Origin of the sequence: Haloechinothrix salitolerans (assembly GCF_042662605.1) — a bacterium.
Lineage (GTDB): Bacteria > Actinomycetota > Actinomycetes > Mycobacteriales > Pseudonocardiaceae > Haloechinothrix_A > Haloechinothrix_A salitolerans.
The window spans coordinates 968783-1084125 of record NZ_JBHSXX010000001.1 but is presented as its reverse complement, the minus strand read 5'-3'; the positions used below and the strand labels follow the sequence as shown (position 1 = coordinate 1084125).

General features: G+C 68.3%; 106 protein-coding genes, 1 tRNA gene, 1 pseudogene and 1 riboswitch (2 of these 109 running past the window's edge). Of the genes and pseudogenes, 53 read left to right on the top strand and 55 right to left on the bottom strand.

Annotated elements, in window-relative coordinates:
• Positions 1-13, top strand: the final stretch of a protein-coding gene (locus tag ACFQGD_RS05180) for a hypothetical protein (protein WP_345395659.1). 185 nt of this gene lie to the left of the window's left edge; only the last 13 of its 198 coding nucleotides appear in the window; its start codon lies off the left edge, out of view; it ends in the stop codon at positions 11-13.
• A 90-nt stretch (positions 14-103) separates the two neighbouring features.
• On the opposite strand, the gene ACFQGD_RS05175 is transcribed toward ACFQGD_RS05180, so the two are convergent.
• Positions 104-544 (bottom strand): GNAT family N-acetyltransferase, encoded by a 441-nt coding sequence (locus ACFQGD_RS05175; protein WP_345395657.1) that lies wholly within the window; start codon positions 542-544, stop codon positions 104-106.
• Positions 545-554: 10 nt separating this feature from the next.
• Complete coding sequence (locus ACFQGD_RS05170; RefSeq protein ID WP_345395655.1) at positions 555-2159, bottom strand: amidohydrolase; 1605 nt, start codon at positions 2157-2159, stop codon at positions 555-557.
• An 82-nt stretch (positions 2160-2241) separates the two neighbouring features.
• Here ACFQGD_RS05170 and ACFQGD_RS05165 point away from each other — a divergent pair, with 82 nt between their 5' ends.
• From ACFQGD_RS05165 to ACFQGD_RS05155, 3 genes are read left to right on the top strand one after another with little or no spacing between them, the layout of a single operon-like run.
• The gene (locus ACFQGD_RS05165; protein ID WP_345395653.1) at positions 2242-3018 is read left to right on the top strand and encodes an enoyl-CoA hydratase/isomerase family protein; all 777 of its coding nucleotides are present in this window, start codon (positions 2242-2244) and stop codon (positions 3016-3018) included.
• Positions 3015-4571, top strand: a complete 1557-nt coding sequence (locus ACFQGD_RS05160) for an AMP-binding protein (RefSeq protein WP_345395651.1) — start codon at positions 3015-3017, stop codon at positions 4569-4571. The genes ACFQGD_RS05165 and ACFQGD_RS05160 overlap by 4 nt, the downstream gene beginning before the upstream one ends.
• The gene (locus ACFQGD_RS05155; RefSeq protein ID WP_345395649.1) at positions 4562-5206 is read left to right on the top strand and encodes a TetR/AcrR family transcriptional regulator; all 645 of its coding nucleotides are present in this window, start codon (positions 4562-4564) and stop codon (positions 5204-5206) included. The genes ACFQGD_RS05160 and ACFQGD_RS05155 overlap by 10 nt, the downstream gene beginning before the upstream one ends.
• Here ACFQGD_RS05155 and ACFQGD_RS05150 read toward each other — a convergent pair.
• Positions 5100-5417 (bottom strand): hypothetical protein, encoded by a 318-nt coding sequence (locus tag ACFQGD_RS05150; protein ID WP_390183637.1) that lies wholly within the window; start codon positions 5415-5417, stop codon positions 5100-5102. The two genes, ACFQGD_RS05155 and ACFQGD_RS05150, sit on opposite strands and share 107 nt — an antisense overlap.
• A 27-nt stretch (positions 5418-5444) precedes the next feature.
• Between ACFQGD_RS05150 and ACFQGD_RS05145 the strand changes: the two genes are divergently transcribed.
• Positions 5445-6140, top strand: coding sequence for a 4'-phosphopantetheinyl transferase family protein (locus ACFQGD_RS05145; protein ID WP_345395644.1), 696 nt, complete (start codon positions 5445-5447; stop codon positions 6138-6140).
• Positions 6141-6249: 109 nt separating this feature from the next.
• Here ACFQGD_RS05145 and ACFQGD_RS05140 read toward each other — a convergent pair whose 3' ends face one another.
• Positions 6250-7395, bottom strand: a complete 1146-nt coding sequence (locus ACFQGD_RS05140) for an isochorismate synthase (protein ID WP_345396113.1) — start codon at positions 7393-7395, stop codon at positions 6250-6252.
• Between the two features lie 176 nt (positions 7396-7571).
• Positions 7572-7883, bottom strand: coding sequence for an integration host factor, actinobacterial type (gene mihF, locus ACFQGD_RS05135; RefSeq protein WP_345395642.1), 312 nt, complete (start codon positions 7881-7883; stop codon positions 7572-7574).
• A gap of 231 nt (positions 7884-8114) precedes the next feature.
• Between mihF and ACFQGD_RS05130 the strand changes: the two genes are divergently transcribed.
• The 4 genes from ACFQGD_RS05130 (at position 8115) to ACFQGD_RS05115 (ending at position 12764) form a co-directional block, all read left to right on the top strand.
• Positions 8115-9740 carry a long-chain fatty acid--CoA ligase gene (locus tag ACFQGD_RS05130; protein WP_345395639.1) on the top strand — a complete coding sequence of 542 codons (1626 nt, stop codon included), beginning with the start codon at positions 8115-8117 and terminating at the stop codon, positions 9738-9740.
• Positions 9741-9773: 33 nt separating this feature from the next.
• Positions 9774-10577 carry a hypothetical protein gene (locus ACFQGD_RS05125; protein WP_345395636.1) on the top strand — a complete coding sequence of 268 codons (804 nt, stop codon included), beginning with the start codon at positions 9774-9776 and terminating at the stop codon, positions 10575-10577.
• Between the two features lie 67 nt (positions 10578-10644).
• A complete protein-coding gene (locus ACFQGD_RS05120; protein WP_345395633.1) occupies positions 10645-11583 on the top strand; it encodes an ABC transporter ATP-binding protein in 939 nt (312 codons plus the stop codon).
• The gene (locus tag ACFQGD_RS05115; RefSeq protein WP_345395630.1) at positions 11580-12764 is read left to right on the top strand and encodes an ABC transporter permease; all 1185 of its coding nucleotides are present in this window, start codon (positions 11580-11582) and stop codon (positions 12762-12764) included. The genes ACFQGD_RS05120 and ACFQGD_RS05115 overlap by 4 nt, the downstream gene beginning before the upstream one ends.
• A 3-nt stretch (positions 12765-12767) precedes the next feature.
• Here ACFQGD_RS05115 and ACFQGD_RS05110 read toward each other — a convergent pair whose 3' ends face one another.
• The 3 genes from ACFQGD_RS05110 to ACFQGD_RS05100 form a co-directional block, all read right to left on the bottom strand.
• Positions 12768-14138, bottom strand: coding sequence for a cryptochrome/photolyase family protein (locus ACFQGD_RS05110; protein WP_390183638.1), 1371 nt, complete (start codon positions 14136-14138; stop codon positions 12768-12770).
• Positions 14139-14192: 54 nt separating this feature from the next.
• Positions 14193-15509, bottom strand: a complete 1317-nt coding sequence (locus ACFQGD_RS05105) for a citrate synthase (protein ID WP_345395627.1) — start codon at positions 15507-15509, stop codon at positions 14193-14195.
• A gap of 223 nt (positions 15510-15732) precedes the next feature.
• Complete coding sequence (locus tag ACFQGD_RS05100; protein WP_345395624.1) at positions 15733-16317, bottom strand: TetR/AcrR family transcriptional regulator; 585 nt, start codon at positions 16315-16317, stop codon at positions 15733-15735.
• Positions 16318-16387: 70 nt separating this feature from the next.
• Here ACFQGD_RS05100 and ACFQGD_RS05095 point away from each other — a divergent pair, with 70 nt between their 5' ends.
• Positions 16388-17533 (top strand): acyl-CoA dehydrogenase family protein, encoded by a 1146-nt coding sequence (locus ACFQGD_RS05095; protein ID WP_345395621.1) that lies wholly within the window; start codon positions 16388-16390, stop codon positions 17531-17533.
• 18 nt (positions 17534-17551) lie between these two features.
• Here ACFQGD_RS05095 and ACFQGD_RS05090 read toward each other — a convergent pair whose 3' ends face one another.
• Entirely contained in the window at positions 17552-18682 is a 1131-nt protein-coding gene (locus tag ACFQGD_RS05090; RefSeq protein ID WP_345395618.1) for a citrate synthase 2, read from the bottom strand.
• A 303-nt stretch (positions 18683-18985) separates the two neighbouring features.
• On the opposite strand from ACFQGD_RS05090, the gene pdxH reads away from it, so the two are divergent.
• The 6 genes from pdxH (at position 18986) to ACFQGD_RS05060 (ending at position 25041) form a co-directional block, all read left to right on the top strand.
• Entirely contained in the window at positions 18986-19672 is a 687-nt protein-coding gene (pdxH, locus tag ACFQGD_RS05085) for a pyridoxamine 5'-phosphate oxidase (protein WP_345395615.1), read from the top strand.
• A gap of 133 nt (positions 19673-19805) precedes the next feature.
• Positions 19806-21170 carry a serine hydrolase domain-containing protein gene (locus tag ACFQGD_RS05080; protein ID WP_345395612.1) on the top strand — a complete coding sequence of 455 codons (1365 nt, stop codon included), beginning with the start codon at positions 19806-19808 and terminating at the stop codon, positions 21168-21170.
• A gap of 97 nt (positions 21171-21267) precedes the next feature.
• Positions 21268-22395: a phosphoserine transaminase gene (gene serC / locus ACFQGD_RS05075; RefSeq protein ID WP_345395609.1), complete on the top strand. Its 1128-nt coding sequence runs from the start codon at positions 21268-21270 to the stop codon at positions 22393-22395.
• Positions 22396-22586: 191 nt separating this feature from the next.
• Entirely contained in the window at positions 22587-23423 is an 837-nt protein-coding gene (sepH, locus tag ACFQGD_RS05070; protein ID WP_345396110.1) for a septation protein SepH, read from the top strand.
• Positions 23424-23590: 167 nt separating this feature from the next.
• Positions 23591-24364: a hypothetical protein gene (locus ACFQGD_RS05065; RefSeq protein WP_345395606.1), complete on the top strand. Its 774-nt coding sequence runs from the start codon at positions 23591-23593 to the stop codon at positions 24362-24364.
• Positions 24361-25041, top strand: a complete 681-nt coding sequence (locus tag ACFQGD_RS05060) for a hypothetical protein (protein WP_345395603.1) — start codon at positions 24361-24363, stop codon at positions 25039-25041. The genes ACFQGD_RS05065 and ACFQGD_RS05060 overlap by 4 nt, the downstream gene beginning before the upstream one ends.
• Before the next feature lie 16 nt (positions 25042-25057).
• Here the strand turns inward: ACFQGD_RS05060 and ACFQGD_RS05055 are convergent, their stop codons facing one another.
• Together ACFQGD_RS05055 and ACFQGD_RS05050 are read right to left on the bottom strand one after the other, a co-directional pair.
• Complete coding sequence (locus ACFQGD_RS05055) at positions 25058-25708, bottom strand: DUF2537 domain-containing protein (RefSeq protein WP_345395600.1); 651 nt, start codon at positions 25706-25708, stop codon at positions 25058-25060.
• Between the two features lie 38 nt (positions 25709-25746).
• Complete coding sequence (locus ACFQGD_RS05050) at positions 25747-26559, bottom strand: TrmH family RNA methyltransferase (protein WP_345395597.1); 813 nt, start codon at positions 26557-26559, stop codon at positions 25747-25749.
• Between the two features lie 209 nt (positions 26560-26768).
• Between ACFQGD_RS05050 and ACFQGD_RS05045 the strand changes: the two genes are divergently transcribed.
• The 3 genes from ACFQGD_RS05045 (at position 26769) to ACFQGD_RS05035 (ending at position 29903) form a co-directional block, all read left to right on the top strand.
• The gene (locus ACFQGD_RS05045; RefSeq protein ID WP_345395595.1) at positions 26769-28250 is read left to right on the top strand and encodes a glutamate-cysteine ligase family protein; all 1482 of its coding nucleotides are present in this window, start codon (positions 26769-26771) and stop codon (positions 28248-28250) included.
• Positions 28251-28383: 133 nt separating this feature from the next.
• Positions 28384-29007 (top strand): superoxide dismutase, encoded by a 624-nt coding sequence (locus ACFQGD_RS05040; RefSeq protein ID WP_345395593.1) that lies wholly within the window; start codon positions 28384-28386, stop codon positions 29005-29007.
• Positions 29008-29141: 134 nt separating this feature from the next.
• Entirely contained in the window at positions 29142-29903 is a 762-nt protein-coding gene (locus tag ACFQGD_RS05035) for an arylamine N-acetyltransferase family protein (protein ID WP_390183641.1), read from the top strand.
• Between the two features lie 135 nt (positions 29904-30038).
• Here ACFQGD_RS05035 and ACFQGD_RS05030 read toward each other — a convergent pair whose 3' ends face one another.
• Positions 30039-30470: a MarR family winged helix-turn-helix transcriptional regulator gene (locus ACFQGD_RS05030; RefSeq protein ID WP_345395590.1), complete on the bottom strand. Its 432-nt coding sequence runs from the start codon at positions 30468-30470 to the stop codon at positions 30039-30041.
• Positions 30471-30509: 39 nt separating this feature from the next.
• On the opposite strand from ACFQGD_RS05030, the gene ACFQGD_RS05025 reads away from it, so the two are divergent.
• Positions 30510-30785: a DUF2530 domain-containing protein gene (locus ACFQGD_RS05025; RefSeq protein WP_345395587.1), complete on the top strand. Its 276-nt coding sequence runs from the start codon at positions 30510-30512 to the stop codon at positions 30783-30785.
• Positions 30786-30805: 20 nt separating this feature from the next.
• On the opposite strand, the gene ACFQGD_RS05020 is transcribed toward ACFQGD_RS05025, so the two are convergent.
• Both ACFQGD_RS05020 and ACFQGD_RS05015 read right to left on the bottom strand, forming a co-directional pair.
• Positions 30806-33799 carry a sacsin N-terminal ATP-binding-like domain-containing protein gene (locus ACFQGD_RS05020; RefSeq protein ID WP_345395584.1) on the bottom strand — a complete coding sequence of 998 codons (2994 nt, stop codon included), beginning with the start codon at positions 33797-33799 and terminating at the stop codon, positions 30806-30808.
• A complete protein-coding gene (locus ACFQGD_RS05015; RefSeq protein WP_345395581.1) occupies positions 33796-34593 on the bottom strand; it encodes a DUF3027 domain-containing protein in 798 nt (265 codons plus the stop codon). Before ACFQGD_RS05015 ends, ACFQGD_RS05020 begins: the two co-directional genes overlap by 4 nt.
• A gap of 60 nt (positions 34594-34653) precedes the next feature.
• Between ACFQGD_RS05015 and ACFQGD_RS05010 the strand changes: the two genes are divergently transcribed.
• Genes ACFQGD_RS05010 through ACFQGD_RS05000 form a run of 3 tightly spaced genes read left to right on the top strand, consistent with a single transcriptional unit; the run spans position 34654 to position 37827 of the window.
• A complete protein-coding gene (locus ACFQGD_RS05010) occupies positions 34654-35484 on the top strand; it encodes a glutaminyl-peptide cyclotransferase (RefSeq protein ID WP_345396104.1) in 831 nt (276 codons plus the stop codon).
• Positions 35485-35536: 52 nt separating this feature from the next.
• Positions 35537-37318, top strand: a complete 1782-nt coding sequence (locus tag ACFQGD_RS05005; protein WP_390183642.1) for an MFS transporter — start codon at positions 35537-35539, stop codon at positions 37316-37318.
• A 2-nt stretch (positions 37319-37320) separates the two neighbouring features.
• Positions 37321-37827, top strand: a complete 507-nt coding sequence (locus ACFQGD_RS05000) for a DUF2771 family protein (protein WP_345395576.1) — start codon at positions 37321-37323, stop codon at positions 37825-37827.
• A 60-nt stretch (positions 37828-37887) separates the two neighbouring features.
• Here the strand turns inward: ACFQGD_RS05000 and ACFQGD_RS04995 are convergent, their stop codons facing one another.
• Positions 37888-38274 (bottom strand): cold-shock protein, encoded by a 387-nt coding sequence (locus ACFQGD_RS04995; protein WP_345395573.1) that lies wholly within the window; start codon positions 38272-38274, stop codon positions 37888-37890.
• A gap of 225 nt (positions 38275-38499) precedes the next feature.
• Here ACFQGD_RS04995 and ACFQGD_RS04990 point away from each other — a divergent pair, with 225 nt between their 5' ends.
• Positions 38500-38688, top strand: coding sequence for a hypothetical protein (locus ACFQGD_RS04990; RefSeq protein WP_345395570.1), 189 nt, complete (start codon positions 38500-38502; stop codon positions 38686-38688).
• 39 nt (positions 38689-38727) lie between these two features.
• Here ACFQGD_RS04990 and ACFQGD_RS04985 read toward each other — a convergent pair whose 3' ends face one another.
• Both ACFQGD_RS04985 and ACFQGD_RS04980 read right to left on the bottom strand, forming a co-directional pair.
• The gene (locus ACFQGD_RS04985; protein ID WP_390183643.1) at positions 38728-39879 is read right to left on the bottom strand and encodes a DUF742 domain-containing protein; all 1152 of its coding nucleotides are present in this window, start codon (positions 39877-39879) and stop codon (positions 38728-38730) included.
• 239 nt (positions 39880-40118) lie between these two features.
• Positions 40119-40736 (bottom strand): HAD family hydrolase, encoded by a 618-nt coding sequence (locus ACFQGD_RS04980; protein ID WP_345395564.1) that lies wholly within the window; start codon positions 40734-40736, stop codon positions 40119-40121.
• A 44-nt stretch (positions 40737-40780) separates the two neighbouring features.
• Between ACFQGD_RS04980 and ACFQGD_RS04975 the strand changes: the two genes are divergently transcribed.
• The gene (locus tag ACFQGD_RS04975; protein WP_345395561.1) at positions 40781-41548 is read left to right on the top strand and encodes a PhzF family phenazine biosynthesis protein; all 768 of its coding nucleotides are present in this window, start codon (positions 40781-40783) and stop codon (positions 41546-41548) included.
• A 10-nt stretch (positions 41549-41558) separates the two neighbouring features.
• Here ACFQGD_RS04975 and ACFQGD_RS04970 read toward each other — a convergent pair whose 3' ends face one another.
• From ACFQGD_RS04970 to ACFQGD_RS04950, 5 genes are read right to left on the bottom strand one after another with little or no spacing between them, the layout of a single operon-like run.
• The gene (locus tag ACFQGD_RS04970; RefSeq protein WP_345395558.1) at positions 41559-42359 is read right to left on the bottom strand and encodes a metallophosphoesterase; all 801 of its coding nucleotides are present in this window, start codon (positions 42357-42359) and stop codon (positions 41559-41561) included.
• Positions 42360-42397: 38 nt separating this feature from the next.
• Positions 42398-43492, bottom strand: a complete 1095-nt coding sequence (locus tag ACFQGD_RS04965) for a sulfate/molybdate ABC transporter ATP-binding protein (protein ID WP_345395555.1) — start codon at positions 43490-43492, stop codon at positions 42398-42400.
• The gene (locus ACFQGD_RS04960; protein ID WP_345396101.1) at positions 43489-44265 is read right to left on the bottom strand and encodes an ABC transporter permease; all 777 of its coding nucleotides are present in this window, start codon (positions 44263-44265) and stop codon (positions 43489-43491) included. Before ACFQGD_RS04960 ends, ACFQGD_RS04965 begins: the two co-directional genes overlap by 4 nt.
• 29 nt (positions 44266-44294) lie before the next feature.
• Complete coding sequence (gene modA / locus ACFQGD_RS04955; protein WP_345395552.1) at positions 44295-45017, bottom strand: molybdate ABC transporter substrate-binding protein; 723 nt, start codon at positions 45015-45017, stop codon at positions 44295-44297.
• Complete coding sequence (locus tag ACFQGD_RS04950) at positions 45010-45417, bottom strand: TOBE domain-containing protein (RefSeq protein ID WP_345395548.1); 408 nt, start codon at positions 45415-45417, stop codon at positions 45010-45012. Before ACFQGD_RS04950 ends, modA begins: the two co-directional genes overlap by 8 nt.
• A gap of 184 nt (positions 45418-45601) precedes the next feature.
• On the opposite strand from ACFQGD_RS04950, the gene moaA reads away from it, so the two are divergent.
• From moaA to ACFQGD_RS04935, 3 genes are all read left to right on the top strand, one after another.
• A complete protein-coding gene (moaA, locus tag ACFQGD_RS04945; protein ID WP_345396098.1) occupies positions 45602-46612 on the top strand; it encodes a GTP 3',8-cyclase MoaA in 1011 nt (336 codons plus the stop codon).
• 3 nt (positions 46613-46615) lie between these two features.
• Positions 46616-46975, top strand: a complete 360-nt coding sequence (locus ACFQGD_RS04940) for a MoaD/ThiS family protein (RefSeq protein ID WP_345395545.1) — start codon at positions 46616-46618, stop codon at positions 46973-46975.
• A gap of 779 nt (positions 46976-47754) precedes the next feature.
• The gene (locus ACFQGD_RS04935) at positions 47755-48411 is read left to right on the top strand and encodes a transglycosylase family protein (RefSeq protein ID WP_345396095.1); all 657 of its coding nucleotides are present in this window, start codon (positions 47755-47757) and stop codon (positions 48409-48411) included.
• Positions 48412-48479: 68 nt separating this feature from the next.
• On the opposite strand, the gene ACFQGD_RS04930 is transcribed toward ACFQGD_RS04935, so the two are convergent.
• The 4 genes from ACFQGD_RS04930 to ACFQGD_RS04915 form a co-directional block, all read right to left on the bottom strand.
• The gene (locus tag ACFQGD_RS04930; RefSeq protein WP_345395542.1) at positions 48480-49532 is read right to left on the bottom strand and encodes a molybdenum cofactor biosynthesis protein MoaE; all 1053 of its coding nucleotides are present in this window, start codon (positions 49530-49532) and stop codon (positions 48480-48482) included.
• The gene (gene moaC / locus ACFQGD_RS04925; RefSeq protein WP_345395539.1) at positions 49532-50011 is read right to left on the bottom strand and encodes a cyclic pyranopterin monophosphate synthase MoaC; all 480 of its coding nucleotides are present in this window, start codon (positions 50009-50011) and stop codon (positions 49532-49534) included. Before moaC ends, ACFQGD_RS04930 begins: the two co-directional genes overlap by 1 nt.
• A 7-nt stretch (positions 50012-50018) precedes the next feature.
• Positions 50019-51407 (bottom strand): NAD-dependent malic enzyme, encoded by a 1389-nt coding sequence (locus ACFQGD_RS04920; protein ID WP_345395536.1) that lies wholly within the window; start codon positions 51405-51407, stop codon positions 50019-50021.
• Between the two features lie 84 nt (positions 51408-51491).
• Entirely contained in the window at positions 51492-51683 is a 192-nt protein-coding gene (locus ACFQGD_RS04915; protein WP_345395533.1) for a hypothetical protein, read from the bottom strand.
• A 94-nt stretch (positions 51684-51777) separates the two neighbouring features.
• On the opposite strand from ACFQGD_RS04915, the gene ACFQGD_RS04910 reads away from it, so the two are divergent.
• Positions 51778-54093, top strand: coding sequence for a helicase-associated domain-containing protein (locus ACFQGD_RS04910; RefSeq protein WP_345395530.1), 2316 nt, complete (start codon positions 51778-51780; stop codon positions 54091-54093).
• Between the two features lie 60 nt (positions 54094-54153).
• On the opposite strand, the gene ACFQGD_RS04905 is transcribed toward ACFQGD_RS04910, so the two are convergent.
• Genes ACFQGD_RS04905 through ACFQGD_RS04895 form a run of 3 tightly spaced genes read right to left on the bottom strand, consistent with a single transcriptional unit; the run spans position 54154 to position 58588 of the window.
• Positions 54154-54576, bottom strand: a complete 423-nt coding sequence (locus ACFQGD_RS04905; RefSeq protein ID WP_345395527.1) for a DUF742 domain-containing protein — start codon at positions 54574-54576, stop codon at positions 54154-54156.
• A complete protein-coding gene (locus tag ACFQGD_RS04900) occupies positions 54573-54998 on the bottom strand; it encodes a roadblock/LC7 domain-containing protein (protein WP_345395524.1) in 426 nt (141 codons plus the stop codon). Before ACFQGD_RS04900 ends, ACFQGD_RS04905 begins: the two co-directional genes overlap by 4 nt.
• Entirely contained in the window at positions 54998-58588 is a 3591-nt protein-coding gene (locus ACFQGD_RS04895) for a nitrate- and nitrite sensing domain-containing protein (protein WP_345395521.1), read from the bottom strand. The genes ACFQGD_RS04900 and ACFQGD_RS04895 overlap by 1 nt, the downstream gene beginning before the upstream one ends.
• Before the next feature lie 284 nt (positions 58589-58872).
• Between ACFQGD_RS04895 and ACFQGD_RS04890 the strand changes: the two genes are divergently transcribed.
• Both ACFQGD_RS04890 and ACFQGD_RS04885 read left to right on the top strand, forming a co-directional pair.
• A complete protein-coding gene (locus tag ACFQGD_RS04890) occupies positions 58873-59856 on the top strand; it encodes an ABC transporter substrate-binding protein (protein ID WP_345395518.1) in 984 nt (327 codons plus the stop codon).
• Positions 59857-59918: 62 nt separating this feature from the next.
• A complete protein-coding gene (locus tag ACFQGD_RS04885; protein WP_345396092.1) occupies positions 59919-61565 on the top strand; it encodes a DNA repair helicase XPB in 1647 nt (548 codons plus the stop codon).
• Here ACFQGD_RS04885 and ACFQGD_RS04880 read toward each other — a convergent pair.
• The 6 genes from ACFQGD_RS04880 to sbnA form a co-directional block, all read right to left on the bottom strand.
• A complete protein-coding gene (locus ACFQGD_RS04880) occupies positions 61562-62746 on the bottom strand; it encodes a type III PLP-dependent enzyme (protein WP_345395515.1) in 1185 nt (394 codons plus the stop codon). The genes ACFQGD_RS04885 and ACFQGD_RS04880 overlap by 4 nt on opposite strands.
• Positions 62739-64382, bottom strand: a complete 1644-nt coding sequence (locus tag ACFQGD_RS04875; RefSeq protein WP_345395512.1) for an IucA/IucC family protein — start codon at positions 64380-64382, stop codon at positions 62739-62741. Before ACFQGD_RS04875 ends, ACFQGD_RS04880 begins: the two co-directional genes overlap by 8 nt.
• Positions 64383-64623: 241 nt before the next feature.
• Positions 64624-66309 carry an IucA/IucC family protein gene (locus ACFQGD_RS04870; RefSeq protein ID WP_345395509.1) on the bottom strand — a complete coding sequence of 562 codons (1686 nt, stop codon included), beginning with the start codon at positions 66307-66309 and terminating at the stop codon, positions 64624-64626.
• A complete protein-coding gene (locus ACFQGD_RS04865; protein ID WP_345395506.1) occupies positions 66306-68090 on the bottom strand; it encodes an IucA/IucC family protein in 1785 nt (594 codons plus the stop codon). The genes ACFQGD_RS04870 and ACFQGD_RS04865 overlap by 4 nt, the downstream gene beginning before the upstream one ends.
• Before the next feature lie 3 nt (positions 68091-68093).
• Positions 68094-69101: a 2,3-diaminopropionate biosynthesis protein SbnB gene (gene sbnB / locus ACFQGD_RS04860; RefSeq protein WP_345395503.1), complete on the bottom strand. Its 1008-nt coding sequence runs from the start codon at positions 69099-69101 to the stop codon at positions 68094-68096.
• 1 nt (position 69102) lies between these two features.
• Entirely contained in the window at positions 69103-70131 is a 1029-nt protein-coding gene (gene sbnA / locus ACFQGD_RS04855; protein ID WP_345395500.1) for a 2,3-diaminopropionate biosynthesis protein SbnA, read from the bottom strand.
• A gap of 125 nt (positions 70132-70256) precedes the next feature.
• Between sbnA and ACFQGD_RS04850 the strand changes: the two genes are divergently transcribed.
• The gene (locus tag ACFQGD_RS04850; protein ID WP_345395497.1) at positions 70257-71138 is read left to right on the top strand and encodes a DUF72 domain-containing protein; all 882 of its coding nucleotides are present in this window, start codon (positions 70257-70259) and stop codon (positions 71136-71138) included.
• Positions 71139-71202: 64 nt separating this feature from the next.
• On the opposite strand, the gene ACFQGD_RS04845 is transcribed toward ACFQGD_RS04850, so the two are convergent.
• Positions 71203-71793, bottom strand: a complete 591-nt coding sequence (locus ACFQGD_RS04845; RefSeq protein WP_345395494.1) for a type 1 glutamine amidotransferase domain-containing protein — start codon at positions 71791-71793, stop codon at positions 71203-71205.
• Between the two features lie 211 nt (positions 71794-72004).
• Between ACFQGD_RS04845 and ACFQGD_RS04840 the strand changes: the two genes are divergently transcribed.
• The gene (locus ACFQGD_RS04840; RefSeq protein WP_345395492.1) at positions 72005-72217 is read left to right on the top strand and encodes a PspC domain-containing protein; all 213 of its coding nucleotides are present in this window, start codon (positions 72005-72007) and stop codon (positions 72215-72217) included.
• Between the two features lie 138 nt (positions 72218-72355).
• On the opposite strand, the gene groL is transcribed toward ACFQGD_RS04840, so the two are convergent.
• Both groL and ACFQGD_RS04830 read right to left on the bottom strand, forming a co-directional pair.
• Positions 72356-73999 (bottom strand): chaperonin GroEL, encoded by a 1644-nt coding sequence (gene groL, locus ACFQGD_RS04835; protein WP_345395489.1) that lies wholly within the window; start codon positions 73997-73999, stop codon positions 72356-72358.
• A gap of 281 nt (positions 74000-74280) precedes the next feature.
• A complete protein-coding gene (locus ACFQGD_RS04830) occupies positions 74281-75465 on the bottom strand; it encodes a serine/threonine-protein kinase (RefSeq protein WP_345395486.1) in 1185 nt (394 codons plus the stop codon).
• A gap of 127 nt (positions 75466-75592) precedes the next feature.
• Here ACFQGD_RS04830 and moeA point away from each other — a divergent pair, with 127 nt between their 5' ends.
• The 6 genes and pseudogenes from moeA to ACFQGD_RS04800 all read left to right on the top strand — a co-directional run bounded on the left by moeA (position 75593) and on the right by ACFQGD_RS04800 (position 82206).
• A complete protein-coding gene (gene moeA / locus ACFQGD_RS04825; RefSeq protein WP_345395483.1) occupies positions 75593-76822 on the top strand; it encodes a molybdopterin molybdotransferase MoeA in 1230 nt (409 codons plus the stop codon).
• Between the two features lie 21 nt (positions 76823-76843).
• Entirely contained in the window at positions 76844-77128 is a 285-nt protein-coding gene (locus ACFQGD_RS04820; RefSeq protein WP_345395480.1) for a GlsB/YeaQ/YmgE family stress response membrane protein, read from the top strand.
• A 68-nt stretch (positions 77129-77196) separates the two neighbouring features.
• A complete protein-coding gene (locus ACFQGD_RS04815) occupies positions 77197-77946 on the top strand; it encodes a phosphatidylserine decarboxylase (RefSeq protein ID WP_345395477.1) in 750 nt (249 codons plus the stop codon).
• Entirely contained in the window at positions 77946-78977 is a 1032-nt protein-coding gene (locus ACFQGD_RS04810; protein ID WP_345395474.1) for a CDP-alcohol phosphatidyltransferase family protein, read from the top strand. The genes ACFQGD_RS04815 and ACFQGD_RS04810 overlap by 1 nt, the downstream gene beginning before the upstream one ends.
• 55 nt (positions 78978-79032) lie before the next feature.
• Positions 79033-79891, top strand: a pseudogene (locus ACFQGD_RS04805) (IS5 family transposase).
• Positions 79892-80001: 110 nt separating this feature from the next.
• Entirely contained in the window at positions 80002-82206 is a 2205-nt protein-coding gene (locus ACFQGD_RS04800) for an AAA family ATPase (protein WP_345399685.1), read from the top strand.
• Between the two features lie 56 nt (positions 82207-82262).
• Here the strand turns inward: ACFQGD_RS04800 and ACFQGD_RS04795 are convergent, their stop codons facing one another.
• Positions 82263-82973, bottom strand: a complete 711-nt coding sequence (locus ACFQGD_RS04795; RefSeq protein ID WP_345399682.1) for a LytR C-terminal domain-containing protein — start codon at positions 82971-82973, stop codon at positions 82263-82265.
• Positions 82973-83293, bottom strand: coding sequence for a DUF3263 domain-containing protein (locus tag ACFQGD_RS04790; protein ID WP_345399679.1), 321 nt, complete (start codon positions 83291-83293; stop codon positions 82973-82975). The genes ACFQGD_RS04795 and ACFQGD_RS04790 overlap by 1 nt, the downstream gene beginning before the upstream one ends.
• Positions 83294-83496: 203 nt before the next feature.
• Here ACFQGD_RS04790 and ACFQGD_RS04785 point away from each other — a divergent pair, with 203 nt between their 5' ends.
• The 4 genes from ACFQGD_RS04785 (at position 83497) to thiD (ending at position 87763) form a co-directional block, all read left to right on the top strand.
• Complete coding sequence (locus ACFQGD_RS04785; protein ID WP_345399676.1) at positions 83497-84063, top strand: peptide deformylase; 567 nt, start codon at positions 83497-83499, stop codon at positions 84061-84063.
• Between the two features lie 86 nt (positions 84064-84149).
• Positions 84150-85073, top strand: coding sequence for a S1C family serine protease (locus ACFQGD_RS04780; protein ID WP_345399673.1), 924 nt, complete (start codon positions 84150-84152; stop codon positions 85071-85073).
• A 165-nt stretch (positions 85074-85238) separates the two neighbouring features.
• Complete coding sequence (thiC, locus tag ACFQGD_RS04775) at positions 85239-86921, top strand: phosphomethylpyrimidine synthase ThiC (protein WP_345399670.1); 1683 nt, start codon at positions 85239-85241, stop codon at positions 86919-86921.
• Between the two features lie 29 nt (positions 86922-86950).
• Positions 86951-87763, top strand: a complete 813-nt coding sequence (thiD, locus tag ACFQGD_RS04770) for a bifunctional hydroxymethylpyrimidine kinase/phosphomethylpyrimidine kinase (RefSeq protein ID WP_345399688.1) — start codon at positions 86951-86953, stop codon at positions 87761-87763.
• Positions 87764-87777: 14 nt separating this feature from the next.
• Here thiD and thiG read toward each other — a convergent pair whose 3' ends face one another.
• From thiG to thiO, 3 genes are all read right to left on the bottom strand, one after another.
• Positions 87778-88539 (bottom strand): thiazole synthase, encoded by a 762-nt coding sequence (thiG, locus tag ACFQGD_RS04765; RefSeq protein WP_345399667.1) that lies wholly within the window; start codon positions 88537-88539, stop codon positions 87778-87780.
• 4 nt (positions 88540-88543) lie between these two features.
• Entirely contained in the window at positions 88544-88744 is a 201-nt protein-coding gene (gene thiS / locus ACFQGD_RS04760) for a sulfur carrier protein ThiS (protein ID WP_345399664.1), read from the bottom strand.
• The gene (gene thiO, locus ACFQGD_RS04755) at positions 88744-89853 is read right to left on the bottom strand and encodes a glycine oxidase ThiO (protein WP_345399661.1); all 1110 of its coding nucleotides are present in this window, start codon (positions 89851-89853) and stop codon (positions 88744-88746) included. Before thiO ends, thiS begins: the two co-directional genes overlap by 1 nt.
• Positions 89852-89957, bottom strand: a riboswitch (TPP riboswitch). Its footprint overlaps the gene before it by 2 nt.
• A 60-nt stretch (positions 89958-90017) precedes the next feature.
• Here thiO and thiE point away from each other — a divergent pair.
• Together thiE and ACFQGD_RS04745 are read left to right on the top strand one after the other, a co-directional pair.
• Entirely contained in the window at positions 90018-90695 is a 678-nt protein-coding gene (thiE, locus tag ACFQGD_RS04750; protein WP_345399658.1) for a thiamine phosphate synthase, read from the top strand.
• Positions 90692-91633: a threonine ammonia-lyase gene (locus tag ACFQGD_RS04745; protein WP_345399655.1), complete on the top strand. Its 942-nt coding sequence runs from the start codon at positions 90692-90694 to the stop codon at positions 91631-91633. The genes thiE and ACFQGD_RS04745 overlap by 4 nt, the downstream gene beginning before the upstream one ends.
• A 94-nt stretch (positions 91634-91727) precedes the next feature.
• On the opposite strand, the gene ACFQGD_RS04740 is transcribed toward ACFQGD_RS04745, so the two are convergent.
• Entirely contained in the window at positions 91728-92408 is a 681-nt protein-coding gene (locus ACFQGD_RS04740) for a DUF3159 domain-containing protein (RefSeq protein ID WP_345399652.1), read from the bottom strand.
• A 318-nt stretch (positions 92409-92726) separates the two neighbouring features.
• Here ACFQGD_RS04740 and ACFQGD_RS04735 point away from each other — a divergent pair, with 318 nt between their 5' ends.
• The gene (locus ACFQGD_RS04735) at positions 92727-93557 is read left to right on the top strand and encodes an SGNH/GDSL hydrolase family protein (RefSeq protein ID WP_345399649.1); all 831 of its coding nucleotides are present in this window, start codon (positions 92727-92729) and stop codon (positions 93555-93557) included.
• Between the two features lie 301 nt (positions 93558-93858).
• On the opposite strand, the gene thpD is transcribed toward ACFQGD_RS04735, so the two are convergent.
• From thpD to ACFQGD_RS04710, 5 genes are all read right to left on the bottom strand, one after another.
• Positions 93859-94761, bottom strand: a complete 903-nt coding sequence (gene thpD / locus ACFQGD_RS04730; protein WP_345399646.1) for an ectoine hydroxylase — start codon at positions 94759-94761, stop codon at positions 93859-93861.
• A 168-nt stretch (positions 94762-94929) separates the two neighbouring features.
• Positions 94930-95322: an ectoine synthase gene (locus ACFQGD_RS04725; protein ID WP_345399643.1), complete on the bottom strand. Its 393-nt coding sequence runs from the start codon at positions 95320-95322 to the stop codon at positions 94930-94932.
• 46 nt (positions 95323-95368) lie between these two features.
• Positions 95369-96619 carry a diaminobutyrate--2-oxoglutarate transaminase gene (gene ectB, locus ACFQGD_RS04720; RefSeq protein WP_345399640.1) on the bottom strand — a complete coding sequence of 417 codons (1251 nt, stop codon included), beginning with the start codon at positions 96617-96619 and terminating at the stop codon, positions 95369-95371.
• A 64-nt stretch (positions 96620-96683) separates the two neighbouring features.
• Positions 96684-97265 carry a diaminobutyrate acetyltransferase gene (gene ectA / locus ACFQGD_RS04715; protein WP_345399637.1) on the bottom strand — a complete coding sequence of 194 codons (582 nt, stop codon included), beginning with the start codon at positions 97263-97265 and terminating at the stop codon, positions 96684-96686.
• Positions 97266-97396: 131 nt separating this feature from the next.
• Positions 97397-97996: a class I SAM-dependent methyltransferase gene (locus ACFQGD_RS04710; RefSeq protein WP_345399634.1), complete on the bottom strand. Its 600-nt coding sequence runs from the start codon at positions 97994-97996 to the stop codon at positions 97397-97399.
• A gap of 255 nt (positions 97997-98251) precedes the next feature.
• On the opposite strand from ACFQGD_RS04710, the gene radA reads away from it, so the two are divergent.
• Positions 98252-99634, top strand: a complete 1383-nt coding sequence (gene radA, locus ACFQGD_RS04705; protein WP_345399631.1) for a DNA repair protein RadA — start codon at positions 98252-98254, stop codon at positions 99632-99634.
• 9 nt (positions 99635-99643) lie between these two features.
• On the opposite strand, the gene otsB is transcribed toward radA, so the two are convergent.
• The 3 genes from otsB to ACFQGD_RS04690 form a co-directional block, all read right to left on the bottom strand.
• Positions 99644-102172: a trehalose-phosphatase gene (otsB, locus tag ACFQGD_RS04700; RefSeq protein ID WP_345399628.1), complete on the bottom strand. Its 2529-nt coding sequence runs from the start codon at positions 102170-102172 to the stop codon at positions 99644-99646.
• 63 nt (positions 102173-102235) lie between these two features.
• Positions 102236-103645 carry an alpha,alpha-trehalose-phosphate synthase (UDP-forming) gene (locus ACFQGD_RS04695; RefSeq protein ID WP_345399625.1) on the bottom strand — a complete coding sequence of 470 codons (1410 nt, stop codon included), beginning with the start codon at positions 103643-103645 and terminating at the stop codon, positions 102236-102238.
• Positions 103646-103700: 55 nt separating this feature from the next.
• Positions 103701-105221, bottom strand: a complete 1521-nt coding sequence (locus ACFQGD_RS04690; RefSeq protein WP_345399622.1) for a threonine/serine exporter family protein — start codon at positions 105219-105221, stop codon at positions 103701-103703.
• A 203-nt stretch (positions 105222-105424) separates the two neighbouring features.
• Here ACFQGD_RS04690 and ACFQGD_RS04685 point away from each other — a divergent pair.
• From ACFQGD_RS04685 to ACFQGD_RS04660, 6 genes are all read left to right on the top strand, one after another.
• Positions 105425-105497 (top strand) — tRNA-Thr (locus ACFQGD_RS04685).
• Positions 105498-105672: 175 nt separating this feature from the next.
• Positions 105673-106827: a site-specific integrase gene (locus tag ACFQGD_RS04680; protein WP_390221017.1), complete on the top strand. Its 1155-nt coding sequence runs from the start codon at positions 105673-105675 to the stop codon at positions 106825-106827.
• Positions 106828-106940: 113 nt separating this feature from the next.
• Positions 106941-107744 (top strand): site-specific integrase, encoded by an 804-nt coding sequence (locus ACFQGD_RS04675; protein ID WP_390221016.1) that lies wholly within the window; start codon positions 106941-106943, stop codon positions 107742-107744.
• Complete coding sequence (locus ACFQGD_RS04670) at positions 107741-108031, top strand: tyrosine-type recombinase/integrase (RefSeq protein WP_390221015.1); 291 nt, start codon at positions 107741-107743, stop codon at positions 108029-108031. Before ACFQGD_RS04675 ends, ACFQGD_RS04670 begins: the two co-directional genes overlap by 4 nt.
• Entirely contained in the window at positions 108028-108351 is a 324-nt protein-coding gene (locus ACFQGD_RS04665; RefSeq protein WP_345398950.1) for a helix-turn-helix domain-containing protein, read from the top strand. The genes ACFQGD_RS04670 and ACFQGD_RS04665 overlap by 4 nt, the downstream gene beginning before the upstream one ends.
• A gap of 3 nt (positions 108352-108354) precedes the next feature.
• Positions 108355-110478, top strand: coding sequence for a hypothetical protein (locus tag ACFQGD_RS04660; protein WP_345398947.1), 2124 nt, complete (start codon positions 108355-108357; stop codon positions 110476-110478).
• A gap of 479 nt (positions 110479-110957) precedes the next feature.
• On the opposite strand, the gene ACFQGD_RS04655 is transcribed toward ACFQGD_RS04660, so the two are convergent.
• The 3 genes in view from ACFQGD_RS04655 to ACFQGD_RS04645 are tightly spaced (at most 56 nt apart) and all read right to left on the bottom strand, a layout consistent with a single transcriptional unit that may run on beyond the window.
• Positions 110958-112055 (bottom strand): peptidylprolyl isomerase, encoded by a 1098-nt coding sequence (locus ACFQGD_RS04655; RefSeq protein ID WP_390221014.1) that lies wholly within the window; start codon positions 112053-112055, stop codon positions 110958-110960.
• On the bottom strand, positions 112052-114364 hold the full coding sequence (locus ACFQGD_RS04650) for an MMPL family transporter (RefSeq protein WP_345402067.1): 2313 nt from the start codon (positions 114362-114364) through the stop codon (positions 112052-112054). Before ACFQGD_RS04650 ends, ACFQGD_RS04655 begins: the two co-directional genes overlap by 4 nt.
• A 56-nt stretch (positions 114365-114420) precedes the next feature.
• Positions 114421-115343, bottom strand: the 3' portion of a protein-coding gene (locus ACFQGD_RS04645; protein ID WP_345402064.1) for an MlaD family protein. Its footprint extends 346 nt past the window's final position; only the last 923 of its 1269 coding nucleotides appear in the window; its start codon lies off the right edge, out of view — the gene reads right to left on this strand; its stop codon occupies positions 114421-114423.

The window sequence follows — 115343 nt, the reverse complement described above, 5'->3', positions numbered from 1 at the left end:
ACCGATCGGCTGACGCAGCGCCGCCCTGCCAGCGCCTCCACCCGGCCAGCGCCGATTCGTTCCCGATTTGCCCGACCTCAGTGAGCCCAGCGGGTGACCGCTGTCAGAGCTGCCAGCGGTACTGCACCCACCCGGTGACCGGCACCGCGCCAAGCTGTGCGTAGAACGCCGTCGCCTTGTCGTTGCCCTCGCGCATCTCCCACTCGACCCGACCGTCGGTGCGCTCGCGCAGGGCGGCCATCAGCTCCGCGGCCAGCCCCTGACGTCGATAGGCGGGCCGGACAAACAGGTCATCCATCCAGATTCCGGGCTTGCCCTCCCACGTCGACAACGTCGACCAGCAGAACGCGAACCCAGCCACCGCGTCGGCGTCGTCGTCTGGATGAGCGATCAACACCCACGCCTTCGGGTCAACTCCGAACAGATGCTCCGCCATCGCGGCGCGGTCCAGCCGCAGGTCGTCTTTGCCCTCGTACGCGGCGTGCTCCTCGATGAGCGAGCAGATCTCGTCGACGTCGTCGCGTGTCGCGTCCCGTACGGCCATCGGTCCTCCCTCAGCTCTCGTAGACGATCGCACCATCGATGGCGGTGGCCAGCACCCTGGCGTCAGCAAGGCCGTCCTCGTCGGTGGGATCGGCGGACAGCGCTACGAAGTCGGCGCACTTCCCGATGTCGAGCGTGCCGAAGTCGCGCTCCGCGAAGGTGGCGTATGCCGATCCGTAGGTGTAGGCCCGGAGCGCTTCGCGCGCGGTTATCCGCTCGTCCGGCGCGAGCACGTGCCCGGTCGGCGTGCGACGGTGCACCATGTCGGCCATGCCGAGCAGCGGCGCGCCGTTCACGACAGGACGGTCGGAGCTACCCGGCACCACGCACCCGGCGTCGAGGAAGCCGCGCTGCCGGTAGCACCACGCCTCCCACCCCGGACCTAGCGCGGCGCGCATTCCCTCGCCGATCTCGTTGACGAATCGTCCCTGTGGCACCGGAATGACCCCCAGCTCGGCGACCCGCCGCAGGTCGGGCTGGTCGATGACGGCGCAGTGCTCGATGCGATGCCGGTGGTCGGCGCGCGGGAACTCAGCCAGCGCGGCCGCGTAGGCGTCGAGCACGACCGAGATCGCGCGATCGCCGATGGCGTGCGTCGCGATCTGCCAACCGGACCGATGGGCACGCCGGACGATTTCCGGGATCTTGTCCTCGGCGGTCTGGAAGTAGCCCCTGTTGTTGGTTTCGCCCGCGAACGGCTCGTGCATCGCGCAGGTGCGCCCGACGAGCGAGCCGTCGGAGAACAGCTTCATCGGCCCGATCCGCAGCCAGTCGTCGCCGAACCCGGTGCGCAGACCCAGGTCAAGGCCGAACTCGACATCGTCGCCGTCGCCGTGCTCAAGCGGGTGTAGCGAGTCGGCGGCGATCATCAACGTCGTGCGCACCCGCAGCCTGCCCGCGTCCCGCGCCCGCTGGTACGCGGCGAGTTCGATGGGTGTGTTGCCGACGAGGCCACGCCCTATGCCCGCCTCCTGCACACTAGTGATGCCCTCGGTGAGGTACTGCTGACCAGCACGATCGATGCCGCGTTCGACATCAGCCAGCGGCACCGGATACAGCAGCGGATCAAGCAGCCGTTGCGCCTGCTCACGCAGCAAGCCGGTCGGTTCGGCGCCCTCGCTGACGACGTCGCCGCCAGCCGGCACGTTCGCGAGGTCGAGTTGGCTCAACACCAGCGAGTTGACCACGCACATGTGACCGGTGGTGTGCTTCAGTTTGATGTGGTGCTTCGGTGCGGCTCGGTCGAGGCCGTACCGGTCGGGGTGCTTACCAAGCTTGGTCTGGTCGTAGCCGCGGCCTACGATCCACGTGCCCGCCGGCTGCTCGGGGGCCCGCGCGGCGACGGCGGCGTAGATGTCGTCCAGGCTGGCACAGCTCGCCTCGCTGACGTCGAGTTCGTCAAGGCCCATGCCGTACCAGGCCATGTGGTTGTGCGCGTCGTGGAAACCGGGCACGACGGTGGCGCCGCCGAGGTCGACGGTCCGTGCCGCGCTCAGTTCGCGCGCCGCGTGACCCAGCGCGACGATCCTCCCGCCGTGCACGGCCATCGCGTCGACCGGCACGAAGTCTTCGCCGGTCAGCACCCTCGCCCCGGTGTAGACCGCGTCCACCCGCATTGATGCACCCCCGCTCCGTGTCCTGATCGCTGTCGGCTCAAACCTAGCCGACCGATCGTTCGATCGTCTAGGCTTGGGTGTCATGGCGTCAGTTGACTCAGCGCGCACGGTCGCGATCGACATCACCGACGGCGTCGCCGTGGTCTCGCTCGACCGGCCACACCGGCTCAACGCGGTCGTACCCACGCTCGTCGACGACTTGATCGCGCGGCTGGACGAGATCGCGGCGCGAGAGGACGTGCGCGCCGTCGTGCTGGCAGGCAACGGGAGGGCGTTCTGTGCTGGGCACGACCTCAAGGAATCGACACCCGCCGGAGATTCCCGAGGCAGGATCGAGCGCATTCAGCACGTCACGCGGCGACTGCGGGCGCTGCCCCAACCGGTGATCGCGGCGGCTCACGGTTACGCGATCGGGGCAGGCGCCGAGTTCGCGCTCAGCTGTGATCTGGTGGTCGCCGCCGAAGACGCGGTGTTCGCGTTTCCGGAGGCAGGGCTCGGGCTCAGCGTCACCGGCGGCGCGTCCCGGCTGCTGCCGTTGCTGGTCGGGCCGGTACGGGCGAAGGAGCTGCTACTACTTGGGGAGCGCATCGGCGCCCAACGCGCGATGGAGATGGGTCTGGTCAACCGCGTCGTCGCCACCGATGAACTGCGGGGTACCGCAGTCGACATGGCCCGCGAGCTCGCTGGCAAACCATCGTATGCGGTCACGTTGGTGAAGCGGGCCGTCGACGCCGGCATCGACGCCTCACTAGAGGCGGCATTGGAACTCGAAGTCACACACGCCTTGCTGACCGAGAACACGGCGCACGTCGCCGCGTCGGCGGGGCGATTCCGCGAGCGGGGCACGGAGGGGACATGACGACGCTCGCCGAGATCGACGACCTGTCCGCGCTGGTCAGGAGGGCAGCGAGACGATGGCCGGACCGCACGGCGTGGGTGTTCGACGAAACCGGCACGTCACTGACGTTCGACGACGTGGCGCGGCGGAGTGCGCGGCTCGCGGGAGTGCTGGCCAGTCACGGGATCACAGCTGGTGATCGGGTGGCCGTGATGCTGCGGAACCGGCCCGAGTTCCCGTTGCTGTGGCTGGCGCTCGCCCGCGTCGGCGCGGCGATCGTGCCGATCAACACCAACTACCGCGAGATCGACGGCGGGCACGTCATCGCGCACTCTGGCGCGCGGCTGGCGGTGGTGGAACCTGAGTTCACTGATCTGCTTGCGCGTATCCAGCCCAAGACGTCCGTAGAACGGGTACTGACACCGGACGACATCGGCTCGACGTCCGCGGCTTCCACGACCGGCGCCTCCGACGTCGCCGCCGTACCCGAGCGTCCGGTGAACATCCAGTACACGTCGGGCACCACGGGCGCGCCGAAGGGCTGCGTACTGCCGCACCGCTACTGGCTGACCCTGGTTCGCGACCTGGTGTTCGACTTTCCGTCCATTGGCGACTCCGACACCATCATCACCGCACAGCCGTTCCACTACATCGATCCGCAATGGAACGTCGCGCTGGGACTCGCGTCGGGTGCGACCCTCGTCGTGCTGGACCGGTTCCACCCGTCGACGTTCTGGCAGAAGGTGCGCGAATACGACGTCACCTGGTTCTACTGCTTAGGCCTGATGCCGACGCTGCTGCTGCGGCAACCTGAGCACCCCGACGACCGCCACCACCGCGTCAGGGCGATCCACGCCTCAGCCATTCCCCACGACCTGCACGCCGCCCTGGAACAGCGCTGGGGCGTACCGTGGTATGAAGCGTTCGGGATGACCGAGACCGGAGCCGACATCAGGATGTCCGAAACCGATCACGACGCGCTGGTCGGTTCCGGCTGCCTCGGCAGGTCCACCCGCGGCCGGGAAGCCGTCATCCTCGGCGAGGATGGTCTACCGCTGCCACGCGGCGAGCTCGGCGAGCTGGCGCTTCGGGGCACCGGGCTGATGCTGCGCTACCACGACGACCCCGAGGCGACAGAACGTGCGTTTCGGGGCGGCTGGTTCCACACTGGTGACCTGGCCACCATGGACGAGCAAGGCCGGGTGTACTACGTGGGCAGGACCAAGGACATGATCCGGCGTAGCGGCGAGAATGTCTCTGCCGACGAGGTGGAACGGACACTGTGCCAGCATCCTGGAGTCTCCCTCGCCGCCGTGATCGCCGTACCGGACGATGTACGCGGCGAGGAGATCAAGGCGTTCGTCGTCCCCTCTGGTGACGCGGAACCGAAGCCGGACGCTCTCGCGGAGTTCTGCTCGTCCAAACTGGCCTACTTCAAAGTGCCCCGCTTCTGGTCTGTTGTGGACTCTTTGCCGATGACACCGTCCGAGCGAGTCGCGAAAGGACAATTGCGGGGCGACGATGGCGACGCGCTCGCACGAACTTACGACAGGGTGGAGCGAACATGGCGGTAAACCCGACCCAGACCCGTATACGCAACGCCGCGATCCGGCTGTTCGCGAAGAAGGGCTTCCACGGTGTCGGCATCCGGGAACTGGCGCAGGCGGCGAAGGTGTCACCAGCGAGCCTGTACCACTACATCGGCAGCAAGGAAGAACTGCTCGCCGACATCATGTGGGAAAGCTTGGAACGGCTGCTGTCCGCCGCGATGCTGGCGACGACCGACGTAGCCGACCCGCGCGAGAAGCTAGGAAGGCTAGTCACCCTGCACGTAGTCGCGCACGCGGTGCAATCCAAGGAAACGGCCGTCGTCGACAACGAGCTTCGCTCGCTCGCACCGAAGCTGCGCAAGCGGGTAATCGACAAGCGCGACGCGTACGAGCAGTTGTGGGCGGAGACGATCGAGCAAGGCGCGGAGGCCGGCCTGTTCCGGTCGGACCACGACGGCCTCGCCCGCAGGGCGCTGCTGGAGATGTGCAGCGGCGTCGCACGGTGGTACTCCACCAAGGGCGAGATCAAGCTCGACACGCTCGCCAGCGAGTTCACCGACATCGCACTGCGCTCCCTCGGTACCGGCGAGGCCCCGCCGCAACCCGACATGGATCGCTGCCGCACCATCGTGAAATACACCTGGGGCACCAAAGTGTGACCCCGCACACCGTGTCCGACGTTCCCGACACCGTGTCCTGCGTTCCCGACGCTGTGTCCGACGTTCCCGACGCTGTGTCCGACGTTCCCGACACCGTGTCCTGCGTTCCCGACGCCGTGTCCGACGTTCCCGACACCGTGTCCTGCGTTCCCGACGCCGTGTCCGACGTTCCCGACACCGTGTCCTGCGTTCCCGACGCTGTGTTTGGCATCGGACACGACCCCCGTAGGTTGGGATCATGAGCGTCACGTGTGAGGTGTGGTGGTCGCGCCCGTTGGCATCGGCGGACAACTACCTCTCTACGCTTGACGACACCGAGCTGGGGCGATTCGATGCCTACCGCCAGGATGCGGACAAGCTGCGGTTCCTCACCGGACGGGTACTCGCCCGGTTCGCCGCCGCACGTTGGCTTGGTACGGAACCCGCCGCGATCACGCTCGACGCCACCTGCGCGGACTGCGGCAAACCGCACGGCAAGCCGCGCGTCATCGGCCCCGACGACATCGAACTCTCGCTGTCTCACTCCGGAGCTCGGGTAGGCATCGCGGTCACCGCCGGCGTTTCCGTAGGACTCGACGTCGAAGCAACCAGCCGCCGCGCCACCGACGACCTCATCACCTATGCGCTCAACGACACCGAACGCGCAGCCGTATCCGGACTCACGCCCGACGACGCGGCTACGGCGTTCTTCACCTACTGGGCGCGCAAGGAAGCGCTGATGAAGGCGACCGGACGTGGGTTGAAGATCCCGCTACGCAGCATCACCCTGTCCGCACCCGGTGAACCCGCACGGCTCGTGGCTGCCGACGACGCCGCGCTCGACCCGGCAACCGCGACACTGATCGACGTCGATCCGGGCTCCGGCTACCGCGCGGCCGTGGCCGTCCTGACCAGTGGTCCAGTCGACGTCACCGAGAGCTGGGCAGCGCTGTGAACTGAACGCAGGACACAACGTCGAAAACGCAGGACACAACGTCGAGAACGCAGGACACAACGTCGGGAACGCAGGACACAACGTCGAGAACGCAGGACACAACGTCGAGCTACGGGTCTAGGTCCACGCCCATGGCTTGTAGGAGTGTGTTGAACTTGGCGGACGTCTCGCGGAGCTCGGCGTCTGGATCGGAGGCGGCGACGATGCCGCCGCCCGCGTAAAGCCGCATCGATCGGTCGGCGATCTCGGCGCAACGGATGGCGACCGCCCACTCGCCGTCGCCCGCCGCGTCGACCCAGCCGACAGCGCCCGCGTAGTAGTCCCGGTCGAACGGCTCCAGCTCCCCGACCAGCTCGCGCGCCGCGTTGGTTGGCGTGCCGCACACCGCTGGCGTCGGGTGCAGCGCGGTGGCCAACTCCAAGGCACTAACCTCGTCCGGCTCGGTCAGCTCGCCGGTGATCTCGGTACCGAGATGCCAGACGGCGGGCGTCGGGGCGAGCGACGGCGCCGACGGGACGTCGAGCGTGCGGCAGAAGGGCCGCAGCGCCTCGACGACGGCCTCCACGACCAGCGCGTGTTCCGTCTTGTCCTTGGCGGAAGCGAGCAGTCCGCGCGCGTTGGCCTCGTCGACGTCGGGATCCGTCGAGCGCGGCGCCGTGCCCGCGTGCGGGTGCGCGACCACGTGCGTCCCGTAGCGACGCACCAGCAGCTCCGGGCTGGCGCCGACCAACGTACGGCCACCGGGCAGCGCGGCGGCATAGGTGAAGCCGTCCGGATTGTCCGCGATGAGGTTGTGCAGCACGCGCGCCGGATCGACGTCCGTGGCGAAAGCGATGTCGAGCACCCGCGCCAACACGACCTTGCGCAGCACGCCATCTCGTAGCGGGATAAGCGCGCGCGCCACCGCGTCGACGTGCTTGTCCTGCTCAGGCACGGCGACCAGGCGTTCAGGAACGCCAACATCACGTGAGGGCAGCGCCCGGACGCGCTCGTGCGCGGGTCCTGCCACCCGCAGCTCACGAGGCACGACGAGCCGGGGCGCTGGCCCCGTGGTCAGGTCGAAGGGCAGCACACCCACCGCGAGCGGGGTCGCGGCGTCGTCAAGGTCGCTGGGACGCCAAGAACCACCCGTGAAGGGGACCTCGCGCTCGACGCCGCGCGCGAACAGCGTGCGCTGCTGAGTGGCGAAGAGGAAATCACCACGGCGATAGTCGGCGAGCGCACGTACGGGGTCGGCCACGCCCTGGCGCGACATGCTCGCGGTATCCGTCACGGGACGATTGTGGCACTACCCGGCTGGACTGTTCCGTGGCCGTGATCAGCGCAACTACCCCGCGAAGACACGCGCGAGCCACCTGGTAGACGCCCGCCAAGGCGTCTACCAGGTCTTATGCCGGCACCTGGCGTACCGGTGGAGACCTATGGGATGCGCTACTTAAGCGCGTCGATCAGCGCGGCGCGCTGCCGCTCACCGAGGCCGGCCGCGCGGCGGTCCGGGTCGATACCTGCTTGTTCTAGCAGCGCGGCGACCTTCACCGCACCAAGGCCAGGGACGGCCTTGAGCAGCGCGGCGACCTTGGTCTTTCCTATGGTCTTGTCCTCCTTGGCGCGCTTGAGCACCGACTCGATGCTCTGCTTGCCGGACTTGATCGACGCGAGCAGCTCGGAGCGGGCCTTGCGCGCCTCCGCTGCCTTGGCGAGCGCCTCAGCGCGCTGCTCCGGAGTCAACGTGGGCAGAGCCAACGTACTAATCCTTCCTCTTTGCGCTTGATCGTCCTGCCATCGCGGGCCGCGAACGACCCACCCAGACAGGCACTACTCACCAAGTAAACGCCAACCTGGCCGAACGCGCTGCATCGACACGCCAAATCGCCTGGTTGAAGCACTCATGCGAAAGGTGGATATCCCGCGTTGCGAGCCGGGTTACGCTCGCCACGAACCCGTTCCGTGGCCTACGTGACACCAGGAGTACCGATGCTCGGCACCATGCAAGACGTTCCACTCTCGTTGTCCCAGTTGCTCCGCTACGGAGCGACCGCACATGGCGCGAGCGAGGTCGTCACATGGACGGGCGAGCAACCGCGGCGGGAGACGTTCGCACAGGTCGGTGAGCGGGCGGCGCGACTGGCCAACGCACTGCGCTCGCTCGGCATCACCGCTGATCAGCGCGTTGCGACGTTCATGTGGAACAACAACGAACACCTCGAGGCGTACCTCGCCGTTCCGGCGATGGGAGCGGTGCTGCACACCCTCAACATCCGGTTGTTCCCCGACCAGTTGATCTTCGTGGCGAACCACGCCGAGGACGAGGTCATCATCGTCGACGGCACGCTGGTGCCGTTGCTGACCAAGCAGTTGCCCGAGCTGAAGACGGTGCGGCACGTGATCGTCGCCAACGGGGACGCCGCCTCGCTAGAAGCACCCGATGGGGTGACCGTGCATTCCTACGAGGACCTGCTCGCCGCGCAGTCCGCGAGCTTCGACTGGCCGGAAGTCGACGAGAACTCAGCCGCCGCGATGTGTTACACGTCGGGCACGACGGGTGACCCGAAGGGTGTCGTCTACTCGCACCGCTCGATTTGGCTGCACTCGATGCAGGTCTGCATGACAGACGGCATGGCGCTGTCGCAGTCCGACAAGGCGCTCGCGATCGTGCCGCAGTTCCACGCGATGTCCTGGGGCCTGCCATATGCGGCGTTCATGGTGGGCGCGTCGCTCGTGATGCCTGACCGGTTCCTGCAGCCCGGCCCGATCGCGGAGATACTGGCCGCCGAGAAGCCGACGTTCGCCGCCGCCGTTCCGACGGTGTGGCAGGGCCTGCTGCAGCACCTCGAGGCCAACCCACAGGACATCTCGCACCTGCGTGAGGTCGTCGTCGGTGGTTCCGCGGTGCCGCCAGCGATGATGCACACCTTCGAGGAGCAGTACGACGTTCCCGTGCTGCACGCCTGGGGCATGACGGAGACGTCGCCGCTTGGCAGCGTCGCGCGCGCGCCGAAGGGCACATCGGGCGAGCAGGCGTGGGCCTACCGCTACACGCAGGGCCGTTTCCCCGCGTCGGTGCGCGCACGGCTGATCGACGACTCCGGCGCCGAGCTGCCATGGGACGGCGAGAGCGTCGGCGAACTGGAGGTGCGCGGGCCGTGGATCGCCTCCGCATACCACGGTGTCCAGGACCCAGAGAAGTTCCACGACGGCTGGCTGCGCACCGGCGACGTCGGCCACATCACCCCGGACGGCTTCCTGACGCTGACCGACCGTTCGAAGGACGTCATCAAGTCCGGTGGCGAGTGGATCTCGTCGGTGGAGCTGGAGAACAGCGTCATGGCGCATCCGGCGGTGGCGGAGGCCGCCGTCATCGGCATCCCGGACGAGAAATGGGACGAACGGCCGCTGGTCGCCGTCGTGCTCAAGGAAGGCGAGCAGGTCTCCGCCGCCGAGCTGCGGGACTTCCTCGGCGACAAGGTCGCCAAGTGGCAGCTGCCGGAGAACTGGACGTTCATCGACGAGGTCCCCAAGACCAGCGTCGGCAAGTTCGACAAGAAGCGGCTGCGCACCGCCAATGCCGAGGGCCAGCTGGACATCACAAGGCTGACGTAGCGTCGCCGGGCGTGGGTCGGCCACACTCGGGGCGTGTTCACCGACGCCGAGTATCCGGCCGACCCGTATCCAGGACGTCGCGCGCCGACGTCGTTCGTGCACGTCGACGGCGTGGGGTATCCACTGACGGCGACCCGTACCGGCTACGTCGTGGGCGGGCCGGCGGGCGATGTTGCCCCTCCGGCCTGCCATGCCGACGATGCTGTCCCGGCGGATGACGGCGTCGCGCTGGACGTCTGGCTGGCCGAGCGGGACGCCCCACCGCTGGCTGGCAGGACGCCGGTGCTGGCCTACGGCTCCAACGCCTGCCCGTCGAAGCTCACCTGGCTGCGGGAGAACCTCGGCTTCACCGGACCCGCCGTGGCACTGCGTGCCGAGTGCGTCGGCTACTCGGCGGTGTGGACGACCGGAGTGCGCGACCGCGACAACCAGCGCACGGTGACGCTCATGCCGATGCCGGACGTCCCGCACGTAATCGAGGAACACGTCGTCCTGCTGGCCACCACCGACCAGCTCAAGGTGCTCGACGTCTGCGAAGCCGCTGACCTGAGCTGCTGGGGTGAGCCGGGCAGGCCCGACCCGCGTTACCGCCGTGAGCTGCTGCCGGACGACGTCGTGTCGGTCGACGGCGCGGCCAGCATCGACGCTCCCGTTCTGACCGAGCCGGTGCACGCGTATTTCGGCTGTCATCCGACTCGGGAACCAGCGCTGGTGGATGGCGCTCCGGCCCGTGCGGTGAATGGCGCTTTCCCCGCATCCGACGCGATGAATGACGCTTTCGCCACGCCCACCGCGGCGAAAGCGTCATTCAGCGCAACCCGCGCCACCCCGCCGTAACCGTCCGGATCACCGCGCGCGATCATTGGCCGTACTGGGAGGCAGTGATCGCGCGAGGAGGCACGCCATGGCGCTCGACGTGCAGCACGCAGGGGCACGGGTGCGGCACGCTGTGGAGGTTTCTGGCCTGCGCAAACGCTACGGCGACATCGTCGCGCTCGATGACGTCGAATTCACCGTCGGGCCCGGCGAACTGTTCGGGTTCGTCGGCAGCAACGGCGCTGGCAAGACGACGGCGATGCGCATCATGCTCGGGGTGCTCGCCGCGGATGCCGGTGAGGTGCGCTTCGACGGTAAGCCGATCGACCGCGAAACGCGTGCCCGCATCGGTTACATGCCTGAGGAGCGCGGGCTCTATCCGAAGATGACCGTCCGCGACCAGCTCGTGTATCTCGCACGGCTGCATGGCCTTACCACCAACGACGCACACACCGCCACCGAGAACTGGATCAGACGTCTTGGCCTCGCCGACCGGCGTGACGACGAGATCCAGAAACTCAGCCTTGGCAACCAGCAACGAGTGCAGCTCGCCGCCGCCCTGGTGCACGACCCCGCGTTGCTGGTGCTTGACGAGCCGTTCTCCGGTCTCGACCCGGTCGCTGTCGACGTCATGAGCGAGGTGCTCAAGGAAAAGGCCGCGCAAGGTGTGCCCGTGGTGTTCTCCAGTCACCAGCTCGCACTCGTGGAGGGGCTCTGTGACCGCGTCGGCATCATCCGCGATGGCGCGATGGTAGCCGTCGGCAGCATCGATGAACTCACCGCGGACGTCACCACGAGGCTGCGGGTCAGTGTCGAGGCAGCGGCGGGCTGGGCCGATGACATCGAGGGCGCGCGGGTGCTCGGCGAGGACCGGGGCGCGACGCTGATCGAACTGGCGAGGGACGGCGACGAGCAAGCCGTGCTGCGCGCCGCGATGGCGGCGGGCACGGTCACCGAGTTCTCCCGGCACCGGCCGACGCTGGCCGATCTGTTCCGCAACGTCGTCATCGAAGGGAACGCACAGTGACATCGGCCGCCACGGTGCGCCTTGTCGCGCAACGGGAACTGATACTTCGGCTGCGCACGAAGTGGTTCCTGATCGGCACGCTCGTGATCATCGCGGTGATGGCGGGCTACGTGCTGCTCCAGATGTCGGTCTTCGGCGACGACGACCGCACCCGAGTCGGTTTCGCGGGACAGGCGACCGGCCTCTCCGAACGGGTAGCCACGGCGGCGACGGAACTGGACTTCGACGTCGAGACGACCACCGTCGCCGACGTCGAGGCCGCGAAACCCGACCTCAGCGAAGGCTCGCTGGACGCGGTCGTCTCGGGCACCGCGGCCGAGCTGCGGGTGCTTGTCGCCGAGGATCTGGACCCCAAACTACGCGCGGTGTTGACCGAACTGTCCCGGCAGGAGGTGCTCACCGCGAAGCTGGCGGAGGCGGGCGTTCCGGACCCGGATCGCGTGATGGCGGAGGCGAACGCCACGCGAGTCGAGGTCATCGCGATCGACCCGAGCGACGCCGAGCACGATCAACGGCTCGCCATCGGCGCGATCATGACGTTCCTGCTGTTCATGTCGATCAACGCCTATGGCACGCTCGTCGCCCAAGGCGTCGTCGAGGAGAAGGCGAGCCGGGTCGTGGAGATCCTGCTCGCGACGATCCGCCCGTGGCAGCTCCTGCTTGGCAAGATCGTCGGGATCGGGCTGGTCGGACTGATCCAACTGGTGGCGATCGCGGCGGCGGGCATCGCGCTGGCGCTGGCCGCCGACGTCCTCACGCTGTCCGGCGTCGCGGTTGGCACGCTCGTGTGGGGCGTGATCTGGTATCTGCTCGGGTTCTTCCTGTACGCCGCGCTGTTCGCGGGCTCCGGCGCGCTGGTGTCGCGGCAGGAGGACGCCCAGTCCGTGCTCACCCCGGTGACGATGGTGCTGGTGGTCGGGTTCCTCGCCGGGTTCAACGTGATGATCGCCGACCCCGACGGCACGGCGGCGCGCGTGCTGTCGCTGGTCCCGTTGATGTCGCCGATCCTGATGCCGGGCCGCGTCGCGGCGGGCGACGTCGCGGTGTGGGAAACCGTGCTGGCCATCGGGCTCACGCTCGCCGCGATCGTACTGGTCACCTACATCGGCGGGCGGATCTACCAGAACGCGGTGCTGCACACCGGCAGCCGGATGAAGCTCGCGGCGGCGCTGCGGGGTTGAACGTCAGCGCCTGGTGACGTGCTCGCCGTACCGCCGCAGCGCCTCCTGCCGCTCGACGGCGTGGTCCACGATCGGCAGCGGGTAGTCGCCGCGCTCCGCCTCGGACAGCCGCCACGGCTCGTGCACGGCTTTCCCCGCGATGCCACGCAGTTCAGGCACGTGCGCGCGGACATAGTCGCCGACCGGATCGAACTTCTGCCCCTGCGTCGTCGGGTTGAAGATGCGGAAGTACGGCGCGGCGTCGGTGCCCGACCCGGCGACCCACTGCCAGTTGAGCTGGTTCGACGCCAGGTCGCCATCGACGAGGTGTCGCATGAAGTGCCGCGCGCCCCACTGCCACGGCACGTGCAGGTCCTTCACCAGGAAACTCGCCACGACCATGCGCACACGGTTGTGCATCCAGCCGTGGTGCAGCAACTGCCGCATGCCCGCGTCCACGATCGGATACCCGGTGCGACCCTCGCGCCAGGTATCGAACAGCGACTCGGCGTCCGGCCCTGGTTGCCACCACAGCGCGTCGAACCGCTCGTCGTAGTTGCGCCGCGCGGTGTCCGGCCGGTGCCACAGGACGTCAGCGTGGAACTCCCGCCAGGCCAGCTCGTTGCGGAACGACGTGGCACCGGGGTCGCTGCCCAGGTCGGCCAGCAGCGTGCGCGGGTGCACGCAGCCCCAGCGTAGGTACGGCGACAGCATGCTGGTGCCATCGACGTCCGGCCGGTCGCGCCGCTCGTCGTAGTCGGCGAGCCCGTCCGCGCGGAAGCGCCGCCACGCCGCGAGCGCGGCCTCCTCCCCTGCGTCCGGCAGCTCGACGCCGCCCAGGTCGGGATCGGCGGGAATCGCGGCGCGCTCGACGTCGAGGTTGGCGGGGTCAACCCAGCGTGTGATGGCGACGTCGGTGGCGGCCGGACCGCGCCAGCCGTGCTGGAGCCAAGCGCGGGAGAACGGCGTGAAGACCCGGTACGGCGTGCCGTCCTGCTTGCGCACCCTGCCGGGCGTGACGGCGTATGGCGAGCCGGTCGCTACCAGGTCCCCGCCCAGCGCTTTGGCGACGGCGGCGTCCCGCTCGCGGCCGTACGGCGCGGTGTCGGCGGAGATGTGCACGGACGCGGCCCCGCAGGCCCGTGCGAGGGCGGGCACGACGTCAACCGGGTCGCCGCGCACGACGAGCAACCTGCCCCCAAGCTGCTCGTCGAGTGCGCGCAGACATCGGTAGTTGAACGCGAGGCGCGGCGCGCCCGCTGGCCCGATCAGGCGCTCGTCCAGCACGTACAGTGCGAGCACCGTATCGGCGCGGTCGGCGGCCGCCAGCAGGGCGGGGTGATCGGCGAGCCGCAGGTCCCGCCGGAACCACAGCACGGCACAACGGTCGGACATCCCGGCCATTGTGCCCGGCCCCGCCCCGCTGGACGCGCCGACGCGCTTAGGACGTCAGCGCTTCTCGATCTCCAGGTACTCCCGCTCCGGCGCACCGGTGTAGACCTGGCGCGGACGGCCGATCTTGCGGGCGGGGTCGAGCATCATCTCGCGCCAGTGCGCGATCCAGCCCGGCAGCCTGCCCAGGGCGAACAGCACCGTGAAGTACTCGGTCGGGAACCCGAGCGCCCGGTAGATCAGCCCGGTGTAGAAGTCGACGTTCGGGTAGAGCTTGCGCTGCACGAAGTAGTCGTCGGAGAGCGCGGTCTCCTCCAGCTTCTTCGCGATGTCCAGCAATTCGTCGCTCTTGCCGAGCCTGCCGAGGATCTCGTCCGCCGTCTTCTTGATGATCTTGGCGCGCGGGTCGTAGTTCTTGTAGACCCGGTGGCCGAAGCCCATCAAGCGGACGCCGGCTTCTTTGTTCTTCACCTTGGTGACGAACCGGGCGACGTCGCCGCCGTCCGCCCTGATGTCTTCCAGCATGTCGAGGACGGCCGCGTTGGCACCGCCGTGCAGCGGGCCGAACAGCGCGTTGATGCCCGCCGAGACGCTGGCGAACAGGTTCGCCTCGGACGAACCAACCAGCCGCACCGTCGACGTCGAGCAGTTCTGCTCGTGATCGGCGTGCAGGATGAACAGCAGGTCGAGCGCCTTGGCGATGTCCGGGTCGATCTCGTACGGCTCCGCGGGCAGCCCGAAGGTCATCCGCAGGAAGTTCTCGACGAGGCTGAGCGAGTTGTCCGGGTACAGGAACGGCTGACCGATGGACTTCTTGTAGGCATAGGCCGCCAGCGTCGGCACCTTGGCCAGCATCCGGACGGTGGACAGCTCGACACTCGGTTCATCGAAGGGGTTCAGCGAGTCCTGGTAGAACGTCGACAGCGCCGACACCGCGCTCGAGAGCACCGGCATCGGGTGCGCGTCGCGCGGGAAGCCGTCGAAGAACCGCTTCAGGTCCTCGTGCAGCAGAGTGTGGCGCTCGATGCGCTCGGTGAAGTCGGCGAGCTGGGTCTGCGTGGGCAGCTCACCGTAGATCAGCAGGTACGAGACCTCGATGAAGTTCGAGTGCTCCGCGAGCTGTTCGATCGGGTATCCCCGATAGCGGAGGATCCCCGCATCGCCGTCGATATACGTGATCGCTGACGACGTCGCGCCGGTATTGACGAAACCGGGGTCATACGTGATGTATCCGGTCGAGGACAGCAGCTTGCCGAGCTCGATGCCCGGCGCGCCCTCGACAGCGGGTACTACGTTCAGCTCATGCTCACCGTTCGGCAAGCGCAGCGCGACGGTCTCGGTGCCGGTGTGCGGCGTGGCTGCGGTGTCGGACATGTACGTCCCTCTCACGTCACACGGGACGGCTGCGCCTGACTGGGCTCGGTCGGCTGTGGTCAACCAGCCCCAGCCAGGACCCGCACCGCACACCGCCCCGTTGGGGTATGAATTCCGCCTTACGCTAGTGCAGAGAGCACCATTCGCGCAGCACCTGACTACCCCCCAACGGCGGAGTTGGGAACATTCTCACAGTCGGTAGATGATCGCCAGGTGGCGTAAATCACTCTCGGGTCAAACCATCGAGCAGAAGTTCCGCCAAAGCGGTGTACGCCTCGGCGTCGCTGACCCCGGCACGATCCGCGACGACCCCGGTTTGGATCGCCTCGATCAGCACCCCGACGAATTGCGCGATCAACGTGGCATGGACGTTACGGAACATTCCGTCACGCACGCCGTCGTCGATGAACGACGAAATGCGCTCCGCCGCCGCCCGGCTGTTGGATTCGTACTCCGCGCGGGCGGGCGTGAACTCCGCGATGTCGCGCATGAACTCCGACGACGCCCGGTGCAGTTGGTCGGACACGCCAGCCAGGTACGTCGCGATGACCTCTCGGGCGTTGGTTTCGCCCTCGATGCGTTGCTCGATCGTGTGGGCGGCGCCCTTGAAGAATCGCCGCACCACGAGCGTCGCGAGCTGTTCCTTGCTGGCCGCGAGTGTGTAGAGCGTCGACTTGGAGCAGCTCAGTTGCGCGGCGAGGTCGTCGAGGGTGAACGCGGCGAAACCCTTAGCGAGGAACAGTTCCTCCAGGTCGGCCAGCAGCGCCTGCTGCCGCGCGGTCGGCTGTCTGTGTGCGCCGGTTGCCATGAGCTTCAGCGTACGATAGTACTGCGATACGCTCTACAGTACAGCTCGCAGTACTGATTCAAGGAGTGTCATGCCCGCCGAACGCCTGCTGCCGTCCACCGAGGCCGAGGACCTGCTCGCGCTCACCCGAGAGATAGCGCGCGATGAACTCGCGCCGCGCGCCGACGAGTACGAGGCAGCGGAGCGCTTCCCGCGCGAACAGTTCCATCTGCTCGGCAAGAGCGGCCTGCTAGGGCTGCCGTACGCGGAGCGCTGGGGCGGTGGCGATGTGCCGTACGAGGTCTATCTCCAGGTGCTTGAGGAGATCGCGAGCGCGTGGATGTCCGTCGGCGTCGGGCTGAGCGTGCACACGATGTCGTGCTTCGCGCTGGCGTTCTACGGCACCGACGAGCAGCGCGACCGCTGGTTGCCGGACATGCTCGGCGGTGAACTGCTCGGCGCGTACGCGCTCTCGGAGTCACACGCCGGTTCTGACGCGGCGGCGCTGTCCACACGCGCGGTCCGTGACGGCGACGACTACGTCGTCAACGGCACCAAGGCGTGGATCACCCACGGCGGCAAGGCCGACTTCTACACGACCATGGTGCGGACGTCGCCCGACGGTTCCAAGGGCATCAGCTGCCTGCTCGTCGACGCCGCCACACCTGGTCTCTCCGCTGCCGAGCCGGAGCGCAAGATGGGCATGACGGCGTCAACGACGTCGCAGATGATCTTCTCGGACGCCCGGGTGCCCGCCGACCGGCTGCTCGGTGGCGAGGGCGTCGGGCTGCGGATCGCGCTGGACTCGCTGGCATCGGGTCGTTTGGGCATCGCCGCGTGCGCGGTCGGACTCGCGCAGGCGGCGCTGGACGAGGCCGTCCGCTACGCCAAGGAGCGGACCCAGTTCGGCAAGTCGATCATCGACTTCCAAGGCGTGGAGTTCCTGCTCGCGGACATGGCGGCGGCCGTGGAGTCGTCCCGCGCGACGTACCTGGAGGCCGCGCGCCGCAAGGACCGCGGGGTGCCGTTCGCGCGGCAGGCGTCCATCGCGAAGCTGGTGGCGACCGACGCTGCGATGAAGGTGACCACCGACGCGGTGCAGGTCCTCGGCGGCGCTGGCTACACGCGCGACTTCCCGGTCGAGCGCTACATGCGCGAGGCGAAGGTGCCGCAGATCTTCGAGGGCACGAACCAGATCCAGCGGATGGTCATCGCGCGGGAGCTGCGCACGGCGTGAGGGACGTGGGACTCGCGCTCAGAGGGTCTGGACCGTGTCCCAGCCTTCGACGTCCTCGGGGCGCCGGGGCTCGGGCCCGACGTAGACGGCCGACGGCCGCACCAGACGTCCAGTGCGCTTCTGCTCCAGGATGTGCGCGCACCAGCCCGCCGTCCTGGCGCAGGTGAACATCGCGGGCATCATGTGCGGCGGTACCTCGGCGAAGTCCAGGATCACCGCGGCCCAGAACTCGACGTTCGTCTCGATCGCACGATCCGGCCTGCGCTCCCGCAGCTCCGCGAGCGCCGCTTGCTCCAGCGCCGCGGCAGCCTCGTACCGGGGCGCGCCGAGTTCCTTCGCGGTACGGCGCAACACCCTGGCGCGCGGGTCTTCCGCCCGGTACACGCGGTGCCCGAAGCCCATCAGCCGGTCCTTGCGGTCCAGAATGTCGCGCACCACCTTGCGAGCGTCGCCGACCGACTCCACCTCGGACACCATCGGCAGCACCCGCGCCGGCGCGCCGCCATGCAACGGCCCGGACATCGCGCCGATCGCCCCGGACAGCGAGGCCGCCACATCGGCGCCGGTCGATGCGATGACACGGGCGGTGAACGTCGACGCGTTCATGCCGTGTTCGGCGGCGGAAGCCCAGTAGGCGTCGATCGCCTTGACGTGCGCGGGGTCCGGCTCGCCGCGCCAGCGGGTCATAAACCGCTCGGTGACGGTGTCGCACTCGTCCACCCGGGACTGCGGCACGGCGGGACGTCCGATACCGCGCGCCGACTGGGCGACGTAGGACAGCGCCATCACGGACGCCCTCGCGAGCTGGTCCCGTGCCTGCTCATCGGTGATGTCGAGCAGCGGCTCGTAGCCCCAGATCGGGGCGAGCATCGCCAGGGCGGCCTGGACGTCGACCCGGACGTCACCGGAATGCACCGGGATCGGGAACGGCTCGGCGGGCGGCAGTCCCTGGCCGAACGTGCCGTCGACGAGCAACGCCCAGACATCTCCGAACGTCACTTTGCCCGCGAGGTCCTCGATGTCGACACCGCGATAGCGGAGCGCGCCGCCGTCTCTGTCCGGTTCCGCGATCTCGGTGCGGAAGGCGACAACGCCCTCAAGGCCGGGCCGGAAACCGTCATCCGCGTTGTGTGCGTTCCCCTGTGTCATCGAGGCTCCTCGCCGTGTCCGGTTCTCGGATTGCTGGCGCGACACGGCGAATGTCCCCCGCCGCGCCGCGGTGGTTTAACGTGCGTAGATCGCCTTAGCCTGCTCCTGTGGCGTTACGGTGGGCAATCGGCACACGGAGTGTGTTCGGTCACGTTTCGTCTGATGTCATGCCTATCTGACAACGCACGGCGACCAGGAGCAATAGTCACCACCAATTCGCGCCCTTCCATTGCCCGTACCGTGGGCCGTACCTTCATCATTACCGAGTTGGCATGGCGCTGGTCGATCACCGGAGGACACCGCATGGCTGAGTTCAGGGCAAGCGAGGGCGACGTATCGGGTATCGCGGTCACGTTGCCCGGGATGCGCGTGTCTTACGAAGGGGAGGCACTCGACGAAGCCGATCTCGCCCCGACGTGGACCAAGCAGCTGCGGCAGTGGCTTGACGACGCGATCGGCGCCGGTGTCGCCGAGCCTAACGCGATGGTGCTCGCCACGGCGGACGTCGAAGGCAGGCCGTCGTCGCGGACCGTGCTGTGCAAGGGACTCGACGAGCGCGGCATCGCTTTCTACACCAACTACACCTCCGCGAAGAGCCACGAGCTGAGCACCAGCCGCTACGCGTCGGCGACGTTCCCCTGGTACGCGCTGCACCGGCAGGTCCACGTGCGAGGGCCCGTAGAGAAGGTGCCCGCCGCGGAGACAGCGGAGTACTGGGCATCCCGGCCTCGCGGCTCGCAGCTCGGCGCGTGGGCGTCACCGCAGTCCGGGATCGTGCCGAGCAGGCGGTCGCTCGAGAGCGCGCTGCACGCGATCGAGCGCCGGTTCGCTGACACCGACGAGGTCCCGCCGCCGCCGCACTGGGGCGGCTGGCGGATCGTGCCTGACCTGGTGGAGTTCTGGCAGGGGCGGGAGGACCGGCTGCACGACAGGCTCCGCTACGTCCGCGAGGACGGCGACGACTGGCGGATCGAGCGCATCGCCCCGTAAGCCCGCGGCCGCACGAGCCCCGACGTCCTGGGTCGCGAGTCCCGACTTTCGGCGGGCGGAGCCGACGGTGCCCGTCGTGGCCAGTGGCGAAATGGCACCGCACGATGCGGCCATTCAGTGCAAAATGACGCGCATGCTCCCTAGTACCGAGTTCGCCCTCCTATCGCGCATCGCCACCGAGCAGACGACGAACCGTGCGCCGTCGCTGGTCGCGGGCGTCGTGCGGGGCGACGAGTTGGTGTGGTCGGGCGGCCGTGGCTTCGTCGACGACGTCCCACCCACGAACGACACCCAGTACCGGCTCGGCTCGATCACCAAGAGCCTGACGGCAGCGCTGGTCATGCGGCTGCGCGACGAGGGCAAGCTCGACCTGAACGACCGGGTCGACGCCCACCTCGACGACGCCAAGACCGAGGCATTCGGACGGCTGACCATCGCGCAGCTGCTCGCACACACGTCCGGCATCACGTCGGAGTCGCCGGGCGAGTGGTGGGAGCGCAGCATCGGCGACACCTGGGAGGCACTGGCCGCCGACCTCACCCCCGCCGAGCTGAAGCTGCGAGCGGGCAAGCAGTTCCACTACTCCAACACCGGTTACGGCATCCTTGGCGAGATCATCGCGCGGCTGCGGGAGTCCACCTGGCTGGACGCGCTGCGCGACGAGGTCCTCACCCCGCTCGGCATGTCCCGCACTACCCCGCATCCTGAGGGTGTGGCGGCTAAGGGCTGGGCGGTGCACCCGTTCGCGGACGTCGTGCTGCCCGAGCCGACGCCGGACGCGGGCGCCATGGCCCCGGCAGGGCAGCTGTGGTCCACGGTTGACGACCTCGCGCGCTGGACGTCGTTCACCGCCGGATTCAGCGGCGACGTGCTGCATCCGGACACCGTCGCGGAGATGCGCCAGGCGGTCGCCGTGGACGATGGCGACGTCTGGGCGATGGGCTACGGCCTCGGCTTCCAGCTGGTCAGGCAGCACGGCCGCAGCTACGCGGGTCACACCGGGTCGATGCCGGGCTTCGTGGCATGCTCGATGGTCGACCAGACGTCGGGCACCGGTGCGCTCGCGATGGCCAACACCACCGCTGGGGTGAGCATCTTGGGCGTGGTGATCGACCTGATCCGCACGGCCGACGAGCGCGAGCCCGCGTTACCTGAACCGTGGCGGCCCGCCGATATCGACCTCAAGCTGCTGGAACTCACGGGGCTCTGGCATTGGGGACCCTCGCCGATCCACGTCAAGGTGCTGCCGAACGGGTGGCTCGATCTGGCGCCGGTCGGTGCGGGACGGCGCTCCCGGTTCCGCCCCGTGGGTGACGATGTGTGGGAGGGCCTCGACGGCTACTACGCGGGCGAGACGCTGCGTGTCGAGCGGGACACGCAAGGTGTGCCGCACCACCTCAACCTGGCGACGTTCATCTTCACCCGGACGCCGTACGACCCGAGCGCTCCGATTCCCGGCGGCGTCGACGAGGCGGGCTGGCGCTCCGCGACCGAGTGAGCCGGCGAGGCAGGGTGGCGCCCGCGACAGACTGAAACGAATGCGGTTGGGCACACCGATGGGTCACGAGAGCGGGACGTCAGTCACACTGACTGGCATGACCGAATCTGGACAGGTGATCATCCCCGACGACATCAAGCCATCCGACGGGCGCTTCGGCTGCGGCCCGTCCAAGGTGCGGCCGGAGCAGCTCGCCAACCTGGCATCAGACGGCGCTTCCGTCATGGGCACGTCGCACCGTCAGAAGCCGGTCAAGTCGCTGGTGGGCCGCGTACGCGAGGGCCTGCGTGAGCTGTTCAGCCTGCCCGAGGGCTACGAGGTCGTGCTCGGCAACGGCGGCACCACCGCGTTCTGGGACGCCGCGGCGTTCGGGCTGGTGCGCGAGCGCGCGCAGCACTTCACCTACGGCGAGTTCTCCTCGAAGTTCGCGAAGGTGACCAAGGGCGCGCCGTTCCTCGCCGACTCGATCGTGGTCGAGGGCGAGCCGGGCAGTGCCCCGGAGATCAGCTACCAGCAGGGCGCTGACCTGGTCGGCTGGGCGCACAACGAGACGTCGACGGGCGTCGCCGTGCCGGTGCGCAGGCCGGAAGGCAGCGACGGCGCGCTGGTCGCGATCGACGCGACGTCTGGCGCCGGTGGCCTGCCGGTGAACGCCGAGGACTTCGACGTCTACTACTTCGCGCCGCAGAAGTCGTTCGCCTCGGACGGCGGGCTGTGGCTCGCGCTGATGTCGCCCGCCGCGATCGAGCGGATCGGCGAGATCGGCGGGTCGGACCGCTGGGTGCCGGAGTTCCTGTCGCTGACCACGGCGCTGGACAACTCCCGCAAGGACCAGACGTACAACACGCCCGCCGTGGCGACGCTGTTCCTGCTGGCGGACCAGCTCGACTGGATGAACGGCAACGGCGGTCTGAAGTGGACGACCGAGCGGACGGCCGAGTCGTCCGGCAGGCTGTACGAGTGGGCGGAGAAGACCAGCTACACCTCGCCATTCGTGTCCGAGACGGCGCTGCGCTCGCAGGTCGTCGGCACCATCGACTTCTCGGACGACATCGACGCCGCCGCGATCGCGAAGACGCTGCGCGCGAACAACATCGTGGACGTCGAGCCGTACCGGAAACTGGGCCGCAACCAGCTGCGTGTCGGCACCTTCCCCGCGATCGAGCCGGACGACGTCACCAAGCTGACCCGCTGCATCGAGTACGTGGTGGAGCGGCTCGGCTGAGGGCTGCCGGTGTCGTGAAGGGCATCTTGCTGGCGTCAAGCGCCAGTAAGATGCCCTTCACGGCTCTCACCTTCGCCCATCCGCGTGATCAACTAGACCAGATTGGGCCAAGTATCGGCGTGGCTCGACCGTCAAGCCGACGCGCCGATTTACTGTTACCACTCGGATAGGTGACGTCGCGGGAGGCGGGAATGCGAGCGCTACGGGTTGTCGGGCTGCACGAGGACGGGAAGTCCATCGTGTGCGAAGACACCGAGCGCGGGGAGAAGTTCTTGCTCCCGGCCGACGAGCGGCTCCGTGCCGCGGCACGCGGCGATATCACCCGGCTCGGACAGATCCAGATCGAGTTGGAGAGCCAGATGCGCCCACGCGAGATTCAGGCCCGCATTCGTGCCGGCGAGACCGTCGAGCAGCTCGCGGCCAGCGCCGGGATCCCGGAGCAACGTGTGGAGCGTTTCGCCTACCCCGTGCTGTTGGAGCGCGCCCGCACCGCCGAGCTGGCGCAGGACGCCCACCCGATACGGGAGGACGGCCCTGACGTGCGCACCCTAGGCGAGGTCGTCGCGTACGCGTTCGGCGTGCGCGGGCAGGACTACAGCACCGCGAGGTGGGACGCCTGGCGCGGCGACGGCGGCAAGTGGGTCATCTGCCTCCAGTGGCAGACCGGGCGCTCGGACAACCGCGCGCACTGGTCGTTCTCCCCTGGCGCGCATGGCGGTACCGTGACCGCGCTCGACGACCACGCGGCAGACCTGCACGACCCCGAAGTCGGCCGGTCACCACGGACGTTGCGTCCGGTGACCGAGGAAGCGGACGACGCGCAGGCCATGCTCGACTCGGCCGGTGACGCTGAGCAGGACGAGGGCGCCACGGTGATCGAGGCCCCGCTGCCCACGCAAGCCGAAGCCGAGTCCGCTCCGGAAGCACCAGCGGACGACGTCCCGCAGCGACGTAAGACCAAGAAGGGGCATCCTGTCGTCCCCGCTTGGGAGGACGTCCTGCTCGGCGTGCGTAGCCAGCGCGGCTAGCACCCCGCGGAACCCGGTCGCCTTCCGCCGCGTCTCAACCAGCACGGAGGCAGGAGGGGACGCATGATCGGGTACACGGTGAACATCGCCGAACTTGGCACGCTGATCACCACGCTCGACGATGGGCCACATGAGGGCCGCGACATCAGCAGGGCCCTGGACGGATCATGACCCGCGGGTTCGATGCGCTGGGGTTCAACCCCGCACCAGGCGAGCTCGGCAGGGTCGACGCGAGCGCCGAGCGGTACGAGCGAGTCAGTGACCGACTCGCGTTCGCGCGCGATGCGATCAGCTCGATCGTCGACCAGGCCGGGATCTGGGAGGGCGAGGCGGGCGAGGCGTTCGTGCGGCGAGTCGACGATCTGCCCGAGTACCTGGACGCCGCCATGCGGTCGATGTCGCGGGCGGCCGTGGCGCTCGCCGACTGGCACGCTGAGCTGAGCGAGCTGCGGCGGCGAGCATGGGAGCTGGAGCTACAGGCACGCGAGGCCCGCGACGCGGAGCTCGACGTCGTGTTCGCAGCGGCCGAGCGGCTCAGGCGGCAGCACGACGAATCCGCTCGGCGCGTTGCTGGGCTCCTGGAGAAGGCGCGGGACCTCGCCCCTGACGACCTGGGCTTGTCCGGCGGGTGCCTCGAAGCGGCGGGTGACACCTTCGGCACGGTCGGCATGGAGTTCGCCGAGGCCCGCGGAGACGCCGAGCGCGTCGTCGCCGACGTCATAGACGACAGCGCGAACGTCATCGCCAACGCATCGGACGTTCTGCGCGACGTCGGCGGGCTCGCCGTGGCTATGCGGCCCGGTTCTGGCGTGGGGTCGCTGGCCATTCAGGAAGAAATCGCGGTGGCGCTAGAGAACGCCATCGCCGACGGCATCGACGAGGACAGCGCGACGCGAGCCGAACGCGATCGAGAGCGTGTCGAGGAGCGTGGGTGGGAATGACCGAGGAGCGAACGCACGAGCCGGAACTGCTGCTGACGCCGCCGCCGGGGTTCGTCGGGTTGCCGCTGCGCGCCAACGAGCAGGACAACGCGCCCAGCGTCGACGTGCTGGCCGCGAAGCTGACACCGCATGCTGGCGAGCACACCGCGGAACTCCCGAGGTACGTCACGTGGTTCGCGCACCTGCTCGCGGAGGAGAGCATCCGGCTGTACGGCCGGTTTCCCGTCGACGTTGACGCTGTTGCCGAACCAGTACTCGCCGATCTCGCCGTTGCCATCACCTCGCTGAACATGACCAGCGAGGACCAGCTGGCAGCGCTGCGCAGCCACCGCGATGTCGCGGCCGCGCGGCTCCGGCAGCGGTATCAGGAACGGCATCCACACGCCGACGTCAGGGTGATCCGGTTGGCCATCGGCCCGGCGATGGTGGCGGTGACCGCTGGTGAGTACCGCCTGCCGTCCGACCTGACCGGGAACGGACATGCGGCGGTGCTGCCGCGCATCACCGCGGAGTTTCAGATCCCGACGCCGGACGGCGCGCACGTCGTGCTGATGACGGTCAGCACCGCGAACGATGCGGCCTGCCAAGCGGTGCTGACGGCGGCGATGCGAGTCGCCAACAGCGTCCGCGTGACGCGGCCGCGCCGGGACACCGCGGCGGCAACCCCGTCGGCGTAAGCATGGCCTCCCGCCGCTAGAACAGCACGAACAGCGCCCCGAGCCAAGACACCGCGAGGCCAGCCGCCGCACCGAAACACACCCATCTGATGATCGGCACGCGCCTGCCGAGCCACAACGACGGCAGTAGGCCACCGCTCACGACGGCGGCGGCGAGGAACGCGATCCAACCTTGCGTCGCGCGTTCCAGCGTCGTGATCAGGCCAAGCATCGCCACGGCCACGACGATCATCATCAGCGCGGACACGGTGAGCCCGGTCGCCCACGGCGTCGGCTCGCCCGGTGAACGCTGGAACAGTCCTCGGTCGTAGCCACGCGCGTGCCGAGGTCCACGACGTCGGCCGTCGTCGGGGCTGGGCACCACAACGGTCGCCATGTCGGTCACCGGATCGCGGTACTGCACCGTCATGCGCATCTCGGTGGCCACCCTCCCGGCGAGCTGACGTCCCCGCCGAGACACTACCCCGACGGCGTCGTGGCTTGGATCGGACAGCGCCGCGCTCTGACCGGTCGCCGCCTTGCGCATCGCGGCGGCGACCCGCGCCCACTCGTGCAGCGCGGCGGCGAGGTCGGCGCCGAGCGGCAACTGCTCCGGCGCGAGTTCGTGCACGGTCTCGGAGTCGCCACGGGCGAGCACGGCGCGATCACCCCGAACCCGCAGCTCCACGTACGCCTCCCGACTCCGATTCCGCTGTTCGGTCTAACTTAGCTCACCCGGTGGGCGAGCTCGTAGAAGGCGATCGCACCAGCCGTGGCGACGTTGAGCGAATCAACGCCATCGGCCATGGGGATGCGCACCGCGACGTCCGCCGCCTCGATCGCCGCGTCGGTCAGTCCGTCACCCTCCGCGCCGAGCAACACCGCGATCCGCTCGCCCTCAGTGGGTTGGACTTCGTGGAGCGAGACCGCGTTCCATCGAGGTGTCAGTGCGGCGACGCGAAACCCGTTGTCTCGCAACGTCGTCAGCGCTTTCGGCCACTCCTCCGCCGTCGCGAAAGGTACCCGCAGTACATGCCCCATCGACACCCGCACGCTGCGCCGGTACAGCGGGTCGGAGCAGCCAGCGCCAAGCACCACCCCATCGACGTCGAGCGCGGCGGCGTTGCGGAACAGCGCGCCAATGTTCTCGTGGTCACCGACACCTTCGAGGACAGCGATAGTTCGTGCGGACGCCGCGAGCTCCGTGACCGATAGGCGGGGCACTCGGTCGGCCACCGCGAGCACACCACGGTTGAGATGGAACCCGACCACCGTCGCCATGACGTCGGCGGAAGCCACGTACGCGGGACAGGCGACGTCGGCGAGGTCGTCGCGCAGCTCCTCGATGCGCCGCCCCACACCGAGTAGCGCGCGGACCGGGTACGGCGACGCGAGCAACCGGCGGACGACGATCGTTCCTTCCGCGATCACCAAACCCTTGCCGCCAGGACGGTCCGGCCGCCGGTCAGCGCGTTTGAGATCCCGGAAGTCATCGACGCGGTCGTCGTCGGGATCGTCGATGACGATCTGGGTTGCCACGCCACGACTTTGCCATTGGCTTTGACGTTCCCTACGCATGGGTGAGCCCGTTCGGGGACGCCTTTCGCCGAGGGCCGTCAGTTGAATGCACAGCGTTAACTCTCACTCACCGAGAGCACCAGTTTGGCCGCTAGCTGGGGCGTCGATTTCTGTGTCACGGTTGTTCGCCGGGGGTTCGCCATAGGCCTACGAGAGGGAAGCGGGGCGCGATGGGCAACGACGTACTGGCGAACTCCACCGACAGGGCGCACTATCGCTACAAAGTACAGCGCTGCCTCGATTCGATAGAGCAGATGCTGGCGGAGGGCCGGTTCCGCACGCAACCACAGCGGATCGGACTCGAACTGGAGCTGAACCTCATCGACGGTGGCATGCGGCCGTCGATGAGCAACGGCGAGGTGCTCGATCAACTCGACGATCCGGTGTTCACCGCGGAGCTCGGCCAGCACAACCTCGAACTCAACGTGCCACCCCGGGCGCTTGAGGGCGACGCGCTGCTCGAATGGGACACCCAACTACGCGCCTACCTCGCCAAGGCCGACGTCGCGGCCGGCGAGGCGGGCGCGAGCCTCGCCATGATCGGCATCCTGCCGACGTTGACCGAGGAGCACTTCGAGTCGAAGTGGTTCACGAGCAACGCGCGGTACGCCCTGCTCAACGACGAGATCATCGCCGCGCGCGGCGAACTCACCCACCTCGCCATGGAGGGCCCGCCGCTGCCGGGACGACGTCCGGAGATGCTTCGCAGCCAGGCCGACTCGATCCTGCCAGAAGCGGCATGCACTTCCGCGCAGTTGCACCTCCAGGTCGGGCCTGACGAGTTCGCGCCCTACTGGAACGCGTCGCAGTGCCTGGCGGGCGTGCAGCTCGCGATCGGCGCTAACTCGCCGTTCCTGCTCGGCAAGGCCCTCTGGCACGAGACACGGATTCCACTTTTCCTGCAGTCCACCGATACCCGGTCGCGGGAGCTGAAGAACCAGGGCGTCCGGCCGAGGGTGTGGTTCGGTGAGAAATGGATCACGTCGATCTTCGACCTGTTCGAGGAGAACGTCCGGTACTTTCCCGGCCTACTCACCGAAACCGACCCCGAAGACCCGATGGACGTGCTGGAAGCGGGCGGCGCGCCGCGGCTGACCGAGCTGCGCATGCACAACGGCACGGTGTGGCGCTGGAACCGTCCGGTGTACGACGTCGTCGACGGCATGGCGCACCTGCGCGTGGAGAACCGGGTGCTGCCAGCGGGACCGACCGTGGCCGACGTCGTCGCCAATGCCGCGTTCTTCTACGGCGCACAATGCGCGCTGGCGCGGGCGGAACGTCCGGTGTGGTCGGCGATGGCCTTCAAGGCGGCGGAGGAGAACCTCGAACGCGGCGCCCGCGACGGCATGGACGCCCAGCTCTACTGGCCGGACGTCGGCTGGACGCGGCCGGACGACCTGGTGCTGCGCGTGCTGCTGCCGCTCGCGTACGAGGGGTTGATCTCGGCGGGGGTGTCCGCGCAGGCGGCGGATCGCTATCTCGGCATCATCGAACAGCGCTGCATCGCGCGCCGCACCGGATCGTCATGGCAGCGCGACTGCGTCGACCGGCTGGAACGCGCCGGAGCGGATCGGGAGTCCGCGCTGCGCGACATGCTGACCCGCTACACCGACCACATGCACGCGGGCGACCCGGTGCACACCTGGCGGTAGGCGCTGGCTCCCACATCGTGGGCAACAACGACGCGATGACGTCACGTTGATCACCCGGTTCGCCCGTGGATTGGATCCCTATTAGGTTGGGTACGCACGGACTACTTACCCGCGTCAACCTCAAGGAGGGGCGATGGCTCTGTACGAGCTCCCTGACCTGGACTACGACTACGGCGCGCTCGAGCCGCACATCTCCGGCGAGATCAACGAGCTGCACCACAGCAAGCACCACGCGACCTACGTCAAGGGCGCGAACGACACGATGGAGAAGCTCGCCGCCGCACGCGACTCCGGCGACTTCGGCTCCATCGTCGGCCTGGAGACGACGCTGGCGTTCAACCTCGCCGGCCACGCCAACCACGTCGTGTGGTGGAAGATCCTCTCGCCGAACGGCGGCGACAAGCCGACCGGTGAGCTGGCCGCGGCGATCGACGACAGCTTCGGCTCCTGGGACAAGTTCAAGGCGCACTACGAAGCGGTCGCCACCACCATCCAGGGCAACGGCTGGACGGCGCTGTCCTGGGACCCGATCGCCAAGAAGCTGATCATCCAGCAGCTGCGCGACCACCACAACAACATGGCGCTGCCCACCGTCCCGATTCTGATGACTGACATGTGGGAGCACGCCTTCTACCTGCAGTACAAGAACGTGAAGCCGGACTACGTCAAGGCGCTCTGGAACGTCTACGACTGGGCGGAGATCGGCAAGCGCTTCGACAACGCCGTCGCTGGCGGCAACGGCCTGCTGCTGAGCTGAGGCTCCACTCGCGCCGTGTGAAGGGCGTCTTCGCAACACATAGCGTCGCGAAGACGCCCTTCACTATGTCTGACGACTGCCTGACGGTGGTGCCCCTTGACCTCGAGTGCACTCGAAGTGCCACGCTCGATCGCGTGGACGACACCCAGATCGACGCCTACCTCGCGCGCATCGGCGCGCGACGGCCAACCGCGCCCACCCCTGAAGTCCTGCACGAGCTGCACGAACGACACCTGGACACGGTGCCGTTCGAGAACCTGTCCATCCACATCGGCGAGCCCATCAGGCTGGACGCGGACGCACTGCACGACAAGATCGTCCACCGCCGCAGGGGTGGATTCTGCTACGAGCTGAACGGCGCGTTCGCGATGCTGCTGCGCGCGCTCGGCTTCGACGTCTCACCGCTCTCGGCCAAGGTCTACCGCGACGATGACACGCTCGGCCCGCCGTTCGACCACATGGCACTACGGGTCGGCGAGTGGCTGGTCGACGTCGGATTCGGCCGGCACACGCGGCATCCGCTACGGCTGGCTAGTGAGGCACCGCAGCACGACCCCGAGGGCGTGTTCCGGCTAGCCGCCAGGCCAGACGGCGACGTTGACATCTACGCGAACGAGAAACCCGTGTACCGCCTCGAACTCCGGCCGCGCGAGCTGAGCGACTTCGTCCCGACGTGCTGGTGGCAGTCGACGTCGTCCGACTCCCACTTCACCCGGTCAGTCACGTGCTCGCTGCCAACGGCGTCCGGCCGCGTCACCCTCAGCGGCGACCGCCTCATCGAGACGATCGACGGTGAGCGGAAAGAAACCACGCTGAGCGACGACGCCGAGATCCTGGCCACGTACCGGTCGCGCTTCGGCATCCACCTTGATCAAGTACCGCGCGTTGGCACGTAGCCTTACGCGCGACGAGGCCCGTGGCGCTTGCTCCGCCACGGGCCTCGTCTGTTCCCGAACTGACTGCCGCTCCCACCACGAAGCGGACGTTGATTAGGTTAGCCTAACCTCGCTCGGTCGCGCAAGGGGTGCGCTTCACCGCCCCGCCATTCGCTCGATGATCTCGGCGGCCTCGCTGAGAATCTCGCGTTCGTCGGACGACAGCTTCGCCAGCCGCTCGTCGAGCCACGCCTCCCGCGCCGAGATCGTGGCCTCGACGTACTCCCTGCCCGAGTCGCTCAACTCGACGATCGCCTGCCTGCCATCGGTCGGGTGCGGCTGCCGCTCGACGTAGCCAAGCCGTTCCAGCGCGGCGATCACCCTTGTCATCGACGGCGGCTGCACACCTTCCTTCGCGGCAAGCCTGCCAGGCGTCAGTGCGCCGCACTTGTGCAACGTCGACATCGCCGACAGTTGCGTCAGCGACACGCTCGACTGCGGGTGCTGTGCGCGTAACCGACGATTGAGCCTCACGACCGCGAGCCGCAGCTGGCTGGCGAGGGTGCGTTCATGCGCCGCTTGTGCCATTTCGTCAGCCTACCGAGCGCTGGCAGTACGCTTGATACCGTGACCAACCCGCCTGACGACGTGGCGCCAGCCACACCACCCGAGCTGCCAAAGCCGCTGGTCGACCTCACACCCGCGGTGCTGGTCGGGACGTCGATCTGGGCGATCACGCTTGCCACACTCGTGGTGCTGGCCGTCTGGTTCGGCCACGACGCCGATCTCTGGATCCGGACGTCGATCGCGGGCGTCGCCCTCGGCGGCGTGGGGTTGAGCATCGTCGCCTGGCAGCGCCGCGCCTCCCGCAGCGGCTCCCGAGGGGCCCAGCGGGGGTTGTGACCGTCTGGCGGGCCGTGTCCTCACGCGAGCAGCGTCGTCGCCGTGGGGTCGGCTAGCAGGGCCTCGATGAGGTGGCGGAGGTCCCAGCGGTCCGTGGCGTGAGCGAAGGCACGGGCAAGACCGGGCTCGCTGTCGTCGGCATGGAGCACGCCGTCGTCGTCCACCCACCACGACGCGGACACCGTGGCGCCACCGGCCCCATGGAGGCGGACCTCAAGGCCGGGATGCAGGCCGACGCCGCCCTCCGGGACGTCGAGGCCCAGCAGCTCAGCGACGACGCATACCGCGCTCAGCTCGGACCAGCCGATCAGCTCCCCCGAGGACACCACCACGCCCGCCGCCCGCTCGCTGGCCAGTGGGACGTCAAGCACGTCGGCGAGCGCATCAGCCACCGCGACGGTATCGGCCGCGACCAACGTCGCCGGGTCAACGACGCCCACGAGCCACGGCGCGTCCAGAGCGCCCACCGCGTCGGCGTCGACGACGCTGCCATCCAGCACCCGCACGGCATCCGGCGGACTGACGGCCGCCGCGGCCCCCGGCGGTAACGCGGCCAGCGCGGCGTGCGCCCGCAGCACAACACCCTGGCGCGGCTCGCGGGAAGGGTCAGCCAGCCGGTCAAGCAGGTCTTCGGCGTCATCGGCATCGGAAACGTCAAGGCTGTCCCGCACGCCGGCGGCGGCAAGCACGGCGTGGCTCAACCCGACGTCCGGCACCGAGTCGTACAGCCCCGCGAGCGCCTCGCACTCCGGGAGTCGCCAGTGGCACGGCGCATGGCCGCCGAGTACGGCGAATCGGGCGAGCCACCATCCGGTGTGCCCGCCTGGCGCGGTCACGGCCTCCCACGTCTCGCGCTGGGCGGAGAGCAGCCGGAGGGCGGCAGGCCAGGCGTCGTCGTCGACCAGGTCCAGGTCGCGCACCGCGAGCAGTGTGGCGGGTACCTCGGCGCGCGCGTCCCACCATTCTCGCTCGTCCGGTAGGTCGTGATCGGGTTCGACCGGTTCCGGGTCGCTGACCACGGCGAAAGTGTCGAGCACGCCGACCATCCGCAGCGTCTCGACAGGCCATCGCGCGGCGAAGTCCTTGTCGACGACGTCAAGGGCGGCGTCGTCACCGATCGCGTCGTCCGCGAAGACGTCGAGCAGCGGCGAGGACGGCAGCAGCAACTCGTCGGCGCGCCGCCAACCGCCATCGGAAGCAGGCAGCGCGAGCGCGCCGAGCCAGCCGGGATCGGAGCCGCCGGAGCTGTCGGACACCAACCGCAGCACCAACCGCACGAGCGCCCCGACGTCCATGCCCGCCGAGGCGTCCGGGACGCTGCGTTCCACCGCCGCCCGCAGCGCTGGCGCCGACAGCAACCCCGGCGCGTCGACGACGTCCGCCCCGATCCGTCGCAGCAGCGGGTGCGCGACGTCGGGATCCGCGACGTGCAGGCCGACGACATCCGCCTCGGCCAGCAGCTCGAGCACCTCTTGTTCGGCGACCTCAGGCAGCAGCACGCCGCGCACGCCAGTGACAAGGCGACCGTCGATCAGGGGCACCGGGAGTCCGGACAACGCGTCCGCGCTCACGGCGTGAGCGTCGAGCGCGGCGGTCAGAACGTCATACAGCTCGCGCCACCAGCCCACGGGTCTCGTGATCCCCGCCAAGCCGTCCACGGCGTCGGCCACGGTCAGCGTCGTGACACCAAGCGGCGCCAGCGGGCGGAGCGCACCGGGCCCTAGGGGCGCGGCCATATCGGACAGCACCTCACCGAGTAGCGCGCCGAGATCCGGCAGGTCGACGTCGAGCACCTTCGCCTCTGCACCGGACAGTTCTCCGCCGCCCGCGCGCGGGAGCCAGGCGGACGTCCGGAGCCGCTCGGTGATCTCCTCACGCAACGTGGCGTCCACATCGGATGCCGGAAACCCGGACGACGGGACCAGCGCCAGGCGCTCCGCCGGCGCGACGGAGCGCACCAAGTCCAGGTACGACTCCGCGGCAGCGGCGAGGACGGCCGACACCGCGGGACCGGCGAGCACCCGCCGTCGCGACGGTTCGACCGGTACCGATGCGATCAACCGCGCTGGCAACGTCATTCGCTCGTCGGTGGCGGTCGGGGCATGCAGGACGTCGCGCTCCAGGGGGCACGGCGCGCCGGAGACGTCGACCGGCAGCGCCCACAGCGCCGTCCACCGGGGCACCGCCTCAATGCCCAACGTCGCCACCTGCGCGGCCGTGAAGTCCCCACTCGTCTCGCGCACCAGCCACCGGCGGACCGGCTCGCCATCGCGCGCGATCGCCACCACGTCCGGGACGGGGGACACGACGTCGGGAACGGGGGACACGGCGCTGGGGCCGGAGCGGGTCCACACCGCGTCGGGCAGCTCGACCCGCGTCAGCGCGGGCAGGGTGAGCAAGACGTCGTCGATCTCAGCGGTGATGTCGGCCAGTAGCCGTTCGACGTCGACGTCCGGGCGCAACGGTAGGCGCACCTCGGTATCGAAGCCCTCCGGCGGCGTCTCATCCGTCGGCCACGGCAGCCGCAGCACCGGGACCGCGCCATCGCGCCTGCGCACCTGGTCAGCCAGCTCCGGCGACTCCGAGACGACGTCCCTTGTCAACGCCTCCGAGAACGCCACACCACCGGTGCGCGAGACCACACGAGGTTCGCTCGACACCGCGAGAACCGCGGCGAAGCCCACGCCGAACCGGCCGACCGTCACGCCGCCGCGCTTGGCCGAGGCCCGCAGCGACGCGAGCGCGGCGACGCCATCGGCGTCCAGCGTGGCGCCGGTGTTCGCGACCCGCAGCTCCGAGTCGACCACCGACACCCGCACCCGGCCCGGCACCCCCGCCAAGGTCGCCGCGTCCGCGGCGTTCTGCGCCAACTCGACGAACAGCCGATCGGCGTAGCCGCCGATGCGCAGGTCCTCCTCGGAGTTCGCGTCCTCGGTGAACCGGGTCGGCGACGCACGCCACGCCTGGACGACGGCGTCGCGCAGCGCGGCGGTATCGAACGGGTCAGCCGTCACCGGGAGCTGGCATGCGGTTCGACGTCCAGCAGCGAGTCGTCGTAGATCAGGTCCGCGACGGGGACGGGGGCGCTCTTGTCGACCACGATCTCGGAGTGCGCGCCGCAGCCGTACTCGACGTGGACGACGTGGCCGTCAGCGGGCGCGATCTCGTTGCCACACACGCCGAACGCCGCGCTCAGCGACCCGGCGAGCGGCAGGTAGAACCCACAAGTCCCACACGGCTCGCGCACGCTGCGCGCCATGTCCGAACGAGGGCCGAACTCGCCGGAGCGCCATCTGGCGGCCGCTTCGAGCCTTCCGGTGCGCGACATCACCCGCTCGCGGCCGAGGCCGACGTCCATCGCGACGTCCTCGACAGCGGGGTCATCGCTCTGTAGGTAAGCCGGGACGAGGCGCTCGTCATCAGGCTCCGGCGGGAATAGGTCGCCGATGCCGAGGTCGCCGGGCCGCACACGCTGCTCCCACGGCACCCAGTCCTTCGCGACCAGCGCGTCCTCGCCCGGGCGCAGCAGCACCTCGCTGACGGTGACCGGGAACTCCTCGCCCGCCGTGGCGACGGTGACCTCCCAGCGCCAACCCCGGTAACCAGGCACATCCGCATGGAACAGATGGGTGACACAGTCCTGGCTTTCCGGCGTGACGCCGATATGCTCACCGACGACAGAGCCCGGGTCGTAACCGCGGTCAGCGGCCTCGTCGCGGGCAACCGAGCGCGACAGTTCGACCGCGTCAACCAGCTCAGGCGCTGGTTGCGGCTGCGCGGTCTCGGTTGCGGTCGACGTCGAGCTCATGGTTTCGAGAATAAACGCAGGCTCTGCAGAGAGGCGTGGCTGGTGCGTAGCGGACTCTTCATGATCGGGACCAGGCTCCTCGTGAGCATGCTGCTCGCCGGGGCTACCCTCGCCGGATGTGGCGCCAGCGGTGAACCGGCGAGGGGCACGAAAACCAATGGTGAGGCCGGGATAGTTGCGCCGCAACCGCCCGAGCGCTTGCGTGCGCAGGTCCTGGAGACGCTTCCACATGACACAAACGCTTTCACACAGGGATATGAGATCGCACACGGCGTCCTGTATGAGAGTACTGGCCGGGTCGGCAAGTCCTGGGTGCGGGCCGTCGACACCACGACCGGCGAGGAACTAGCGCGCGTCGCGCTACCGCCGCCGCTGTTCGGCGAGGGCATCACGGTAGTCGAGGACTCACTCTGGCAGGTGACGTGGCAGAACGGCATCGCCATCCGCCGCGACGCCGATACCCTCGCCGAGCGCGAGCGCGTCGAGTACTCCGGCGAGGGCTGGGGGCTGTGCCACCAGGCCGAAGAGGAACGGCTGGTGATGAGCGACGGCTCGGGCACGCTGACGTTCCGTGACCCCGAGACGTTCACCGAAACCGGGTCGGTGCGGGTGCGATCCGGTGGCGAACGGGTGGACCGGCTCAACGAGCTGGAGTGCGTCAACGGCACGGTGTACGCGAACGTGTGGCAAACCGACACGATCCTGCGCATCGACGTCGGCGAGGGCACGGTCACCGGAGAGATCGACGCCTCCGGCCTGCTCGAACCGTCCGAACAGGCGACGGCCGATGTCCTCAACGGCATCGCCGCGATTCCAGGAAGCGAGTATTTCTTTCTCACCGGCAAGCTGTGGCCCAAGACGTTTCGAGTGCGCTTCGTGCCACAACAGTGACGTGCCGCGACCGGTGCGCCCGAGGCAAGCTCCCGTAGGGCAGGATTGAGGAGTGATCGGTTCCGGTTCGGATGACAGGTCCGGCTCGCCACATTACGGTGACCGGTCGCGTCGCGCTGGCAGGAAGCCGACCAGAAAATGGGTTCCCGAGCGGGATGACACCCCGCCCCCGCCTCGCGGGGGTCGCGCCACCTCAGAACGGCACGAGCCCCAGCGCAAGGTAACCGCCGACGAAGCCCACACCGTCGAGGTGCGTCGGGAGCAGGCGCCGCCGCGTCCCCGAGGCGCGCCGGCCGAACCCGGGGCGCGCGGCTTCGACCGCTACGGCACCGACGGCCACGTCCGCCGACCGGGCGCGTGGCGCGCGCAACGCCCGCCAATACCGGAAACCGAACCAGGCCCATCCGACACCGAGCCCCCGCCACCGGGCCAGCGGGTACCGAAGAAGCTCACGGTGACCAGGGTCGCGGCGCTACGCGGCAAGGAGCTGTCGGGACGCGCGGTGGACGCCTTCCACCGCGTGCACAAGGCCGACGGCGCCGACAAGTCCGGGCTGACCTCCCTCAGCTACGCCCTGATGATCAATTACGCCAGCGACGCCGCGCTCGCCGTCGCCCTGGCGAACACCCTGTTCTTCTCAGCGGCCAGCGCGGAGAGCCGAGGCAAGGTCGCGCTGTACCTGCTGGTCACCCTCGCGCCGTTCGCCCTGATCGCGCCGCTGATCGGGCCCGCGCTCGACCGGATCCAGCGGGGTCGCAGGCTGGCGATGGCGGCGGCATCGGCGGGCCAGGCGTTGATGTGCGTGATCATCGCCGTCTACTTCGACACCTGGGCGTTGTATCCGGCCGCGCTGGGCAAGATGGTGCTCTCGAAGTCGTTCATGGTGCTGAAGTCCGCGGTGACGCCGCGAGTGGTGCCGCCCGACATCACGCTGTCCAAGACCAACGCGCGGCTAACCGTGTTCGGGCTGGCGGCCGCCGGTGTCGGCGGGGCGTTCGCGAGCCTGTTCAGCTGGCTGGCCGATTCGCCAGGGGCGCTCGTGTTCGCCGCCGCGATATCTGGTGTCGGTGCGGTGCAGGCCATGCGCATCCCAAGTTGGGTGGAGCGCACCGAGGGCGAGATCCCCGCGACACTGCACACTCGCCCACTACGGAAACGCCCGAAACAGCACATCGGGCGCGGCGTCACGCTCGCCTTGTGGGGCAACGGCACGGTCCGGCTGCTGACCGGGTTCCTGATGCTGTTCGCGGCGTTCGCGGTGAAGGCGGACGCCGAGGTGAACGACAAGGGACCGTTCATTCAGTTGCTGCTGCTCGGCATCATCGGCGGCGCGGCGGGTCTCGGTGGCTTCCTCGGCAACGCCATCGGGTCTCGGCTCCACCTCGGCCGACCGGACCAGGTGATCATCGGCGCGTTGAGCGCAGCCGTTGCCTCCACGGTGCTCGCCACGATCCTTCCTGGCATACCGACGGCGGCGATAGTCGGGCTCGCCGGGGCGACCGCCAGCGCGCTCGCCAAGATCAGCCTGGACGCCGTGATCCAGCACGACCTCCCCGAGCAGTCCCGCGCGTCGGCGTTCGGTCGCTCGGAAACTGTGTTGCAGCTCGCATGGTGCTCCGGCGGCGCGATCGGCCTGCTACTGCCGCCGACATACTGGATCGGATTTCTCGTCGTGTCGCTGCTGCTCGCGCTCGGTTTGACCCAGACGGCGCTCGTGCAGCGTGGCTATTCCCTACTGCCGAGCACTGACACGTTCCGGCGGTTCGGGCAGCGGGCACAGGCGGGTGTCCCGCGCCGCACGCGCACGCGGCGCGGTCCCGAGCGGAACAGGTGATCATGTCAGCCAGGAAGACCGCGCTTGGCGTGCTGCTCGGCGCGCTCGCGCTCATCACGACGTCCTGCGCCGACGCGGGACCGCCCGAGGTGTCGATCTACGCTGACGGCGAACACACCCGCGTCGCGCCGCTGAAGTACTGCGACGTGCTGATCAACGACTGCGACGCGACACCGGACGCGCGGGCGACGCTCCCGATCCGACCCGGCGAGCCGGTGCAGATCTCGGTACCCGCCGAGATCGCGGAGACCCCATGGCTGGTCAACGTCCAAGGCCTCTCGGCGGACGGCACGCCACTGCCGGTACGCCAGGAATTCTTCGCACCAGGTGAGTCGCACGCCTACACCGCGCGGCCGGCCAACCCCGGCGAACGGTTGCTCGTCGTCGAGGTGCTGCAGCTCGGTGGCGCCTACGCGGGCGGCACGGATGGCAAGCCGATCACGGACGCCGAGGGCAACCCGCAGTTACTCGCACGAGGCTGGTGGAGCCTCCAGCTCGAAGCGCGGTAGCGACGCCCGTCCCCGGGACGTCCGCGTGGCTTTCCTCCGGCCGCGGCTTACGGCGTCGGCTTACGGGTCCAGGTCGCGGGCGACCGCGCGCAGTACCTCCGCGATGCTCTTGCCGTGCTTGCGGTCGGGATAGCGGCCCTTGCGCAGCTCCGGCTGCACGCGCGCCTCAAGCAGTTTGATCATGTCCTCGACCATGCCGTGTAGCTGCTCGGCTGGGCGGCGACGCGCTTCCGCCACGGACGGCGGCGGGTCGAGCAACCGCACCGAGAGCGCCTGCGGGCCGCGCCTGCCGTCGGCGACGCCGAACTCCAGCCGCTGACCGGACTTCAGCGCGTCAACGCCTTGCGGCAATGCGGACTTGCGGATGTAGACGTCCTCGCCATCATCCTGTGAAACGAACCCGAAGCCCTTCTCCGCGTCGTACCACTTGACCCTGCCGGTCGGCACCGCACTCACCATTCCTTCGCTCTGCTTGCCCGCCGCGAGTTTCCACCCTCACGACTAACGCGCCTCGGTGTCCGTCCACCGACGCGCGTCTGGTTACAGCGTAGCCTCGTTCGTTACGCGACGCTCACGGTATTCTCGGTAGTCGCTTGGCGCGTCATCGACGTTAGCCTCACTGCCGTGTTCAGTCGTCCATGGAAGGCTCCCATGCCCCTACGACAGTTTTCCGTGAGTCCACTACATCTCACGGTTGGGTGCTTCGCCATCGGCATTACCGGCATCCTCGTCGTGCTGGCCCTGTACGCGCTCGGCGAGCGCGCCATCCCGGTGTGGTTGACCATGGGATCGGTCGGTTTCACATCGCTGGGGTTCGCCGCCGGGCTCGTACTGCTGTGGCGGGAAGCCCGCTCGGATTAACGTTCCCGAATCCCGCGGTGTTACAAACCGCTGTTCCCGCTAAAGCTTCTTGAGCCCCCGTAAGACCCGTTCCATGAGCGCGAGATCGGGTCCCGCCGCCGACCCGCCGGCGCGGTGCACGACGACGAGGTCTTCCTCCACCATCGCCCCGAGCAACGTCTTAGCGACGCCGAGTGGCACCGACAGCAGCGCGGCGATCTCGGTGACCGAGCGCGGTTGCTCACACAACTCCAGCACCCTGCGATGCTCGTCCCGCAGCGCGTCCTCCGTGCCAGTGACCTGCTGGCGAGCACTGACCAGGGTCTCGACGGCGAAGTCGAGCGATGTCTCGGTACGCCCGCCGGTCCAGACGTAGGGCCGTACCCAGGAGCTGGCGTCCTCGTCGTCGAAGTCCGTGTCGAGCGTGTCGTCGAGGGACTCGTCCGGGTCGTCGGTGCCGTCGACGTCCTGGTCAAGGGCTGCCGGTTCCGGGGCCGATTCGGGGGCCGATTCCGGCACCGGTTCGGGGACCGTGGCGACGTCGTCCCGCGCGACACTGTCGCCGTCATCGGTGACGGGCGTCGCGTCACTGGCATCCGCCTCGGTCCCGGTGTCTGCCTCAGCATCTGCCTCGGTGTCGGACTTGGCTTCGGGTTCGGCGTCAGCTTCGGCGTCGGCCGCCGGTGTCTCGTCGTCGAGGGTGGCCGCTGGCGCCGCGCCCACCAGTTCGACAACGTCATCGCGGTGGACGTCCGACTCGTCGTCGGCACCACCACCAAACGGATCATCTACGGGACCTTGTGCGTCCTCACCAGGAGCCGCCTCGGCGTGCTCGGACAGCTCAGCGGGTTGTGCGATGTCCGTGGCGTCCGTCGTTGCTACGGCAGCCGCATCGCTGTCGTCATCGATCCCTGTGACTGTGGTGTTGTCGTCGGCCCCTGTGACTTCGACTTGGGTGTGAGCATCCGTCGCGGAGAAGTCGCCGTCTACGGCATCGGGATCGGTCGACGGGAACTGCGCGATGAAATCGGCGTGGGCGGCGGCGTCCTCAATGGCAGCCGAAGTCGCCGCATCGGCCTCCTCGCGCTTGTCCGCGCCCTCAGATTCGGGAGTGTCGCCAATGCTCAACTCACCGTCCGGAGTGTCAGACACAGCGTCCGGAACGTCGGACACGACATCGGTGTCCTCGGCGACGGTCGTGTTCTTGATCATCTTCTTCGTCGAGGGGGCTCGTGCGCCAGTGCCGCGTTCGCGGCGGCGCCCACGCCGGGACGATCCGCCTCGTGGACTCACCGCGTCACCCTCCTGTGTGGTCAATGAGTACGCCCGATCGGATGAGCGTAGCCATTTGGCTACCATACGTGCGCGCCTGTGTCGATGCAGCCGTGAGGTATACGAGGAAATTCGCGCCGCATTGCGCCACCGTGACACCTCATACCTGATCGAGTGAACTAGCGTGTGACGGCACGGTGCTCACTGAGCCAGGCAGGGAAGTCATCGAGGCTGGTCAGCACGACGTCCGCGCCCGCGTTGGCCAGTTCATCGGCACCGCAAGGTCCACTCGCCACCGCGACGGACACCGCGCCCGCCCGCCGCGCTCCCCGCACGTCCCCGACGTGGTCACCGACGTAGACCGACACACCGTAGTCGACAAGCGCGGTGGCTTTGGTGTCCGAGAACAGCTCCCCGATCACGGCGTCCACCTCGACGCCGAGCGCACGCAGGTGCAGCTCGGCACTGGGCTGGTACTTACCGGTGACGACGATCACCGCGCCGCCCGCCTCCCGCACGGCCGCGATCGCCGCGAGCGCACCCGGCATCGGCCGAGTCCCTGGCACGACGACGTCCGGGTACAACTGCCGGAATCGGGGCACCAGCTCGGGAATCCGATCCTCCGGCGCACCCGCGTCGCGTAACCCGATCGCGAGCGGCGGGCCGAGTCGCGCGGCGAACCCCGCCGAGTCCAGCGGGAGGCCGGTATCGGTCGCCAACGCGTCAATGATCTCAACCATCCCGTCCCTGGGGTCGATCAACGTCATGTCCAGATCGAATCCGACGCACAAGCTCACGACCGTCGAGCGTAACCGCGCGCGATACGGGCATGATCGGGTCCATGCGGATGTATATCGTCGATGCCTTCACCAACACGCCGTTCTCGGGCAACCCCGCCGGGGTCGTACTGCTGGACGCGCCAGCCGACGAGGACTGGATGCAGTCCGTCGCGGCGGAACTCAAGCACTCCGAGACGGCGTTCGTCGAGGCCAACGCGCCCGAACCGCACCCGCTACGGTGGTTCACGCCGACGACCGAGGTCGACCTGTGCGGTCACGCGACGCTCGCGACCGCGCACGTGCTCGGCGACTCACGGACGTTCGAGACCCGCAGCGGCATGCTGACGTGCACCGCGACCGGCGACGGCTGGGTGGAGATGGACTTCCCTGCCGACCCCGGCGACCCGGTCGACGCCGACCCGACGCTGGTCGACGCGCTGGGCGGGGTCACCATCGAGCACGTCGAGCGCGGCGTGTCTGACCTGCTGGTCGTCGCGGTGAACGCGGCGCAGGTGCGGGCGGTGCGACCCAAGGCGACGCTAGCGGAACTGCCCGCTCGAGGCGTGATCGTCACCGCCCCGTCGGACGTCGACGGCGTCGATTTCATCAGCCGCTGTTTCTACCCAGACGCCGGGGTGGACGAGGACCCGGTGACCGGCTCAGCGCACTGCACCCTCGCGCCGTACTGGGCGCGGCGGCTCGGCAAGCGGGAGCTGACCGGCAGGCAGGTGTCGGAGCGCGGCGGCACCGTACGGATGACGCTCTCGGGCGACCGGGTGAGCCTCACCGGGCAGGCGGTGACGATCGCGCGCGGCGAGTTGTGCGTGTGAGGGATGCTGCTCATCCCTCCCAGGGCAGCGGCACCACAAGACACGGACCGCCGACGAACAGACCGGCGTCGACACCGAGGACCTTGCCGCCCGCGTAGACGAGCGGCCCTTCGATGTCCATCGGGTGTACGCCGAGCTGGTCGGCGATGACGCTGTGGCCGTGCACGATGCGGCTACCGCCGAGACGCTCCAGCACCCGGTCGGCCACCTCGGGACCATCCGGTCCCCGGAACGCGTACCGGGTGGTCAGCCGCCGCCAGAGCTCCCACCACTCCACGAGGTCGTCCCCGGCGAGGACGTCGCGCACGCCGTCATTGATGTCGTCGATGCTGCTACCCCACTCGAAGTACTCCAGCGTGTCGGAGTGCAGCAGCAGGTGGTCGGCGGCGTGGGCGAGCGCGGGGCGTGCCAGCAGCCAGTCGATGTGCTCTGGCGTCAGCGCGTCGACGTCGGACTGCTGGCCGCCGTTGAGTGCCCAGCTCCGGTCGAAGCTGCGGTAGCCGTAGTCGGACGGCACTTCGGTGTCACCGAACTTGTGCACGCCGAGCAGCAGGATCTCGTGGTTGCCGAGCAGCGTTTGGACCTGGCCGCCTGCCTCGGCCGCCTGCCGGTCCAGCCGCATGACCAGATCGATCACGCCGATACCGTCCGGTCCCCTGTCGACAAAGTCACCGAGGAACCACACGTGTGTCTCGCCAGCCGCCCAGTCGCCAGCGGCGTCGACCAGCCCGGCGTCGTGCAGTGCGGCACGCAGCGGCTCGACATGACCGTGCACGTCGCCCACCACGTACGTCGCTGGCTCAACAGTCACACATCAGACGATATGCCCGCCTCGGCGCCCGCGGCAGATCAGGGGGCGGGCGAGCGCCGCAGCGCTGGGTGAACGTCGACCGTGGCCGCCTTCACCGAGAGCAACACCTGACTGCCGACATCGAGGGCGAGGTCCGCGACGGCGGCCGGGGTGAGATCGGCGGCGATACCGGACGTCCAGCCGGGCCGGTCGTCGCGCGTGCGCAGCCGCACCACGGCGCCGTGCGGCTCCAGCGCGGCGATAGTGGCGGGAGCGGTGTTGCGCGGGCTGCCGTGCGGCTCGTCGTCCGATAGGAACACCGAGACCGCCCTTGGCGGGAACACCGCGACAGCCGGGTCACCGGGAACGGCGTCCTCGGCCAGCACCCCGGTGAGCGCGTGGCCATCGACGCGAAGACCATCCGCGGTGGCCTCGCCCACCACCAGGTTGAGCCCCGCGATCCGGGCGGTGAACCCGGTACGCGGCGAGGCCAGCACCTCACGGGTCGGCCCCTGCTCCACGACCCGGCCGGCAGCGAGCACAAGCACGTGGTCCGCGAGGCTGATGGCGTCCAGCGGGTCGTGCGTGACGACGACGGCGACCCGACCCGCGCGCCGCTGCCGCAGCACCGTCCGCAGTGCGGCGCGCATGGCGGGTGCGGCGTCGACGTCCAGCGCCGCGAGTGGCTCATCGAGCAGCAGCAGCGTTGGATCAGTCGCGAGAGCTCGCGCGAGCGCGACCCGCTGCGCCTGCCCGCCGGACAGCCGGGAGGGCCGCCGGTCGGCGAACTCCGCCACGCCGATCTCCGTGAGCCAGCGCCGCGCCACCTCCCGCGCCGTCGCCCGGTCACTGCCGCGCGAGCGAGGTCCGAACGCGACGTTGTCCAGCACGCTCAAATGTGGGAATAGCAGCGGGTCCTGCCGTAGCACCCCGACCCTGCGCTCCGGCGGCGGCAACCCCGCCACCGAACGGCCCGCTATATATATGGACGCGTCGGCGGGCCGCAGCAACCCGGCGAGGCAGTCAAGCAACGTCGACTTGCCCGACCCGTTCGGCCCGAGCACCGCGAGCACTTCGCCGTCGGGGACATCCAGCGCGACGTCAAGCGCGAAGCCGTCCCGACGCAGCCGCAGCTCGGCGCGCAGCCCGCTCATGCCCTGACTCCTTCGACCGAACGTGGTCGCGCGACCACGATGACGACGACCGCGATCACGATGAGCAGTAGCGACAGCGCCACCGCGCTGTCGACGTCCGCGTCGGCCTGCGCGTAGACCTCGAGCGGCAGCGTGCGGGTGACGCCTTGCAGGCTGCCCGCGAACGTGATCGTCGCGCCGAACTCGCCGAGCGCCCGCGCGAAGCTCAGCACCACCCCCGACGCCAGGGCTGGCAACAACAGCGGGCAGGTGACGCGAGTGAACACCGTCGCTGGCCGCGCGCCAAGGGTGGCGGCGACGCGCTCGAAGTCCTCGCCCGTCGCGCGCAGCGCGCCCTCGACGCTGACGACGAGGAACGGCATCGCGACGAACGTCTGCGCGATCACCACGGCGGCGGTGGTGAACGGCACCGTGATCCCGGCGGTGACGTCGAGCAGGTAGCCGAGAAAACCATTGCGACCGAGGCTGTAGAGCAGCGCGAACCCGCCGACGACGGGCGGCAACACCAGCGGCAGCAGCACGACGGCGCGCACCACCCGCACGAACGGAAACGTCGAGCGCGCTAGCACCACGGCGAGCGGCACCCCGAGCAGCACGCACAGCACGGTGGACAGCGCCGCGGTCAGCAGCGACAGCCGCAGCGCGTGCAGCGAGGCGTCCGAGGTCAGCAACGTCGGCAGCCGGGCGAAGTCGGTGCGCAGCAGCAGCCCGGCGATCGGCAGCGTGACCAGCGCGAGCGCGAGCACCGCTGGCGCCCACAGCGCCCTCGGCACCCGGCCCGCCGGGGTGAGGCGATCGTGGGTCACGGCGCGCCGAATCCCGCGTCGCGCAGCACACCGCTCCCGGCGCCGAGCACGAACCGCTGGAACTCCGCCGCCAGCGGTGCCTCGGTGAGCGTGGCGATCGGATACGTATTGACGGCGTCCTCGGCGCCGTCGATCGCCACCTCGTCCACGGCCTCGTCGCGCACGTCGGTGACGTAGACCAGCCCGGCGTCGGCCTCCCCGGCGCGCACCTTCCCGAGCACCGCCGTGACGTCGGGTTCCTCGCTGGCGAAGCGCGGCTCGACGTCGTGGGCCGCCGCCAGTTCGCGCGCCGCGCTGCCGCACGGCACCTGCGGCTGGCAGACCACGGCGGTGACGTCCTCGCGAGCGAGATCGGCGAGACCACGGATTCCGAGCGGGTTGCCCGGCTCAACGGCGATCGTCAGCGTGTTGGTCGCGAACGGCGTCGGCTCCCCGGTGAGCAGACCCTCGCCGGCGACGTCGCGCATGACGTCCTCGTCGGCGGAGGCGAACACGTCAGCGGACGCGCCCTCCGCGAGTTGCTGCGCCAACCGCGAGGAGCCCGCGAAATGCACCCGTACGTCGACGTCCGGGTGTTCGTCCTCGAACCGCTGTTCCAAAGTGGTGAAGACGTCGGTCAGCGAGGCCGCGGCGAACACGGTCAGCGTCCGCTCCTCGGACGCGGTGCACCCGGCCATGGCGAGCAGCGCGGCCAGCGAGGTGGCGATGGCCTTAGACATGGGCACCGCCCGGCGTCTCGACGACGACCGTCGTCGCCTTGACAACGGCGACCGCTAGCTCACCCGGTGCGAGGCCAAGGTCGCGGACGGCCTCGGCGCTCATCAGCGACACCACACGGTGCGGTCCGGCCTGGATCTCGACCTGCGCCATCACGGTGTCGGCGATGACCTTGGTGACCAGGCCGACGAACCGGTTACGGGCGGAACGCCCCACACCGGATGGGTCGTCGGCCGCCGCGGCCCGCTTCCGGGCGAACTCGGCGAGGCGCGCACCGTCGATCAGCGTGCGACCAGCGGTCTCGTCGAGCGCCGGAAGGTGGCCCGCCCTCACCCATCGGCGCACTGTGTCGTCGCTCACACCAAGAAGACCAGCGGCTTCTGAAATCCGAAATTGCGCCACAGCGGGCACTCTAGACACTTATCTGCGGAACGAACAGCCCTGAGTACCCGCGTGTACGTGTTCTCGTCGCGGCGCAACCCAACGACGGTGGTCATTTCCGTCACTCTTGGCCGTTACCCTGGTCAAGGTGACCGCGATAAACCTCGGCCTCCCCCAGATGGTCGGCGACGCACGCGCCGCCGACATGACCGGGCGGCCCGACACGCCAGCACTCGTCGACACGTTCGGCAGGGTTGCGACCGATCTGCGCGTCTCGCTGACGGACAAGTGCAACCTGCGCTGCACCTACTGCATGCCAGAAGAAGGCCTCGACTGGATGCCGGACGACCAGGTGCTCGCCGACGACGAACTCCTCCGGCTGATGCGCATCGCGGTCGAGCGACTTGGCATCACCGACATCCGGCTCACCGGCGGCGAACCGATGCTGCGGCCCGGCCTTGAGTCACTGATCGCGGAGATCACGTCGCTGGAGCCTCGGCCGCGCGTTGCGATGACGACCAACGGCATCGGCCTCGCCAAGCGGGCGCCCAAACTGGCGGCGGCCGGGCTCAACCGGATCAACGTCTCGCTGGACACCGTCGAGCGGGACACGTTCATCCGCATCACCCGCCGCGATCGGCTCAGCCACGTGCTCGCCGGACTGGCGGCGGCGCGCGACGCTGGCATGGACCCCGTCAAGATCAACGCGGTGCTGCTGCCCGGCGTCAACGAGCACGAGGCAACGGGGCTACTGCGGTTCTGTCTGGAGAACGGCTACCACCTACGGTTCATCGAGCAGATGCCGCTGGACGCGCAGCACAGCTGGGACCGCTCCGCCATGATCACCGCGGAGCAGATCCTGGAGCTGCTGCGAACCGAGTTCACACTCACCCCAAGCAACGAGGAGCGCGGTGGTGCCCCCGCGGAACGCTGGCTTGTCGACGGCGGACCCGGTGATGTCGGCGTGATCGCCTCGGTCACACGACCGTTCTGCGCCGCGTGTGACCGCACCCGGCTCACCGCGGATGGGGCGATCCGCTCGTGCCTGTTCAGCCAGCGCGAGACTGACCTACGGGCCATGCTGCGCAATGGCGGGACGGACGAGGACATCGCCAACGCCTGGCGCGCCACGATGTGGGCCAAACTCGCCGGGCACGAGATCAACGACGCCGGGTTCGCGCAGCCACTGCGGCCGATGAGCTCCATCGGGGGCTAGTGCATGACCGACACCACCGAGACGTCCGCAGCCGCCGGGGCTCACGGGACCACCGAGGCCGCCGAGACCGCCACGGCCGGACAGGCCGCCGGGGCCGCCACGGCTCGGACAATCGCTGTGCACGTCCGCTACTACGCCTCCGCGAGAGCGGCGGCGGGCACCGAGGCCGAGACCTTGGACCTACCCGAGGGCGCCGACCTCGCCGCCGCCCTCGACGCGATACGGGCACAGCATGACGCGGCGCTGGCGCGGGTGCTGACCGCCGCCAGCTTCCTGCTGGACGAGGTGGCGGTGCGCCGGCACTCCGCGCCATTGCACGACGGCGCGCGGCTCGACGTCCTCCCGCCGTTCGCGGGCGGCTGACGGAACGCGACCGCCGGAGGACCACGGCCACCTGCCGGACCACCGCATCACCCGCCGGACCACCGCATCACCTGCCGGACCACCGCATCACCTGCCGGACCACCGCGAGTGTGAGGCGTTGTGGTCGTTATGACGACCACAACGCCTCACACTTCACTTCGCGGGCTCCGGCAGCACCGCGGCAGTCGCACGCTCGTCGTGGATGTCAACGGACGCGCCGCGACCAACATCCGACGTGCGACAACGACGCACCAAACCCGGCTTGATTCGCACTCGATTCCGGGACGCATTCCGACGCGATTCCGGGGCGATTCGGACCCGGATTCCGGGGCTATTTTTCGGCCTGACGCTGCGGATTCTTGGGTCCAGCGGCGCCGCGTGGATGCGACGTGGGACACGCTCAGGCGGCCCTCCAACCGCCCCTACCGCTGGTCCACTGGCGGCGTATCCACGTGACGCAGACCTCACTCTGGGTGTTCCATCTCGAGAAGGCAACGGACTGATAACGACGCCCTGACCTGGGATTATCACGGAGTCGTTACCGAATCAATATTGTTACCGTGATCTAGATCACGCATCGGAAAATTTCCGATCACGGTTCCGGTTACGTACCGTCGTCTCTCGGTTGGCCCCGACCAGCCACGGCAAGACCGGGAATCCGTTCGCCAAACCCTGTCCGACGGATCTCCCGGAAACAACCCCGAACGAAAGTAACTCCGGGACAGGGACGCGGGATGACCCCAGCCAAGACGGCGGCGCGGAGGATTGAGATGTGCCAAATGTCTTACCGAGGCAAGCACCGCAAGCTGTCTACGACTACTCGCAACATCGCTCGTGTTGCCGTCGCGGGCGTTGCAGTCGGTGCTCCGATTGCGATGGCTGCCCCCGCCAACGCTGCCTATGCCCCGAACTGGGACATGCTCGCGCAGTGTGAGAGCAGCGGCAACTGGAGCATTAACACCGGTAACGGCTACTACGGTGGTCTCCAGTTCTCCCACAGCACCTGGCAGGCATACGGTGGCACGGGCTACGCGCACCAGGCGTCGAAGGCCGAGCAGATCCGTATCGCCGAAAAGGTCCTCGCGAGCCAGGGCCCCAACGCCTGGCCCGCATGCACCGCCAAGACCGGCTGGCACGTGGCCGGCGCGAGCGGCAGCTACCAGGGCTCCAACACCGAGGGCGGCGGTGCCGCGGCGCCACAGCCCGCCCCACAAGCCGATCCCGAGCCAGCCCCGCAGGCCGCTCCGGTCAAGGCCCGCGTCGCCAAGTCCAACCCTGACGGCGACTACACGGTGAAGAAGGGCGACACGCTCTCCGAGATCGCCGACAAGAAGGACGTCAAGGGCGGCTGGCAGAAGCTGCACAAGCTCAACGACGACTACATCAGCGACCCGGACTTCATCCTGGTCGGCCAGAAGATCGCCACCTCAAAGTGATCAACGGCCCGCGCTGAGTCGCTGTGCCCCACCGTGCACCCCCGATCGCGGTGGGGCACAGCAATGCGCTAGGGCGAGTTGACCCACTCGTCGGTGCCGTCGGCGAAGATCTGGTGCTTCCAGATCGGCAGCCGCTGCTTGACGGTGTCCACCAAGTCCGAGCAGGCGGCGAACGCCTCCTGCCGGTGGGCCGCCGCGACGGCGCACGCCAGCGCGACGTCGCCGATGGCGAGGTCACCGATGCGGTGGCTGACCGCGACGGCCCTGACCCCAGCATGGCGAGCGGTCACCTCAGCCACGACGTCGTCAAGGACGTCGCCAGCGCGCGGGTGGCCCTCGTAGTACAGCGCGCGCACGTCGCGGCCACCGTCGTGGTCGCGTACCACTCCGCCGAAGCTCACGACCGCCCCAGCGGTGCGGTCAGCGACGGCCGCGGCGTGTTCATCGACCGACACCGACTGATCGGTGACCTGAGACAGCACGACCCGCGCGGCAGGCTCGGGGGCTACCGCGGGGGTCGCGCTTTCAGGAGCGGCAACGGCGGCGTTCACCGTACTCCCGGCGCCAGCAGTCCCGTCCCCGAAAGCACGCCCGGCACCCGGCGCATCGACCGCGGCGCCAGCGTCCTCGCGGACGTGGTCGCCACCGGCTAGCTGTGACAGCGCATGGTCCAGGACGTCGTCCAGCACGCCGAGACCGTCCTTCACCCCGCCGCGCGAACCGGGCAGGTTCACCACCAGCGTGCCGCCGGCGACCCCAGCTCTGCCGCGCGACAACACCGAGGTCGGCACCTTCGGTAGTCCGGCGGCCCTGATCGCGTCGGCGAGCCCCGGCACCTCGTAGTCGAGCACCCGCGCCGTCACGTCGGGCGTGCGGTCCGTCGGCGAGATACCGGTGCCGCCCGTGGTGATCGCCACCTGAACACCGGCCGCGACGGCCTCTCGCAGCGCGGCGCCGACCGGATCACCATCCGGAACCACGACCGGCAGATCGACGTCGAAGCCGCGCTCGGTGAGCCAGTCGGTGATGATCGGACCGCTGGTGTCCTCGTACACGCCTGCCGCGGCTCGGTTCGACGCGACAATCACCCGGGCACGGCGCTCACCATTCAGCTCACCCATCAGCGATCCTCCGGCCTCTCCCAGACACCCGACTTGCCGCCTTCCTTGCGGTCCAGCCGCACCGCGTCCAGCGTCGCGGCCGGATCGACGGCCTTGATCATGTCGTGCAGCGTGAGTCCGGCGACCGTCACCGCCGTCAGCGCCTCCATCTCCACCCCGGTGCGGTCAGTGGTGCGCACGGTGGCCGAGATGCCGATCTCGGCGTCCCTGACGTCGAACTCGACCTCGACGCCGGAGATGGCGAGCGGGTGACACAACGGCACCAGGTCCGGCGTGCGCTTGGCGCCCATGATGCCCGCGATACGCGCGGTCGCGAGCGCGTCGCCCTTCGGCAGACCGCCCTCCGCCACCAGCCCGATCACCTCGGGCGTGGTGCGCACGACCCCAGTCGCGGTGGCGACACGCGCGCCGCGGTCCTTGGCGGAGACGTCGACCATCCTGGCAGCGCCCGACTCGTCAACGTGGCTGAGTTCACTCACGCCACCACTATCCCTCACGCAGTGCGACGCTCTTCACGGCGTCGGCGACCGCTGGCGCGACGGCCGCGTCGAACACGCTCGGCACGATGAACGCCGCGTTCAGCCGGTCGCTGTCGACGACATCCGCGATGGCGTCGGCGGCGGCGACCATCATCTCGTCCTTGATCTGGTGCGCGTGGGCGTCGAGCAGGCCACGGAAGACGCCGGGGAAGGCGAGCACGTTGTTGATCTGGTTCGGATAGTCGCTGCGACCGGTCGCCACGACGGCGGCGTGCTGCTGGGCCTCGATCGGGTCGATCTCCGGGTCGGGATTGGCCAGCGCGAACACCACTGGGTCCTTGGCCATGGTCTCGACCTGCTCGGCCCCGAACAGGTTCGGGCCTGACACACCGATGAAGACATCCGCGCCGACGAGCGCCTCGTGCAGGCTGCCCTGCGACTGCTCGGCGTTCGTGTTCTCCGCGATCCACCGCACGTTGGAGTTCATGTCGTCGAGCCCGGTGTGCACGATGCCGCGCCTGCCAACGGCGACGATGTCGCCAGGCCCCTTCGCCCGCAGCAGCCGGATGATGGCCGATCCGGCCGCGCCGACGCCGCAGACGACGATCTTGCAGTCCGCGATGTCCTTGCCGACCACGCGTAGCGCGTTGCGCAGGGCGGCGAGCACGACGATCGCGGTGCCGTGCTGGTCGTCGTGGAAGACCGGGATGTCCAGCTTCTCCCGTAGCCGCGCCTCGATCTCGAAGCAACGCGGCGCGGCGATGTCCTCAAGGTTGATGCCCGCGTAGGAGGGCGCGAGCAGCTCGACGGTGCGGATCAGCTCATCGGTGTCCTGCGTGTCGAGGCACACCGGCCAGGCGTCGACTCCGGCGAACTTCTTGAACAGCGCCGCCTTGCCCTCCATCACCGGCAGCGCGGCGGCCGGTCCGATGTTGCCGAGGCCGAGCACGGCGGAGCCGTCGGTGACGACGGCGACGGTGTTGCGCTTGATGGTGAGCCTGCGGGCGTCCTCGGGGTTGGCGGCGATGGCCTTGCAGACCCGCGCGACGCCCGGCGTGTAGGCGCGGGAGAGGTCATCGCGGTTGCGCAGCGCGACCTTCGAGTTGACCTCGATCTTGCCGCCGAGGTGGATCAAGAACGTTCGGTCGGAGACCTTGCGTACCCGGACGCCCTCAAGCTGCTCCAGCGCGTCGGTGACGCCATCGGCGTGCTCGGCGTCAATGACGTTGGCACTGATGTCGACGACGATGCGGTCGGTATGCGACTCGACGATGTCGAAAGCGGTCAATACCCCGCCGACCTGGCCAACCGCGGTGGTCAGGTCCCCCGCGGTGCTCGCCGCGGCGGGAGCGTCGACGCGAACCGTGATCGAATAGCCAGGACCGGGTACAGCCATGTGTGACTCCACAATGATGAGCGCCGATGGGTGTGGTGAAGACCCTATCGTGCCCGCGCACAGGGAGTCTTAGCGTGTCCGGGCTCAGGAACCCTTGTTGATCTCCGTCTCCGGGTGCTCGTAAGGCACGCGCTCCAGTGGGAAGCTCACGTCACCGAACGGCGACAGCGATCCCTGCCGGTCAGCGGCGAGTTCGCTCACCGGGTGCTCGCCGTCTTCCAGCTGCGGCCACGACGGGTCGATCCGGTCCTTGGCCACCTTCTTCGCGTTCGCCACGTTGTTCCTCCGGGTCCTGACGTGCCTTGGTGCGATCGAATTCTAGTCTGCCGACACGGGCCGCGGCGGACGCTGGTCGGTATCGTTTGATGTGATGCACGCGGCTGACGACTCGGCGGCGGTCTCCCTGGCAGCGGCGCTCCGGTCGGCCACGCCCGACGAACTGTCCGCGCTCCTGCTGGCCAGGCGCGACCTCGCCACTCCCCCGCCCCCTGACTCCACGGTGCTCGCCACCCGCGCGAGCACGCCGGGGTCGGTCGCGCGCGCCTGCGACGAGCTGGACTCGGCGACGCTGGCCACGCTGGAGGCACTGCTGCGACTCGGCGCGGACACCACGCCGGTGGAGCTTTCCGACGTTGCCAGCGTGCTGGGGGTGGACGCCGCGACCTCGGTGGAACGACTGTGCGCGCTGGCGATCGCTTGGGACGCGGGGAACGCAATCGCGGTGGTGCCCGCCGCCCGCGACGTCGTCGGCCCATATCCGGCCGGGCTCGGCCGCCCGCTGCCCGCGCTGGACGACGTCGATCTCGACGCCGCGCTCGCCGAGGTGACCGAGGAGGAGCGGTCGCTGCTGGACACGCTCGCGGCCGGTCCGCCGATCGGCACCAGCCGCGACGCCGCGATCGACATTCCGCTCGCCGAGGCGAAGACCCCGGTGCAGCGGCTGTTGGCGCGCGGGTTGCTGATGCGCCGCGACGCGACCACTGTCGAACTGCCCCGCCAGCTCGGCGTGCACCTGCGCGGCGGACGGGTGTTCGCGGCGTCGACGTTGACGCCGCCGTCACTGGCCACCCGAGAACACGGTGCTGACACCGTCGACAAGACGGCGGCGGGCGAGGCGATGTCGCTGCTGCGGCACGTCGGTGACGTGCTGGAGTCCTGGGGCCAGGAACCGCCGTCGGTGCTCAAGGCCGGTGGGCTCGGCGTGCGTGAGATCCGTCGGATGATGCGGGAGTTCGACGTCGACGAGCCACGCGCGGTGCTGCTCGCGGAGCTGGTCGTCGGGGCCGGGCTGGCCGCGGAGAGCAACGAGGAGGACGCCGCCTGGGTGCCGACGACGCTGACCGACACCTGGCTCGCGGCGCCGCCATCCGGGCAGTGGGCGTTGCTGGCCGACACCTGGCTGGCGCTGCCCCGGCTGCCGGGACTGGCCTACGGCACGGCGGCCGGACGCCAGGCGGACACGGCCGTCAAGGGTGCCGCCACCGGCGCTTCCTCGGCCGACAAGCCGCCTACGCCGCTGTCCGAACGGTTGCGCCGCCCACTCGCGCCGGAGTCAAGGCGGCGCGTGCTGCGCGCGCTCGCCGAGCTGCCGCCCGGTACGGGGGTCGAGACCGAGAGCCTTGTCGAGTACCTGGCGTGGCAGGCGCCCCGGCGCGGCGGCAAGTTGCGGGACGAGCTGGTGCGATGGACGCTGTCTGAGGCGTCCGCGCTCGGCCTTGTGGCGCTCGGAGCGGCCACGACGGCGGCGCGGGCGCTGCTCGTTGACAGCGAGACGGAGTCCGACGAGGACCACCGCGGCCGCGCGGCGGACGCGATGGCCGAAGCGATGCCAGACCCGGTTGACCATGTGCTCGTGCAGGCCGACCTCACCGTCGTCGCGCCTGGCCCGCTTGAGCCGGACTTGGCGACCGAGATCAACGCCGTCGCCGACGCGGAGTCCACCGGGCACGCGACCGTGTATCGGGTGAGCGAGACGTCGGTGCGGCGTGCGCTTGACACCGGACGAACCGCCACCGAGCTGCACGAGTTGTTCGCCTCGCGCTCGGCTACGCCGGTGCCCCAGTCATTGACGTATCTCATCGACGACGTCGCCCGCCGCCACGGCAAACTGCGCGGTGGCACGTGCGCGTCGTTTCTGCGGTGTGACGACGAAGCACTGCTCGCCGAGGTCCTGGCTGGCCCCGCCGCCACGGAACTCGGTCTGCGGGCGATCGCGCCAACGGTAGTCGTCAGCGACCTGCCGCTGGGCGACGTCATGACCGGCCTGCGCGAGCGCGGCTTCACCCCGGCGGCGGAAGGCCCGGACGGCAGGGTGATCGACCTGCGGCAACGCGGCAGACGCATTCCGGCGCGAAAACGCGTGGCTGGGTCACCACACACGAGCGGCACGCGGCAGATCGCGGGCGTGGTCGAACGAATCAAGGCGGGCGACCGCGCCGCCGCGTCCCGCCATGGCGCGAGTGTCCGCAACGACGCGGGCACGGGCGACACCTCGGCGACGCTCGCGCTGCTCAGCGAGGCAGCACGCGGCGGGCGGCAAGTATGGATCGGACTTGTCGACGCCCACGGCACGGCGACCCAGCGCGTCGTCACGCCGGTGCGGTTGTCCGGCGGCGTGTTGGAAGGCTCCAGTGCCGAGCGCTACCCGCTCCACCGCATCACGTCAGCGGCCCTTGTCGACGACTGATCCCGCTCCAACGGCCACCTTCGGCGCGCGGGCCCGGGCGCGAACGCGTGCGTTGGCCGTTCAGAGGTCGTGCAGGCTGCGCAGCAGGCGTTCGGTGAACTCGCGGGAGGACTTGTCGCCGAACGCGAGTCCCGGTTGGTGGACGTTGACCAGGCCTGCCTCAGCCATGTCAGCCACGATCACCTTGACCACGCCCAGCGGCAGTCTTAACTCGGCGACCACATCCGAAATGGTGCGAGCGTGCACGCAGAAGTCGCAGATCGCGCGGTGCTCGACCGCTCGCACGCCCTCGTAGCGTCTGCCCTGCTCGCTTGTGGTGACCGTCGCTTCGAGCGAGAGGTTGCGGTCCGGGCGGGTGCGGCCACGCGTACGCGCGTACGGCCGGGCGAGGGAGACCTGCCGCTGCGCGGGCGGTATGACCGGTGCCTGGTCCTGCACCGGGTAGAAGCTCGCCTCGTCGTTGTTCGTCTGGTTCACCATCATCGTGCCCCCTTGTCACCCCGCGCCTGCTGTGCGGCGCGCGGGATCTTGTCGGCCAGCGAGTCGGTCAACATGGCCATCTCGTAGGCCACCGTTCCCAAGTCGGACCTCGGCGACGCCAGCGCGGCGACAACGGCACCATCGTGCACCCACATGAGGTACAGATACCCCCGCTCCATCTCGATGACGGTCTGGTTCACCGCGCCCCCGGTGAAGCAGTCCGCCGCGCTTCCCGCCATGTGCATCAGACCCGACGTGATCGCGGACAGCTGCTCGGCTCGGTCCCTCGGCAGCTCAGCGGACACCGCGAGCGGCAACCCGTCGTATCCGACGACAACCGCGTGCGCGACCCCGTCGACTCGTTGTGCGAAGTCCGTGAGCAGCGAGTCGATGGTCCCGGTTGGCTGCCCAGCGGACGGTGCCACTATCCCTCCTTGCCTCCTGATCCGACTCGCTCATCGAGCCATTGCTGTTGTCCCACGCCTACGGTGGCCCTATGACCTGAATCAGCGTATTCCCCATCGCTGCCCTGTCGAGCGCGTTGCATCCCTTCTGAGAGGCTGCGCATCCTGCTTCGAACCGCGTCGGGCGCACGTGAGATGACGTCGGTCCGCATGGCAACGTCCTCCCCGTCGTCCGAGGCGTCGGTATCCCCGCTGAGCAGGTCTGACGTCCGGTCGAGACGGTCGGTGCCGCCCTCGGATGGCGGGCTGAGATCGGCCTCGGCGAGATCGAGTTCACCCTGCGACGGCGGCGCGAATTCGGCGGTGGATCGCGACACGCCTTGGTTCGCAGAGTTCACCCCATTGGCCGCATCCGCCGGTTGGTTCGTCCAGATGGTGGGCCGTTCCACCCGAGTGATGGGTGTCGTTCGCCGCGTGGACGCCGACGCGGAACTCCCGACGCCGTCCGGTTCCGACACCGGCTCATGCCCGTTGACACCCTCGTGAGTCCCGTCTTGTTCGTCCTCTGTGTCCGGTGACCCGGTGTATGACGACACCGGCACCGGGTTAGGGGCTGGCCGAAACCGAGGCTCGGCGTACCGACTGGAATCGGAGGTAGCGTGCCCATGCGCGTCAGGCTCTGCATCCGCCGCGACATCGGCCGATGTGGAGAAACGTTTGCTGCGCCCAGTGACCGCGTCAAGCACGGCGATCAGGCCGAAGTCGTCGCCGGTGGACCGGTCGTCCGCCTCGCGCTCGTCAGTAGCTGGCTCGCCCGCCGAGTCCGGATCGGACCGCTCCGCATCGGTGCGTGACTCGGACCGTGCGGCGAAATCGACGTGGTCGTCCGCGCCACCGGACGTCGGCGGCGCGGCTGGCTCGGCCGCGACGGGCGACGGTCCAGGCGCGCCGTCGAGCACGGCATCGAAGAACGACTCCACGACCGCTTCCGCCTCGGTCGCCGAGTTCCGCACCGGGCGCATTTTCGGCTTGGTGATCGCGCGAGGTCCCGTGTCGGCATCCAGATCGGTGGGCGGCTCCGTCTCGGCCGAAGGCTCCGTCTCGGCCGGTGGCTCCGGTGGCTCGGTCCCACCATCGTGCCGCGCCGCGACGTCCGTTCCGCCTCGCGCATCGGCCGTAGCGGTCGCCTCCTCGTCTTCCGAGGGAGCCGCCGAAGCCGACGGCGATACCGAAGATGCCGTGCCTCCCGCGTCGCCCTCCGTGGCTTCACCCTCCGGCAGCGATCGCACCGGGCGGGACGGACCCGTGTAGAGCCCCGGCAGCTCCGGCTCGTCATCGCCCTCGCGGAACCACCTGGTCAGCAGGTCCTTGTACACCGGAAGCCGCTCGGTCGGCTGGTCGTCATCGAGCGGGTGGTGGACGACACCCTCCTCCGGATGCGCCGCCCGCTCGGTCACCACCGGCGCACGCTTCGGCGGGCCGGAGCCTTGGTTCTTGCGCGACCGCACCGTCACCGTGTCCAGCCACTCCGGCCGCCTGCCCGGCTCCGTGGACGGTCCGACCTCAGTGTCCTCGGACAGCTCACCGATCACCTGCGCGGGCACCAGCACGGACGCCGTCAGCCCGCCGGTCGAGGCGTGCCGCAGCCGCACTTCGAGGCCGTTGCGCTGCGCCAACCTGCCCACGACGTAGAGCCCCATCTTCCGGGACGCCTCAACGTCGATCTCCGGTAGTTCGGCGAGCCGCGAGTTGGCCGAGTCGATCGCCTCCTGCGACATGCCAGGCCCGCTATCGGTGATCTCGATCAGCCACGCGCCGTTCTTGTCGACCGAACTGGCCAGCGTGACCATCGTGTCGGTCGGCGAGCCGTTGGTGGCGTTCTCCAGCAACTCGGAGATCACGTGCACCACGTCGCTGACGACGTCGCCGCGCACCGCGATGTCGGGCACCGACGCCAGCTCGACCCGCTGGTACTGCTCGATCTCGGACAGCGCGGCCCCGACCACCTCGGACGCCGCGACGGTGCCAGGCAACATGCGGGCGAAGTCGTTGCCCGTGAGCACGAGCAGGTTCTCGCAGATGCGGCGGGACCGCGTCGCGAGATGGTCCAGCTCGAACAGCGATGCCAGCGTGTCCGGGTCTTGTTCCTCCGCCTCCATCCGGTCCAGCATGTCGAGCTGCCGATCCGCCAGCTCCTGCCCACGGCGAGACAGGTTGACGAACATCGCGTTGACGTTGCTGCGCAACTCGGCCTGCTCGGTGGCGAGCCGGATCGCCTCGCCGTGCACCGCGTCGAACGCGCGCGCGACGTGACCGACCTCGTCATTGCTGTTCACCGGCACCGGCGCGACGTCAGCGGACCGCGCGGCGTGCGGATCGACGAGCAGCCCGTGCACCGCGGCGGGTAGGCGATACTCCGCGACCTCGAGTGCGCTGCTGCGCAACGTGCGCAACGGTCGCAGCAGCGACCTGGCGATGACTAGCGCGAGCAGCACCGCGATCAGCAACGCGCCGATGACGATCGCGCTGTCCCGGAGCGCGGCGGTCCGCGCGGCACCCGCGAGCGCGTCGGTGCGCTGTTGCATCTGGGCGAGCAGCGCCTCCTCGACGTCGCGGACCAGATTGATCGTGTAGGTCGACGACGTCTCCCATCGCGCGGGATCAAGGCCATCGAACGACTGGCCGGTCTCGGTGCGGACCAGTACCGACTCGATCATGTCGTTGCGCTGGTCGACGATCAGGCCAGTGACGGTGTCGTCGTACATCCGCCGCTGCGCGGGTGTCGCGAACTTGCGGAAGTCGGTGCGCCATGCCTCGGCCTCGGCGCTGGCGGAGCTGAGGCGCCGCTCCCTTTCCGAGCTGAGCGAGCGTTTGACCAGTGCCTCCGCGACGAGCGCGCGGGCCACCGACATCTGGTCCTTCGCCTGCGACACCGCGGAGCCAGCCAGTTGCAACCGCACCAGCTCCGGCTCGCTGATGGTGGCGACGGATTGCTCCCGCGCGGACAGCAGCGCGGAGATCAGCTCGCTGTACGACCGCAGCACCGCGTCTGCGGGATACGCGGCGTGCTGCGCCCCGAACCGCAGCTTGGAGAGGTCGTTGAGGCGTTCCCGCAGCTTCTCGAAGCGGTTGGCGGCGTTGGGAGCGAGCTCAGGCCGGGAGGCGGCTAGCGCCCTGCTGAACTCGCCGAGTTCCTTGTCAACCCGATCGCGCTGCTTCCGCAGCTCGGTGGGCTCGCCCTGCCTGTCCCGCGCGATGTGGCGGACGGTCAGGTCACGTTCCCGCTGCAGGACGTGCACCAGCGAGGCGACGGCGGTGTCGGTGCGCACCCGCGCGGACAGCTGGGCCAGCTCACCCGCCGATGCGACCTGACCGTGGAACCGCATTCCGATCAGCACGAGCGCGGTCATGGTCGGCACGAGCAGGGCGGCGATGAGCTTGGTGCGCAGTGACCAGTTCCGCAGCCGCCACGCACCGCCGGTGACGCTGGGACTCAGCCAGCGGAGGCGAGGGCGAAACCCGCGCCGGGTGCTCCTGCCGTCGCCATCGGCCGGCTCCGCCGAGGCGCGTTGCGTCGCGTCATCGGGGTGAGCGGTCGCGCGTCGGGGCACACTGCTGTCCTTCTCGGATCTTCTCAACTCGTCCACTGGACCACGGTCGCCGCACCAGACCTCGTTGTCGCGCCGTGCGGGGCAGCGGTAGCTGGAGAGTATCTGGCCGGGTTGCTCTCGAAAAGCCCGTGTCCCATGCATCAGCACGTGCTTGGAGACCAAATTGATCACGCTCGGCCATGGGGCGTGACGTGCCACGAAAGGCGGATCACAGGGCGCTCTGAACCGATAGAATCGCCACGCACCTGCACAACTGCCGAGAGCGGAAGGCCTGCATGCGGCGCATGACGAACCACGGTCCGCCGCGTCCGCACCGCCTCGGCGTCGTGATCATGGTCTTCGCCTTGTTGGCATCCTGTTCTGTGATCTCACCCGAACGGCCGCATGGCCCCGTGGAACTGGCGACGCTCAAAGTCGCCGTCACCCGAGCGATCGACACGGCGCCGTTACGGCTCGCCGTCAAGCGCGAGATGTTCGAACGTTCGGGGCTGACGGTCACGCTCGTGGAACAGCCCAGCCAGCGGCGCTCGCTCAAGGCGCTGTGGTCCGACACGGTCGACGTCGCGTTCACCGGCAACGTCACCGTCCTCAAGGAGGTCGCGAATGGGGCGGATGTGCGGATCCAAAGCGAGGCCTACATCGCGGGTCCGGACACCATGGGCCTAGTCACGCTACCCGGCAGCGGCTACGACGGCCCGACGGCGAAGGTGGCGCCCCGGATCGCCGTGGACACCCTCGGCGGGCTCGGCACACTGACAACCCGCTCGCGGATGGCGACGGAGGGTATCGATCCCGACGCCATCCAGTTCACCGCGATGCCCTTCGGCGCGATGATGGACGCCCTCAGGCGAGGTGAGATCGACGCGGCGTGGCTGACCGAACCGGACATCAGCCGCGCGCAGCAGGAGTTCGGCGCGCGGATCATGACCGACACCGCACGCGGTGCGATGCTGGACTTCCCGATGTCGAGCTATGTCACGACCGGGAAGGCGGCGACGAAGCACCCCACGACGTTCGCGGTGTTCCGCGAGGTACTGACGAAGGCGCAACAGCTCGCGGCGGATCCCACCGAGGTGCGCGACGTCCTCGCCTCGTTCTCGTTCCTGGACAAGACGGCGGCGACGCTCGTCGCGCTTGGCACGTTCCCGACGTCGGTCAACGCCGTCCGCCTGCAACGGGTGGCAGACCTGATGCACGACTGCGGGCTCGTGCGCAAGCGCATCGACGTCAGTTCGCTCGTACCGAACTCCGCGACTCGGGGCGGCTGAACTCGCTCGACGTGGCAGGTCAACGTTACCCGGGGCATCGGCTCCACCCGGACGTACTCGGTATAAAGGACGTTGTGAATGGCCCCCTGATCGTCCAGTCGGACAAGACCGTGCTGCTTGAGGTCGACCACGACCGCGCGGAGGACGCGAGGGTGGCGATCGCGCCGTTCGCCGAGCTGGAACGCGCACCGGAGCACGTGCACACCTATCGCATCACACCGCTCGCGCTGTGGAATGCCCGCGCCGCGGGCCACGACGCGGAACAGGTCGTCGACGCGCTGACCAACTACACCCGCTTCCCGGTGCCGCAGCCGCTGCTGATCGACGTCGTCGACACCATGGCGCGGTTCGGGCGGCTGCAGATCACCAACCACCCAGCGCACGGCCTCGTGATGACGACGACGGACCGCGCAGTGCTGGAGGAGGTGCTGCGCTCCCGCAAGATCGCACCCATGCTGGGTGAGCGCATCGACGACGACACCGTCGCGGTGCATCCGTCGGAGCGCGGCAGGCTCAAGCAGGCGCTGCTCAACGTCGGCTGGCCCGCCGAGGACCTCGCGGGGTACGTCGACGGCGAGGCGCACCCGATGTCGCTGGACGAGACGGACTGGGCACTGCGCGACTACCAGCGGCAGGCGGCGGACGCGTTCTGGGCGGGCGGCTCCGGCGTGATCGTGCTGCCGTGCGGCGCTGGCAAGACGCTGGTCGGCGCCGCCGCGATGGCGCAGGCGTCGGCGACGACGTTGATCCTGGTCACCAATACCGTCGCGGCCAGGCAGTGGAAGCGGGAGCTGCTGGCGCGGACGTCGCTGACGGAGAACGAGATCGGCGAGTACTCCGGCGAGCGCAAGGAAATCCGGCCGGTCACCATCGCGACGTACCAGGTGCTCACCCGCAAGACCAAAGGCGTATACCGGCACCTCGAGCTGTTCGACTCCCGCGACTGGGGGTTGATGATCTACGACGAGGTGCACCTGCTGCCCGCGCCGGTGTTCCGGATGACCGCCGACCTGCAGTCGCGGCGACGTCTCGGGCTGACGGCGACGCTGGTGCGCGAGGACGGCCGCGAAGGCGACGTCTTCTCGCTGATCGGTCCGAAACGGTTCGATGTCCCGTGGCGCGACATCGAACAGCAGGGCTGGATCGCGCCCGCCGAGTGCGTTGAGGTGCGGGTGACGCTGACCGAGGCGGAGCGGATGGCCTACGCCACCGCCGAGGTGGACGAGCGGTACCGGATCTGCTCGACCGCGCGCACCAAGACGCCAGTGATTCGCTCCATCGTGGAGAAACACGCAGGGGAGTCGGTGCTGGTCATCGGGGCGTACCTGGACCAACTGGACGAGATCGGCGCCGAGCTGGAGGCCCCGGTGATCACGGGCGCCACCCGCAACACCGAGCGGGAGCGGCTGTTCGAAGCGTTCCGGCAAGGCGAGATACCGACCCTGGTGGTGTCGAAGGTCGCGAACTTCTCCATCGACCTGCCCGAGGCCGCCGTAGCGGTGCAGATATCAGGCACGTTCGGCTCCCGGCAGGAGGAGGCGCAGCGCCTCGGACGGCTGCTGCGTCCGAAGGCCGACGGCAGGCAGGCGCACTTCTACTCCGTGGTCGCCCGCGACACCGTCGACGCCGACTACGCCGCCCATCGGCAGCGCTTCCTCGCCGAACAGGGCTACGCCTACACGATCCGGGACGCGGAGGACGTGGGCTAGGAACCCAGGAACACCTGCTCCGGGTGCGGGTGCGACAGGAAGTCGTGGTGGGAGATCTCCCAGCCGTAGGCGCCCGCGTGGCTGAACACCAGCACGTCGCCAGCCCTGGCGCGCACCGGGACGTCACGGGCGAGGACGTCTTTCGGCGTGCACAGCTCGCCGACCACCGTGATCGGCCCGTCGGTGGCGGGGCGGGGCAGGCCGCGCGGCCACGCGTCCACCGGTACCACGGTGAACGGGTGGCTGTGCTGCCACGACACCGGCAGCCGAAAGTGATGCGTGCCGCCGCGCACCAGCACGTAGTCGACGCCGTGATTGCGTTTGACGTCCATCACCTCAACGGCGTACCGCCCGCACGCCGCGACCAGGTACCTGCCACATTCGAAGTCGATCTCGCGCCAGTGCTCGGGGAACGTCGTGACCAGCTTGTCCAGTCCCTCGACGAAGCGCGACCAGTCGAACCGCGAGTCGAGGTTGGCGTAGTCGACCCCGATGCCGCCGCCGACGTTGAGTACCTCGCAGCGTACGTCGAATCGGTTCTCCCACGCCGTCACGGTGTCCCGGTAGAGCCGCACGAGTTCCAGGTGGGCGTCGGCGGACAGGTTGTTGGACAACGAGTGGAGATGGAACCCGACGAGGCGCACGTACGGCAGCGACCGCACGGTCGCGACGGCGTCGGCCAGCACGGACTCGTCGATACCGAACTGGGTTGGCCGTCCCGCCATGGCCAGCGTCGCGGCCGGGAACGGCCCGGCGAGGTTCACCCGCAGCAGCACCTCCGCGGTGACACCGTGCGCCGCGGCGACGGCATCGATACGATGAAGTTCCAGCAGGCTCTCGACGTGGAAGCGAGTGACCTTGGCGCGGAGCGCGTCGGCGATCTCGCTGTCGGTCTTCACCGGACCGCCGAACAGTATCGGAACGTCGTCACCGGTGGCCCTGGCTTTGGCGACCTCGCCGCCCGACGCCACCTCGAACCCGGCCACCAGTGGCGCGAGCGTCCGCAGGATCGGTGCGGCGCTGTTGGCTTTCATGGCATAGAACATGCGGCAGCGCTCCGGGAGTGTGGCCACGACGCCCGCGACGTGTTCGCGCAGCGCGTCGAGGTCGTAGCCGTACCGGCACACCGGGGCGTCGTGCGGCGCGCGTGTGGTCAACGCCGTGGTGAGCGGGTCAGTCATCGTCACCTCGACCGGCGGGATCGTCCGACCGCGGCGCGAGTGGGTTGGGAACGTCGTGCAGGCGCGGTTCGGTGTCGGTGAGCAGCCTGCGCGTGGTCAGCTTCTCCACCGCGACCGTGGGCTTGCCGACGTCGAACAGCGCGAACCGCTCGCGTAGTTCGGGGAACCGCGCCTGGTAGGTCGCGATGCCTTCCCGCACGATCGCCCAAAACTCGCGTTCGCCGAGCAGCCCGGCGTCGTCGAGGAATCCCGCTAGCTCGCCCAGGTTGACGAAGCAGAACGCGTCCAGCAGGAAGTCGGTGACGAGATCAACGTCGTCGGTCTCCACAAAGGAGTTCGCGTTGACATGGTGCGGTGGCGGGCTGTCGATTGGCGGGCAGTCGTCCGGATCGGACAGTAGCGCACGGTGAAACCGGATGCCGTCGTGAAAATCCTTGAGCGCGATACGTTCCGGCATGCCGTCACGATGCACCAGCACCATGTTCTGGGCGTGTGCCTCGCACGCGACACCGTGTCGGAACAGCAGATGCAGCAAGGGAATCACCGCGACGCCGACAAGTCGACGTGTCCACGCGCGAGCGCCATGGTGACGCAGCCAGGCGTCCACGAAGGGTGTGCCGTCGAGTTCACTCCCGGTTAGGGCGGTGAACGGCACCGCTCGCTCGCCGGAGGTGAGGAAGGCGTGCAGGCTCTCCCGCCAGATACAGGCCAGCGTGCCGTAGGTCGCTGACCGCGCGAACGCGGCGGGCGGATCAGGCGTGACGGAACTTCCCATGACCTCACGGAGCACGATCAAGCCCGACTCGTCGCGCAGGAAGGCGTCCTCATCGATCACGCGACGCAGCCAATCCGAGATCGGCGGCGCGTTGCGTACGGTGTGTGGGGCCAGTACGCGGCTGGTGGAGGTGTTGACCAGCGACATCGACAGTTTCAGGTACGGACGGTCCGGCATGTCCCGACAGGCGAGCGTGCGAATGGACTGTTGCGCACGGAAGGCGCGCGGGTCCTCGCCGAGCACGATGAGCTGTCGTCGTCTGAGCTGCTCGGCGAACGCGGTGGCGACGTATTCTCGCCACTGCCAAGGATGCACCGGCAGTAACGTATAGCTTCCCGGATCGACGCCCTCGGCACGAAGCCTCTCGTGAAAGGATGCCAGCGTCTCCCCGAGCTGCGCGGCGAGGAAGTCCGCCTCATTCAGTGTCGCCGCTCTGGTGACCTCCGTAATCGAGCGGTGCGAAGCGAGCCACAGTGGACGGACGTCGGGGGCGAACTCAGGGCCGAAAGCGAGGTTGTCCGTGACATCGAAGCCGACCCGTGATTTGAACGCTGGGTGATAGCGGTGCCCGTCCAGCACGAGCGATTCGAGCTGATCGTACTCGGCGCTGGCCAGTACATGACCACGTTCCGATGCGACATAGCGGGCGAGCGCATCGTTGATCAACGTTCGTTCCAGTTCATCCGCGAACCGAGCGAGACAAGCTGGCTCCGCGAGCAGCGAATCCACTGACTCCGCGAGGAACCGGGTGATGGACTCCGCCTCGCCACTACCGGCAGCATCGTGGCGCCGCACCGGCCCTGACTCGAGCACGACCCGGTTGAATCCGAATCGTCGCCGCATCCGGAACGTATAGCGCACGGGGGCACCGTCGGCGCCTGTGGCATCCACAATGGATTCACCAGTGTCCGCATCTCGAATGCTGATCGCGGCTTCGTACACCAAAGACTCCAGCAGCTGCCGGAATACCCGCCGCCGTGCGGCAATGAAATCCGGCGCACGCAAAGCACGCTGAATCACGTCCGCCGTAGCGTCCGACGATTCGGAGCCGCGAGCAGTCCTCATGTCTGATGATTCGGACCTGCGAGCAGTCCTCATGACCTCACCTGCACATCGGATTGGGGACATCGACGTAAAGTGGCCGCTCGCCACGGTTGGCGAATCGGCTGATCAGGTTGGCCTTCGCGGGCAGCATCGGTGATGTCACGAGTTCGTTCGCCAGCGCGCCACCTTCGTCAAGGAGCACTTCCCTCGCTGTCATCCACAACGGGCGCTCTCCGTGGCCGTGACGGCCGAGCACCCCGATCAGATGGCCAAGATGGTTGGTGATCGCGTGATAGCGCAACCGGAGCCACGCTTCGGCGTCGGAGTAGCACAACGGGCTCGTATCGGCCACGCTGGAACAACGGTCCGCGCTGACGCTCGTGCCCTCCATGTCGCGCACCCAGAACCGCACGGGCCAACCGCCATCAGTGTGCAGCAAGCTGTTCTGAACGTGCGCCTCGAAGCTGACGCCGTCGCGCTCGAAGACGTCGAGCAACGGCAGCAAGACCACCCGCAGGTAGCGTCGCAGCCACTCCGATTGGGAACCACCGGAACGTCGCACCTCATCGACGATGGCAGGCGCGCCGTCGCCGCGAGCTTCCAGCAAGCCTGCCACGACTCTCGGCGTGTAGCGGCCATCGGTGAACGGGTACTCCCGGAACAGCACCGCGATGTCGGCCGCGAGGTCATCGCCCACCACGGCGGGATCGACGCCGCGGTAACCGGTTTCCAGCAGCACCCCGAACCGCTCATGCCGCCAGCTCGGCGCGAGCCGCGCGATCAGGTCGCTCGCGTCGGCGGCACGGCGCAGATGCTCAACGGGATTGGTCCGCACGAAATTGGTGATCCGGACGTGCAGCGGTAGCTTCCACGACGTCGGAAACGCCGGGTCGCACACCGTGCGAACCGAGGACGTCGGGTACCCAATGCCGCCCAGTTCGCCCAGCATGATCAGGATGCCGTCCGCGAGGAGTTCGGCCATCCTCGGTTGCCGGACGAGGTACTCGGCCTGCCAGGGATGCATCGGCAAGGACTCGTAGCCGCTGGGAGTCCGGCGCACAACCGCGGGCGGTACCCACGCACCGGCCGCCACGCGACGCTCCAGCAGCACGTCGGCGCGTACCGCGAGCCAACGCAGCCGGAACCGCGCACCCAGCTCCGGGGCATAGCGCGGCAAGTCGTCGCCAAAACCGTCGATGCTCTTCGGGGTCGGATGGAACGGGTGCCCGAAGCGCACCGACTGCTCCGCCTGGCGTGTTGGGTCGGTCGCTACCCCCGCGTGATCGTCCGCGGCCGACTCGGCCAGGTACCGGGCCGTCGCGGCGATGCTGCCGTCAATCTGCCGCGCGAGCGCGCCGTGATCACCGGCCTCGCCCCAGGTGTTGGCCGCGAACGTCGCCACCTCGTCGAGCAGGAGCGCGACCACCTCCCGGTGGGTCAGCGGCTCCCGCGCGGCGCCGGGGCGTTCCAACCAGGCGTCATCGCCATAGACGTGATGGCCGAACTCGGAACGGTGCCGCAGCGGGACGACGATGGCTCGCTCACCGCTCAACGGCACCCTGGCGAGGCCATCACCCGTCTCGCTGGGGTTACGTCCCGACTCCCGCAGGTACGCGTTGAGCAGCCGCTGCCGCGCCGCGTGCCGCGCCACCCCGTACGCGCTGTCAGTCGCCGCGTAAGCGGGCTCATTCGGCCCCGTGATCGGGTCGCGTGGGACATCGACAGGTCGCGAACGTTGCGTCATGGGCGCGCCACCGTTGGTGCCAGCGGATTGGGCACTCGGCCGGTGGCGGCGGGCATGCTCACACCATTGCCGTGCCCCGCGCGCAACAGTGGGCCAAGGACCCGCCTGCTTGGCCACGTGGGCGCGTCAACCACCGTGGCACGCAGCCTGTCGCGGACTTCGTCCCGTACGGCCGCGGCCTCGATACCGGTGGCCACAACCTCGGCCAGCACCCGCCAGAAGATCTGTTCGTCCAGGTCGTAGTGCCGTGCGAGGGCATCAGCGATGCCATAGAGGTTGACCTGAAATCCCAACGTCTGCGCGTAGCCGATCAGCGTTTCCGGCTCGTCAAGGCGCAGCGACTGCGGCGCGCCAGGTGTGATCCGGTACCCCGGATCGGGCGTACCTGCCGCCGACATCCACCGTGGACATATCCGCACGGTGTCGTGGTCTCGCAACACGAACCTCGGCCAGGTGCCCGTGAACGGGCGGGTCGCGGGAAGCGCGACGACAACGTTCTGTCCATGTAGTTCCGGGAGGACACCGTGGGCGAGAAACGCGAAGGTCATCGCGCAGAACGCGGTGGTGATCTCTCGGAAGAACGCGACGGGGTCGTCGACGTGCAGGGCAGACGAAAGATGGTGCCATTGGTCAGCCGCGAGTGACGCCATGGGCAGCGCGATGGTGTCGTCGGCGAGGACATCGGCTGGATAGCGACGCACCTGCGCGGCCAGCTCTCCCGGCCGGTCGGCGAACTCATCGGCCGCGCTGGCGTGCCAGCCGCACCACGCGCTTTCCTCACACAACGCCACACGCTCGCTTAGTTCCGGATCGGAGTCCACGATCCACCGCACGGTGCGTTGCGCCTTGTCACCGTTGTCCAAGTAACGCGGCGGCAGCAGTCGCGCCGCGCCAAGGGTCGCGACACCGCGGGTGCCACCGCCGAGCGGAAGCTTGACGTGCGGTGCGGGTTCCGGCGCGGTAGCCAGAGTGCGCAACGACGCCGTGGGATGGAACCTCCCAAGCCGGCAGTCCAGCGGCACGACGTCACGTGCGGCGATCTCGTCAGCCCACTGCGCCGCCAGAACCTGATCGAACTGCCAGGGATGCACCGGCACCGCCTGGTACTCGTCGTCCGCACCGGATTTCCGCACCGCGTCGACAAGCTGATCGTGTTCGGACGACCCAAGAAGGATCTCCGCGATTCGACCTGACGCGGGGCTCTCGCCATGCCGCAACCGGTCACGCCGCACCGCGACCCACCGCAGCGCGAGTGGCCGCTGCCGCATCGGCCCGTACTCGGCCAGCTCCGCCGCCGACCAACCTGACACCGCCCGCGCGGTCGGGTGGAACGGGCGGTTGCGTGTCGCGGCGAGCCGCTCCCCTGTCAGCAGCCCACCAGGTCGCGGAGCCCGCTCGACCAGCGCCGACCAACCGGCGAAGGTCGCCTCGGTGTGTTCGACGGCCGCACGCAGGTCGGCCGTGACGACGTCGAGTTCGGGAAACTCGCCGCTGTCGACAAGAAGCGCGAGTACCTCGGCGGGCGCGAGCTCACGCTGGGTGTCGCCAACGAACCACACCGGCCCGCGAGAGAGCCGCCACGGTCGGGGCGGACCACCGTCGCGGCAACGGAAGACGAGTGCACCGCCGTTGACCGGAACCCGAGCCCAGCGCTCCGTCTCGACCAGCGCGACCTCGGCCATCCCGGCTGCGTCGACGTCGAGCGCGTCCGCCACGCCCGCGATGTTCTCGCTGAGGAGCGTGTCGATCAGGTCCCGAAGGACGAGGGTGTGCGGGTCCATGGCTCAGTACAGATCCAACCAGGTGCCGACCCGTTGCTCCAGCGCTCGACGGTAGATCTCGGCGGCACAGGCGATGTCCTCGACCGCCATGCCCATCGGATTCAGCACGATGACCTCGTCGTCGGTCTCTCGTCCCGGCTTGCGACCGGCCAGGATCTCGCCCAGCTCGGCGTGCAGCCGCTCGCGGGAGAACGCGCCGTCGAGCACCAGCTGATTGATGATCTTCTTTTCCCGGTTGCTCTGCTCCCAATCGTCCACGACGACCTTGTCCGCGTCGAGAAAGACGTCCTTGTGGACATCCATAATGGACACATTGCAGAGCAGCGATCCCGGCTTCAACCAGTCGCTGTGGATGTAAGGGCGGTCGGTGACGGTGCACGGCACGACCAGGTCGCCCGCTCGTACCGCGTCCTCCGCGCTATCCGTGATCACCACACTGACACCGTGCTCGGCCGTGACCGTGGCCGCGAGCTTGTCGGCCGCCTCCGGCCGGACGTCGAACAGACGCACCGTCTCGATGTGTGCGAACTGCTGCAGCAAAGCCGCGAGCTGGGTCGACCCAATGACGCCGCAACCAATGAGTGCGACGTCGGTAAACCCAGGGCGCGCCAGATGCCGTGCCGCCAGGGCGGACACCGCGGCGGTGCGCCACGCGCTGATCAGGCCGCCTTCGAGTAGCGCGACCGGATAGTTGGTCGACGGGTCGTTCAAGACGATGACCGCGCTGGCGCGCTCAAGCCCAGCACGCTCGGGATTATCGTGCTTGCTGCCAATCCACTTCAGACCGGACATTCCGGGATCGCCCACGTGGGCTGGCATCGCGATGATCCGGTCAGCGATGTGATCGCCAGACGCGCGCAGGTACGGCTTCAACGGCTGCGCCGTCTTGCCTTCGGCGTGCGCCACCAGCCCCTCAGCCAACGCCGCGACGTACAGCTCGGACTGGTCACCACCAACAGCGGCGATATCGCGCCGGTTGAGGTAGAGCATGCTGGGTCCCGCATCGGTCATCTCATTCGCTCCTGAGATCAGTCTGGTTCTTGCTACGCCGCCGCGCCGCCGCGAGCCAGTCGTCGTCATACACGACATCGAGGTAGCGGTCGCCCCTATCGGGGAAGATCGCCACCACGCGACTCGGTTCGGGCAAGGTAGGCAGGAGCTCGCGTATCGCGGCGACGACGGCGCCGCTGGAACCACCAGCGAAGATGCCCTCCGCCGACAGCAATTCGCGGCACCCCTTGGCGGCGTCGACATCGTCGACGTAGACGACGTCATCGATCTCGCCAGGACAGCACAGCTCCGGTACACGGCTGGAGCCGATGCCGGGTATCTCCCGCGCGCCGGGGCTGCCACCGAAGATCACCGAACCGACGGCGTCGACGGCGATCACCCGCATGCTCGGGAACCGCTCACGAAGCCTGCGAGCACAGCCGAGGATGCAGCCGGTCGTACTGACCGGGGCGATCAGGCACTCGGGGGAACGCACCAACTGGGTGGCGAGCTCCGCACCGGTGCCGTGGTAGTACGCCTCCCAGTTGCGGTCGTTGGCGTACTGATTGATCCACACCGCATCGGGTGTCGTCGTCACGAGTTCCTTCACCCTGGCGATGCGAGTGTGCAGGTACCCACCGGATTCATCAGGTTCGGTCACCATCTCGACGGTCGCGCCAAGCCTGCGCAAGATCGTCGCGTTCGCGCTGGTCGTCTTGGGGTCGATCACGCAGACGAACCGCAGGTCGTGGACCCGCGCGGCCATCGCGAGTGCGATGCCGAAGTTGCCGGAGCTGCTCTCCACGAGCGTGCTGCGTGGGCGAATGGCGCCATCGGCGAGCCCCGACGCCACGATATGGCGCGCCGAACGGTCTTTCATACTCCCGCCGGGGTTCATCAGTTCGAGCTTCGCGAGGACTTCGCGACTCGGGTCGCGAAACAGCCGCCGTAACGCGACGATGGGGGTGTTGCCGACACAGTCGAAGATCGACTCGCACACGGCCTCCCGCGTGCTCTCACCAACCGGGCCCACTGCGATCTCAGCGCTCACGGCTCTCCCCACCTCGGCAATGAGTATTGGTGAGCCTAGCCTAAGTTGATCTCCCGTCGTCAAGCCGACACGACTGGTCACGGCACGATGTGACGACAACCCGTTCGTGGGTACCAGCACAGGAGGTGAACGGCGTGACTGAAATCCGCGTCGGGACATCCGGGTGGGTGTATGACTCGTGGCGCGGCACGTTCTACCCCGACGACCTGCCACGAAAACGGGAGCTCGAATACCTGAGCAGGCAGCTGCGGACCGCGGAACTCAACGGCTCGTTCTACTCGCTCCAGCGTCCCGACCGATACCGCGGCTGGCGCGACGCCGTCCCAGACGATTTCGTCTTCGCCGTCAAGGGCAGCCGGTTCATCACTCACATGAAGCAACTCCGGAACATCGAGACGCCGCTGGCCAACTTCCTCGCGAGCGGCGTGCTCGCGCTCGGCCCCACGCTGGGGCCGATGCTGTGGCAGTTGCCGCCGCGCATGACGTTCGACGTCGACCGGCTCACCGGGTTCTTCGCGTCACTACCCCGGTCCACAGCAGAAGCGGCCGAACTCGCGCGCGGCCATGACGACAAGCTCAAAGCGGAGCCGTTCACCGAGGTCGACGTCGACCGTCCGATTCGCCACGCACTCGAGGTGCGGCACCCGAGCTTCGCGACGGCGGAATGCGTCGAGTTGTTGCGGGAGCACGACATCGCGCTGTGTGTCGCGGACTCGGCGGGTGAGTGGCCACACCTGGAAGACGTGACCTCGGATTTCGTCTACGTGCGATTGCACGGCGACGTCGAGCTCTACACCAGCGGGTACAGCGACACGGTGCTGCGCGAGTGGGCGAACAAGATCCGGCAATGGCGCGACGGCGGCGGTCCGCGCGGCGAGCACACCGTCGGGCCGCCCGCGCCCCGGCGACGTCGGGACGTCTACGTCTACTTCGACAACGACGTCGAGGCCTATGCACCCCGCGATGCCATGGCCCTCGCCGACCTGCTCGACGCCAGCCCCCGCTGACGCGTGTCCGACGTTCCCGACGCTGTGTCATGCACTCCCGACACTGTGTCCGACATTCGGCGCGTCAGTGCGCCTTTGACTCGGCCTTCCCACTCGCTTGGCCGACGTGTTCGCCTTCAGAGAACTCCTCGACCATGCGGGCGCAGAACGCGGGCAGGTCGTCCGGCTTGCGACTTGTCACGAGGCCGTTCTCCACGACGACTTCCTGGTCGACCCACGTAGCGCCCGCGTTACGCAGATCCGTTCGGAGACTTGGCCACGACGTCATCGTGCGCTCGCGCACGACGTCCGCTTCGATCATGGTCCATGGCGCGTGGCAGATCGCGGCGACTGGCTTGCGCTGGGCGAAAAACTCACCGACGAAGCGCACGGCATTAGGGATCGTGCGCAGGTTGTCCGGATTGGCGACACCGCCCGGAAGTACCAGTCCGTCGTACTCCGACGGCGCGACCTCCGTGACGACCTTGTCCACCGGGAACGTGTCACCGGGATCGAGGTGGTTGAACGCTTGGACCTGGCCGGGCTGATACGACACCAACTCCGGAGTACCGCCCGCGTTCTCGACCGCACGCCACGGTTCGGTTAGCTCTACCTGCTCAGCGCCCTCCGGCGCGACCAGGAACGCGATTCGCTTACCCGCGAGAGCGTTGGACACGATGACCTCCTTCCGTCGCGTGCCGGTTTGCACACGCGGAGGAAGCTCAAACCCTCGCACGACATCGTGTCCCTCGGTCGCGACGCCGAGTTCCCCGCTCAGGACGTCGTGTGGCTCGCGATGGACACCGCGTCGCGCCCGGGATGTCTCGGGGTCGAAACCAGGGACAGCCCTGATGTGCGGGCTGACGTCGCACCGGAGCATGGAAACCATGACACCGGACATGCACTCCAACGACGTCAAGCAGCTTCGCAGGAGTTCCACCGACAAGATGCTCGCCGGAGTCTGCGGCGGCTGGGCGCGGTACCTCGGAATGGATGCCGCGCTGCTGCGCATCCTGCTCGTAGCGGTCACGCTATTCGGCGTCGGCGCCCCGATCGTGATCTACCTGGCGTGCTGGCTGCTGATGCCACAAGACGAGTAACGCCACATACCCCTGCCACACGAACGTCCCGAACGCGGGACACAACGTCCCGAACGTCGGACACAGCGCGCCGGGCGTACCAAGCGAAAGGGCCGGGCGCGCAGTGCGCACCCGGCCCTTTCGACGACTGGACAGTCGTTACATCATGCCGCCCATGCCGCCCATGTCGCCCATGCCACCGGTCGGGTCGGCGCCACCGCCGCCGCCCTTCTCCGGCTTGTCGGCGACCACAGCCTCGGTGGTGAGGAACAGCGCGGCGATCGACGCGGCGTTCTGCAGCGCCGAGCGCGTCACCTTCGCCGGGTCGATGACGCCGGCGTCGATAAGGTTCTCGTACTCGCCGGTCGCGGCGTTGAGGCCGTGGCCCTCCGGGAGGCCCTTGACCTTCTCCACCACGACGCCGCCCTCGAGACCGCTGTTGACGGCGATCTGCTTGAGCGGAGCCTCGACGGCCAGCTTGACGATGTTCGCGCCGGTCGCCTCGTCACCGGACAGCTTGAGGCTGTCGAACGCGGCCTTGGACGCCTGGAGCAGCGCCACGCCACCACCGGCGACGATGCCCTCCTCGACGGCGGCCTTGGCGTTGCGCACCGCGTCCTCGATGCGGTGCTTGCGCTCCTTCAGCTCGACCTCGGTCGCGGCGCCGGCCTTGATGACGGCGACGCCACCGGCCAGCTTGGCCAGCCGCTCCTGCAGCTTCTCGCGGTCGTAGTCGGAGTCGCTCTGCTCGATCTCGGCGCGGATCTGGTTGACCCTGCCCTGGATCTGGTCGGCGTCGCCAGCACCCTCGACGATGGTGGTCTCGTCCTTGGTGATGACGGCCTTGCGGGCACGGCCGAGCAGCGAGATGTCGGCGTTCTCCAGCTTGAGGCCGACGTCCTCGGTGATGACCTGACCACCGGTGAGGATGGCCATGTCCTGCAGCATCGCCTTGCGGCGGTCACCGAAGCCGGGGGCCTTCACCGCGCAGGACTTGAAGGTGCCGCGGATCTTGTTGACGACCAGGGTCGCCAGCGCCTCACCTTCGACGTCCTCGGAGATGATCAGCAGCGGCTTGTTGGACTGCATGACCTTCTCCAGCAGCGGGAGGAGGTCCTTGACGTTGGAGATCTTCGAGCCGTAGAGCAGGACGTACGGGTCCTCGAGCACGGTCTCCTGACGCTCGGCGTCGGTGACGAAGTAACCCGAGATGTAGCCCTTGTCGAAGCGCATACCCTCGGTGAGCTCGAGCTCGAGGCCGAAGGTCTGGCTCTCCTCTACGGTGACGACGCCTTCCTTGCCGACCTTGTCCAGCGACTCGGCGATCAGCTCACCGATGGTGCGGTCGGCGGCAGAGATCGAGGCGGTGGCAGCGATCTGCTCCTTGGTCTCGACCTCCTTCGCCATCTTGTGCAGCTGCTCGGTGACGGCCTCGACGGCCTGCTCGATCCCACGCTTGAGGGCGATGGGGTCGGCACCGGCAGCCACGTTGCGCAGACCCTCCTTGACGAGAGCCTGAGCGAGCACGGTGGCGGTTGTGGTGCCGTCACCGGCGACGTCGTCGGTCTTCTTGGCAACTTCCTTGACGAGCTCGGCCCCGATCTTCTCCCACGGGTCCTCGAGCTCGATCTCCTTGGCGATGGAGACACCGTCGTTGGTGATGGTCGGCGCGCCCCACTTCTTCTCGAGCACGACGTTGCGGCCACGGGGGCCAAGCGTCACCTTGACGGCTTCGGCGAGGGTGTTGAGGCCGCGCTCTAGACCGCGGCGGGCGTCCTCGTCGAACGCGATCAATTTGGCCATTTCGGTGTGGTCCTCCGGTATTGGGCGCCGTGCTCACCACGAGGGCTCACACGGCAGGACTCTGCAACTTGGCCGAGCTCGGTGCCCGCGACGGACGACAGGCTCGGATGTCCGAGCCAAGCCTCACCGTCCCGACCTTCAAGCGAGTGCGACACCGGGTTGGCGCCTCATCTCGCCTAGCACTCTCCCTGTGAGAGTGCTAGTCACGTGTTTAGCACTCTCACCATGAGAGTGCAACCTCGGGGTGGGCGGTCGCGAGGGCAGGAATACCGAGATGACACTCACGCCGTCGCGATGATCACGACCGCGAGCAACACCGCGAGGACGACGATGGCGGAAAGCAACAGCGGAACCAACCAGCTCGGCTGGGGGTTTTGCGGTTGCGGCGAGTAGTTGCCAGTCGGCGCGGTCGGGGTCGGGGGCACCGGTTCCGGCGCCGGCGAACCGTACCCGGGAGGTGGAACACGACCCGGGCCACGTTGGGCCGGACCCGGCATCGCACCAGGGCGCGACCCGTGCGGCTGCTGGGGTGGTTGTGGCGGGCGGCCGTTGCCCCCCGGCGGCGTCTCCCGCCGCGACGTCTCGTGTGGCGTTTCGCGCGGCGGCGTCTCCCGTGGCCGGGACGACGTCAGCACCTCACTCGCCGCGGCGAGCAGCTCGACGCAACTGTTATAGCGCCGCGCCGGGTCCTTCGCCATGCCCGTGGCCAGCACGGCGTCGATCGCCCGCGGCAGGCTCGGCACGACGCGGACGGCGGACGGCGGCGCGAGGTTCAGATGTCCCTTGATCACGGTTTGCACATCACCTGGATACGGCGGACGCCCGGTCAGGCAGGCGAAGAGCACGCAGGCGAGCGCGTACTGGTCGGTCCTGCCGTCGAGCGGCTCCCCGCGCAGGTGCTCCGGCGCGGCGTAGGTGGGTGAGCCGAGGAAGTCCCCGCCCCTGGTGCGGTGCCCGGTCGCGCCGCGCCGTGTCAGCCCGAAGTCAGCGACATAGACGTGTTCCCTGATCGACTCCCGCTTGGTGACGAGCACGTTGGCCGGCTTGACGTCGAGGTGCACCAGACCGCGTCGATGCAGCGTGTCAAGGGCGTCGGCGACCTGCTCCAGCAACCCGACGGCCCGCTCCGGACGCATCGGGCCGTCCGAGATCAAGCTGGCGAGGTCCGAGCCGTCGACCAGCCGCATGCCGAGGTAGTGCATGCCGTCGATCTCGCCGAAGTCGTAGAGCGGGACGATGTTCGGATGATCGATGGCTGCCGTGTTGCGCGCCTCGTCGACGAAGCGCTCCCGGAACTCGGCGTCCGCACCAAGGTGCTCACCGATGACTTTCAGCGCGACCTTGCGCCCGAGCCGGACGTCCGTCGCCCGGTACATGACGCTCATCCCGCCCTTACCGAGCACACCATCAATGCGGTAATTGCCTAACCGGCGTCCCGTGAGGTCCCCGACCTGCTCGTCCGTCACGCACGGGAGCCTAACGCGCGCAGATCACCGTCCGCTCACGAGTGAGATCCGGTGCGCTAGCGAAGGAACGTCGCGAAGCACGCGGCCGTCTGGCGCGCCGATAGTCGGACGAGGGAGGATCACCACCATGAGTCAGCCACTCTCCGTCGCCGACTACCAGGCGACAGTCGCAGCCCTGCTGCCAGCCGCGCGCACCGCGACACTCCCGCTCGAAGAGTGCCACGGCAGGGTGCTCGCCGAGGACGTCACCGCCAGCGTGTCGCTGCCGCCGTTCGACAACTCGGCCATGGACGGCTACGCGGTGCGGGCGGCCGATATCGCGGGCGCGTCCGAGCGGTCGCCGGTAGAGCTGCCGGTGGCCGCCGATATCCCGGCGGGCCGCACCGACGGTCCGCCGCTGGAGCCAGGCACCGCGCACCGCATCATGACCGGCGCACCGATGCCCGACGGCGCGGACACCGTCGTCAAGGTGGAGGACACCGATGGCGGCACCGAGCGCGTGCGCCTGTTCGCGACCGCCGAGGTCGGCAAGAGTGTGCGGCGCGCTGGCGAGGACGTCACGGTGGGCGACGTCGCGCTGCGCGAGGGCACGCTGCTCGGCGCCGCGCAGCTCGGGCTGGCCGCGGCGACAGGACGCGCCGAGCTGGCGGTCAAGGTGGGACTGCGGGTGCTGGTGCTGTCCACCGGTTCCGAGCTGGTGCTACCACCCGAACCGCTGCGACACGGCCAGATTTACGAGTCCAACAGCATCATGCTCGCGGCGGCGATGCGGGCACTCGGGTGTGAGGTGGACGTCGTGCGCAGCGTCGTCGACGACGTCGACACCTTCCTGGAAACGTTGACCAAGCACGCCGAGGACGCCGACCTGATCGTGACGTCCGGTGGTGTCAGCGCGGGGGCGTACGAGGTAGTCAAGGACGCACTGACCAGCGAAGGCGTGCGGTTCACGAAGGTCGCGATGCAGCCGGGCGGGCCGCAGGGCTGCGGCACGGTCAACGGCACGCCGATCGTGACGCTGCCTGGCAACCCGGTGAGCGTGCTGGTGTCGTACGAGGTGTTCCTGCGGCCCGCGCTGCTCGCGGCGCTCGGCCACGCGCACGTCGACCGGCCAGTGGTACGGGCGCGGCTACTGGAACGGCTAGTCGCACCCGAGGGCAAGCGGCAGTTCCGGCGCGGGTTCTACACGCCACCCGTCGCGGCGGAGACTGGCAGCGTCACCGGCACCGTCGGCCCACGCGGCGGGCCTGGCTCACACCTGCTGGCGGCGTTCACCCAGGCGAACTGCCTCATCGTGCTTCCGGAAGACGTCACGGAGGCGGACGAGGGCGCCGAGGTGGACGTGGTGCTGCTGAGCTGAGGGCGGGCATAATCTCGCGACATGGGTTTCATCGCGTGGGTGATCTTCGGGGCACTGGCAGGATGGGCCGCCAACGTCGTCGTCGGTGGGAAAGAACGACGCCCGCAGGGCTGCCTGGTCAGCGTGCTGGTGGGCATCGTCGGCGCGGCGCTCGGCGGGTTCATCTACCGACTCGCCACCGGTGAGGATGTCAACTTCGGGTTCGACCTGCCCAGCTTCGGCGTCGCGGTACTCGGTGCGATCCTGCTGCTCGCGGTGGTCCGGCTCGCCACGGCAGCCGGTAGTGGTCGTGACCGCACGCGGTAGCGTAGGCACACACCGAAACGGGGTAGCCTTGCCCCGCCCGACAGCAGAACAGTAACGGAAAGTCAGACATGAATCCGGCCTCTCCTGGCAGCTCGACACCTCCGGCGCCAGAGGCACGCGTCCGTGAGACGTTCTCGCACGCGGCGACGCTCGCCCGCGAGACCGTGCCCCCCATGCATCCCGCGGGCAGGCCGTTCGTGCTCGGCGCGGCCGCGGCTGCCATGGCGCTACGCAAGATCAGCAAGCCGCTCGGCACCCTCGCCTTCGTCGGGGCCGCGGCGACGGCCTGGTTCTTCCGCGAGCCGCACCGCGTCGCCCCGCCGCGCGCAGACGTCGCCGTCGCGCCCGCGGACGGCACCATCGCCACGATCGGCGAGGCCATCCCGCCGCCCGAACTGAACGTCGGCGCGACGCCACGTCCCCGCGTCAGCATCTTCCTTTCGGTGTTCGACGTTCACGTGCAGCGTGTCCCCGCGGCGGGTCAGATCGAGGCCGTGGCGTACCGGAAGGGCAAGTTCCTCTCCGCCGACCTGGACAAGGCCAGCGACGACAACGAGCGCAACTCGGTCGCCATCCGAACGAACGACGGCCACGAGCTGATCGTCGTGCAGATCGCGGGTCTCATCGCGCGGCGCATCCTGTGCGAGGTCGGCAAGGGCGACAAGGTCGAGACCGGCCAGACGTACGGATTGATCCGGTTCGGTTCCCGGGTCGACCTGTACCTGCCATCCGGCAGCAGGGTACTGGTCAGCGAGGGACAGCGCACCGTGGGCGGCGAGACCGCACTGGCCGAGTTGCCGTCGTCGCTGGGGCGCTGATGGTGCGCACCGCGCCGGGTGTCCGCTTGCTGCCAAACGCCATCACGGTGGCCGCGCTGTGTGCGGGCCTATCGGCGGTGCAGTTCGCGCTGCAAGGCAGCTTCGCGTTAGCCATCGTCGGCGTCGTCGCGGCCGCGGTGCTGGACAGCCTCGATGGCCGCATCGCCCGCCTGCTCGACGCGACGTCGAGGATGGGTGCCGAACTGGATTCGCTGTCCGACGCCATCTCCTTCGGCGTCGCCCCCGCGCTCGTACTGTTCGTCTGGCAAGCCGACGGCAATCGCGCGGGCTGGATCGCGGCGCTGGTGTTCGCCGTCTGCATGGTGCTTCGCCTCGCGCGATTCAACACGCTGCTCGATGACACCGACAAGCCGCCATTCGCCTCGGAGTTCTTCGTCGGCGTGCCCGCACCCGCCGGTGGGCTGCTCGCGTTGATGCCGGTGATCCTGACGCTGGAGTTCGGCACCGGCTGGTGGTCGACCGGACCCGTGGTGTGGCTGTGGTTGATCGCGATCGCGGCGCTGGCGATCAGCAGGCTCCCGACGTTGTCGCTGAAGTCGGTGAGCGTGCCCGCGAAAGCGGTGGCGCCGCTGCTGGTCGGTGTCGGGCTACTCGTGGCAGCGATCGTGCAGTATCCGCTGATCGCGCTGAGCGTGGCGCTGCTGCTGTATTTGGCACATATCCCGTACGCGCTGTATCGGCACGCATGGCTGGCGAATCACCCGGAAGCGTGGGACGTGCCCGCCCGCGAGCGCAGGGCGATCCGGCGCAGCGGCAGGCGGCACCGGCGGCTTGGGCTGCGGCGGCCCATCCGCAGCCGGATCGCGGGTGCCTCGCTGCCAAGAGTGCGGCTGCCCCGCAACGGCTCGGCGCAGCAAACGGTGACGGCGGGCCGGTCGCGGCCGTCGGACAGTGGCGGTTCCTCCTCGGGTAGTGGCTCGGCAGGCAGCGGTTCATCGACGGGCAGCCGTGCATCGGACGGTAGCGGCCGCACCCGGAACTGGCGCCGCCTCGGCCTGCGCAAACAGTGACAGGCCTAGGGCGTGTCTCCCGAATATCGGCCGGTGGTTCGCTGATGATCGGTGAATGATCAGAACTGGTGTGATCACGGACGAGTTGTGGGAGTCGATCGAGCCGGTGTTGCCGTCTGATGTTGGGCGGCGTGGTGCGCGCTGGCGTGATCACCGTCAGGTGCTGGAAGCGATCGCGTGGCGCTTTCGCACCGGATCGCCGTGGCGTGATGTGCCCGCTGAGTTCGGCCCCTGGCAGACCTTGTGGAAGCGGCATCGCCGCTGGTCAAGCGACGGCACGTACGAGCGGATCTTCGAGCATGTGCTGTCCGACCACGCCGATACGGGCAAGCTGGACTGGTTGCTGTCGGTGGACTCCACCGTCGTGCGGGCGCACCAGCATGCCGCCGGCGCGCCCTCCGCGGACCACACAGGGGGCCAGGTCGAATGACAAGATTTCCGAGCCGGACGACCACGCGATCGGTCGTTCGCGCGGCGGATTGACCACCAAGGTCCACGCCCTGGTCACCTCCGGTGTCCGCCCGGTGGCCATGCTGCTGTCCGCCGGGCAAGCCGGGGACAATCCGCGCCTGGCGCCGTTGCTCGAGGCCCTGGCCGCGACCGGGCACCGGCCGGATCGCCTGCTGGCGGACAAGGCCTACTCACACCCGTCGACTCGCCGCGAACTGCGGCGGCGACGCCTCCGGCACACCATCCCCGAGCGCTCCGACCAGGCCAAACGCCGTAAGGACAAGGGGTCCGCCGGTGGTCGGCCACCGGGTTTCGACCCCGAGCTCTACAAGCAGCGCAACACCGTCGAGCGCGGTTTCGGCCGGTTCAAGCAGTGGCGCGGAATCGCGACCCGCTACGACAAGTACGCGCGGACCTACTTCGGCGGCGTACTCCTCGCCGCCACCGTCATGCTCGCCCGATGAATCGGGAGACACGCTCTAGATGCCGGTGACACCGCCAACGATGAGCACCACACGTGCGGACATCCTGAACACCGCAGCGCTGACCGCGCTGTCTCAGTAGGCTCGGCACCGTGCCGACACCACAGATCACCCTGACCGCACGGCTGACCCCTTCCGCGCTCGACACCCGGCGCGGCGTCGTCCGCCTGCACCAAGAGGTGCTCGACGCGCTGGGTCTGCGCGCCTGGGACGCCGTTCGGCTGGTCGGAGCGCGGGTCAGCGCGGCGCTCGCCGCGCGTGCTCCGGAGGACGGCCAGCACGGTGTGGTGCTCACCGACGACGTCACGCTGTCCAACCTGGGCGTGACCGAAGGCGGCGAGGTGGTGGTGTCTCCTGCTGACGTCGCACACGCCCGCAGCGTGACCGTGTCCGGCTCTCGGTTGGCGAGCATGTCACTGCCGCCGGAAACGCTGCGGCTAGCGCTGATCGGCAAGGTGTTCACCATCGGCGACGCCGTGTCCTTGCTGCCGCAAGACCTCGCACCCCCAGCGGGCACCGACGTCGCCGAGGCACGCGGCAAGCTCTCCCGCGCCATCGGCATGACCTGGACGACGGAGCTGCTGACCATCACCGCCACCGACCCCGAAGGCCCGGTCACGGTCGGCCCGTCCACGGTCCTCTCCTGGCGCGCCGTGTCCGACACTCGCGACACCGTGTCCGACACCCGTGACGCCGTGTCCGACAGTCCCGACGCGGCATCGCACGCTGAAGCGACCCCGCCCGTATCCGACCTCGCGGGCGCGCACACGGCGGCGAGCACACTGACCGAATGGTTCGAGCTCGCTTTCACGCATCCCGAACTGCTGGAGCAACTCGGTGCGTCTGCCCGGCTCGGCGTCCTGCTGAGCGGCCCGGAAGGCGTCGGCAAAGCCACCCTTGTCCGATCCGTCGCACGCGCCAACAACATCACCGTGGTTCCGCTCGCCGCGCCGAGCGTCGCCGTGTTGGAACCGAACGCCGCGGTCGCCCGCCTTGATGACGCCGTCCGATCCGCGAAGTCCGCCACGGGACCCGCCGCGCTCCTGATCACCGACGTCGACGCGCTGCTCCCGGCGGACGCGCCCCCGGTCGCCACCGTGCTGCTCGACCGCGTTCGCGATGCCCTTCGCGCGCCGAACATCGCCGTCGTCGCGACCACGGCTCACCCGGAGGGTGTCGACAACCGACTGCGCGCCGTTGACCTGCTCGACCGCGAACTGAGCTTGTCGTTGCCCACCACCGAAGTGCGCACGGAATTACTGCGGGTGTTGCTACGCGACGTCCCGCTTGAACCGGACGTCGACCTCGGCGCGATCGCGGCGAAAGCACCCGGTTTCGTGGCGGCCGACCTCGTCGCGCTACGCCGCGACGCCGCGCTCAGAGCGGCCCTGCGACAACGCGAGGCGAACCTACCGCGAGTGTCGCACCAGGACCTGGTGGATGCGCTCAGCACAGTACGTCCATTGTCGATGTCCGAATCGGACACGCTGGCGACCGGCGGTCTCAGCCTTGACGACGTCGGTGACATGCACGACGTCAAGCAGACACTCACCGAGGCCGTGCTGTGGCCGCTGCGCTACCCGGACTCGTTCTCGCGGCTGGGCGTGACGCCGCCACGCGGGGTGTTGCTCTACGGTCCGCCGGGCGGCGGCAAGACCTTCCTGGTTCGGGCATTGGCGGGCACGGGAGCGTTGAACGTGTTCGCGGTCAAGGGCGCTGAACTGATGGACAAGTGGGTCGGCGAATCCGAGCGGGCGGTCAGGGAGTTGTTCCGGCGGGCGGCCGAAGCCGCACCGTCGCTGGTGTTCCTGGACGAGATCGACGCGCTGGCACCTCGACGCGGGCAGTCGGGTGACTCCGGAGTCGCCGATCGCGTGGTCGCGTCACTGCTGACCGAATTGGATGGCGTGGAACCGCTGCGAGACGTCGTCGTGTTGTGCGCTACCAATAGACCAGAGTTGGTCGATCCAGCACTGTTGCGACCGGGCAGGATCGAACGACTGGTGTACGTACCACCGCCGGACGCGGACGCTCGAGCGGAGATCCTGCGTGCCACGGCACAGAACACGCCGCTAGCATCCGATGTGGATCTCGAGGCGCTCGCCGCCACATTGGATGGTTACTCCGCGGCCGACTGCGCCGCGCTGATCCGCGAAGGCGCGCTCACCGCGATGCGGGAGTCACTGGATGCCGCGGCGGTGACGGCCAAGCACCTGGAAGCGGCCCGCAAGACCGTGCGACCATCGCTCGATCCCGCGCAGCTCGCCGTGCTGGAGGCGTACGCTACGGGACGCTAACGCGCGGAACGGCACACACGGCGTCGTGAGCGGGGGACACGAGGTGTCGGGCGTCGCTACTTGCCGGCCTCGCGACCTTCGTAGTCCTTGGTCACGATGACTATCACACCTGGGCTGGCATCCTTGATGCCGTCGAACCGAGGCCTGACACGCATGCTGAAGTTCTCACCGATGGCCTGGGCGGCGGCTTCCTCGTTTGTACCTTCGCGGTAGTAGACCGTGGTGGTGTAGATGACGCCGTCGGAGTAGTTGCCGGTCTCGACGACGTCCCATCCCCTCGCCTCGAGGTCACGCGACGCGCGCGTGGCGAGCCCGGAAATCTTGCTGTTGTTGTAGACCCGGACGTCGACCATCTCCCACAGCGCGGAGCCATCCTTACCGCTGCCGACATCGTCCTTGCCGCCAGGACGGTCAGTCGCCTTGCCCCCGTCACCGGCGCCGTCGCCGGCCCCTGCGCCGTCCTTACCAGCGTCCGACCCGTCCGATCCGTCCGACGCGCCGTCGTCCGGCTCGCTCGTCGCCGTCTCCGACTCCGTCACGGCATCCGATGGCGACTCGGACGGCGACCCGGGTGCGGATGTCGGGGACTCACCACCGTCACCCTCGCCAGGCGCCGTCGTGGTGGTCTGCTCGCCGCTCGGCGCGGCGGCCTCGTCGGCATCGCCCGTGATAACCGTCACGGTCCCGATCGCGACCGCGATCACGGCGACACCGACCAGCGCGAGCCCCGCGGCACGCAACGGTCGGGAGAGTCCTGGCAGGTTCATCACAGCTCGATCCCCAGCCGTCGTGCCGCGCGCACCCGCTTACGCGCGGCCCTCGTCTTACGCAGGCGTTTGATCAGCAGCGGGTCAACGCGCAACGCGGCTTCTGACTCGATGAGCCGGTTCAGCACCTGGTAGTAGCGCGTGCCCGACATACCGAACAGCTCACGGATCGCCTGTTCCTTCGCCCCCGCGTACTGCCACCATTGCCGCTCGAACGCGAGAATCTCGTGGTCTCTGCGGGACAACCCATCCACGCCCACGTCGGCACGCGTCAGCGGGGATGGATCATCGGGCCGAGGTACCGGCTCCGCTGCGTCCATCTAGCTGTTCGCCTCACAATCGCGTCGTTACTCGCTGGTGCTACGCCTGGCGCGGGGCGCGAATCACAGGCCTGTGATTCGCTGGCGACATTAGATCATGGGGCACCGACACGTAGTCCGCATTAGGTCGGCGCGTCGGGGGTGTTCACCCACTCCAGCAAGCGGTTCCGCCGCCGTCATCCGGGCGGATTAGGATTTCGGGCGTGACCGTGCATCCCATCCGCATCGCAGGCGATCCCGTCCTGCACAACCCGACCCGCAAGGTAGAGCAGTTCGACGACGACCTGCGCACGCTCGTGGACGACATGTTCGACACGATGTACGCGGCGGAGGGCGTCGGCCTCGCCGCCAACCAGATCGGCGTCGACCTGCGCCTTTTCGTCTACGACTGCCCGGACGACGAGGGCGCACGGCACAAGGGCCTCGTGATCAACCCGGTGCTGGAGACGTCCGAACGCCCCGAGACGATGCCTGATCCGGACGACGACATGGAGGGCTGCCTGTCCGTGCCGGGTGAGAACTTCCCGACCGGCAGGGCGACCTGGGCGAAGGTCACGGGCGTCGATCTGGACGGCGAGCCGGTCGAGGTCGAGGGCACCGGCTTCTTCGCGCGATGCCTCCAGCACGAGACCGACCACCTCGACGGCCTGCTGTACCTCGATCGACTGGTCGGCAGGAACCAGCGCGCCGCGAAGAAGATGATCAAGAGCAACCGCTGGGGCGTGCCCGGCCTGAGCTGGAACCCCGCCGAGGGCCGCTACCCGAGCTGACTACGCCCACGGCGAACGTGGCGGCACCAGCACATCCGCTCGGCGCACACTGGATGTAACGGTGTAATCCGACGGGTGGTGGCCCCATGTCCGACATCGACCAGGACGCCCTCGACGCCTACTCGCGCGTGGTCAGCTCGGTCGCCAGGGCGGTGACGCCGCAGGTCGCGAGCATCACGCTGCGCCGAGGAAACGGCTCAGCGGTCGTCTTCGACGACGCGCACCTGCTCACCAACGCCCACGTCATCGGCTCCGGCGATAGTGGCACCGTCACCTTTTCAGACGGCGCGGAGACGCCCTTCCGCGTGATCGGCGCGGACCCACTGTCCGACCTCGCCGTGATCAGCACCGAAGCGCACGGCAAAGAGCCCGCGCGGCTCGGCAACGCGGACGACCTGGTCGTCGGCCAACTGGTCGTCGCGGTGGGCAGTCCGCTCGGGTTGTCCGGTTCGGTCACGGCGGGCGTGGTCAGCGCGCTCGGCCGGTCACTGCCGGTGCAGCAAGGCAAGGCGAGCCGAGTGATCGAGGACGTCATCCAGACGGACGCCGCACTCAATCCGGGGAACTCGGGCGGCGCGCTCGCGGACGCGTCCGGGCGCGTGGTCGGCATCAGCACCGCGCTGGCGGGCGTCGGACTCGGCCTCGCCGTCCCGGTGAATCCGACAACGCGACGCATTATCGACACCCTGCTGGTGGAAGGTCGCGTTCGGCGCGCGTACCTCGGCATCGTCGGCGTACCCGCGCCGCTGCCGGAGGACGTCGCCGCGCGCACCGGCCAGCACGCGGGGTTGCGCATCGTCGACGTCGTCCGCTCCGGTCCTGCCGACCGCGCGGGCCTCCACACGGGTGATCTGATCCTCACCGTCGCGCGGGAAGAAGTCGCGGACGCGCAGGGGATTCAGCGGCGGCTGTTCGGCGAGGTCATCGGCACTCCGCTGCCGATAACGGTGCTCCGCAACGGCGCGATGGTCGACGTCTTCGCGACACCAACGGAACTGCCCGTCGGTTGAGGTCCGCCCTTGAACCGGCACGGGCGGCATGGCAGGGTCGAGTTGACAACCACACAACCGCGGGAGCTCGCGCCATGGCGGGCTGAGAGGGCGGCTGGCCTCGAGCACAGCGCCGCCGACCGCATGAACCTGACCGGGTAATGCCGGCGTAGGGAGGAGAGTCGCGTGACCACTCTTGACGAGTCCACCCAGCTTGAGGGCGTCCAGCCGACCATCACCACCGGGCCGATCACCGGATCGCACAAGCACTACATCACCACCGAGCGCGGACTGCGCGTTCCAGTTCGGCGCATTGATCTGACCAACGGCGAGCACTTCGACGTCTACGACACTTCGGGGCCGTACACCGACGACGACGCCACCATCGACGTCCATCAGGGCCTCCAGCCGATGCGCAAGCCCTGGATCGACGGCCGCGAGCACAACACCCAGCTGGGCTACGCCAAGGCCGGGATCATCACCGAGGAGATGGAGTTCATCGCGGCGCGCGAGCGGATGAGCCCCGAGTTCGTGCGCGATGAGGTCGCCAGGGGCCGCGCGGTGATTCCGGTCAACCGCAACCACCCTGAGTCCGAACCGGCCATCATCGGCAAGAACTTCCTGGTGAAGGTCAACGCCAACATGGGCAACTCGGCCGTCTGGTCGTCGGTGGAGGAAGAGGTCGAGAAGATGGTGTGGGCGACCCGCTGGGGTTCCGACACGATCATGGACCTCTCCACCGGCAAGCGAATCCACGAGACGCGCGAGTGGATCATTCGCAACTCGCCGGTGCCGGTCGGCACGGTGCCGATCTACCAGGCGCTCGAGAAGGTGAACGGCGAGCCGGAAAAGCTCACGTGGGAGCTGTACCGCGACACCATCATCGAGCAATGCGAGCAGGGCGTCGACTACATGACGGTGCACGCGGGTGTGCTGCTGCGCTACATCCCGCTGACCGCCAAGCGCGTCACCGGCATCGTCTCGCGCGGCGGGTCGATCATGGCGGCGTGGTGCCTGCACCACCACAAGGAGTCGTTCCTCTACACCCACTTCTCCGAGCTGTGCGAGATCCTGCGCGCCTACGACGTCACGTTCTCGCTGGGTGACGGCCTGCGGCCCGGCTCGACCGCGGACGCCAACGACCGCGCACAGTTCGCCGAGCTGGAGACATTGGGCGAGCTGACCCACATCGCGCGCGAGCACGACGTCCAGGTGATGATCGAGGGCCCAGGCCACGTGCCGATGCACAAGATCAAGGTGAACGTCGAGAAGGAAGAGGAGCTGTGCGGCGAGGCGCCGTTCTACACCCTCGGCCCGCTCGCCACCGACATCGCGCCCGCGTACGACCACATCACGTCGGCGATCGGCGCGGCGCAGATCGGCTGGTACGGCACGGCGATGCTGTGCTACGTCACGCCGAAGGAGCACCTCGGCTTGCCCAACCGGGACGACGTCAAGACCGGCGTGATCTCGTACAAGATCGCGGCGCACTCCGCTGACCTGGCCAAGGACCACCCGTACGCGCACGAGTGGGACGACGAGCTGTCCAAGGCGCGGTTCGAGTTCCGTTGGGAGGACCAGTTCAACCTCTCACTCGATCCGGACACCGCGCGGGCATACCACGACGAGACGCTGCCCGCCGAGCCCGCGAAGACGGCGCACTTCTGCTCGATGTGCGGCCCGAAGTTCTGCTCCATGCGGATCACGCAGGACATCCGGGACTACGCGGCCGAGCACGGACTGGAGACCGTCGAGGCGATCGAGGCGGGCATGCAGGAGAAGTCCAAGGAGTTCGCCGAGCACGGCAACAAGGTCTACCTGCCGATGGCGGAGGCCGCTGAAGTCGAAACGGGGAACGGTCAGGCGTGAGGGAGACCCCAGCGTCCGATGGTCAGAGCCTGCAAGCAACTCCTCCCCGCGCGTTGACCATCGCCGGGTCGGACTCAGGCGGCGGCGCCGGCTTGCAGGCTGACCTGCGGACGTTCTTCGCCAACGGCGTCCACGGCATGAGCGCCGTGACCGCCGTGACAGTGCAGAACTCCGTCGGCGTGTCCGATGTGTCGGAGATTCCGCCGTCGGTGGTCGCCGCCCAGATCCGGGCGGTGGCCACCGACATCGGGGTCGACGCCGCGAAGACCGGGATGCTCGCCACGACGGAGATCATCATGGCGATCGTGGCTGCCTGCGACGAGGTCGGCATCGGGACGTCGGTGCCACTGGTCGTGGACCCGGTGGCGGCGTCCATGCACGGCGATCAGTTGCTCCGCGACGAGGCGTTGGAGGCCTACCGCACCGAGCTACTGCCCCGCGCGACACTGGTGACGCCGAACCTCGACGAGGTCCGGCTCCTCGTCGGCATCGACGTCACCAACGCCGACGAGCAGCGCCAAGCGGCCAAAGAGCTGCACGCGCTGGGCGCGCGATGGGTGCTGGTCAAGGGCGGGCACATGCACCACGACCCGACGTGCACCGACCTGCTCTACGACGGCAACGACTTCACCGAACTGACCGGCCCCCGATACGACACGAAGCACACCCACGGCGGCGGAGACACCCTAGCCGCGTCCATCACGGCGTCGCTGGCGAAGGGCACGAGCGTGCCGGACGCCGTCGCGCACGGCAAACGGTTCATCGAGCGCAGCGTCCAGGCGTCGTATCCCCTCGGCGCGGGCGTCGGGCCGGTGTCGCCGCTCTGGGTGTTGGACGACTGAGCCCCGCACCGCCGCTAGCGCGGCGGGCTTGACGCTTGCGCCCAGAAGCGCTGCGGAATCCGGCCCGCCAGCCGTGCCAGACGCCCGGCGTCGACGGCGTTGCGCATGGCCGCCGCCATCCGCTCCGGGTCCTCGGCGCGGGTCACCGCCGTGGACAGCAGCACGGCGTCGCAGCCGAGCTCCATCGCGAGCGCCGCGTCGGACGCTGTGCCGATCCCCGCGTCCAGCACGATCGGCACGTTGGCACGGGAGGTGATCAGCTCGATGTTGTGCGGGTTGCGGATGCCGAGCCCGGTGCCGATCGGCGCGCCGAGCGGCATCACCGCGGCACAGCCCGCTTCCTCCAGTCGAAGCGCTAGTACCGGGTCGTCGTTGGTGTAGGCCAGCACGGTGAAGCCGTCGGCGACCAACTGCTCGGCGGCGTCCAGCGTCTCGAACGGCTCGGGCAGTAGCGTGCGGTCATCGGCGTGCACCTCGAGCTTGATCCAGTCGGTCTCCAGCGCCTCACGGGCCAGTCGCGCGGTCAGCACCGCCTCGGCCGCGCTCCGGCAGCCCGCCGTGTTGGGCAGCAGGCTGATGCCAAGCCGTCGCAGCAGGTCGAGCACGCCGGAGCCGCCGTCCACATCGGCCCGGCGCATCGCGACCGTTGTCAGCTCGGTGCCGGATTCGACGAGCGCCCGTTCCAGCACCGCGAGGTTCGTCGCGCCACCGGTGCCGATGATCAGCCGCGAGTCCAGCTTCTGCCCGCCGATGACGAGCGGATCGTCCGATGTCACCTGATCAGCCTCCCTGCACCGCGGTGAGGATCTCGACCTTCGCGCCGTCGGTGAGCACGACGTCCTGCCACTCGCTCCTGGTCACGACCGTGCCATCCACCGCGACGGCGACGCCACGTCGCGCCGTGCCGAGCTGCTCCAGCAACCGCGCCAGCGTCGTGCCCTCCGCGACCTCGCGTTCCTCGCCGTTGACCTCGACGTCCATCACACCTGTTCTCGCTTTCTGTCGCGCGTCGGGTCCGCCGCCGCGATCTCGTCCGGCAGCCCCTCATCCGCCAGGATGCCGAGCACCGCGTCCGCCGTGACCGGCGCGTGCAGCAAGCCGTTGCGGTAATGACCAGTCGCGACGATCACGCCATCGGACAGCCTGCCGATCAACGGCAGGTTGTCCATGCTGGCCGACCGCAGTCCCGCCGTGATCTCGGTCAGCTCGTACTCACTCACGCTCGGGTACACCTGCTCGGCGTAGTCCAGCAGCTCCCGTACGCCGCCTGCCTTGACGCTCTCGTCGTAGCCGCTCTCGTACTGCGTCGCGCCGACGATCAGTTCCCCGTCCGCGCGCGGGACCAGGTACAGCGGTCTGCCCTCGACTATCGCGCGCACCGTCACGCCTGGTGGCGGCAAACACCCACGGCGCGGACGCATCCGCACGATCTCGCCCTTGAGCGGCCGGACGGCCTCCCGCAACTGGGGGTGCAGCAGCGCGCTGCGAGCACCAGCGGCCAGCACGACGGCGTCGGCGTCGTACACACCGGAGTCGGTGACCACCGCGGACGGCCCTATCTCGCGCGCGGACTCGCGCACGAACTCGACACCGTTGCGCTTGCAGGCCGCCTGGAGGGCGTCAAGTAGCTGCCGGTTGTCCACGGCCAGGTCACCAGGCACGACGATCCCTGATCGGAGCGCTGACGCCAAGCCAGGCACGAGCGAACGCAACCGACGTCCGCTGATCACCTCCACGGTGCGCCCGATCCGGCCAAGGTAGTCGGCGAGAATACCGATCTGGTCGGCGTCGGCGGCGTCCCTCCCGGCGACGACGGTGCCCGCCTCCGACAAGCCGGGGTCGAAGGCGTCGACGGCCAGCTCGCGGGCGAACTCCGGCCAGCGACGCAGCGACCGCTCACCGAGTTCGAGCACAGCCTCCTCGCCCGGCCACGCCTCGGTCACCGGTGCCAGCATCCCGCCAGCCACCCAGGACGCACCCCGCCCCGGTTCCGGATCGACCACCGTCACGCGGTACCCCGCCGACGCGGCCCGCCAGGCGGCGGCAAGCCCAATCACGCCGGCACCAACGACGGTCACCTGTTGCGACATCACACGAAATCACGCTCCCTGCGCCGGCATAACCCGGATCAGGTTCCACGGTCGGAGCTGCATGCTCCCTCTCAGCCGCTGCAACGGCTCCCGTGCGGACACTGTTCACCGTAGCGCGAGACACCAACGGAATCCACCCGCCCACGCCACGGTAGCGTCGAGGCATGCCTCAGCTTGACGGCGACGCGATCCGGCGACGACTCGCCGACGCGCGGCTGTACCTGTGCACCGACGCCCGTGGCGAGCGCGGCGACCTGGCCGAGTTCGCCGATGCCGCGCTGGCCGGTGGGGTCGACATCATCCAGCTACGCGACAAGACCAACGGCGTCCCCCTCGAGGCCGCGCAGGAGATCGCGGCACTGGAGACGCTGGCCGAGGCGTGTGAGCGGCACGACGCGTTGCTCGCGGTGAACGACAGGGCCGACATCGCGCTCACCCTCGATGCCGACGTCCTGCATCTCGGCCAGGACGACATCCCGGTCTCACTCGCGCGGCGCATCCTCGGCGACGACGTCGTGATTGGTCGCTCGACGCACTCGGTCGAACAGGCGACGGCCGCCGCGAGGGAGCTGGGCGTCGACTACTTCTGCACGGGGCCGTGCTGGCCGACGCCGACCAAGCCAGGCAGGCACGCGCCGGGGTTGGACCTGGTCAGGACCACGGCGGACGCCGCGCCGGAGCGGCCGTGGTTCGCCATCGGCGGCATCGACGAGCAGCGGCTGCCAGACGTCCTCGCGGCCGGCGCGCGCCGGGTCGTCGTCGTCCGGGCGATCACCGAAGCGGACGACCCACGCGTCGCGGCGGAACGGCTGTCCGCAACCCTGGCATCCTGGACGTCGTGACTCTCGTAATCGTCGATGACGTCAGGGCGGCCGCGAAACGCGTCGCCGGCGTCGCCCTGCGCACGCCGCTGCTCGCGCAACCGTGGTCCGAGCGACCGCTGTGGCTCAAGCCAGAGAACCTGCAGCCCATCGGCGCGTTCAAGATCAGGGGCGCCTACAACGCCATCGCCGTCCTCGACGACGCGCGGCGACAAAACGGCGTCGTCGCGTACTCCAGCGGCAACCACGCCAACGCGGTCGCGTTCGCTGCGAAAGCGTTTGGTGTGCCCGCCGTGATCGTCATGCAGGACTCAACACCTCGGGTGAAGGTCGAGGCGACGGCTGCGCACGGCGCGGAGATCATCGAGGTGCCGATGGCCGACCGTGAGCGGGTCGCCGCCGAGGTCGCCGAGCAGCGCGGCATGGCGTTGATCCCGCCGTTCGACCACCCGGAGGTGATCGCGGGCCAGGGCACAGTCGGCCTGGAGATCGTCGAGGACCTGCCGGACGTCGATGTCGTGCTGGTGCCAGTGGCGGGCGGCGGGCTCGCGTCCGGTGTCGGGGTCGCCGTCAAGGCGCTGCGGCCGGAGGCTCGGGTCATCGCCGTCGAGCCGGAGCTCGCGGCGGACACCGTGGAGGGGTTGCGTGCGGGACGCCAGGTGCACTGGACGCCTGAGCGGCGCGCCCGCACCATCGCGGACGGGCTACGCACCGAGCCGTCCGAGCTAACGTTCGCGCACCTACGCGAGGTCGTCGACGACGCCGTGACGGTGAGCGAGGACGAGATTCGCGCGACGATGCGCACACTCGCGACCCGCGCTCGGCTCGTGGTCGAGCCGAGCGGCGCCGTCGCCTGCGCCGCCGCACTGCACCGGGACCTGCCGCCAGGGCGCACCGCGGCCATCGTGAGCGGCGGCAACGTCGACCCGGCGCTACTGGCTGAAGTTCTGCGCGGCTAGACGTCGAGCCGCCTTCCTGGGGTTGTGCTCGCGAAACCGGGCGAAACCGGACACCCATCTGTCACAGCCCCAGGAAGCTCCGCGCCAGGTACGTCTAATCCTGTGCGTGCGCCAGCTCCCGAGGGTGCCGCAACCCGGGGTGGTCACTTGGCAGCGCGCGGTGGAGTACCCAACCGCTGACCGCGATCGTCAACGCGACGAGCGGCCAGGTCAGCACGGTACGAGCGATACCGAGGGCGACGACCTGCCCGCTCCACCACAACAGACCGAACACCACGACCCGCACGGTGTACTGCCCGAACACCCACACCCAACTCGCCAGCGAGTACGCGCGCAACAAGTCCGGGTCACGCCGCCAGCGTGTCTTCTGCCCAAGCATCGTCCCGACGACGACGCCGAGCAGCGGCCACCGCAGGAGGATGCTCAACGCCCACACCAGTGCGCTAACCAGGTTGGACAGCAGTTGCAGCAGGAAGAAGTCCTCCGCCCTGCCGGTCTGTAACGCGATGTACGCGGCGAGGACGACGGCGGCGAGGCTGAGCACGACAGCACCGACCCGCTTGCCGCGCAGCAGCCGTTCCACGGCGACAAGGACTCCGACCGCGATGGCCGCGAACGCACCCCAGCCGATCGAGCGATCGGCGATCAGCCAACCGGCGACGAAGGCCAGCGGCGGCAAGCTGGCGTCGATCGCGCCGCGCCTGCCACCAAGCAGCGCCCCCAGGGATTCCCGCCCGGCAGCGGACGTCTTATCCGGGGTAGGTCGCTCAGTCACGTCCCTAGCCTGCCTGACCACGCCCCGTGGCGGTAGCGCGCCCCGGTCCCGTACGCGATGGCGCTCAATGGGAATGTGACGGAACCGTTTCCGCCACGTCGAACGTTAGATCGGCACAGGTCAGGACAGTTTTCGAGGTCGAAAAGCAACAATGTGGCGACGGTTGCGCCGACCGACGGTGGCGTAGGTGTCGTGTGACCAGGCATTCTCGGATCATTGAATGCCCGCGGTCTGCGCATAAGCCCTACCGCGCGGCACAGGGGATGAACAGGCGCTGGGGAGACCCTCCGTGGGGCGCGGCAGAAGGGAGACACGGGTATGCCTGAGTACAGCAGCTTCATCGCTCTCGGGGACAGCTTCACCGAGGGAATGAACGATGCGCTACCCGACGGCTCCTTTCTCGGCTGGGCCGACCGGCTCGCCGTGATGCTCGCGGAGGACAACCCGAACTTCGCCTACGCCAACACGGCCGTACGCGGCAAGACGCTCCAGGAGATCATCGACGAGCAGCTGCCGCTCGCACTCGACGTTCGCCCCGAACTGGTCACCGTCTGCGCGGGCGGCAACGACATTCTGGTTCCCGGTGCGGACGTCGACGACGTCGCGGCCAGATTCGACGACATGATTCGGCAGCTCACCCACGCCGGCATCGACGTCGTGGTCTTCACCGGTCCCGACACGCGCGAGGTGTCGGTGGTCAACCGGATCCGGCACAAGGTCGCGCTCTACAACGCGCACCTGCACGCGACGGTCGAGCGCTACAACACGCGAGTGGTGGACCTCTGGGCGATGGATGTGCTGCGGGATCCCCGCGCGTTCAGCGACGACAGGCTGCACTTCAGCTCGGAAGCCCACCGCAGGATCGCGCTGCGCACAGCCGAGGTCCTTGGGATAGAGACACAGGCCGACTGGCGGGAACCGTGGCCCGAGGTCGAGCAGCCGAACTGGTTGACGATGCGGCGCTCGGACATCGAATGGACCAAGACGCACCTGCTGCCGTGGATCGGCAGGCTGTTACGCGGCGAGTCCATGGGCGACGGACTACGGCCGAAGCGACCGAACCTTGAGCCGTTCGTGCCGGTCAGCCGCGATGGCATCCGACCGTCGACCAACGGCGCCGACGCGATGGCCACGACGCACGGGGAATGAGTCCTGGCGCTCGAAGGGCCGATGGCAACGGACTTCCAGAAATTTTTGCGGCGAGGGGAACCAACCGCCCTCGGTTTGCCTCTTACTAGGTGTACGGACAGTGCGAATCACCGCCCGAGCCCGCTGGCCCTGCGGAAGAGGGGAGTCGCAGGGCCAGGCACTGGCCCCGCGGTCGCACTGTCCGTGCGCGCCGGTCGGCACGCTTGGGGGACGTGCCGACCGGCTTTCCAGCGTCACGGGACGGCAGCTGGGCGACGGCTACCCGAATGCCAAGGAACGGCCGTCGCCCGACCAGTCCGACTTACCGCCGGATCGGCGTGAAGTCACGCGATGCGATGAACTCTGGCCGCCGCGAGCTCGCGGCGAACGGCTCCTCAAGCGCGTTCTCCACGCTGTTGAACACCAGGAAGATGTTCGACCTCGGGTACGGCGTGATGTTGTTGCCCGACCCGTGCATGATGTTCGAGTCGAACCACAGCGCACCACCCGCTGGGCCGGTGAACTGGTCGATGCCGTGCTCAGCGGCCAGCTTGGTGATGTCGGTGTGGGTCGGCACGCCGATCTGCTGCTCCTTCAACGACGACTTGTAGTGGTCGTCCGGCGTCTCGCCTACGCACTGCACGAAGGTGCGGTGCGAGCCCGGCATCAGCATCAGCCCGCCGTTGAACGGGTAGTTGTCGGTGAGCGCGATGGAGCAGCTCACCGCACGGGGACGAGGCATGCCGTCCTCGGCGTGCCAGGTCTCGAAATCCGAGTGCCAGTAAAAGCCGTTGCCCTTGAAACCGGGCATGTAGTTGACACGGCTTTGATGGATGTAAACATCAGAGCCCAGGATCTGGCGAGCACGGTCCAGCACCCTCGTGTCGCGCACCAGCTCGGCGACCAGGTCGCTCAGCTTGTGCACGTCGAAAATGGACCGGACCTCGCCCGAGGCTTTCTCGGTAATCACACGCTCATCGGCCTTCAGCGTCTCGTCGCGCGAAAGCCGGTTCAGCTCCTGCCAATAGCCCTGCACCTCGGCGGGGGAAAGCAGGCCATCGACGATGGTGTAGCCGTTGGCTTCGTGCGCGCGCAGCTCCGCCGCACTCATCGGGCCGTCACTGTCGGATCCCCAGACCGCGGGGTCTTCCCGCTCGATCAGCTCCGGCTCGGTCGTGATCCGCGTCGGATAGCTGTCCTGAATTCGGGCATCCGTGAGCGTCATGCTCGCCTCCTCGGTTTAGTTATCTGTATCGAATTTCGTTTTTCCTACTCGTTGGGGACAACGGCGCGTAACCGCCCTTCCGAATGGACGGGCGGTTCGCGATATTCAGATGTGGATTTTTACATTTCGACGGCGCGAGAGTCGGCCGTCGACGCCTCTAAGACGAGTCTACTCGTCCTCAATGACCAACGGGTACACACCATTCTCGTCGTGCACCTCCCTGCCCGTGATGGGCGGGTTGAACACGCACACGGCCTTGATGTCCGTCTTCGGTCTGAGCTGGTGCTTGTCGTACTCGTTGAGCAAGTACATCGAGCCCGGCCTCAGTTGGTGGGTTTCCCCGGTGGCCTTGTTCGTAATCTCGCCTTCACCCTCGACGATGAACACCGCCTCGTAGTGGTTGGCATACCAGAAGTCATTCACGGTGCCCGCGTACACCGTTGTCTCGTGCAACGAGAAACCAACCTTGTCCTTGGAAAGGACAATCCGCTTACTACGCCAGTTCGGCGTCTTGATGTCGGCGTCGGTATCGGTGATGTCGTCGAGGGTTCGGACGATCAAGCTTCTCTCCTTGCTCAGTATCTCGTTGTCGGTTCGTCTGCCGTCGTTACCGCAGCACGGCCGCGACGGACTCGCGGATGATCTCGATGCCCTGCTCGACCTCGGCGTCGGTGAGGGTCAGCGGCGGCAGCAGCTTGGCCACCTCGCCGTCGGGACCGGAGGTCTCCATCAGCAGCCCCCGCTCGAACGCGGCGGCACACACCTTGCCGGCGGTGTCGCCGTCGGCGAACTCGATCCCGCGCGCGAACCCCTTGCCCTTCGCGGTCAGCGAGGCGTCGGGGTGCGCTTCGACGATCTCGGTCAGGCCGTTGCCAAGGCGCTCGCCCTTGGCCCGCACCGACTTCTCCAGGGTGTCATCAGACCAGAAGTTGCGCAACGCATGCGTTCCGGTGACGAACGCGGGGCTGATGCCACGGAAGGTGCCGTTGTGCTCACCCGGCTCCCAGACGTCGAGGTCGGGGCGGATCAGCGTCAGGGCCATCGGGATGCCGTAGCCGCTGATGGACTTCGACAGGCAGACGATGTCCGGCTTGATCCCGGCGTCCTCGAAGCTGAAGAACGGACCGGTCCGGCCGCAGCCCATCTGGACGTCGTCGACGATCAGCAGGATGTCGTGCTTCTTGCACAGGTCGGACAGCGCGCGCAGCCACTCGACGCGGGCCGCGTTGATGCCGCCCTCGCCCTGCACCGTCTCGACGATGATGGCCGCTGGCTCGTTCAGTCCACTGCCCGAGTCCTCAAGCAGCCGCTCGAGGTAGAAGAAGTCCGGATAGTCGCCGTCGAAGTACCTGTCGTACGGCATCGGCGTGGCGTGCACCAGGGGAATGCCGGCGCCGCCGCGCTTCATCGAGTTGCCGGTCACCGAGAGCGCACCCAGCGTCATGCCGTGAAACGCGTTGGTGAAGTTGATGACCGCTTCCTTGCCGGTGATCTTGCGGGCCAGCTTCAGCGCGGCCTCGACGGCGTTGGCGCCGCCAGGACCGGGGAAGACGACCTTGTACTCGAGGCCACGCGGCTTCAGCAGCACCTCATCGAGCGCTTCGAGGAAGTCCCGCTTGGCGACCGTGTACATGTCGAGCGCGTGGGTGACGCCGTCGTTCTGGATGTAGTCGATCAGGGCCTGCTTGAGCAGCGGGTGGTTGTGCCCGTAGTTCAGGGCCCCGGCGCCAGCGAAGTAGTCGAGGTAGGGTTTGCCGTCCTCGGAGTACAGCCAGCTACCCTGCGCCCGATTGAACACGACCGGCCAGCCGCGGCTGTAGCTGCGGACTTGCGATTCGAGCGCTTCAAAAATACTCACGTTTGCTCCGTCCGGCCCTCGCGACGTGCGCGCGGCCGTTTCTCTCGGTTATGTCGTACTTTTCTCAGGTCGGTTCGTGCACGTTCGTGACTACGGAACGCACCGCCTCTGGCGGCGTGACGAGCGGGCCGATCCGGAACAGATCCTCCCGCTCGTGCTCGTCGGGAAAGTCGGACACCGCGAACAACTCGCCACGGTCCAGCTCAGCTCCCCAACGGTTGGCGAACGAGCTGAACAGCGCGATGGAGGCATCGTTGTCCGGGGTGATGGTCGTCTCCAGGTACCGCACGCCGTCGTTCAGCAGGGAGGCGTACATCGCGTCGAGCATGCGGCCAGCGAGACCTTTGCCACGCTGCGACGCGTCAACGGCGACCTGCCACACGACAGCGGTGTCTGGCGCGTCCGGTTTCCGATACCCCATCACGAATCCAACGGCGTCACCATTGGAACGCGCCACAACCGAGCTGCTCGCGAAATCATGGCACCACATCAGGTACGCGTACGAGGAATTCAGGTCCAGCTTCCGCGAGTCCCGCGCTATCCGCCAGAACGCGGCACCGTCAGCCTTCGTCGGATGGTCAATTACCACATCGCCGACGGTGACAATGCCACCACCGGTCGCAGAACTCGTGTGCTTTCCCGACATGTCATATCAACTTAACAGAACTCATTATCGAGTCTAGCCGCAGTAGACCAGGCTCACCATGATTACCAGCGACGATGCGCGCGCACGTGTGACAATCCCTACCTTCGCTACCGATCATGAACGTCGTTCTGCTAGCCACGCGCGGTAGCTTTGACGAGAGTGTCGATCGCGGTCATCGGACCGATGTCGGTATCAACGACGCGATCCACCCGTCGGGCAGTCTCGACATCGAGGGCCGCGAGTTCCGCCGCGATCCGCCGCACGTCGTAGAGGACGGCGGGGTCGGGCGGGCCACCGTAGCCGCGTTCGATGTTGTCCACGTCGTGACCGACGATCAGTAGCGTTCCACCTGGCGCGAGGGCCTTGGTCGCCGTTGCCAGGACGGTCTTCAGCTGGTCCCACGGCAGTTGCAGGTACGAGATGAGCACAAGGTCGAACGCCCGCACCGGCGGTTGCCAGCTGACGACGTCCGCCCCGATGTATGTGACGTCAACGCCGCGTGCCTCGGCGAGTTCCCGCGCCCGGTCGAGACCCACGCGCGAGAAGTCGACGGCGGTGACGTGCCAACCCTGCTCGGCGAGCCACACGGCGTTGCGACCTTGACCACAGGCGAGGTCGAGCGCCGCGCCCGGCTTGAGGTCGATGGTCTCGGTGACCACGGTCTGGTTCGGCCGCTCGGTGAACAGGAACTCGCTCGCCGCGAACTTCTCGTCCCAGTCCTCGCTCCGCATCCTTCCTGTCTACCGGATGTCAGCGCCCGCCGCCGCAGTTGATCACGTCTACTCGCGGTGTTGCGCGAGTATGTCTTTTTTATCTGATTCCGCGAACAACGGCGCGAGTAGACGTGATCAACATCCCACGCACGGCACCGGCGGGAACCGCCTCGCGGTATCGGAAGCCGGACACAACGTCGGGAGCGGGGACACGACTATCGGACCGCGTGGGAACCGCCGCGTTGTCGGTGCGGGGCGTTAGCGTCTGGACTCGTGGCGAAAAAGAGCGCGAACTACCAGTGCACCGAGTGCGGCTACGAGGTCGCGAAGTGGGTCGGTCGGTGCCCCGAGTGCCAAGCCTGGGGCAGCGTCGAGGAACGCGGCGCACCCAACCCGGCGTTGGCCAAGGTCGCCGCGGGCGCACCGTCGTCGCCCGCACGTCCAATCGGTGAGGTCGACGTCGAAACGGCAAGGGCTCGGCAGACCGGCGTGCCTGAACTCGATCGCGTGCTCGGCGGCGGACTGGTGCCTGGCGCCGTGGTGCTACTCGCGGGTGAACCCGGAGTCGGCAAGTCGACGCTGCTCTTGGAGGTCGCGTTCCGCTGGGCCGCCCGCGATGGGAACTTCGGGCCATCGCTCTACATCACCGGCGAGGAGTCCGCTGGTCAGGTGCGGCTTCGCGCCGAACGAACCGACTCGGTGCATGACCAGATGTATCTCGCGGCGGAGAGCGACCTGTCCGCGGTGCTGGGCCACATCGACGCGGTCGACCCTGGCGTGCTGATCGTAGACTCCGTCCAGACGATGGCCTCCCCCAAAGCTGAGGGCACGCCAGGTGGGGTTACGCAGGTCAAGGCGGTCACGGCGGCGCTGGTCGCGGCGGCCAAGGAGCGAGGATTACCCGTACTGCTCGTCGGGCACGTCACCAAGGAGGGATCCGTCGCCGGCCCGCGCGTGCTGGAGCACCTGGTCGACGTCGTGCTGCACTTCGAGGGCGACAAACACTCGACCATGCGCATGTTGCGCGGCGTGAAGAACCGCTTCGGCGCGGCGGACGAGGTCGGCTGCTTCGAACTACACGACAGCGGCATTTCCGGCGTGCCTGACCCGTCCGGGCTGTTCCTGAACCGCAGAAGGCAACCGGAGGCGGGTACCGCCATCACCGTCGCGCTCGAAGGCAAACGCCCACTGCTTGCCGAGGTGCAGTCCCTCATCGCCACGACGTCGGCGCCGATGCCGCGCCGCGCTGCCAGCGGCCTCGACAGCTCACGCGTAAGCATGGTGCTCGCCGTGGTGGAGAAGCGGCTGAAGATTCGCCTCGGCGAGCGGGACGTCTACACCGCGACGGTTGGCGGTATCAAGCTGAGCGAACCGGCGGCCGACCTCGCGATCGCGCTCGCCATCGCTTCCGGCGCGCGGTTCATGCCGTTGCGCCCCGACATGGTCGCGATCGGAGAGATCGGACTCACCGGGGAGATCCGGCGCGTGTCAGCGATCGGACGGCGACTGGCCGAAGCCATGCGGATGGGCTTCACGACGGCGCTCGTCCCGCCCGACCCTGGCCAGGTGCCGGACGGCATCTCGGTTCGGGAGGTTCCCGACCTCGCTACCGCCCTGCACCTGGCCGACAACCGGCCCTACGCGGAGCACGAGTAGCGACCGCGGCTACCGCGACAGCAGGGTGGCGCAGCGGATGAGACCGATGTGGGAGTACGCCTGCGGGTGGTTGCCGAGCGAGCGTTCCGCGATCGGGTCGTACTGCTCGGGCAGCAGCCCCGTCGGGCCAGCGGCATCGACAAGCTGGTCGAACAGCTCCTGCGCCTCGGTGCGACGTCCGGTGAGCAGGTACGCCTCGATCATCCACGCCGCACACAGGTGGAAGCCGCCTTCACCGCCTGGCAAGCCGTCGTCGCGGCGGTACCGGTACACCGTCGAGCCGCTGCGCAGCTCCGCCTCGATGGCGGTCACCGTCGACTGGAACCGCTCGTCGGCGGGGTCGATCAGCCCGGCGAGCCCCACGAACAGCGAGGCAGCGTCGAGGTCGACGCCGTCGTAGGCGGTGGTGAACGCCCGCACCTCGTCGTTCCAGCCGTGCTCGAGGACGTCGGCGGCGATGGCTTCCCGCAGCGCGGGCCAGTTGGCGGGCATCTCCCTGCCGTAGGTTTGCGCGAGCTTGATCGCGCGGTCGATCGTCACCCAGCACATCACGCGGGAGTACACGCGGTGCCGGGGCACGTGGCGCTCCTCCCAGATGCCGTGGTCCGGCTCGAACCAGCGCCGGTCGACGGCTTCGGCCATCGCGCGCACCATCTGCCAGTCCTCGTCGTGCAGCTCTCCTCGCACCTCGGCGAGGTCGACGACCAGCTCGACCACCGGACCGAAGACGTCGAGCTGCACCTGGTGGTTCGCCAGGTTGCCGACGCGCACCGGCCGCGAGCCAGAGTAACCAGGCAGCGAGTCGATCACAGCCTCGGCGCCGATCTGATTGCCGGTCAGCGTGTACAGCGGGTGCAACCGCTCTGGACCGGCGAGCGTGGTCAGCACGCCATGCAACCAGCGCAGATACCCTTCCGCCTCGGACATCGAGCCGAGCGCGACCAGCTCCCGCACGGTCATCGCGGCGTCGCGGATCCAGCAGTACCGGTAGTCCCAGTTCCGGACACCACCGATCTCCTCGGGCAGCGATGTCGTGGCCGCGGCGAGCACGCCCCCTGTCTCCTTGTCGACAAGCCCACGCAGCGTCAGCGCGGAGCGGACGACCAGGTCCGGCTCCACCTCGGGCACCTTCAGCGTCGCCGCCCAGTCGCTCCAGTAGGCGCCTGCCCGCTGCCTGCGCTCCAGCTCGGGCAGATCGTGCCTGTCGAGGTCAGTCGTACCGCAACGCAGCTCAAGCACGACCGATTCGTCCGGTGTCGGTCGCACCACGGCCTCTGCCGTGTCGTGCAAGCCATCCGACGTGACGGTCCAATCGACGCCCGGCGAACGCAGCACGAACGGCTCCGAGGTGCCGAGCACCCGCAACCCGTCGTGTTCCCGCAGCAGCCGTACCGGCACACCGCCGAACTCGGGCCTCGGCGCGAACACGATCGATGCCTCGGCCTCACCCGAGATCACGCGCACCAGGTCGGTGCGGTGCGCCGCGGTGTCCGGTTCCAGATAGTCCGTGACCAGCAGTCGGGACCAGCGCGTCTCGACGGTCATGGTGTTGGGCAGGTAGCGCTGGCCAAGTGGCAGGCCGTTGTGCTTGGGACCGATCGAGAAGTGTCCCGCGCCCTGCCCGCCGAGCAGATCAGCGAACACGGCGGGAGCGTCCGGGCCGGGATGGCACAGCCACGTCAGCCGCGCGTCCGGCGTCAGCAGTGCCACCGACCGCTCGCTCGCCAACATGGACAGCCGCTCGATCGGCGGTGCCTGCTCACCGTAGAGCCAGGTGCGCCGTTCCTCGAGCAGGAACGCCAGTACGGTCGCCACATCGTCGGCGGTGTCGACGCGGTACTCCGCGATGCTCTCGCCCTCGCCGACTTTCACCCCGAGATCCGGCCCCGACAGTCGCACGAACGCCTTCTCGTCGGTGACGTCGTCGCCGAGGAAGATCGCGGCGGTCGCGCCGACCTGGTGGCGCAGGATGTCGAGCGCCCTGCCCTTGTCGGTCGGCACGACAGACAGTTCGACGACCGCCTTGCCGTCGGTGACGGTGACGCCGTCCCAGCGGCACGGCCCCTCGTGCACGGCCTCGATCACGCGACGCGCGTCGTCCGCATCGGCGCGGCGCACGTGCACCGCGACACTGGCCGGTTTGATCTCCAGCGACACCCCTGGCACGCCGTCGACGAGCCGGTCAAGCTCGACTTCGAGCTTGCGGTGCAGTTCGCGCGCGTTCGCGTCGAGTTCGTGCACGAAGCCGATGTCGAACTCGGACCCGTGGCTGCCAACGAGGTGCACCTCGGCGGGCAAGCGGGACAGCGTGGCGAGATCACGTAGCGCCCGCCCCGAGATCACCGCGGCCGTCGTCTCGTGCAACGCGGCGAGCGAGCGCATCGCGCCAACCGATTCCGGCAGCGGGCGCGCGGTGTCGGGGTTCTCCACGATGGGAGCGAGCGTGCCGTCGTAATCGCACGCGACGAGCAGCCGCGGAGTACGTGCGATGTGCACGATGGCGCGGCGCAGGTCCGCGGGAAGTGCCTCGGCGGTCAACGCCCCTCCAACGAAATCGATAAAGTACGAAAGCTTATGGCCCAATTTACGGCGCGACGGCCGTCACGCGCCGAGCGCGTCTAGGAATGAGCGAGCCCACCTGTCGACGTCATGAGTGAGGACCTGACGCCGCAGAGCACGCATCCGGCGACGGCCCTCGGCTGGGTCGAGGGTAATAGCAGTGTGCAAGGCGCGTTTCACCCCGTCCAGGTCATGCGGATTGACTAAGAACGCGCTGGTCAGCTCGGCCGCCGCACCAGCGAACTCGGACAGGACCAGCGCACCCTTCTGGTCATGCTTGCAGGCCACGTACTCCTTGCACACCAGGTTCATCCCGTCTCGCAACGGGGTGACGACCATGACATCGGACGCCCGGAAAAACGCCGCGAGTTCTGACCGGCCAACCGATTGGTGCAAATAATGCACGACCGGATGGCCTACGGTCGCGAATTCGCCGTTGATGCGACTGACGATGCGCTCGATATCACCGCGCATCCGCTGATAGTGCTCGACTCGCTCCCTGCTCGGTGTCGCCAACTGCACGAACGCGACATCCTCCGGGGCGACAAGACCGTCCTGCAGTAGCTCCTGGAACGCCTGCAACCGCAGGTCGATGCCCTTTGTGTAGTCGAGGCGGTCCACGCCGAGCAGCACGATGCGTGGATTGCCAAGCGACTCGCGGATGTCCGACGCCCGCTTGCTGACCTCCGGCGTGCGGGCGAGCGCGTCCAGGCCAGCGGAGTCGATGGAGATCGGGAACGCGCCTACCCGCACGGTACGGTCACCCACCTGCACGTGGCCGGGACGCGAGCGCACCCCGACCGCGCCCCTGCTCGGCTCGAGGCTGATCAGCTGTCCGGCCAGCCACAGGAAGTTCTGGGCGCCACCAGGCCGGTGGAAGCCGACAAGGTCCGCACCGATCAACCCGCGCACCAGCTCCGCCCGCCACGGCAGCTGCATGAACAGCTCGACCGGCGGGAACGGGATGTGCAGGAAGAAGCCGATGCGCAGATCGGGCCGCAGCTCCCGGAGCATGCTCGGCACCAGTTGCAGTTGGTAGTCCTGCACCCACACCGTCGCGCCCTGCCCAGCAATCTTCGCGCAGGCGTCGGCAAACCGCTGGTTCACCCGTACGTAGGCGTCCCACCAGCGCCGGTCGAACACCGGCCGCTGCACGACGTCGTGATACAGCGGCCAGAGCGTCGCGTTGGAGAAGCCCTCGTAGTAGTCGCGCACCTCGGCGGAGGTCAATGGGACGGGGTGGAGGATGAGACCGTCATCGGCGAACTGGTCCACCTCGACGTCGGGTACGCCAGGCCAGCCGATCCACGCACCCTTGCGGGAGCGCAGGAACGGCTCAAGCGCGGACACCAGACCACCGGGGCTCTGCGTCCAGCGCTGCGTACCGTCCGCAGCGCGTTCCAGATCGACCGGCAGCCGGTTGGCAACGACGAGAAAATCCGGATCGCTCACGGCTCCGAGCCTACTTGTCGTGGGCGAGGATGGGAGTGCTCTCGCGGCAATGCCACTAGTCCAACCTGCGCTTGGCTGGCTTCAGCGGCCCCGCCATCCTCGGGCCGACCAGTTTGCGTTCCAGCCTGCCCAGCCTGGTCCGTACCGGCTGTGCCAGATACTCGCCGAGGACGACGCCAGCCGCGAGCGCCAGCCCGAGCGCGATGGCCTTCATCAGCGTTGTGATGTCACCAGCCGGGGAAACGGCCAGCTCGTACAGCCCCCGGTACGTCGACAGTCCCGGCAGCAGCGGCGTGATGCCTGAGACGGCGACGACCAGCGGCGTCACCCGCAGCCGCCTGGCGAGCAAACCGCCTGAGAAGCCGACGAACGTGGCCGCGATCGCCGTCGCCATGATGGCGTCCCCACCGGAGAACCGGATGGCACCGTAAGTTCCCGCGCCAACCATGCCGGCGACGGCCGCGACCAGCAGCGGTCGCACCCGGGAATAGCTGGCGAGCGCGAAGAAGCCAGCGGTCCCCGCGCCGGCGAGCATCATGACGGGTAACGCGATCGCTTTTGGCGCTGGCAAGTCGGGCAACGGGGTGCGCTCAAGACCGAGTGCGATCGCGATCTGCAACGCGATCACGATGCCCGTGATCAGCCCGGCACTCATTAGCGCGACTTCCATCGATCTACCAGCCGCCGTGACGTTGTAGCCGGTGATGGCGTCTTGCACTGCGGTCACAGTGCCGAGCCCGGAGAGCAACACCGTGATCGCGGCGGCGGCGACGAGGCTGGGTGACCGGAAGGCACCGATGTCACTGCTCACGGCCGCCATGGTGATCAGCGTCGCGATCAGTCCGCCGACGGCTTGCTGGAAGAACATCGGCAGGGCGTAGCGGTTCAATACTCTGCCGACGCGGTCGATCAACGCGCTGACGAAGAACGCGAGTGCCGCCGTCGCCGGGTCGCCGTTGATGAAGACGGTGACCGACGCCGCCATTCCACCGAGCGCGAGCGTCGCGACCCAGCGCGGGTAAGGATGCGGCGCCGCGTTGACCCTGCGCAACTCGGCGTAGGCGTCCTCCGCGCTGATCTGGCCCCTCGTGATCTGCTTGACCAGCTCCTCGACAGCGGTGAGCCTGCTGTAGTCAAGGCTGCGGGTACGCACGACACGCACTGCCGTCACCGGCGCCATCTCGGTGCCCCGGTGGCAGGTAACGGTGATGGAGGTGTAGATGACGTCGACCTCGCACTGCGGCAGACCGAGCGCCGAGGTGACCGCGAGGATCGTCGCCGTCACATCGGAAGCGCCCGCCCCGGTCGCCATCTGGACCTCGCCGATACGCAGGGCGAGTTCGAGCGCGAAGTGAACGGTGGCATCATCGGGCAGCTCCGGCCCCATGGCCATGTCCGTTACCGGACTCGGCTGCTCGCGCATGGGAGCTTCGAGAATGCCCCAGGCGCGCAGCGGGCCCTTCCTGCCGTTGGTCGCCTTGCCGGTGTCGTCCGTCGGGGCCTCCGACGGCGCTTCAAGCACCCGCCACGCACGCCGCTTGACGTGCGCGCCGCGCCTGCGCGGGGAGAGCTTCATGTTGCCACCTCCTCACTGAATATCCCGCAAGGCATCGGTGCAGGCAGCCTGACTGTTGCAGGGGCCAGTGGTGCTTTTCGTCACAGCCATTCGAGGTCGCTTCGGCGCTGTTTCGTGAAGCGTTCACAAGCCTGCCAGGAGGGGGTCCGTCGAGCAGTCCGGCGTGGCAACATACGATGATGATGGACCGGGTTTCCGGCCATGCCGACATAGCTCAGTTGGTAGAGCAACGGTCTTGTAAACCGTAGGTCAGGGGTTCGAGTCCCCTTGTCGGCTCAAGGTGTGACCAGGGGAAACGTCGCTGACCTACGACACGCCACCCGTGGCATGACGCCACTTGTGACGCGAATCGTCGTACGCTCACCGCGTGTCGGCAGGTTCGAAACCGAGGCGGAACGCTGGGAAGCGCAGTCGTGGCACGATCGATGAGCTTCCCAGCGGAGCCCGTCGTGTGGGTGTCTTCGCCGGTCGAGATCCGATTACTAAGAAACGTTACGACCTCACCGAGATTGTGCCCGCAGGCCAGAACGCCGACCGAGAAGCGCAGCGGGTGCTCACTCGGCTCGTGCACCAGGTCAACGAGCATCGGCACCCGAAGACCAACGCGACGGTCAACCAGCTCCTGGATCGCTATCTCGAGCGAAGCAAAGTCGGACGCAAGACCAAGAAGCGCTACTACGAGCTTGCTGAAAACCACGTTCGCCCGTTCATCGGCGAGACAAGGGCGGGCCGGGTAGACGGTGAGATCGTCGACTCACTCAACGCCGAGCTGCGGCGGTGCCGCCGTCACTGCACAGGCGCCAAGGGACTCATCGATCACCGCACTCCGCGCCCACACGAGTGCGACACGCGCTGCAAGCCTCACGAGTGCGAGGGGCTCGCGGAGAACACGATCAGGCAAATCCACTACCTCCTGTCCGGGGCCTACAAGAAGGCAGTGCGATGGGGATGGGTGAGCGTCAGTCCCATCGACAGTTCCGACGCCCCAGCACCTTCCCGGGCAAACCCGCAACCACCAAGGCCAGAGGAAACCGCGGCGATCATCAACCGCGCCTGGCGCGACGACGTCGACTGGGGCACCCATGTCTGGCTCAAGGCCGTGACCGGCTCCCGACGCGGCGAGACATGCGCGATCCGGTGGCGGCACCTGACTTCGAACTACCAAGTGCTGCACATGCAGAAGGCGATCGCGCAAGACGGTCGGGATATCTGGGAGACCGACACCAAGACGCACCAGGATCGTCGGATCACCCTGGACGAGCAGACGGTGGAGCTGCTGGTTGAGCACAGACAGCGGTGCGTAGCTCGAGCGGAAGCACTGGGCATCGAGCTGTCCGAGGACGCGTTCGTGTTCTCCCCTGCGCCGGACGGGAGCGTGCCACAAAGACCGGACACGGTCACGCAGCGGTACCGGGGGCTCGTACAGCGCCTCGGCATCGATACGCACCTGCACGCGCTGCGCCACTACTCGGCCACCGAACTGAAAATGAGCGGAATTGCATTTGATGCATCATTCCGCGGTTTGTGTGAAGGCTGCCTACCTGGGATTCCTGGTCACGGCCGTCTTGGTGAGGCGGGTGCAGCGTTTGCCGGACACGCCGTGTGACCTGCGTGTGAAGGTCGCCGGTTGCGTCTGGTGCCACGATGCGTCATCCATTTCTGTTGCACTGAGTGTTGATCTGTTGCGTTTAGTCACGGCTTGTGTGTGGGAGGTTTCGGGTGGCGGAGCGAGCGGTGGGCTCGGCGGCGCTGGTGCTGGTCGATGGGACGACGCCGTTGCGGCCAGAGCCGGCGTTGTTCGACGCGATGCTGGAGGGCTGGCGTCGCCAGCAGGCCAGCCGTCGGTTGAGCGGTTCGCTGATCGATGGCCGGGAACGGGTGGTGCGCCGGTTCGCGGAGGTCGCCGGCTGGCCGTGGCAGTGGACGTCGGCGCAGGTGGAGGCGTGGACGGCCGCGGGTGGCTGGGCGCACTCGACGGTGCGTACCTATCAGGGCGCGCTGGCGATGTTCCTGGCCTATGCCTGCGATCCGCGCTATGGCTGGATCGCCGAGTGTGAGCAGCGGGTCGGTGCTCGGCCAGTGCAGGTGTGCCACGAGGACAACATGGCCGTGCACGTGGCCGACTCGGAGGGTCGTCCGCAGCGTCGGCCGCTGACCCGGCAGGAGTTGCAGGCGTTCTTCGATGCCGCCGATGATCGGGTGGAGCGGGCGGCGGCGTCGCGGCGTAAGGGATGGCTGGCCACCTTCCGTGATGCCTGCTTGTTCAAGGTGGTCTATGGGTGGGGGCTGCGACGCCGGGAGGCGGCGATGCTGGACGTGGCCGATTTCGCGGTCAACCCGGCCGCGCCGGAGCTGGGCGGGTTCGGGGTGCTGCATGTCCGCTACGGCAAGGCGATGCGGGGCAGCCCGCCGCGACGGCGGGCGGTGGCTACGGTGGTGCCGTGGGCGGCCGAGACGGTCCGGCAGTACCTGGAGGAGGTGCGACCCTCTACGGCTGTGACCGGCATCCGGCGGTGTGGTTGACCGAACGCGGCGATCGGATCTCGCTGCGCCAGATCGATGACCGCTTCGCCCAGTTCCGCAGGATGGCCGATCTCCCGGATGATCTTTCGGTGCATTCGCTGCGTCACTCGTACGTGTCGCATCTGATCGAGGACGGCACGGACCCGCTGTTCGTGCAGCAGCAGGTAGGACACTCGTGGGCGTCCACGACAGCGGTGTACACGACGGTCGGCGCCGATGCCCGCAACCGGATGCTCAAGGCGGCGCTGGCCCGCGCCTACGAGAAGGATGGGGACGGCGAGCGATGACGAACAAGATCGAGTACGTGTGGCATTTGCGCAGGCTGATGGCCGAGGCCGGGATGTTCGCCACCACCGACCTGGTGCCGCTGCTGGCCGAACGCGGCGTCAGGTTGTCCCGAGAGCAGGTGTATCGGTTGGTGACCGGCACCCCGGAGCGGCTCAACCTGGCCGTGCTGGTGGCGTTGTGCGACATCCTCGGCTGCCGGGCCGACGACCTGATCGAACCGGTCCCTGCGTCGGCGAAGAACACGACGGCGGCGGCCCCGCCGAAGGGACAGCGGCCGCGGCCCCGCCGCGCCCGGATCCTGCCTGTGCCTGCGGAGTAGGACGTGACCGGCACATCCCGCTGCCCGGTCGGGCACGCGATGCCCGCGGGCCCGGACCGGATCTGCTCGCCCTGCCGGCGCGAGCAGATCATCGCCCGGGTGAGCGCGGTCGAAACATCACTGTCCACACAGGATGTGGCGGCGGCGGTGGATGCGGTCGCGACCAACCCTGCGGTGTGGCGCAGCCTGGCCGCAGCGTTGGAGTCCAACCCGGACGCACTCGCCCAGGGTGCCCCACCCGCGGTGGGGCGGCTGGTCACCGAGCTGATCGCTCGGGGCGCCACCACCGTGACCGAGCCGAGGTGCGCGGTCTGCGGCCGCACCGGGCGACCGTTGAGCGTCACCGAGCGCGGCGGCATGTGCGCTCGGTGCGCGCACCACGCCAACCCCGCCGAGTGCGTGCGCTGCGGCATGGTCAAACCGGTCGCGGGTCGCACCAACACCGGCGAGGCGATCTGCGAGCGGTGCCGCCGACGCGAACGGGGGCGGCGCAAGTGCGGCCGCTGTCACAAGATCACCTCGATCGCCGCGCGGGCTCGCGACGGCCAGCCGGACATCTGCGTGAACTGCTACCGGATGCCGCACGCGGTCTGCAGCGTGTGCGGCCAGCGGCGGGAATGCAACTTCGCCGCCAGTGACGCGCCGATCTGCGTGACGTGCACACCCCGGGCCACCGCCACGTGCGCCCGCTGCGGCCACGACCGCCCACCCACGGTCCGCTGGGATGAGGGACCCGTGTGCGACCCCTGCTACACCGCGGCGCTGCGCCATCGGGGACGCTGCGCGGGGTGCGGGAACCAGCGACGGCTGGTCTTCCCGCCTGGGCCGGGCGCCACCACCTGCGCCGACTGCGCCGGGATACCGGTCACCCACGCCTGCGGCGACTGCGGTATGGAGGACAAGCTCTACGAGAAAAACCGTTGCGCGGCCTGCAGCCTGCGCCGCCGCGCCGCCCACCTGCTCTCCGGCGGCACCGGCCAGGTCCCGGCCGAGCTGACCGCCGTGTTCGAGGCGATCTGCGCGGCCCGCACCCCACGCGCCGCGCTGAACTGGCTGCGCCAGGGTGCCGCCGCGAGCCTGCTCGCCGACGTCGCCTCCGGGCGCCTGGCGGCCAGCCACCAGGCCCTGGACACCCACCCGCAGGCCCGTGCCGCCGACTACCTGCGGCACATGCTCGTCGCCGGCGGCGTCCTGCCACCCCGGGACGAGCAACTGGCCCGCACCGAGAAATGGCTGGCCGCCCTGCTCGCCACCATCGACATCGCCGAGCATCGGCGGCTCGTGCAGGCCTTCGCCACCTGGCGGGTGCTGCGGCGGCTGCGCCGCGGCACCGAAGCCCGGCCAGCGCCACGCACCTACACCGCCCACGCCAGAAACAACATCAAGGCCGCCGTCGCCTTTCTGACCTGGCTCGCCGCGAAAGACACTACGCTGGCCGACTGCTCTCAGGCCGACATCGACCAGTGGCTCACCACCGATCCAGCGGCCTCTCACGTGCGGGACTTCGTCCTCTGGGCAGCCGAACACCGGCATTGCGACGAGTTCACCGTTGCCGAGCCCGAGCGTCGCACCGGCACCGCCACCGCCGCCGATCAGCGATGGGAACAGGTCGCCACCCTGCTCCACGACGATCACCTCGCCACCATCGACCGGGTCGCCGGCTGTTTCCTGCTGCTATTCGGCCAGCAGCAATCCCGCATCGCCGTCATGACCACCGACCAGGTCAGCCAGCGCGGCCCAGACGTGTTCGTCCGCTTCGGCCAGCACGACGTCCCGGTCCCCGAACCGCTGGGTGAGCTGCTGCTCCGGCTCATCGCCGAGGGCAAGCCCCATACCGCGATCGGCTCACCAGCCCAGACGCCCTGGCTGTTTCCCGGTGGGCTGCCCGGCCGGCCCATCACCGCCTCCCATCTGGCGCACCGGCTACGCGCGCTCGGCATCTCCACCCAGGCCGGCCGACGAGCCGCCCTGCTCGACCTGGCAGCGCAAGTCCCCGCCGCCGTGCTCGCCGACCTGCTGAACCTGCACCCCACCACAGCCACGAAATGGATGCACCAAGCCGGAGGCGACTGGAACCGCTACGCCGCCGAACTCGCCCGAACCCGCAATCACCAACCCTGCGAATAGCCACACACCATCCAAGATCAAAAAGGGCAAATCGCAACGCCGGAACAATGCTCTCTACCAGTTTCGCGGCTGGCGTGGACGTCCGCACCGTCGCCGGACGACTCGGCCACGGCGGCGGAGGCACCACCACCCTGCGGGTATACACCGCATGGTTGTCCGAAGCCGACCAACGCGCCGCGGAAACCCTGTCAGGCCGGATGCGGGTATTCCGCTGGCGCAGCTCGTTCCGGAGCTGCAAGCGGTACCCGATTCCACCTGGTCGGCATGCACTCACAGCAGTGCTGACACCGCCAGTGTTTGGAACACAGCTGCCGCCACCTGGCACGCGACGCCGCCGCGCCACAAGACGTGTGCACGGCGCCTACGTTCCACCTCCGGCAGCGTCGTCTGGTCCGCTAAGGTAACAGCGTTGCGACGACCCCACCGGCCAAGCAGGTAGAGGATTACGGCGGTCGCTGTCAGGACCGCGAACTCGGCCATCACCGCGGCGACATGCCCGGGGTGTGGCTTGGCGGCGCGTCAGGAGCGGCAGGCCGATAGCCCTCCGCGTACTCGACGTCCGCGTTCTTGATCTCTTCCCCGAGCCAGGACCGCCACCTCTCGATAGCCCTCTCCATCTCAAGTGTGCGCCGCAGAGGTTCCTCAACTTCCGCCAATGACGCTTCTGCCGGCGGCAGCACTTTTTTCACCTTGCCGACATTCCAACCGTGTTCTGCCTTGACCGGACCGAAAATGCTACCTGGCTCGGCGTTGAACGCGGTTTCGGCATACTCGTCCTGCAACTGCCCGGCGCTCACTAACCCGAGGTTTCCGCCGTCACCCCGGGTCGCACCGTCCAGGCTTCGCTCTCTCGCCAATTTTTCGAACGACGAACCGGCGCGTAAGTCGCTGACGATAGCCTTGGCCTCCTCTTCTGTCCCCACCACGATGTTGAGTATCTTTCGACGCTCGGGCCTGCCGAGTTGTTTTTTCCTATTCTTGAACGCCTCTGCGACCTCGCTGTCATTTACTGAGAGACCCTGAGTTATATCCTCGAACAAGCTGACCGACACAAGTTGCCGCCGTATCTCATCGAGCACAGCCTGCTCGGAGGTCCCCGTAGTTCCCAGTGCACGGACGAAACGAGCGCGGGCACTAGGTCCTTCACCGATGTTTTCGGAGATGAACTTGGTCAACGTGTCGCGCACCGTCTTGCCTGCGATGACAATTCCACGTTCTTTGGCGGCGTCGTCGAGAATCATGCTGACAGCTATCGCCTTGGCCATGTCGCGCCGGAATGCGTTCGATTTCTGCTTGTCGCCAGGATCCGGTGGTTGAACTCCGTACAGAGCTTTCAGCGTGTCCACTCGACGATCCAGTTCGTCCACAGTGACCACGCGATCGTTGTAACGGAGCGCCGCGTTTTTGGGAAGGCTGACCGCATGAACCCAGTAGAACCCGCCGGCGCTCCCACCAACGACAGCCAGTACGGCCACCAATACCAAGATCGTGCGAGTCCGGCGCCCTTGGAGGAATTGCGCCGATCGGATGCGGTGCGGCACGTTCCGGACCCCGGTAAGGATTGACCTCAGATTCATCGCGTGACTCCCTCTAACGCTTCCGACGGGGTGGAGCTCAGCGCATTCCCGGGCGGCGTGGGCCGCTGCTCCCCGGCTGTGGTCGCCGACACCACGACCATCGCGGTCACCAGTGACAGCAGTACGGAGGCGGCCAGGAGTAGCCCGAACTGCTGGATCGCCGCGAGCACGGAAAGTCCCAGAACCAAGTAGCCGACCGCCGACACCATGGCTACCAACATCACTGATTGCTGCAACCTGCGATCGCGCCGTCGAACGGCCTCTGACAGTAGGACTGTGAATTCGCAACCGACTGCGGCGACGAGGGGGCCGACCGCCACGGTGATAGGACTCAACGATGTCCCGGTCAGCCACAGGGCGAAAAAACACACGCCGGTGGCCAGGACCGCAGTGGTGACCGCACGCAGGGCATCCTTTCGCCGGGAAAGCACCAGGGCGAGGACGAACCCCGCTGCGGCGATACCGACCCCGTTGATTAGGTAGCGGTTGTCGGAGACCAGTTCGTAGCCTCGGGCGGCGAGGATCGGCAGCCCGGTCAACTCCACCTCGTAGCCCCGAGGCGGGGGCGGTAGTTGGTCCATCAAACCGTCACGTAGCTGGCCCAGCCCGGCTACGTCGTTGAAGTCGACGCCGAAGTACATCACTGCTTCCCGTGCGTCCGGTCGGAGAACCGCACCGCTGAGATACGGCGGCAGTAGACGGACCCCGGCCTCGATCTGCTTTGGGCTGGGGGAAGGACCCAGGAAACCGAGTAGTTCGGGCACAGACAGGCCCGGGTGCATCAGATCGCCGTACCGGGTGACGGCGATGTCTCGCGCCTGGCGCATCCATGCCAGCGCCTCCGGAGAGGTTACGTCGTCACCGTGCATCACAAGCGCAATCTCCCCCGAAGCACCGAGAACGTGCTCGACGTGCTCGGCCTGAGTGAGTGCCGGAAGGCCGTCGACCAGGTCTTCGAGATCGCTCTGCACCGAGAGCTTGGGTAGCATCGCCCATCCCGCGATGGCGATCACGGCAACGGCGAACAAAGCCGCGACTTGCCGGGACCGCACTTTCCGCCGCGTGGTAGCGACACGGCTTTCACCGGCGGTGCGAGGCACCGACTGTTCGAAACGATTCTCCTGACCAGCGAACCGTGCGGCCAGGAGCAACCCGGCAACGAACGAAAGCAGGACACCGATTGACAGTGCGATGCCGAGGTCTCGCACGAAGGGCACGGGCGAGATCGCAAGCGCGCCGAAGCTGGCGGATGTGGCGCACGCTACCGCCAGCACCACCCTCCGCTGCGCCCGCTGCGTGAGATAGGTTGCGAAGTCGCTGCCAACCGCGAGCAGTACCGGTAGGAACGCGACGACGCCCAGCGAGAGCGGGCGATCGAGCCAGCCGAACACCGACACGGTCACAGCCGTCCCCGCCAATGCACTGACGAGCGGAAGCAGACGTGATCGCCGTCTTCGCCACGGCACGATGAGAAAGCACAGGCCTACCGCCAGGAGAGCTGCTCCGCCGAGTAGCGGAACCTCATACCGAACCTTCTCACCCAGCTTTTCGGCCAGCGCCGGGACCCCGGACACGGTCACCCGGCTGACGTCAACCTCCGCCGACCCCACGGCGGCGCGCACACTCGCGACAAGTTCGTCCGTCGCCGACTGCTCAAGCCCCTGCCGAGGCCGGACGTGGATTGCCACCGCCTTTTCCGAAGGCACGACGAACTTCCACTGAGGTCGAGGTTCGCCGTCCGGTGTGAACAGCACCGAGCTAACGAACGACTGGTTGCTCAAGGTCGGAAGCCCCGTGGGCAAGGACTGAACGAGCAGCTGGCCGTATCGCCTGTCGAACTTCCGGGTCGCACGCTCAACGGCTGCCGCGACCTCTCCGTCGGACTTGCCCGCCTGTCGAGCCTTGCTCCGGGCACGCGCCTGCAGGGCATCGCGCCGTCCGGAAAGCTCCGCCATGAGCTCCTGCGCCCGGCCCGCAATCTGGTTCAGTGTGGTTGCGGGCCCGTACACGCCGGCCGCCCCGGACAATCGGGATAGGTCCCCCTCGAGCTTGAGCAGCCGCATCAGCTGCGTTTTTTCGAAGAGTTGATGCGGCTGCTCGGTCTCCAGCAGGACGACAACAGGATCGCCGCCGAACGACGTGCTGAGCTCTTCGTACTCAGAAACAGCGGGGTCTCGCGCGGGCAGGAACGAGTCGATCCCCGTCTCCACCCGGCTTTGTGTCACGCCGAGCACGACCAGAGCGGTCAGCAACCCCGTAGCGATCGCGTAGACAACCTGCCGCCGATTGATCTTCCGGATTACCCGCACGGCGTCGTGTCCGTACCGTTTTAAGGCACGAAGGCCAGCCAACCGTTTCACCATTCTCACCTGGGCGGGTCACTCTTGACGCGCGGATACTCGCCATTGAACGGTGCGGGATCCTCGGCCTGGCCTGGCTTGGGGTACGGATTGTTCTTCTTGAGCGGTCCCATCTCAGTGCTCAACGGTTTGCCCTGGACGCTCTGTTCGTTGTACACCATCATCAACCGGATGAAGCGACCGTTCGCGTCGCTGTACCCTGTCACCTGACCGATATTCGTGAAGAAAGCCGCCACATCACGCCCGTAGGGAACAAGATAGGAAAGCATCGGGTTGAGATCGGACAATGCAATGTTCACCGTGGGCAGGAACCGCTGAGCGTGGTCAGCAACAGCCGGCACCCGACGTAGCGTACGCGGCGCTTTGCCCAACACATCGTCCAGCGACGGCAGCAGCCCGCGCAGGTCCGCTGCCACTGCGGGCAGCTCCACAAGCGCCGCATTCATCTGAGGCGCGGCGGCCCGGACCGGACGCGCGACCGGGGCAAGGGCGCCCGACAGTTGTTTCAGCGCGCCCCCGGCCTCTTCAGCAGTCCCCATCAGCCCTGGAAGTCGGCGCATCACCGATCGAATCTCGTTGTCACTCGAAGCTGTCACGCTCAGCAGCTTGTCAGTGTCTTCGACCAGTCGCGCGATCTGGCCTTGCTGGGTATCGAGCGCCGCGAGCAGGGTCGTCGTGTTTCCCGTCAGCTTTCGGAGATCCTTCGACTGCGCACTCAAGGCCGAAGTCGCGTCGTGCCCTTCACGGCCGAGATCTCCGATTCCCTGAAGCGTCCGCGAAATCGCGTCATCAGTGTTTTTCGTCCCCCTGCCGAGCGAGCGAAGCGTACTGGCCAACGCATCCCGCGTGGGCGCATCCAGGCTCGATAGCACATCGTCGAACTCGACGGCCTCCTTGGCGGCCACGTCCGGCAGGCGACCCCCATCCG

Excerpts from the sequence above, each read along its gene's own strand:
- thiE (WP_345399658.1), top strand. The coding sequence starts at position 90,018 with ATGCCTCAGCTTGACGGCGACGCGATCCGGCGACGACTCGCCGACGCG.
- moaA (WP_345396098.1), top strand. The coding sequence starts at position 45,602 with ATGACCGGGCGGCCCGACACGCCAGCACTCGTCGACACGTTCGGCAGG.
- ACFQGD_RS04790 (WP_345399679.1), bottom strand. The coding sequence starts at position 83,293 with ATGGACGCAGCGGAGCCGGTACCTCGGCCCGATGATCCATCCCCGCTG.
- ACFQGD_RS05040 (WP_345395593.1), top strand. The coding sequence starts at position 28,384 with ATGGCTCTGTACGAGCTCCCTGACCTGGACTACGACTACGGCGCGCTC.
- serC (WP_345395609.1), top strand. The coding sequence starts at position 21,268 with ATGACCGAATCTGGACAGGTGATCATCCCCGACGACATCAAGCCATCC.
- ACFQGD_RS04880 (WP_345395515.1), bottom strand. The coding sequence starts at position 62,746 with ATGACTGACCCGCTCACCACGGCGTTGACCACACGCGCGCCGCACGAC.
- modA (WP_345395552.1), bottom strand. The coding sequence starts at position 45,017 with ATGTCTAAGGCCATCGCCACCTCGCTGGCCGCGCTGCTCGCCATGGCC.
- thiS (WP_345399664.1), bottom strand. The coding sequence starts at position 88,744 with ATGGACGTCGAGGTCAACGGCGAGGAACGCGAGGTCGCGGAGGGCACG.
- ACFQGD_RS04905 (WP_345395527.1), bottom strand. The coding sequence starts at position 54,576 with ATGATGGTGAACCAGACGAACAACGACGAGGCGAGCTTCTACCCGGTG.
- ACFQGD_RS04985 (WP_390183643.1), bottom strand. The coding sequence starts at position 39,879 with ATGATCAAGAACACGACCGTCGCCGAGGACACCGATGTCGTGTCCGAC.
- ACFQGD_RS05120 (WP_345395633.1), top strand. The coding sequence starts at position 10,645 with ATGGCGCTCGACGTGCAGCACGCAGGGGCACGGGTGCGGCACGCTGTG.
- ectA (WP_345399637.1), bottom strand. The coding sequence starts at position 97,265 with ATGTCGGGAAAGCACACGAGTTCTGCGACCGGTGGTGGCATTGTCACC.
- ACFQGD_RS05060 (WP_345395603.1), top strand. The coding sequence starts at position 24,361 with ATGACCGAGGAGCGAACGCACGAGCCGGAACTGCTGCTGACGCCGCCG.
- ACFQGD_RS05170 (WP_345395655.1), bottom strand. The coding sequence starts at position 2,159 with ATGCGGGTGGACGCGGTCTACACCGGGGCGAGGGTGCTGACCGGCGAA.
- ACFQGD_RS05165 (WP_345395653.1), top strand. The coding sequence starts at position 2,242 with ATGGCGTCAGTTGACTCAGCGCGCACGGTCGCGATCGACATCACCGAC.
- ACFQGD_RS05100 (WP_345395624.1), bottom strand. The coding sequence starts at position 16,317 with ATGGCAACCGGCGCACACAGACAGCCGACCGCGCGGCAGCAGGCGCTG.
- ACFQGD_RS04735 (WP_345399649.1), top strand. The coding sequence starts at position 92,727 with ATGCCTGAGTACAGCAGCTTCATCGCTCTCGGGGACAGCTTCACCGAG.
- ACFQGD_RS04940 (WP_345395545.1), top strand. The coding sequence starts at position 46,616 with ATGACCGACACCACCGAGACGTCCGCAGCCGCCGGGGCTCACGGGACC.
- thiO (WP_345399661.1), bottom strand. The coding sequence starts at position 89,853 with ATGTCGCAACAGGTGACCGTCGTTGGTGCCGGCGTGATTGGGCTTGCC.
- moeA (WP_345395483.1), top strand. The coding sequence starts at position 75,593 with ATGAGTCAGCCACTCTCCGTCGCCGACTACCAGGCGACAGTCGCAGCC.
- ACFQGD_RS05145 (WP_345395644.1), top strand. The coding sequence starts at position 5,445 with ATGAGCGTCACGTGTGAGGTGTGGTGGTCGCGCCCGTTGGCATCGGCG.
- ACFQGD_RS04930 (WP_345395542.1), bottom strand. The coding sequence starts at position 49,532 with ATGGGTGAGCTGAATGGTGAGCGCCGTGCCCGGGTGATTGTCGCGTCG.
- pdxH (WP_345395615.1), top strand. The coding sequence starts at position 18,986 with ATGGCTGAGTTCAGGGCAAGCGAGGGCGACGTATCGGGTATCGCGGTC.
- ACFQGD_RS04975 (WP_345395561.1), top strand. The coding sequence starts at position 40,781 with ATGCGGATGTATATCGTCGATGCCTTCACCAACACGCCGTTCTCGGGC.
- ACFQGD_RS05065 (WP_345395606.1), top strand. The coding sequence starts at position 23,591 with ATGACCCGCGGGTTCGATGCGCTGGGGTTCAACCCCGCACCAGGCGAG.
- ACFQGD_RS04865 (WP_345395506.1), bottom strand. The coding sequence starts at position 68,090 with ATGGACCCGCACACCCTCGTCCTTCGGGACCTGATCGACACGCTCCTC.
- ACFQGD_RS05110 (WP_390183638.1), bottom strand. The coding sequence starts at position 14,138 with ATGTCCGACCGTTGTGCCGTGCTGTGGTTCCGGCGGGACCTGCGGCTC.
- ACFQGD_RS04870 (WP_345395509.1), bottom strand. The coding sequence starts at position 66,309 with ATGACGCAACGTTCGCGACCTGTCGATGTCCCACGCGACCCGATCACG.
- ACFQGD_RS05000 (WP_345395576.1), top strand. The coding sequence starts at position 37,321 with ATGTCAGCCAGGAAGACCGCGCTTGGCGTGCTGCTCGGCGCGCTCGCG.
- ACFQGD_RS05015 (WP_345395581.1), bottom strand. The coding sequence starts at position 34,593 with ATGAGCTCGACGTCGACCGCAACCGAGACCGCGCAGCCGCAACCAGCG.
- ACFQGD_RS05010 (WP_345396104.1), top strand. The coding sequence starts at position 34,654 with ATGATCGGGACCAGGCTCCTCGTGAGCATGCTGCTCGCCGGGGCTACC.
- ACFQGD_RS04780 (WP_345399673.1), top strand. The coding sequence starts at position 84,150 with ATGTCCGACATCGACCAGGACGCCCTCGACGCCTACTCGCGCGTGGTC.
- ACFQGD_RS04920 (WP_345395536.1), bottom strand. The coding sequence starts at position 51,407 with ATGGCTGTACCCGGTCCTGGCTATTCGATCACGGTTCGCGTCGACGCT.
- ACFQGD_RS04890 (WP_345395518.1), top strand. The coding sequence starts at position 58,873 with ATGACGAACCACGGTCCGCCGCGTCCGCACCGCCTCGGCGTCGTGATC.
- ACFQGD_RS05095 (WP_345395621.1), top strand. The coding sequence starts at position 16,388 with ATGCCCGCCGAACGCCTGCTGCCGTCCACCGAGGCCGAGGACCTGCTC.
- ACFQGD_RS04710 (WP_345399634.1), bottom strand. The coding sequence starts at position 97,996 with ATGCGGAGCGAGGACTGGGACGAGAAGTTCGCGGCGAGCGAGTTCCTG.
- ACFQGD_RS05175 (WP_345395657.1), bottom strand. The coding sequence starts at position 544 with ATGGCCGTACGGGACGCGACACGCGACGACGTCGACGAGATCTGCTCG.
- ACFQGD_RS05130 (WP_345395639.1), top strand. The coding sequence starts at position 8,115 with ATGCTCGGCACCATGCAAGACGTTCCACTCTCGTTGTCCCAGTTGCTC.
- ACFQGD_RS04815 (WP_345395477.1), top strand. The coding sequence starts at position 77,197 with ATGAATCCGGCCTCTCCTGGCAGCTCGACACCTCCGGCGCCAGAGGCA.
- ACFQGD_RS05090 (WP_345395618.1), bottom strand. The coding sequence starts at position 18,682 with ATGACACAGGGGAACGCACACAACGCGGATGACGGTTTCCGGCCCGGC.
- ACFQGD_RS04840 (WP_345395492.1), top strand. The coding sequence starts at position 72,005 with ATGACACCGGACATGCACTCCAACGACGTCAAGCAGCTTCGCAGGAGT.
- ACFQGD_RS04690 (WP_345399622.1), bottom strand. The coding sequence starts at position 105,221 with ATGAAGCTCTCCCCGCGCAGGCGCGGCGCGCACGTCAAGCGGCGTGCG.
- ACFQGD_RS04665 (WP_345398950.1), top strand. The coding sequence starts at position 108,028 with ATGACGAACAAGATCGAGTACGTGTGGCATTTGCGCAGGCTGATGGCC.
- ACFQGD_RS04655 (WP_390221014.1), bottom strand. The coding sequence starts at position 112,055 with ATGAATCTGAGGTCAATCCTTACCGGGGTCCGGAACGTGCCGCACCGC.
- ACFQGD_RS04965 (WP_345395555.1), bottom strand. The coding sequence starts at position 43,492 with ATGAGCGGGCTGCGCGCCGAGCTGCGGCTGCGTCGGGACGGCTTCGCG.
- ACFQGD_RS05080 (WP_345395612.1), top strand. The coding sequence starts at position 19,806 with ATGCTCCCTAGTACCGAGTTCGCCCTCCTATCGCGCATCGCCACCGAG.
- ACFQGD_RS05150 (WP_390183637.1), bottom strand. The coding sequence starts at position 5,417 with ATGCCAAACACAGCGTCGGGAACGCAGGACACGGTGTCGGGAACGTCG.
- ACFQGD_RS05045 (WP_345395595.1), top strand. The coding sequence starts at position 26,769 with ATGGGCAACGACGTACTGGCGAACTCCACCGACAGGGCGCACTATCGC.
- ACFQGD_RS04910 (WP_345395530.1), top strand. The coding sequence starts at position 51,778 with ATGCACGCGGCTGACGACTCGGCGGCGGTCTCCCTGGCAGCGGCGCTC.
- ACFQGD_RS05105 (WP_345395627.1), bottom strand. The coding sequence starts at position 15,509 with ATGTCCGACACCGCAGCCACGCCGCACACCGGCACCGAGACCGTCGCG.
- ACFQGD_RS04810 (WP_345395474.1), top strand. The coding sequence starts at position 77,946 with ATGGTGCGCACCGCGCCGGGTGTCCGCTTGCTGCCAAACGCCATCACG.
- thpD (WP_345399646.1), bottom strand. The coding sequence starts at position 94,761 with ATGACGCTCACGGATGCCCGAATTCAGGACAGCTATCCGACGCGGATC.
- ACFQGD_RS05155 (WP_345395649.1), top strand. The coding sequence starts at position 4,562 with ATGGCGGTAAACCCGACCCAGACCCGTATACGCAACGCCGCGATCCGG.
- sepH (WP_345396110.1), top strand. The coding sequence starts at position 22,587 with ATGCGAGCGCTACGGGTTGTCGGGCTGCACGAGGACGGGAAGTCCATC.
- ACFQGD_RS05140 (WP_345396113.1), bottom strand. The coding sequence starts at position 7,395 with ATGTCGCGCCAGGGCGTGGCCGACCCCGTACGTGCGCTCGCCGACTAT.
- groL (WP_345395489.1), bottom strand. The coding sequence starts at position 73,999 with ATGGCCAAATTGATCGCGTTCGACGAGGACGCCCGCCGCGGTCTAGAG.
- ACFQGD_RS05160 (WP_345395651.1), top strand. The coding sequence starts at position 3,015 with ATGACGACGCTCGCCGAGATCGACGACCTGTCCGCGCTGGTCAGGAGG.
- ACFQGD_RS04795 (WP_345399682.1), bottom strand. The coding sequence starts at position 82,973 with ATGAACCTGCCAGGACTCTCCCGACCGTTGCGTGCCGCGGGGCTCGCG.
- ACFQGD_RS04935 (WP_345396095.1), top strand. The coding sequence starts at position 47,755 with ATGTCTTACCGAGGCAAGCACCGCAAGCTGTCTACGACTACTCGCAAC.
- sbnB (WP_345395503.1), bottom strand. The coding sequence starts at position 69,101 with ATGACCGATGCGGGACCCAGCATGCTCTACCTCAACCGGCGCGATATC.
- ACFQGD_RS04820 (WP_345395480.1), top strand. The coding sequence starts at position 76,844 with ATGGGTTTCATCGCGTGGGTGATCTTCGGGGCACTGGCAGGATGGGCC.
- ACFQGD_RS05030 (WP_345395590.1), bottom strand. The coding sequence starts at position 30,470 with ATGGCACAAGCGGCGCATGAACGCACCCTCGCCAGCCAGCTGCGGCTC.